At 72.7% G+C, this 114505-nt stretch carries 94 protein-coding genes and 2 tRNA genes (2 of these 96 running past the window's edge); 36 read left to right on the plus strand and 60 right to left on the minus strand.

Annotated features, from left to right (window positions below; genetic code table 11):
* From ACQPW6_RS10070 to dusB, 3 genes are all read right to left on the minus strand, one after another.
* A protein-coding gene (locus ACQPW6_RS10070; RefSeq protein ID WP_433889226.1) for a hypothetical protein crosses the window boundary here: on the minus strand, positions 1–192 show its 5' end (the start). The gene continues 2418 nt to the left of window position 1, outside the view; 192 of the gene's 2610 nt are visible here — the first part of the coding sequence; the start codon lies at positions 190–192; the stop codon falls past the left edge of the window.
* Between the two features lie 226 nt (positions 193–418).
* Positions 419–3127, minus strand: a complete 2709-nt coding sequence (gene ppdK / locus ACQPW6_RS10075; protein WP_433889227.1) for a pyruvate, phosphate dikinase — start codon at positions 3125–3127, stop codon at positions 419–421.
* Between the two features lie 356 nt (positions 3128–3483).
* Positions 3484–4641 carry a tRNA dihydrouridine synthase DusB gene (gene dusB / locus ACQPW6_RS10080; protein WP_433889228.1) on the minus strand — a complete coding sequence of 386 codons (1158 nt, stop codon included), beginning with the start codon at positions 4639–4641 and terminating at the stop codon, positions 3484–3486.
* 86 nt (positions 4642–4727) lie between these two features.
* Here dusB and ACQPW6_RS10085 point away from each other — a divergent pair, with 86 nt between their 5' ends.
* Both ACQPW6_RS10085 and ACQPW6_RS10090 read left to right on the plus strand, forming a co-directional pair.
* Complete coding sequence (locus ACQPW6_RS10085) at positions 4728–6146, plus strand: MFS transporter (RefSeq protein ID WP_433889229.1); 1419 nt, start codon at positions 4728–4730, stop codon at positions 6144–6146.
* Positions 6143–6637 carry a MarR family winged helix-turn-helix transcriptional regulator gene (locus ACQPW6_RS10090; protein WP_433889230.1) on the plus strand — a complete coding sequence of 165 codons (495 nt, stop codon included), beginning with the start codon at positions 6143–6145 and terminating at the stop codon, positions 6635–6637. The genes ACQPW6_RS10085 and ACQPW6_RS10090 overlap by 4 nt, the downstream gene beginning before the upstream one ends.
* Positions 6638–6674: 37 nt before the next feature.
* On the opposite strand, the gene ACQPW6_RS10095 is transcribed toward ACQPW6_RS10090, so the two are convergent.
* A complete protein-coding gene (locus ACQPW6_RS10095) occupies positions 6675–7562 on the minus strand; it encodes a helix-turn-helix transcriptional regulator (protein ID WP_433894481.1) in 888 nt (295 codons plus the stop codon).
* A gap of 194 nt (positions 7563–7756) precedes the next feature.
* Here ACQPW6_RS10095 and ACQPW6_RS10100 point away from each other — a divergent pair, with 194 nt between their 5' ends.
* Positions 7757–9265 carry an MFS transporter gene (locus ACQPW6_RS10100; protein WP_433894482.1) on the plus strand — a complete coding sequence of 503 codons (1509 nt, stop codon included), beginning with the start codon at positions 7757–7759 and terminating at the stop codon, positions 9263–9265.
* 70 nt (positions 9266–9335) lie between these two features.
* Here the strand turns inward: ACQPW6_RS10100 and ACQPW6_RS10105 are convergent, their stop codons facing one another.
* A complete protein-coding gene (locus ACQPW6_RS10105) occupies positions 9336–13694 on the minus strand; it encodes a carboxypeptidase regulatory-like domain-containing protein (RefSeq protein ID WP_433889231.1) in 4359 nt (1452 codons plus the stop codon).
* A gap of 140 nt (positions 13695–13834) precedes the next feature.
* Between ACQPW6_RS10105 and ACQPW6_RS10110 the strand changes: the two genes are divergently transcribed.
* On the plus strand, positions 13835–14815 hold the full coding sequence (locus ACQPW6_RS10110; RefSeq protein ID WP_433889232.1) for a helix-turn-helix domain-containing protein: 981 nt from the start codon (positions 13835–13837) through the stop codon (positions 14813–14815).
* Between the two features lie 155 nt (positions 14816–14970).
* On the opposite strand, the gene ACQPW6_RS10115 is transcribed toward ACQPW6_RS10110, so the two are convergent.
* Positions 14971–16353, minus strand: a complete 1383-nt coding sequence (locus ACQPW6_RS10115) for a glycine--tRNA ligase (protein WP_433889233.1) — start codon at positions 16351–16353, stop codon at positions 14971–14973.
* A 141-nt stretch (positions 16354–16494) separates the two neighbouring features.
* Here ACQPW6_RS10115 and ACQPW6_RS10120 point away from each other — a divergent pair, with 141 nt between their 5' ends.
* From ACQPW6_RS10120 to ACQPW6_RS10135, 4 genes are all read left to right on the plus strand, one after another.
* Entirely contained in the window at positions 16495–17532 is a 1038-nt protein-coding gene (locus ACQPW6_RS10120; protein WP_433889234.1) for a metal ABC transporter substrate-binding protein, read from the plus strand.
* An 11-nt stretch (positions 17533–17543) separates the two neighbouring features.
* Positions 17544–18374 carry a metal ABC transporter ATP-binding protein gene (locus ACQPW6_RS10125; protein ID WP_433894483.1) on the plus strand — a complete coding sequence of 277 codons (831 nt, stop codon included), beginning with the start codon at positions 17544–17546 and terminating at the stop codon, positions 18372–18374.
* On the plus strand, positions 18374–19264 hold the full coding sequence (locus ACQPW6_RS10130; RefSeq protein WP_433889235.1) for a metal ABC transporter permease: 891 nt from the start codon (positions 18374–18376) through the stop codon (positions 19262–19264). Before ACQPW6_RS10125 ends, ACQPW6_RS10130 begins: the two co-directional genes overlap by 1 nt.
* Positions 19265–19353: 89 nt before the next feature.
* The gene (locus ACQPW6_RS10135; protein WP_433889236.1) at positions 19354–19776 is read left to right on the plus strand and encodes a Fur family transcriptional regulator; all 423 of its coding nucleotides are present in this window, start codon (positions 19354–19356) and stop codon (positions 19774–19776) included.
* Positions 19777–20022: 246 nt separating this feature from the next.
* Here ACQPW6_RS10135 and ACQPW6_RS10140 read toward each other — a convergent pair whose 3' ends face one another.
* The 8 genes from ACQPW6_RS10140 to leuA all read right to left on the minus strand — a co-directional run bounded on the left by ACQPW6_RS10140 (position 20023) and on the right by leuA (position 29546).
* Positions 20023–20835, minus strand: coding sequence for an isoprenyl transferase (locus tag ACQPW6_RS10140; protein WP_433889237.1), 813 nt, complete (start codon positions 20833–20835; stop codon positions 20023–20025).
* Between the two features lie 58 nt (positions 20836–20893).
* Positions 20894–21688: a DNA repair protein RecO gene (gene recO, locus ACQPW6_RS10145; protein WP_433889238.1), complete on the minus strand. Its 795-nt coding sequence runs from the start codon at positions 21686–21688 to the stop codon at positions 20894–20896.
* An 84-nt stretch (positions 21689–21772) separates the two neighbouring features.
* On the minus strand, positions 21773–22465 hold the full coding sequence (locus ACQPW6_RS10150) for a response regulator (protein ID WP_433889239.1): 693 nt from the start codon (positions 22463–22465) through the stop codon (positions 21773–21775).
* Complete coding sequence (locus ACQPW6_RS10155; protein WP_433889240.1) at positions 22462–23688, minus strand: sensor histidine kinase; 1227 nt, start codon at positions 23686–23688, stop codon at positions 22462–22464. The genes ACQPW6_RS10150 and ACQPW6_RS10155 overlap by 4 nt, the downstream gene beginning before the upstream one ends.
* A gap of 139 nt (positions 23689–23827) precedes the next feature.
* Positions 23828–25918: an MMPL family transporter gene (locus tag ACQPW6_RS10160; RefSeq protein WP_433889241.1), complete on the minus strand. Its 2091-nt coding sequence runs from the start codon at positions 25916–25918 to the stop codon at positions 23828–23830.
* Between the two features lie 200 nt (positions 25919–26118).
* Positions 26119–26865 carry a TerB family tellurite resistance protein gene (locus tag ACQPW6_RS10165; RefSeq protein ID WP_433889242.1) on the minus strand — a complete coding sequence of 249 codons (747 nt, stop codon included), beginning with the start codon at positions 26863–26865 and terminating at the stop codon, positions 26119–26121.
* Between the two features lie 265 nt (positions 26866–27130).
* Positions 27131–27679, minus strand: coding sequence for a hypothetical protein (locus ACQPW6_RS10170; RefSeq protein WP_433889243.1), 549 nt, complete (start codon positions 27677–27679; stop codon positions 27131–27133).
* An 82-nt stretch (positions 27680–27761) separates the two neighbouring features.
* Positions 27762–29546 (minus strand): 2-isopropylmalate synthase, encoded by a 1785-nt coding sequence (gene leuA / locus ACQPW6_RS10175; RefSeq protein WP_433889244.1) that lies wholly within the window; start codon positions 29544–29546, stop codon positions 27762–27764.
* A gap of 303 nt (positions 29547–29849) precedes the next feature.
* Between leuA and ACQPW6_RS10180 the strand changes: the two genes are divergently transcribed.
* Complete coding sequence (locus ACQPW6_RS10180; protein ID WP_433889245.1) at positions 29850–30959, plus strand: M4 family metallopeptidase; 1110 nt, start codon at positions 29850–29852, stop codon at positions 30957–30959.
* Positions 30960–30973: 14 nt separating this feature from the next.
* Positions 30974–31237, plus strand: coding sequence for a protealysin inhibitor emfourin (locus tag ACQPW6_RS10185; RefSeq protein WP_433889246.1), 264 nt, complete (start codon positions 30974–30976; stop codon positions 31235–31237).
* A 12-nt stretch (positions 31238–31249) separates the two neighbouring features.
* Here ACQPW6_RS10185 and ACQPW6_RS10190 read toward each other — a convergent pair whose 3' ends face one another.
* Entirely contained in the window at positions 31250–32716 is a 1467-nt protein-coding gene (locus ACQPW6_RS10190) for an MFS transporter (protein WP_433889247.1), read from the minus strand.
* A 127-nt stretch (positions 32717–32843) separates the two neighbouring features.
* Between ACQPW6_RS10190 and ACQPW6_RS10195 the strand changes: the two genes are divergently transcribed.
* Positions 32844–33887, plus strand: coding sequence for an Lrp/AsnC family transcriptional regulator (locus ACQPW6_RS10195; protein WP_433889248.1), 1044 nt, complete (start codon positions 32844–32846; stop codon positions 33885–33887).
* Between the two features lie 49 nt (positions 33888–33936).
* On the opposite strand, the gene era is transcribed toward ACQPW6_RS10195, so the two are convergent.
* Positions 33937–34887, minus strand: a complete 951-nt coding sequence (gene era / locus ACQPW6_RS10200; RefSeq protein WP_433889249.1) for a GTPase Era — start codon at positions 34885–34887, stop codon at positions 33937–33939.
* Positions 34888–35106: 219 nt separating this feature from the next.
* Here era and ACQPW6_RS10205 point away from each other — a divergent pair, with 219 nt between their 5' ends.
* Both ACQPW6_RS10205 and ACQPW6_RS10210 read left to right on the plus strand, forming a co-directional pair.
* Complete coding sequence (locus tag ACQPW6_RS10205; RefSeq protein WP_433889250.1) at positions 35107–36453, plus strand: ammonium transporter; 1347 nt, start codon at positions 35107–35109, stop codon at positions 36451–36453.
* Positions 36450–36788 carry a P-II family nitrogen regulator gene (locus tag ACQPW6_RS10210; protein WP_433889251.1) on the plus strand — a complete coding sequence of 113 codons (339 nt, stop codon included), beginning with the start codon at positions 36450–36452 and terminating at the stop codon, positions 36786–36788. The genes ACQPW6_RS10205 and ACQPW6_RS10210 overlap by 4 nt, the downstream gene beginning before the upstream one ends.
* Before the next feature lie 103 nt (positions 36789–36891).
* Here ACQPW6_RS10210 and ACQPW6_RS10215 read toward each other — a convergent pair whose 3' ends face one another.
* Positions 36892–37251, minus strand: coding sequence for a cytidine deaminase (locus ACQPW6_RS10215; protein WP_433889252.1), 360 nt, complete (start codon positions 37249–37251; stop codon positions 36892–36894).
* A 114-nt stretch (positions 37252–37365) separates the two neighbouring features.
* Here ACQPW6_RS10215 and ACQPW6_RS10220 point away from each other — a divergent pair, with 114 nt between their 5' ends.
* Positions 37366–37548 carry a hypothetical protein gene (locus ACQPW6_RS10220; RefSeq protein ID WP_433889253.1) on the plus strand — a complete coding sequence of 61 codons (183 nt, stop codon included), beginning with the start codon at positions 37366–37368 and terminating at the stop codon, positions 37546–37548.
* Positions 37549–37609: 61 nt separating this feature from the next.
* Here ACQPW6_RS10220 and ACQPW6_RS10225 read toward each other — a convergent pair whose 3' ends face one another.
* Positions 37610–38233 carry an RraA family protein gene (locus tag ACQPW6_RS10225; protein WP_433889254.1) on the minus strand — a complete coding sequence of 208 codons (624 nt, stop codon included), beginning with the start codon at positions 38231–38233 and terminating at the stop codon, positions 37610–37612.
* Positions 38234–38416: 183 nt separating this feature from the next.
* Here ACQPW6_RS10225 and ACQPW6_RS10230 point away from each other — a divergent pair, with 183 nt between their 5' ends.
* Together ACQPW6_RS10230 and ACQPW6_RS10235 are read left to right on the plus strand one after the other, a co-directional pair.
* Positions 38417–38773: a histidine triad nucleotide-binding protein gene (locus ACQPW6_RS10230; RefSeq protein WP_433889255.1), complete on the plus strand. Its 357-nt coding sequence runs from the start codon at positions 38417–38419 to the stop codon at positions 38771–38773.
* A gap of 13 nt (positions 38774–38786) precedes the next feature.
* Complete coding sequence (locus ACQPW6_RS10235) at positions 38787–39692, plus strand: ribonuclease Z (RefSeq protein WP_433889256.1); 906 nt, start codon at positions 38787–38789, stop codon at positions 39690–39692.
* 60 nt (positions 39693–39752) lie between these two features.
* Here ACQPW6_RS10235 and ACQPW6_RS10240 read toward each other — a convergent pair whose 3' ends face one another.
* On the minus strand, positions 39753–40562 hold the full coding sequence (locus ACQPW6_RS10240) for an HAD family acid phosphatase (protein ID WP_433889257.1): 810 nt from the start codon (positions 40560–40562) through the stop codon (positions 39753–39755).
* Positions 40563–40710: 148 nt separating this feature from the next.
* The gene (locus tag ACQPW6_RS10245) at positions 40711–42012 is read right to left on the minus strand and encodes a 6-phospho-beta-glucosidase (RefSeq protein WP_433889258.1); all 1302 of its coding nucleotides are present in this window, start codon (positions 42010–42012) and stop codon (positions 40711–40713) included.
* A 223-nt stretch (positions 42013–42235) separates the two neighbouring features.
* Here ACQPW6_RS10245 and ACQPW6_RS10250 point away from each other — a divergent pair, with 223 nt between their 5' ends.
* The 5 genes from ACQPW6_RS10250 (at position 42236) to ACQPW6_RS10270 (ending at position 49633) form a co-directional block, all read left to right on the plus strand.
* Positions 42236–43333, plus strand: a complete 1098-nt coding sequence (locus ACQPW6_RS10250; RefSeq protein ID WP_433889259.1) for a PfkB family carbohydrate kinase — start codon at positions 42236–42238, stop codon at positions 43331–43333.
* Positions 43334–43582: 249 nt separating this feature from the next.
* Positions 43583–44626 (plus strand): PhoH family protein, encoded by a 1044-nt coding sequence (locus ACQPW6_RS10255; protein WP_433889260.1) that lies wholly within the window; start codon positions 43583–43585, stop codon positions 44624–44626.
* A 12-nt stretch (positions 44627–44638) separates the two neighbouring features.
* Positions 44639–45133, plus strand: a complete 495-nt coding sequence (gene ybeY, locus ACQPW6_RS10260; RefSeq protein WP_433889261.1) for an rRNA maturation RNase YbeY — start codon at positions 44639–44641, stop codon at positions 45131–45133.
* A 19-nt stretch (positions 45134–45152) separates the two neighbouring features.
* Positions 45153–46481 (plus strand): hemolysin family protein, encoded by a 1329-nt coding sequence (locus ACQPW6_RS10265; protein WP_433889262.1) that lies wholly within the window; start codon positions 45153–45155, stop codon positions 46479–46481.
* Between the two features lie 161 nt (positions 46482–46642).
* Positions 46643–49633 (plus strand): SpoIIE family protein phosphatase, encoded by a 2991-nt coding sequence (locus ACQPW6_RS10270; protein ID WP_433889263.1) that lies wholly within the window; start codon positions 46643–46645, stop codon positions 49631–49633.
* 1 nt (position 49634) lies between these two features.
* Here the strand turns inward: ACQPW6_RS10270 and ACQPW6_RS10275 are convergent, their stop codons facing one another.
* The 6 genes from ACQPW6_RS10275 to hrcA form a co-directional block, all read right to left on the minus strand.
* Positions 49635–52907 (minus strand): S41 family peptidase, encoded by a 3273-nt coding sequence (locus tag ACQPW6_RS10275; RefSeq protein WP_433894484.1) that lies wholly within the window; start codon positions 52905–52907, stop codon positions 49635–49637.
* 196 nt (positions 52908–53103) lie between these two features.
* Positions 53104–53463: a hypothetical protein gene (locus ACQPW6_RS10280; protein ID WP_433889264.1), complete on the minus strand. Its 360-nt coding sequence runs from the start codon at positions 53461–53463 to the stop codon at positions 53104–53106.
* Positions 53464–53729: 266 nt separating this feature from the next.
* Positions 53730–54473, minus strand: coding sequence for a 16S rRNA (uracil(1498)-N(3))-methyltransferase (locus ACQPW6_RS10285; RefSeq protein ID WP_433889265.1), 744 nt, complete (start codon positions 54471–54473; stop codon positions 53730–53732).
* A complete protein-coding gene (locus tag ACQPW6_RS10290) occupies positions 54470–55531 on the minus strand; it encodes a nitronate monooxygenase (RefSeq protein WP_433889266.1) in 1062 nt (353 codons plus the stop codon). The genes ACQPW6_RS10285 and ACQPW6_RS10290 overlap by 4 nt, the downstream gene beginning before the upstream one ends.
* 356 nt (positions 55532–55887) lie before the next feature.
* Positions 55888–57021 carry a molecular chaperone DnaJ gene (gene dnaJ, locus ACQPW6_RS10295; protein ID WP_433889267.1) on the minus strand — a complete coding sequence of 378 codons (1134 nt, stop codon included), beginning with the start codon at positions 57019–57021 and terminating at the stop codon, positions 55888–55890.
* Positions 57022–58038: a heat-inducible transcriptional repressor HrcA gene (gene hrcA, locus ACQPW6_RS10300; RefSeq protein ID WP_433889268.1), complete on the minus strand. Its 1017-nt coding sequence runs from the start codon at positions 58036–58038 to the stop codon at positions 57022–57024.
* 259 nt (positions 58039–58297) lie between these two features.
* On the opposite strand from hrcA, the gene ACQPW6_RS10305 reads away from it, so the two are divergent.
* Together ACQPW6_RS10305 and ACQPW6_RS10310 are read left to right on the plus strand one after the other, a co-directional pair.
* Positions 58298–59077, plus strand: a complete 780-nt coding sequence (locus ACQPW6_RS10305; protein WP_433889269.1) for an MBL fold metallo-hydrolase — start codon at positions 58298–58300, stop codon at positions 59075–59077.
* 181 nt (positions 59078–59258) lie between these two features.
* Positions 59259–60095 carry a DUF3097 domain-containing protein gene (locus tag ACQPW6_RS10310; RefSeq protein ID WP_433889270.1) on the plus strand — a complete coding sequence of 279 codons (837 nt, stop codon included), beginning with the start codon at positions 59259–59261 and terminating at the stop codon, positions 60093–60095.
* Between the two features lie 19 nt (positions 60096–60114).
* Here the strand turns inward: ACQPW6_RS10310 and hemW are convergent, their stop codons facing one another.
* The 4 genes from hemW to lepA all read right to left on the minus strand — a co-directional run bounded on the left by hemW (position 60115) and on the right by lepA (position 68975).
* Positions 60115–61347, minus strand: a complete 1233-nt coding sequence (hemW, locus tag ACQPW6_RS10315) for a radical SAM family heme chaperone HemW (protein ID WP_433889271.1) — start codon at positions 61345–61347, stop codon at positions 60115–60117.
* Between the two features lie 572 nt (positions 61348–61919).
* Entirely contained in the window at positions 61920–64259 is a 2340-nt protein-coding gene (locus ACQPW6_RS10320; RefSeq protein ID WP_433889272.1) for a SpoIIE family protein phosphatase, read from the minus strand.
* Between the two features lie 804 nt (positions 64260–65063).
* Positions 65064–66947: an AMP-dependent synthetase/ligase gene (locus ACQPW6_RS10325; protein ID WP_433889273.1), complete on the minus strand. Its 1884-nt coding sequence runs from the start codon at positions 66945–66947 to the stop codon at positions 65064–65066.
* 144 nt (positions 66948–67091) lie between these two features.
* The gene (gene lepA, locus ACQPW6_RS10330; RefSeq protein ID WP_433889274.1) at positions 67092–68975 is read right to left on the minus strand and encodes a translation elongation factor 4; all 1884 of its coding nucleotides are present in this window, start codon (positions 68973–68975) and stop codon (positions 67092–67094) included.
* Between the two features lie 228 nt (positions 68976–69203).
* On the opposite strand from lepA, the gene rpsT reads away from it, so the two are divergent.
* Together rpsT and ACQPW6_RS10340 are read left to right on the plus strand one after the other, a co-directional pair.
* The gene (rpsT, locus tag ACQPW6_RS10335) at positions 69204–69470 is read left to right on the plus strand and encodes a 30S ribosomal protein S20 (protein ID WP_433889275.1); all 267 of its coding nucleotides are present in this window, start codon (positions 69204–69206) and stop codon (positions 69468–69470) included.
* Between the two features lie 240 nt (positions 69471–69710).
* Positions 69711–70616, plus strand: a complete 906-nt coding sequence (locus ACQPW6_RS10340; RefSeq protein ID WP_433889276.1) for a hypothetical protein — start codon at positions 69711–69713, stop codon at positions 70614–70616.
* A 105-nt stretch (positions 70617–70721) separates the two neighbouring features.
* Here ACQPW6_RS10340 and holA read toward each other — a convergent pair whose 3' ends face one another.
* Positions 70722–71708 (minus strand): DNA polymerase III subunit delta, encoded by a 987-nt coding sequence (gene holA / locus ACQPW6_RS10345; protein ID WP_433894485.1) that lies wholly within the window; start codon positions 71706–71708, stop codon positions 70722–70724.
* Between the two features lie 101 nt (positions 71709–71809).
* Between holA and ACQPW6_RS10350 the strand changes: the two genes are divergently transcribed.
* Positions 71810–72052 (plus strand): hypothetical protein, encoded by a 243-nt coding sequence (locus ACQPW6_RS10350; protein ID WP_433889277.1) that lies wholly within the window; start codon positions 71810–71812, stop codon positions 72050–72052.
* 3 nt (positions 72053–72055) lie between these two features.
* On the opposite strand, the gene ACQPW6_RS10355 is transcribed toward ACQPW6_RS10350, so the two are convergent.
* Together ACQPW6_RS10355 and ACQPW6_RS10360 are read right to left on the minus strand one after the other, a co-directional pair.
* Positions 72056–73510 carry an amidase gene (locus ACQPW6_RS10355; protein WP_433889278.1) on the minus strand — a complete coding sequence of 485 codons (1455 nt, stop codon included), beginning with the start codon at positions 73508–73510 and terminating at the stop codon, positions 72056–72058.
* A gap of 595 nt (positions 73511–74105) precedes the next feature.
* Positions 74106–75362 (minus strand): MFS transporter, encoded by a 1257-nt coding sequence (locus ACQPW6_RS10360; RefSeq protein ID WP_433889279.1) that lies wholly within the window; start codon positions 75360–75362, stop codon positions 74106–74108.
* A 123-nt stretch (positions 75363–75485) separates the two neighbouring features.
* Between ACQPW6_RS10360 and ACQPW6_RS10365 the strand changes: the two genes are divergently transcribed.
* Entirely contained in the window at positions 75486–76094 is a 609-nt protein-coding gene (locus ACQPW6_RS10365) for a TetR/AcrR family transcriptional regulator (protein ID WP_433889280.1), read from the plus strand.
* On the opposite strand, the gene ACQPW6_RS10370 is transcribed toward ACQPW6_RS10365, so the two are convergent.
* From ACQPW6_RS10370 to ACQPW6_RS10405, 8 genes are all read right to left on the minus strand, one after another.
* The gene (locus ACQPW6_RS10370; RefSeq protein ID WP_433889281.1) at positions 76070–77434 is read right to left on the minus strand and encodes an MFS transporter; all 1365 of its coding nucleotides are present in this window, start codon (positions 77432–77434) and stop codon (positions 76070–76072) included. The genes ACQPW6_RS10365 and ACQPW6_RS10370 overlap by 25 nt on opposite strands.
* Positions 77431–78084: a helix-turn-helix domain-containing protein gene (locus ACQPW6_RS10375; RefSeq protein ID WP_433889282.1), complete on the minus strand. Its 654-nt coding sequence runs from the start codon at positions 78082–78084 to the stop codon at positions 77431–77433. Before ACQPW6_RS10375 ends, ACQPW6_RS10370 begins: the two co-directional genes overlap by 4 nt.
* A 58-nt stretch (positions 78085–78142) precedes the next feature.
* A complete protein-coding gene (locus tag ACQPW6_RS10380) occupies positions 78143–80584 on the minus strand; it encodes a ComEC/Rec2 family competence protein (protein ID WP_433889283.1) in 2442 nt (813 codons plus the stop codon).
* A 542-nt stretch (positions 80585–81126) separates the two neighbouring features.
* A complete protein-coding gene (locus tag ACQPW6_RS10385; protein WP_433889284.1) occupies positions 81127–81873 on the minus strand; it encodes a helix-hairpin-helix domain-containing protein in 747 nt (248 codons plus the stop codon).
* A gap of 376 nt (positions 81874–82249) precedes the next feature.
* On the minus strand, positions 82250–83095 hold the full coding sequence (locus ACQPW6_RS10390; RefSeq protein ID WP_433889285.1) for a DegV family protein: 846 nt from the start codon (positions 83093–83095) through the stop codon (positions 82250–82252).
* Between the two features lie 199 nt (positions 83096–83294).
* Complete coding sequence (locus ACQPW6_RS10395) at positions 83295–83933, minus strand: tetratricopeptide repeat protein (protein WP_433889286.1); 639 nt, start codon at positions 83931–83933, stop codon at positions 83295–83297.
* A gap of 217 nt (positions 83934–84150) precedes the next feature.
* Entirely contained in the window at positions 84151–87042 is a 2892-nt protein-coding gene (gene leuS / locus ACQPW6_RS10400) for a leucine--tRNA ligase (RefSeq protein ID WP_433889287.1), read from the minus strand.
* 295 nt (positions 87043–87337) lie between these two features.
* Entirely contained in the window at positions 87338–89302 is a 1965-nt protein-coding gene (locus ACQPW6_RS10405) for a S53 family peptidase (protein WP_433889288.1), read from the minus strand.
* A 286-nt stretch (positions 89303–89588) separates the two neighbouring features.
* Between ACQPW6_RS10405 and ACQPW6_RS10410 the strand changes: the two genes are divergently transcribed.
* Entirely contained in the window at positions 89589–90449 is an 861-nt protein-coding gene (locus ACQPW6_RS10410) for a MerR family transcriptional regulator (protein ID WP_433889289.1), read from the plus strand.
* Between the two features lie 56 nt (positions 90450–90505).
* On the opposite strand, the gene ACQPW6_RS10415 is transcribed toward ACQPW6_RS10410, so the two are convergent.
* Positions 90506–91006: a GNAT family N-acetyltransferase gene (locus ACQPW6_RS10415; protein ID WP_433889290.1), complete on the minus strand. Its 501-nt coding sequence runs from the start codon at positions 91004–91006 to the stop codon at positions 90506–90508.
* A 366-nt stretch (positions 91007–91372) separates the two neighbouring features.
* Here ACQPW6_RS10415 and ACQPW6_RS10420 point away from each other — a divergent pair, with 366 nt between their 5' ends.
* Complete coding sequence (locus tag ACQPW6_RS10420; RefSeq protein ID WP_433889291.1) at positions 91373–91816, plus strand: GNAT family N-acetyltransferase; 444 nt, start codon at positions 91373–91375, stop codon at positions 91814–91816.
* A 16-nt stretch (positions 91817–91832) separates the two neighbouring features.
* Here the strand turns inward: ACQPW6_RS10420 and ACQPW6_RS10425 are convergent, their stop codons facing one another.
* Positions 91833–92420 (minus strand): short chain dehydrogenase, encoded by a 588-nt coding sequence (locus tag ACQPW6_RS10425; RefSeq protein ID WP_433889292.1) that lies wholly within the window; start codon positions 92418–92420, stop codon positions 91833–91835.
* 178 nt (positions 92421–92598) lie between these two features.
* Here ACQPW6_RS10425 and ACQPW6_RS10430 point away from each other — a divergent pair, with 178 nt between their 5' ends.
* Complete coding sequence (locus ACQPW6_RS10430; protein ID WP_433889293.1) at positions 92599–92799, plus strand: DUF397 domain-containing protein; 201 nt, start codon at positions 92599–92601, stop codon at positions 92797–92799.
* On the opposite strand, the gene add is transcribed toward ACQPW6_RS10430, so the two are convergent.
* On the minus strand, positions 92759–93811 hold the full coding sequence (gene add / locus ACQPW6_RS10435; protein ID WP_433889294.1) for an adenosine deaminase: 1053 nt from the start codon (positions 93809–93811) through the stop codon (positions 92759–92761). The genes ACQPW6_RS10430 and add overlap by 41 nt on opposite strands.
* 83 nt (positions 93812–93894) lie before the next feature.
* Between add and ACQPW6_RS10440 the strand changes: the two genes are divergently transcribed.
* A complete protein-coding gene (locus tag ACQPW6_RS10440) occupies positions 93895–94395 on the plus strand; it encodes a hypothetical protein (protein ID WP_433889295.1) in 501 nt (166 codons plus the stop codon).
* 100 nt (positions 94396–94495) lie between these two features.
* Here the strand turns inward: ACQPW6_RS10440 and ACQPW6_RS10445 are convergent.
* Positions 94496–94568 (minus strand) — tRNA-Ala (locus ACQPW6_RS10445).
* A 159-nt stretch (positions 94569–94727) separates the two neighbouring features.
* Here ACQPW6_RS10445 and ACQPW6_RS10450 point away from each other — a divergent pair.
* A complete protein-coding gene (locus tag ACQPW6_RS10450) occupies positions 94728–96011 on the plus strand; it encodes a glycosyltransferase 87 family protein (RefSeq protein ID WP_433889296.1) in 1284 nt (427 codons plus the stop codon).
* Positions 96012–96118: 107 nt separating this feature from the next.
* On the opposite strand, the gene ACQPW6_RS10455 is transcribed toward ACQPW6_RS10450, so the two are convergent.
* Both ACQPW6_RS10455 and ACQPW6_RS10460 read right to left on the minus strand, forming a co-directional pair.
* Positions 96119–96718, minus strand: coding sequence for a TetR/AcrR family transcriptional regulator (locus ACQPW6_RS10455; protein WP_433889297.1), 600 nt, complete (start codon positions 96716–96718; stop codon positions 96119–96121).
* A 24-nt stretch (positions 96719–96742) separates the two neighbouring features.
* Positions 96743–98050 (minus strand): MFS transporter, encoded by a 1308-nt coding sequence (locus ACQPW6_RS10460; RefSeq protein ID WP_433889298.1) that lies wholly within the window; start codon positions 98048–98050, stop codon positions 96743–96745.
* Between the two features lie 273 nt (positions 98051–98323).
* Between ACQPW6_RS10460 and ACQPW6_RS10465 the strand changes: the two genes are divergently transcribed.
* Positions 98324–99394: an alkene reductase gene (locus ACQPW6_RS10465; protein WP_433889299.1), complete on the plus strand. Its 1071-nt coding sequence runs from the start codon at positions 98324–98326 to the stop codon at positions 99392–99394.
* 117 nt (positions 99395–99511) lie between these two features.
* Here ACQPW6_RS10465 and ACQPW6_RS10470 read toward each other — a convergent pair whose 3' ends face one another.
* On the minus strand, positions 99512–100990 hold the full coding sequence (locus ACQPW6_RS10470; RefSeq protein ID WP_433889300.1) for an MFS transporter: 1479 nt from the start codon (positions 100988–100990) through the stop codon (positions 99512–99514).
* Positions 100991–101091: 101 nt separating this feature from the next.
* Between ACQPW6_RS10470 and ACQPW6_RS10475 the strand changes: the two genes are divergently transcribed.
* Positions 101092–102084 (plus strand): helix-turn-helix transcriptional regulator, encoded by a 993-nt coding sequence (locus ACQPW6_RS10475; RefSeq protein WP_433889301.1) that lies wholly within the window; start codon positions 101092–101094, stop codon positions 102082–102084.
* Here the strand turns inward: ACQPW6_RS10475 and ACQPW6_RS10480 are convergent.
* From ACQPW6_RS10480 to ACQPW6_RS10505, 6 genes are all read right to left on the minus strand, one after another.
* A tRNA-Ala gene (locus ACQPW6_RS10480) sits at positions 102066–102138 on the minus strand. The two genes, ACQPW6_RS10475 and ACQPW6_RS10480, sit on opposite strands and share 19 nt — an antisense overlap.
* A gap of 91 nt (positions 102139–102229) precedes the next feature.
* A complete protein-coding gene (locus tag ACQPW6_RS10485; RefSeq protein WP_433894486.1) occupies positions 102230–102883 on the minus strand; it encodes a histidine phosphatase family protein in 654 nt (217 codons plus the stop codon).
* Entirely contained in the window at positions 102880–103320 is a 441-nt protein-coding gene (gene rsfS / locus ACQPW6_RS10490) for a ribosome silencing factor (protein ID WP_433889302.1), read from the minus strand. Before rsfS ends, ACQPW6_RS10485 begins: the two co-directional genes overlap by 4 nt.
* A 119-nt stretch (positions 103321–103439) precedes the next feature.
* Positions 103440–105347: an LCP family protein gene (locus ACQPW6_RS10495; RefSeq protein WP_433889303.1), complete on the minus strand. Its 1908-nt coding sequence runs from the start codon at positions 105345–105347 to the stop codon at positions 103440–103442.
* Between the two features lie 30 nt (positions 105348–105377).
* Positions 105378–106022, minus strand: a complete 645-nt coding sequence (gene nadD, locus ACQPW6_RS10500) for a nicotinate-nucleotide adenylyltransferase (protein ID WP_433889304.1) — start codon at positions 106020–106022, stop codon at positions 105378–105380.
* 9 nt (positions 106023–106031) lie between these two features.
* Positions 106032–106181: a hypothetical protein gene (locus ACQPW6_RS10505; protein WP_433889305.1), complete on the minus strand. Its 150-nt coding sequence runs from the start codon at positions 106179–106181 to the stop codon at positions 106032–106034.
* 240 nt (positions 106182–106421) lie between these two features.
* On the opposite strand from ACQPW6_RS10505, the gene ACQPW6_RS10510 reads away from it, so the two are divergent.
* Complete coding sequence (locus ACQPW6_RS10510) at positions 106422–107474, plus strand: M48 family metallopeptidase (protein WP_433894487.1); 1053 nt, start codon at positions 106422–106424, stop codon at positions 107472–107474.
* Here ACQPW6_RS10510 and ACQPW6_RS10515 read toward each other — a convergent pair.
* From ACQPW6_RS10515 to galE, 6 genes are all read right to left on the minus strand, one after another.
* On the minus strand, positions 107471–108622 hold the full coding sequence (locus tag ACQPW6_RS10515; protein ID WP_433889306.1) for a hypothetical protein: 1152 nt from the start codon (positions 108620–108622) through the stop codon (positions 107471–107473). The genes ACQPW6_RS10510 and ACQPW6_RS10515 overlap by 4 nt on opposite strands.
* A gap of 76 nt (positions 108623–108698) precedes the next feature.
* Positions 108699–109160 (minus strand): hypothetical protein, encoded by a 462-nt coding sequence (locus ACQPW6_RS10520; protein WP_433889307.1) that lies wholly within the window; start codon positions 109158–109160, stop codon positions 108699–108701.
* A 90-nt stretch (positions 109161–109250) separates the two neighbouring features.
* Positions 109251–110549, minus strand: a complete 1299-nt coding sequence (locus ACQPW6_RS10525) for a glutamate-5-semialdehyde dehydrogenase (protein WP_433889308.1) — start codon at positions 110547–110549, stop codon at positions 109251–109253.
* Between the two features lie 86 nt (positions 110550–110635).
* Positions 110636–111079: a hypothetical protein gene (locus ACQPW6_RS10530; protein ID WP_433889309.1), complete on the minus strand. Its 444-nt coding sequence runs from the start codon at positions 111077–111079 to the stop codon at positions 110636–110638.
* A gap of 215 nt (positions 111080–111294) precedes the next feature.
* A complete protein-coding gene (gene proB / locus ACQPW6_RS10535; RefSeq protein ID WP_433894488.1) occupies positions 111295–112404 on the minus strand; it encodes a glutamate 5-kinase in 1110 nt (369 codons plus the stop codon).
* A gap of 136 nt (positions 112405–112540) precedes the next feature.
* Entirely contained in the window at positions 112541–113512 is a 972-nt protein-coding gene (gene galE, locus ACQPW6_RS10540) for a UDP-glucose 4-epimerase GalE (RefSeq protein ID WP_433889310.1), read from the minus strand.
* A gap of 155 nt (positions 113513–113667) precedes the next feature.
* Here galE and ACQPW6_RS10545 point away from each other — a divergent pair, with 155 nt between their 5' ends.
* Positions 113668–114505: the start of a bifunctional glycosyltransferase/CDP-glycerol:glycerophosphate glycerophosphotransferase gene (locus ACQPW6_RS10545; protein WP_433889311.1), read on the plus strand. 2729 nt of this gene lie beyond the right edge of the window; 838 of the gene's 3567 nt are visible here — the first part of the coding sequence; the start codon lies at positions 113668–113670; the stop codon falls past the right edge of the window.

Consider the following 114505-nt stretch of genomic DNA (forward strand, 5'->3'; position numbering starts at 1 on the left):
GGTCCGAGGCGGCGACGCGGAAGGCGCGGGCATGGATGGCGGCGACGCGGACGGCGTGGGCGTGATCCGGACAGCTGACGCGGACGTCAGCGGCGTCGCCGCGGGGGCGGTCCCGTCCTGGACCAGCGAAACCATGAGCATGCAGCCGACGAGGGCAGAAACCTTCACGATGATCCGTCTGGCCGCAAGCATGGTGAAACCCCCGGTGCGCCTGTCGTCCTCCGTGGCGAGCTTCCCGCGAACCGCCCGCCGGGTCAACGGGCCCCCGCAGGGCCGACGGAGAGAAGCCGGGGACGGCGCTTCCGCACGAAGCGCCGTCCCCGGCGGGTGGGCCGGGGGGCCGCCGGGCGGTGAGGGATCGGCCCCCAGGGCAAGGGGCCGACCGGCGGCGGGTCCGGGTCCGGCCCGGTCAGGGGTGTCAGGGGGCGCCGGCGGCGCGGCCGGCCTCCAGGCGGGCGACGGGGATGCGGAACGGGGAGCAGGACACGTAGTCGAGGCCGACCTTGTGGAAGAAGTGCACGGACTCCGGGTCGCCGCCGTGCTCGCCGCAGACGCCGAGTTTCAGGTCCGGGCGGGTGGCCCGGCCGGCCTCGCAGGCGGAGCGGACGAGCGCGCCGACGCCGTCGCGGTCGATGGTCTCGAACGGGGAGACGCCGAAGATGCCCTTCTCCAGGTAGGCGGTGAAGAAGGACGCCTCGACGTCGTCGCGGGAGAAGCCCCAGACGGTCTGGGTCAGGTCGTTGGTGCCGAACGAGAAGAACTCGGCGGCCTCGGCGATCTGCCCGGCGGTCAGCGCGGCCCTGGGCAGCTCGATCATGGTGCCGATCGCCATCTTCAGCGCGCTGCCGCTGGCCGCCTCCACCTCGGCGATCACCCGGTCGGCCTCGTCCCGTACGATCTCCAGCTCCTGCACGGTGCCGACCAGCGGGATCATCACCTCCGCGCGCGGGTCGCCCTTGACCTCCTTGCGGTGGGCGACGGCCTCGGCGATGGCCCGTACCTGCATCGCGAACAGGCCGGGCACCACCAGGCCGAGCCGCACCCCGCGCAGGCCCAGCATCGGGTTCTGCTCGTGCAGCTTGTGCACGGCCTGGAGCAGCCGCAGGTCGTTCTCGTTGGAGTCCTTGCGGGACTCGGCGAGCGCGACCCGTACCGACAACTCGGTGATGTCCGGCAGGAACTCGTGCAGCGGCGGGTCCAACAGCCGTACGGTGACCGGCAGTCCGTCCATCGCCTCCAGCAGCTCGATGAAGTCGGCCTTCTGCAACGGGAGCAGGGCGCCGAGCGCGGTATCCCGCTCCTCGTCGGTGTCGGCCAGGATCAGCCGCTCGACCAACTCCCGCCGCTCGCCGAGGAACATGTGCTCGGTGCGGCACAGGCCGATGCCCTGGGCGCCGAACCGCCGTGCCCTGGAGGCGTCTTCGGCGTTGTCGGCGTTCGCCCGCACCCGCAGCCGGCGGACCCGGTCGGCGTAGGCCATGACCCGGTGCACGGCCTGGACGAGTCCGTCGGCCTCGTCGGCGCCGGCGTGCATCCGGCCCTCGAAGTACTCGACCACCGGGGACGGTACGACCGGCACCTCGCCGAGGTAGATCTTGCCGGTGGAGCCGTCGATCGAGATGAGGTCGCCCTCCTCTATCACCACGCCACCGGGGGCGGTGAGCCGCCGCCGCTTGGTGTCGACCTCCAGCTCCTCCGCGCCGCACACGCACGTCTTGCCCATGCCGCGGGCGACGACGGCGGCGTGCGAGGTCTTGCCGCCGCGGGAGGTGAGGATGCCCTCGGCGGCGATCATGCCGTTGAGGTCGTCGGGGTTGGTCTCGCGGCGGATCAGGATCACCCGCTCACCGGAGCGCGACCACTTCACGGCGGTGTACGAGTCGAAGACCGCCTTGCCGACGGCCGCGCCCGGTGAGGCGGCGATGCCCCAGCCGATCCGCCGCACCTTGCTGCTGTCGGCGACCGAGTCGTCGAACCGGGGGAACATCAGCTGCGCGAGCTGGGCGCCGTTGACCCGTTGCAGCGCCTCGGCCTCGCCGATCAGCCCCTGGTCCACCAGCTGGGTGGCGATCCGGAACGCGGCGGCGGCGGTGCGCTTGCCGACCCGGGTCTGGAGCATCCACAGGTGGCCGCGCTCGATGGTGAACTCGATGTCGCACAGGTCCTTGTAGTGCGTCTCCAGCGTCTCCATGATCTTCATCAGCGCGTCGTAGGACGCCTTGTCGATCGTCTCCAGGTCGGCCAGCGGCACGGTGTTGCGGATGCCGGCGACCACGTCCTCGCCCTGCGCGTCCTGCAGGTAGTCGCCGTAGACGCCCTGGTGGCCGGTGGCCGGGTCGCGGGTGAAGGCGACCCCGGTGCCGGAGTCGGGGCCGAGGTTGCCGAAGACCATCGAGCAGACGGTGACGGCGGTGCCGAGGTCGTGCGGGATCCGCTCCTGGCGGCGGTAGAGCTTGGCGCGCTCGGTGTTCCACGAGTCGAAGACCGCGCGCACCGCGAGGTCCATCTGCTCGCGCGGCTCCTGCGGGAACTCCCGGCCGGCCTCCCTGGCCACGATCGCCTTGAAGTCCTCGACGAGCTGCTTGAGGTCGGCCGCGTCGAGGCCGAGGTCGCTGTCGGCGCCCTTGGCCCGCTTGGCCGCCTCGATCGCCTCCTCGAACAGCTCGCCGTCCACGTCGAGCACGGTCTTGCCGAACATCTGCACCAGGCGCCGGTAGGAGTCCCAGGCGAACCGCTCGTTGCCGGCCTGCGCGGCGAGGCCGGCCACGGACGCGTCGGACAGGCCGATGTTCAGGACGGTGTCCATCATGCCGGGCATCGAGAACTTCGCCCCGGAGCGGACCGAGACCAGCAGCGGGTCGTCGGCGCGGCCGAGGGTCTTGCCCATCCGCTGCTCCAGCGCGTCGAGGTGCGCACTCACCTCGTCACGCAGGGCGGCCGGTTCGGCGCCGGTCTCCAGGTAGACCCGGCAGGCCTCGGTGGTGATGGTGAACCCCGGGGGGACGGGCAGGCCGAGGTTGGTCATCTCGGCGAGGTTCGCACCCTTCCCGCCGAGCAGATCCTTGAGGTCTTTGTTGCCCTCAGTGAAGTCGTAGACGAATTTCTGCTTTTTCTGCCGTGCCGACACAGGCTCTCGACTCCTCGCGACCGGATGGACCGGGTTGCCCTGACGGCGGGGAGCGTACCCATCTCCAAGGCGCGGAAGTATGTCCATCACCACGACACACGGTCGTAACCGCTCGTCTGCCGTCAGATCCAATGCGGTCGGGCGGGTGCGGGGGGTTCGCCTTGCGTTCATGACTCGAAGGGGTGGTCTCGCAGAGCGAGGGGTGAGAGGGATTGCGGTGACGGTGGGTGAGCGCTGGCGCCACGCCGTGGACGAACCCGGGTGGCACGGAGTGCCATTCATTCGAGAGATACGGCGCTCTGATGTGCGCTCGTCTGAGCGCAAGGATCATCAGGCGTGACTGGAATCACATGGGCTCAGCCGCCCGAGGTATCGGATTCCGCGTCCTCGGGAAGGGCCGCGCACTCGTAGGGGTCGTTCAGCCATCCGTCCGGGAGGACCACCCGCTTGCCCGCCGCCGTACGCCCGCGCGGCCCGTCCGCGTGCGCGGGCCAGGGCTGGGTGAGGTCGAGGCCGCCGAGGTGGTCGTCGAGTTCGGCCAGCGAGGACGCCGTCGCCAGCGCCCGCCGCGCCTCGGAGCCGACCGCGAACCCCTTGGTGTACCAGGGCACGTGCTTGCGGAAGTCGATCACCCCGCGCGCCTCGTCGCCGATCCACTCGCCCAGCAGCTCGGCGTGCCGCCGCATCACCACCGCGACCTGCCCGAAGTCGGGCGTCGCCGGCGCCTGTTCGCCCGGCTCGAACGCCGCCACCAGGTCGCCGAACAGCCACGGCCGGCCCAGGCAGCCGCGCCCGACGACCACCCCGTCACAGCCGGTCTCGCGCATCATCCGCACCGCGTCCTGCGCGCACCAGATGTCGCCGTTGCCGAGCACCGGGATCTCCGGGACGTGCTCCTTGAGCCGGGCGATCGCGTCCCAGTCGGCGGTGCCGCCGTAGTGCTGGGCGGCGGTACGGCCGTGCAGCGCCACCGCCGTGACGCCCTCCTCGACCGCGATCCGGCCGGCGTCGAGATACGTCAGATGGTCGTCGTCGATGCCCTTGCGCATCTTGATCGTGACCGGCAGGTCGCCGGCCCCGCCGACCGCCTCGCGCAGGATCGACCGCAGCAGGTTGCGCTTGAACGGCAGCGCGGAGCCGCCGCCCTTGCGGGTCACCTTGGGCACCGGGCAGCCGAAGTTGAGGTCGATGTGGTCGGCCAGGTCCTCGTCCACGATCATCCGGACCGCCTTGCCGACGGTCACCGGGTCGACGCCGTAGAGCTGGATCGAGCGCGGGGTCTCGGTGGCGTCGAAGTGGATCAGGTGCATGGTCTTCTCGTTGCGCTCCACCAGCGCGCGAGTGGTGATCATCTCGCTGACGAACAGCCCCTTGCCGCCGGAGAACTCCCGGCACAGCGTGCGGAACGGCGCGTTGGTGATGCCCGCCATCGGAGCGAGCACGACCGGCGGGCGCACGGCGTGCGGGCCGATCGAGAGGGCGGCCGAGCGGGCCGGGGCGATGTCAGCGGTCATGCGCTCCATTGTGCCGTGGACCGCGCCCGCAAAGTCGTTGTACGATAACAACGATTTAATTCATACAACCACTGGAGACCCCCTCCATGCCTGAGCTGTCGTACCGGCGCCGCATGCTCATCCTGGCGATCTGCTGCATGAGCCTGCTGCTCGTCAGCCTCGACAACACGATCCTCAACGTGGCGCTGCCCTCGATGCAGCGCGACTTCCACGCATCGGTCTCCGGCCTCCAGTGGACGATCGACGCCTACCTCGTCGTGATCGCCTCGCTGCTGCTGCTCTCCGGCTCCACCGCCGACCGGATCGGCCGGAAGCGGATCTTCCGGATCGGCCTGGTGCTGTTCACCCTCGGCTCGCTGCTGTGCAGCATCGCGCCGGGGCTCGGCTGGCTGATCGCCTTCCGGATGGTGCAGGCGGTCGGCGGCTCGATGCTGAACCCGGTCGCGATGGGGATCATCACCAACACCTTCACCGACGCCCGCGAGCGGGCCCGCGCGATCGGCATGTGGGGCGGGGTGGTCGGGATCAGCATGGCGGCCGGACCGATCGTCGGCGGCGCCCTGGTGGAGACCATCGGCTGGCGGTCGATCTTCTGGATCAACGTGCCGGTGGGCGTGGTCGCCCTGGTCCTGACCTCCCGGTTCATCCCCGAGTCCCGCGCGGCGCGGGCCCGCCGGATCGACCCGGTCGGCCAGCTGCTGGTCATCGCGCTGCTCGGCTCGCTGACCTACGGCATCATCGAGGGCTCGCACGCGGGCTGGACGTCACCGCTGATCGCCGGCTGCTTCGCGGTGTCGGTACTGGCCGTCGCGGGCCTGGCGGCGTACGAGAAGCGGCGCACCGATCCGCTGATCGACACCCGGTTCTTCCGCAGCGTGCCGTTCAGCGGGGCCACCGTCATAGCGGTGAGCGGCTTCGCCGCGCTCGGCGGCTTCCTCTTCCTCAACACGCTCTACCTGCAGAACGACCGCGGGCTCTCCGCGCTCGACGCGGGCCTGTACATGCTGCCGATGGCGGCGATGACGCTGGTCTTCGGGCCGCTGTCCGGACGGCTGGTGGCCGGCCGCGGCCCGCGGCTGCCGCTGGTGCTCGCCGGGACGGCGATGACGGCGAGCGGGGTGATCCTCGCCGCGCTCGACGCGCAGTCGTCCAACACGCTGCTGTTCACCTCGTACGTGCTCTTCGGCATCGGCTTCGGGCTGATCAACGCGCCGATCACCAACACCGCCGTGTCCGGCATGCCGCGCTCGCAGGCCGGGGTGGCGGCCGCGGTCGCCTCCACCAGCAGGCAGACCGGGCAGTCGCTCGGCGTCGCCGTGGTCGGCGCCACGCTGGCGGCCGGGCTGCACACCGCGTCCTGGTGGATCATCACCGGCTGCGGGGCGACCGTACTGCTGCTCGGTATGCTCACCACCGGCCGCTGGGCCCGCGGCACCGCGGAGCGCACGGCGCACCTGCTGACCCCCGAGGCGGAGGACGACCGAGTTCCGGTGAGCACCCGATGACGACGAACGCGCCGGCCGGCGGCGGGGCGGACGCGGCGCAGCAGCCGCCCCGGCCCGACCCGTCCGGCCAGGCCGCCGCCCGGATCTGGCGGAACATGAGCCAGCTGGTGCTGGAGCGCGAGCGCCGCAAGGAGGTCACCGACGCCCTGGGCATGAGCTTCTTCCGGATCAAGGTGCTACGCCGGATCAACGCCGCCACCGAGCCGATGACGCTCAGCGAGCTCGCCGCCAAGCTCGGCTCGGACCGGCCCTATCTGACGCTCACGGTGGACGACCTCACCAAGCGCGGCCTGGTGGAACGCCAGGAGCACCCCACCGACCGGCGCAGCAAGGTGGTCAGCGTGACCCCGGCGGGCCGCGCGGCGGCCGAGCGGGCGAACGCGATCCTGGGCACCCCTCCCCCGGCGCTGCGCGACCTCCCGGCGGCGGACCTGGCCGCGCTCGACCGGATCACCGCGTCCCTGGTCGGCCCGGACGCCGAACAGGGCTGAGGCTTCCCCGGACGCCGAGCAGGGCTGAGGCTTCCCGCTAGACGGCCACCGGGGCCTGCTCGGCGAGCACCAGCGCGTGCAGCCGCTCCAGGCGCTCACGGGTGACGGCGTCGGCGGGGGTGTACGTGGTCAGCCGCGGGCCGTGCTGCGGGCCGAGCCACAGGTGGGTGAAGTCGAAGACCAGCATGCCGACGTCCGGGTTGACGTACCGCTTGAGGTGGCCGTCGGGCTGGATCACCTCGTGCCGCTCCCACAGCTCGCAGAACTCCGGCGAGGCGCCCTGCAGCCGCTTGAGCAGCTCCTTCCAGGCGGGCTCTGCCAGGTGCTGGGCCATCGAGGCGCGGAACTTGGCCGCCATCAGCCGGATGTTCTCCTCGCGGTCCACCATCCGCTCCCGCCAGACCGGGTCGGTGAAGGACAGCCACATGAGGTTGCGGTCCTCGTGCGGCAGCGCGTCGAGGTCGGTGATCAGCCGGCCGTAGGTGCGGTTGTACGCGACGATGTCGTACCGGCTGTTGGAGACCGCGGCGGGCAGCGGCTCCAGGTGGTCGAGCATGGACCGGACGGCCGGCGACATGCCGGGGCAGTCGAGCAGCGGGTGCGGGTCCTGGGTGCCGGCCAGCGTGAACAGGTGCCGGCGCTCGGTGTTGTCGAGCATCAGGGCGCGCGCGATGGCGTCGGCGACCTGGCTGGAGACCTGGATCTCCCGGGCCTGTTCGAGCCAGGTGTACCAGGTGACGCCGACCGCGGCGAGCTGCGCGACCTCCTCGCGGCGCAGCCCCGGCGTACGGCGCCGGCGGCCGGGCGGCAGCCCGACCTGCTCCGGCGAGATCCGCTCCCGGCGGCTGCGCAGGAACGACGCGAGCTCGTGCCGGCGGCTGCTGGTGACGTCGGCGGCGGAGGCTTCGGGCTGCACGCCGTCCATGCCGCCGGGGCCCGACATGTCCGGGCCGCCGGTCCCGGTCCCGGTCCCGAACTCGTGCGAGGTGCCGCTGATGACCGTCATATTCCCAGGGTGCTCCTCTTGGCAGCCGGTTGCCAGGTGCTTCCTATACCTGGATAAACGCTCTCTGGTACCACCCTGAGAACAGGTCCACCGTAGACCGTGTGACCGATCGAATGCAGATGACTTCGACATCCCGGGCCCAGGTGCTGCCCCGCGTGACCCGCATCGGCGCACCGGCCAGGACCCCGTCCTCCGATGCGTCCCCCGATTCGTCCACCCGGTCCCCCGCGCCTGCCGCGCCTCCCGGTCTCAGCGCCCTCGGGCTGCTCACCGTGCTGCTCGGCGCGGCGCTGCCGATGGTGGACTTCTTCATCGTCAACGTGGCGCTGCCCACCATCGACCGCGACCTGAACGCGGGACCCGCGGTTCTGGAGATGGTCGTGGCGGGCTACGGCGTCGCCTACGCCGTGCTGCTGGTGCTCGGCGGCCGGCTCGGCGACATGTTCGGCCGCCGCAACCTGTTCCTTTGGGGTCTCGGCCTGTTCGCCGCCACCTCGCTGGCCTGCGGTGTCGCGCCCAGCGCGTGGACGCTGGTGGCCGCCCGGGTCGCCCAGGGCGCGGCCTCCGCGCTGCTGCTGCCGCAGGCGCTCGCCACCATCCAGGCCGCCACCTCCGGCAGCTCCCGCGGCAAGGCGCTGAGCTACTACGGCGCGACCGCGGGCATCGCCAGCGTCGTCGGCCAGGTGCTCGGCGGCGTGCTGGTCTCGGCCGACCTGGCCGGCAGCGGCTGGCGGGCGATCTTCCTGGTGAACGTGCCGGTGGCCGCGGTGGCACTGGTGCTCGCGCTGCGCTCGGTGCCCGAGACCCGGTCACCGAACCCGGCGAAGATCGACCGGTCCGGCACCGTACTGCTCGCGGTGACGCTGATCACGCTGCTGCTGCCGCTGACCGAGGGCCGGGCGGCCGGCTGGCCGCTGTGGTCGTGGGTGCTGCTGGCCCTGTCGCCGTTCGCGGCGGCGGCCTTCGTGGCCGTGGAGCGGCGCGGCGAGCGCACCGGCGGCGACCCGCTGCTGCCGCCGTCGCTGGTGCGCATCCACAGCGTGCGCAGCGGCCTGCTGCTGATCCTGCCCTTCGGCCTCGGCTTCGGCGGGTTCATGTTCGTGCTCGCGGTGGCCATGCAGGACGGGCTGCACTTCGGCGCGCTGAAGGCGGGCGCCGCGCTGGCCCCGCTGTGCGCGGCCTTCTTCGCGGCCTCGCTGCTCGGCCCGCGGGCGGTGGCCAGGTTCGGCCGGAGCACGGTGACGGCCGGCTCGCTGATCCAGGGTGTCGGCCTGGTCGCGCTGGCGGCCACGTTCCACTGGGGCTGGCCCGACCTCGGCGTGTGGGCGCTGGCGCCCAGCATGGCGATCACCGGCTTCGGCCAGGGGTTCGTGCTGCCGGTGGTGTTCAGGATCGTGCTCAGCGAGGTGCCGGCCGAGCAGGCCGGGGTCGGCGGCGGCGCGATGGCCACCACCCAGCAGTCCAGCCTGGCGCTCGGCGTGGCGACGCTCGGCACGCTGTTCCTGACGCTCTCCAGTTCGGTGGGCGTGCAGGACGCGCTGGTGTGGACGCTGGCGGCGCAGCTCGCGGCGGTGGCCGCGACGGTGGCGCTGAGCCTGCGGCTGCCCCGCAAGGTGCTGTGAGCACCTGCTGAGCACGGCCGGCGGCGCCGCGCCGGGTGGTGGACACCCGGTCGCGGCGCCGCCGCCGGCGTCACCTGGCGCTGTGCATGTGCGCGGTCAGGTAGTCCTGCGTCTTGGCCACGGTGTAGGCACCGTTCTCGGCCAGGGCGAAGTTCACCGTCGTCGTCGCTCCCTTCTGGATGCGGGCGATCTTCATCAGCGGGGTGTAGCCGTCCTCCGCGGCGATGATCTGGAGCGGGTCGAACCCCTTGTTCAGCCACAGCTGGTAGGCGCCGTGGCCGTCGGTCTTCAGGGTGTACGTGGTCGGGCCGCACGTCCCGGTGCCGGCCGCGTACATGGTGCAGATCGCCACGGTGGCACCGGCGACGGGCGCGCCCGAGGTGTCGGAGACCGTTCCGGTGACCTTGCCCCAGGTCTTGGGCGGGGTGACGTTCATCGTCACCGCGACCGGCTGGGCGCTGCCGTACGGCGAGTCGGTGCCGACGACCAGTTCACCGCTGAACGTGCCGGGCTGCGAGACGGTCGCGGAGTCCGCGGTGACCTGCACGGTGACGGTCTGGCCGGGGGCCACGTCGAACTCCGTGCCGCTCTCCGACATCCAGCCCACGTCACCGCCGCACTGGTCGTACCCGGGAAGGTGCTCGACCACCGGGCTGACGCCGGCCGGGCCGTCGCCGCCCACCTTGTAGATGCCGCAGGCCGCGCCCCCGCGGTAGCCGGCGCTGTTGGAGTTGGGCAGCGGCGACCAGGTGTCGTTGTCCGGGTCGTAGGCGAAGCCCTGGTTGGTCACGTCGGTGCCGTTGTCGATGGCGCCGCCCAGGACCTCCAGCTTGCCGTTGGCGGTGGCGGACGCGGCTCCGTAGGCGTCCACGGGCAGGTCGGCCTTCCTCGTCCAGTCGCTGCCTCCGGGGCTGTAGGAGTAGGTGCTGGTCAGCGTGGTGCTGCCGGAGCCGCCCGCGCACACCACGGCCGCGTCGACGCCGCCGCAGGCCACGAAGGCGACCGGGGTCGGGTAGTCGGGGGCCGCGGTCCAGGAGTTGCTTCCCGGGTCGTAGCCGGCGACGGCGGAGGTGGAGCTGCAGGTGACGCCGTCGGTGCAGCCGCCGATGACGTAGAGCTTGCCGTCGGCCACCGCGCTGCCGGCCCCCGCGGCGCCGGACGGCAGGTCGGCCATCCGCGCCCAGGTGTCGGTGTCGGGGTGGTAGGCGTAGACGTGCGTGCTGGCCTGGCTGTAGTCGTCGAAGCCGCCGGCGACGTAGAGCGTGTCGCCGATGAATCCCGCGGAGGACGCCTCCAGCCGCTCGGGCATCCTGGCGATCGGGCTCCACGCCTGGGTGGCCGGGTCGTAGACGTTGGCGTCCTGGAGCGAGTAGTTGCCGTCGAAGCCGCCGGCCACGTAGATCTTCCCGCCGTGCTCGGCGACCACGGCGTCCTGTACGGGCTCCGGGTAGTCGGCGGTGCCGGTCCACGGGCCGGCCGCCGGGGCGGTCGCCGGGCGGAGCACCGGGCCGTCCTTGGGCGTCGCGGTCGCGCGGGGTGCGGCGGTGCTGGTCGCGGCCCTGGTCACCATGACCGGCGCGCCCGAGGCGTCGGCGGCCCCGGCCGTGGTGCCCATGGCGCCGAACCCCGCGTCCTCCTCACTGAGGCTGACGTGCACCGGGGCGGTGCCGTCGTTGCCGAAGGTCACGGTCTTGGACTTGGCCGCGCCGAGCACCTGGCTCGTCGAGACGCTCTGCTGGGCGACGGTGACACGGCCCGCGTCGAGCTTGAAGTTCTTGCGGGTGACGGAGTCGGCGGGCACCTTGACGGTCGCCTTGGCCGCTGTGTACCGGCCGTCGGTGGCGGAGAACCCGGTGCTGCCGGTGTGCGAGCTGAACAGCCAGTAGTAGCCGTCGCCCAGGCCGGTGTCGTCCGGGGTGGCGGTCGTCGCGCCCGACTCCGTCGCGCTGGTGTCGCTGGTGACCTCGGCGCCGATCAGCGGAGCGCCGGTGTTGGCGTCGGTCACGGTGCCGGCCACCAGGGCGCCGGTCTGCGGGGCGCAGGTACGGGTGCCGACGAGCACGTTGTCGAGGTTCCAGCTGCGGCTCCAGCTGCCGGTGTAGTGGAAGCGCACCCGCACGTCGGACTCGCCGGCGGCCTGCGGGATCGGGAGGTCGACGTGCTTGATGACGCCGCCCGCGGGATTCCAGACGGTGGACCAGGTCGTGCCGCCGTCCAGGCTGAGGTCGACGTTGGCGTGCGAGCCGTCGGGGAAGGAGATGTACTCGGTGTCGAAGCCGATCTCGGGGTTGTCCTTGCCGGTCAGGTCGACCGCCGGGGAGACCAGCGAGGTGTCCTGCTCGCCGCCCTCGCCGTAGTTCTCGGAGTTGACGTTGGCGAAGAACTCGTCACCGCCGGGGGGTGTCAGCCAGCTGCCGGGGTTGTCGAAGTCCCAGGTCTGGCCGTTCCCGACGGCGTCGGTGATGGTCCAGCCGTCCTGCGCGTCCTTGCCGGACCAGTTGGTGAACGCCTCGGTGGTGCCCTCCTGCTGGTAGGCGTAGCCGGGCGCGGTGCAGGTGCTCGTGTCCACCTTGAGCGCGACGTTCCGCGTCACGTCGGAGCCGGCCAGCGACACGGTGGCGTCCTGGTCGGTGTAGCCGGTCAGGTCGGCGGAGGCGATGTGCAGCTGGTAGTCGGCGTCCGCGGGCAGGCTCACGGAGTAGTGGCCGGTGTACGGGTCGGAGTAGACCGGGCCGTTCGGGTAGCCGTCGACGGTGATCTTCGCCCGCATCGCCCAGCCGTGGCCGGACCCGTCGCTGACGGTGCCGGAGACGGTGTGCAGCGGCAGCGCGGTCAGCGCGAAGTCCTCGGTCACGGTGGTGTCGGCGGTGACGGCGATCCCGGTGGCGCTCTTGTCCTGGTAGCCGTACTTGGTGGTGGTCAGGGCGTAGCTGCCGGGCGTCAGCACCAGGTCGTAGCCGCCGTCGGCGGCGGTGACGGCGGTGCGGCCGCCGTCCTGGGCGGTCACCTTGACCCCGGCGACCGGCTTGCCGGTGCCGGCGGCGGTCACCTTGCCCTTGATGTCACCGTGCGGGCCGGTGGTCAGCGCGCCCACGCCGTTCGGCGTGCCGAGGCCGGTCGGGGCGTCCCAGCCGGGGCCGGCGTGGCACAGCTCGGCCGGGGTGCACGAGCCGTTGGCGCCCGAGGTGATGTCGTTCAGGTCGCTCGCCCGGGCCGGGTCGTCGTACGGGTAGGACGCCGGGTCGGTGCCCGCGACGGGGGTACCGGCCAGCGCGTACATCGAGGTGACCAGCGGGGCGGACAGGCTGGTGCCGCCAACGACACCCCAGCCGCCGCCGTGCTCGCCGTAGGTGTCGTAGACCGCGAGGCCGGTGTCGAGGTCGGCGTCGGCGGATATGTCGGTGGCGGCGCGGGTGGCGCAGGCCGTGATGCCGCTCTGCCAGGCCGGCTTGGTGACGTCCTGCGAGCAGCCGCTGCCGCCGTAGCTCCACGCCGACTCCGTCCAGCCGCGGCTGGTGCCCGGTGCCTTGTTCAGCGAGGTGCCGCCGACGGAGACCACGTACTTCGACGTGGACGGGTAGATCACGCCGGCCGCGTAGGCGTTGTCACCGCTGGAGGCGGCGTAGACGACACCGGGGTGGTCGAAGACCTGCTCGTCCTGGCTGTTCTCGGTGCCGTCCTCGCCGCTGCCCCAGCTCATCGAGATGTACTTCGCGCCCAGCGTGCGGGCGGTCTCGACGGAGGTGGGCAGGCTCTGGGCGGCGATGATGTCGTCGTTCGCCTCGACCAGCATGATGTGGCAGGCCGGGCAGGCAGCTGACACCGCGTCGAGGTCGAGCGAGGTCTCACCGACCCAGTCGTCGCCGGGCGGCGGCGGCTGCGGGTAGGTGGTGCTGCCGTCCTGGGCCACCTTGCGGAAGCAGCCGTTCGCCGTGGTGCAGTCCGGCAGCCCGTACTGGGCGCGGTAGACGGCGAGGTCGGACTCGGCGTTGGGGTCGTCGTAGGCGTCGACGACCGCGACGGTCGGCGCCGAGGTGGCGGCCGGCAGGTCGTAGGCGGACTGGATGTCACCGGGCCCGTATCCGGCCGGAGTCGCGCCCGGCGTCAGCGCCTTGGCCTCCACGACGTCGGTGCGCTTGAGCGCGAAGCAGGTGTACCTGCCCGGGTCGGACGGCTGGCAGGCCGGCGCGGCGCCGGGAGCCTGCGAGCCCTTCGTGGTGGGCGACTTGGGTTTCGCGGCCGGGGTCTTGGCCTTGGATGTCGGGGTCTTGGCCTTCGGGGTCGTGGACGTGACGGTGTGCGGTGTGGTGGGGGACGCGGGCTGCGGCGGTGCCGCCCGGGCGGTACCCGCGACGGAGAGGGACAGGACCGAGAGGACGACTCCGTTGACCAGCAGGGTGATGAGTCTGCGCAGTGCGGTGTTCTTCATCGATTTCTCCCCAGACAGGCTCGCCGGGTCGGGGTGGCCCGCGGCCTGTGGTAAGACGCTGGCGTAGTAGTGCCAGCACTCACAAGTGCCCTATGACTTCGGGTACACGACAGCTGTCGTAAAAATGCCAGGGAGTTTTCATGTGGGAAACCGTCGGTATACCGGAAACCGAGGCACGTGTGTACGAGGCGCTCATACCGCTGGGACACTGCAGTGCCGACGTCCTGTCAGGCCGGGTCAACTTCACGACATCCAGGACGACTCGGGCGCTGACGAACCTGATCCAGCGCGGCCTGGTGACCCGGATGCCCGGCCGTCCCGCGCAGTACTCGGCGCTGGAGCCGTCACTGGCCGGCTCGGTGCTGATCGCCAGGCGCGAGCACGAACTGCGGCAGCTCCAGCAGCACTTGAACAAGCTGGACGAGGCTTTTCAGGCCGAGACGGCCGGGCAGCACCCGGCCGAGCACATCGAGGTGGTCAAGGGCGCCCCGAAGATCTGGCGGACCTTCGTCCGGGTGCAGCGCTGCGCGCAGCGCGAGGTCCGGGCGTTCGACAAGCCGCCGTACTTCGTCGCGATCGGGGAGCACGGCGACGAGGGCCCCAACCTGGAGGAGCGGCGCTTCCTTTCGGCCGGCACCGTCGGCTACCGGGTCGTCTACGACCAGGAGTCGGTGGCCATTCCCGGCCGGCTGGAGAACATCTGGGAGGGGATACGCAGCGGGGAACGGGCCCGGGTCGGCACCTCGCTGCCGACCAAGCTCGTGCTGTGCGACGACAGCATGGCGATCATGAGCTCGCCCGCCGACTACCACAGCGGCGTGGCCTACCTGATCCGCCCGTCGTCGCTCCTGGACATGATCACGGCGCTCTTCGAAGCGGTCTGGGACCGCTCGGTGCCGCTCAGCAGGCAGGGAACCGCCGAGAGCCAGGCGTCGATGAACCCGCTCGACCGGCAGTTACTCGGTCTGCTCGCCAGCGGCGCGACCGACGCGGTGATCGCCCGCACCTTCGGCTGGAGCATCCGCACCGTGCAACGGCACATCCACGAGCTCATGCAGCAGGTGGGGGCGCGGACCCGGTTCCAGATCGGCATGGAGGCGGTGCGCCGCGACTGGCTGTGACGGGGGCTTCGGCGGGACCGGCTGTGACGGTGCCTCGCGGGGACCGGTTGTGACGGGTGCCCGGCCGGCGGCCCGGGAGCCGTCGGCCGCGGGACGGCCCGGATGGTGTTCCGGGCCGCCCGGCGCGCTTGCCGTGCGTACGGGTGGGGCCGGGGTCAGCAGCCCAGCAGCCGGCTGCCGAGGTAGCCCTCGACCTGGTCCAGCGACACCCGCTCCTGCTTCATCGTGTCCCGCTCGCGGACCGTCACCGCGTTGTCCTCAAGGGTGTCGAAGTCGACCGTGACGCAGAACGGCGTGCCGATCTCGTCCTGCCGCCGGTAGCGGCGGCCGATCGCGCCCGCGTCGTCGAACTCGATGTTCCAGTTCTGCCGCAGCGCGGTGGCCAGGCCCTTCGCCTTCGGCGACAGCTGCGGGTTGCGGGACAGCGGCAGCACCGCCACCTTGACCGGGGCCAGCCTCGGGTCGAGCCGCATCACGGTGCGCTTCTCCATGACGCCCTTGGCGTTGGGCGCCTCGTCCTCGACATACGCGTCGAGCATGAACGCCAGCATCGCCCGGTTGACGCCCGCCGCGGGCTCGATCACGTAGGGGAACCAGCGCTCGCCGGCCTCCTGGTCGAAGTACGACAGGTCCTGGCCGGAGGCCTTGGAGTGCGAGGACAGGTCGTAGTCCGTGCGGTTGGCGATGCCCTCCAGCTCGCTGAACTCCTGGCCGCCGAAGTTGAAGCGGTACTCGATGTCGACGGTGCGGGTCGAGTAGTGCGAGCGCTTCTCCTTGGGGTGCTCAAGCCAGCGCATGTTCTCCTCACGCAGGCCGAGGCCGGTGTACCAGTTCCAGCGCTCCTGCATCCAGTACTCGTGCCACTTCTCGTCCTCGCCGGGCTTGACGAAGAACTCCATCTCCATCTGCTCGAACTCGCGGGTGCGGAAGATGAAGTTGCCGGGTGTGATCTCGTTGCGGAACGACTTGCCCGTCTGGGCGATGCCGAACGGCGGCTTGCGCCGCGCGGTGGTCTGCACCTGGGCGAAGTTGATGAAGATGCCCTGCGCGGTCTCCGGGCGCAGGTACGCCGCCGAGCCGGCGTCCTGGGTCGGGCCGAGGTGGGTCTGCAGCATGCCGGAGAACTGCTTGGGCTCGGTGAAGGCGCCCTTGGTGCCGCAGTGCGGGCAGTTGATGTCGGCCAGGCCGTTGGCCGGCGGCCGGCCGTGCTTGGCCTCGTACGCCTCCTCCAGGTGGTCGGCGCGGTAGCGCTTGTGACAGGAGGTGCACTCGGTGAGCGGGTCGGAGAAGGTGGCGACGTGGCCCGAGGCGACCCACACCTCGGGGGCGAGGATCACCGACGAGTCGAGTCCCACCACGTCCTCACGGGAGGTCACCATCGCCCGCCACCACTGGCGCTTGATGTTCTCCTTGAGCTCCACGCCCAGCGGTCCGTAGTCCCAGGCGGCACGCGAACCGCCGTAGATCTCGCTGCTCGGGAAAACGAAGCCACGGCGCTTGCTCAGGCTGACGATGGTGTCGATCTTGTCGGCGGCCACGGTGCTCTCTTCAGTACGACGAGGGGGTCAGTCCACCCAGATTACCGGCGGGTGCGGTCCGCATATCAAATCCGTTCTCGCGCTGGAAGGCACCAGCGGCAGAATTGACAATCGTTTCCACTTCAGATGAAAATGACTGTCATGAACAGAAGTCGCCCCGGCCGCGTCCGCCGCCGTCCGATTCCCGCCGCGGCGGGCCGCGCGGCGGTCACCGCGGTCACCGCGGCCGTCGCCGGAGCCGCGGTGCTCGGGCTGCTGGCGCTGACCGGCTGCTCGGGCACGGCCTCGGGCGCCGACCCGGCCGACGGCAAGGGCAGCGGGCGGCTGAAGGTCACCGCGTCGTTCTATCCGCTGGAGTTCCTGGTCACCCGGATCGGCGGCGCCCAGGTGGCGGTCACCGACCTCACCAAGCCCGGCGTGGAACCGCACGACCTGGAGCTCGCGCCCCGCCAGATAGCCGCGCTCAGCAGGGCCGACGTGGTGGTCTCGCTGCACGGCCTGCAACCCGCCGTGGACGACGCGATCAAGCAGGCCGGCGTCAAGCACCAGGTGGACGCGGCGAAGCTGGCCACGACGGAGGACCACGGCACCGAGGTCGACGGCCGGCACCACACCACCGGCAGCAACGGCAGCGGCGGAGGGGGCGACGACGCCGGCGCCGACCCGCACATCTGGCTCGACCCGGTGCGCTACGCGCAGGTCGCCAAGGGCGTCGGCAAGGCACTCGAAGCGGCCGACCCGGCGCACGCCGCCGCCTTCCGCCGCAACACCGACACGCTGGTCGGCCGGCTGAACGACCTGGACGCGCGCTTCAGGGACGGCCTGCGCGGCCGTACGAGTGACACCTTCATCACCACGCACGCCGCCTTCGGCTATCTCGCCGAGCGGTACGGGCTGGTCGAGGAGGCGATCAACGGCATCGACCCGGAGAGCGAGCCCAGCGCGGCCCGGATGAGGTCGCTGCAGGACCTGGCCCGGAGCAAGGGGGTGACCACGGTGTTCTTCGAGACGCTGGTCAGCGACAAGACGGCCAAGACGGTGGCCGGCGACCTGCACCTGCGGACGGACGTGCTCGATCCGATCGAGGGCATCACCGACAAGTCCAAGGGCACCGACTACTTCCAGGTGCAGCAGGCCAACCTCGCCGCGCTCCGGACCGCGCTGGGGGTGCCGCGATGAGCGCCCCCGCCATGGAGAACGGGACGGCCGAGGCAAACGGGACGGCCGCGGCGAACGGCACGGCCGAGGCGCTGGTGAGCCTGCGCGGCGCCACCGTCTCGCTGGGCTCCCGTCCGGTGCTGCACGGCATCGACCTCACCGTCCGGCGCGGCGAGGTGGTCGCGCTGCTCGGCGCGAACGGCTCGGGCAAGTCGACGGCGGTCCGTACGGCGGTCGGCCAGGTGCGGCTGTCGGCCGGCCGGTGGGAGCTGTTCGGCACGCCCGGCGCCCGGTTCAAGGACTGGGCGCGGATCGGCTACGTGCCGCAGCGCACCACGGCGGCCGGCGGGGTGCCGGCGACCGTACGTGAGGTGGTGTCGTCCGGGCGGCTGGCGCGGACCGGGCTGCGGCTGCCGCGGCGGGCCGACCGGGCGGCCGTGCGGCACGCGCTCGACCTGGTCGGGATGGCCGACCGGGCCGGCGACTCGGTGGACGCCCTGTCCGGCGGCCAGCACCAGCGGGTGCTGATCGCCCGCGCGCTGGCCGGCGAGCCGGAGCTGCTGATCATGGACGAGCCGATGGCGGGCGTCGACCTGGCCAGCCGGCGGATCCTGGCCGAGACCTTGCGCGGGCAGGTCGCGGCGGGCGGCACGGTGCTGCTGGTACTGCACGAACTCGGGCCGCTGGAACCGCTGATCGACCGGGCGGTGGTGCTGCGGGACGGCCGGGTGGTGCACGAGAGCGCGCCGCCGTCCGGGGATCTGCCGGTCGCACACGACCACGTCCACCCGCACGCGGTGGAACCTCCGGTGGCGCCGTACGGGGCGGCTGCCGGGACGTCGGGAACGGGGCCGGTGAGCTGATGGACATCCTCGACTACGCCTTCATGCAGCGGGCGCTGCTGGCCGCACTGCTGGTCGGCGTCACCGCGCCGGCGGTCGGCATCTTCCTGGTGCAGCGCCGGCAGGCGATCATGGGCGACGGCATCGGGCACGTGGCACTGACCGGGGTCGCGCTCGGCTTCCTGCTCCAGGTCAGCCCGGTGTGGATGGCGGTCGCGGTCTCGGCGGCGGGCGCGATCGGCATGGAGCTGATCCGCTCCTACGGGCGGGCGCGCGGCGACATCGCGCTCGCCATGCTGTTCTACGGCGGCATGGCCGGCGGCGTGATGATCATCTACCTGGCGCCGAACGGCTCCAACGCCAACCTGACCTCGTACCTGTTCGGCTCGATCAGCACGGTCTCGCCGCAGGACATCCCGCCGATGGTGGGGCTCGCGGTCTTCGTCCTGCTGGTCGTGCTCGGGCTGCGCCGGCAGCTGTTCGCGGTCTGCCAGGACGAGGAGTTCGCCCGGGTCAGCGGGCTGCCGGTACGGGCGCTGAACCTGCTGCTCGCGGTGACCGCGGCCGTCACCGTCACGGTGGCGATGCGGGCGGTGGGGCTGCTGCTGGTCAGCGCGCTGATGGTGATCCCGGTGGCCGCGGCCCAGCAGGTCACCAGGGGCTTCGCGTGGACGCTGGCGGTGTCGGTGGCCATCGGGGTGGTGGTGTCGCTGTCCGGCACGGTGTTCTCGTACTACGTGGACGTGCCGCCCGGGTCGAGCATCGTGCTCGCCTCGATGGCGGTCTTCCTGCTGTTCGCGGCGCTCGCGGCGCCGCTGGCGGCGAAACGGGCCCGGCGGGCGGCGGCCGCCGCCGCCTCCGAGGTGGAGCTTCCGGTGCAGCCGGCCGCCGAGGCGGTGCCGGCCCGGTGAGCTGCGGCAGCAGCCGGTTCGCGGCGCCGGGAGGGCCCGGACTGGCACAATGGGGGCCGTCCGGCGTATCGACCGAGAAGGAGGCACCGGTGAGCACCGCCAATCACCCCGTGCGCGGCCGTTCGACCCGGCAGCGGGCGGCCGTGTCGGCCGCTCTGGAAGAGGTCGAGGAATTCCGCAGCGCGCAGGACCTGTACGACCTGCTCAAGCACCGGGGCGACTCGGTGGGGCTGACGACGGTCTACCGCACGCTCCAGTCGCTCGCGGTGGCCGGCGAGATCGATGTGCTCCGCACGGGTGACGGGGAGTCGGTCTACCGCCGCTGCTCGGGCGGCGGCCACCACCACCATCTCGTCTGCCGCGTGTGCGGCAAGGCGGTCGAGGTGGAGGGCCCCGCCGTCGAGAAGTGGGCGGAGGCGGTGGCCTCCGAGCACGGTTTCGTGGACGTGGCCCACACGATGGAGATCTTCGGCACCTGCGCGGACTGTGCTCCCCCGCCTCCGGCGCGGTAACCCCACTGCCCCGGCTTCCCTTCACCCCTACGCAGGTGTCGCGCCCCGGCAGGTTTCGCGCCCCGGCGCGAGCAGGCGAGGTGTCCCGGCATCACCAGGGGCGCGGGGAACTGCGCGACAAGCCCCCACCGGCCGGGCGTCCGGCAACTGCCGGACGTGGCTAGGCGGTCGGCCGCCTGCGGGCACGCTCCGGCTGAGCGCGCCGTTCCCCGCGCCCCTGACGGGGCGCACCCCCCGCCGGGGGAACTAGTGGCTCGGCGGCTCGGGAGGCGCGGAGCCGAAGCGGCGGTCGCGGTGGGCGTATTCCAGGCAGGCCCGCCACAGGTCGCGGCGGTCGAAATCCGGCCACAGGACGTCCTGGAAAACCATCTCCGCGTAACTGCTCTGCCAGATCAGGTAGTTCGACGTGCGCTGCTCGCCGCTCGGGCGCAGGAAGACGTCCACGTCGGGCATGTCGGGGTAGTACAGGTACTTCGCGAACGTCTTCTCGTTGACCTTCGACGGGTCCAGCCGCCCCGCCGCCACGTCCTTGGCGAGCGCCTGCGCCGCGTCGGCGATCTCGGCCCGGCCGCCGTAGTTGACGCAGAAGTACAGGGTCATCGCGTCGTTGTCGACGGTCTTCTCCTGCGCCACCTGGAGCTCCTGGACCACCGACTTCCACATCTTCGGCATCCGGCCGACCCAGCGGATCCTGATGCCGAGCTCGTTCATCTCGTCCCGGCGCCGCCTGATCACGTCCCGGTTGAAGTTCATCAGGAAGCGCACCTCGTCCGGCGACCGCTTCCAGTTCTCCGTCGAGAAGGCGTAGAGCGACAGGTTCTTGACGCCGATCTCCAGGCAGCCCTTGAGCACGTCCAGGACGACTCCCTCGCCCACCTTGTGCCCCTCGGTGCGCGGCAGCCCGCGCTCCTTGGCCCAGCGGCCGTTGCCGTCCATCACCACAGCGACGTGCTTGGGCACCAGCTCGCTGGGGATCTTCGGAGGCCGCGCGCCCGAGGGGTGCGGGTCCGGTGTCCGGTACGTCTTCCGCGAACGGGCCAGAATCCCGTGACGTGCCATGCTCGTACTTCTCCTCAGAACCTCGGAACTCAGGGCCGAACCGCTCGGTGCCCGCATCTCACAGGTCGGCCGCGTGCTCTGCCTGCTTCTCCTGCTGCTTCTCCTGCTGCCGCTCGACGAACCGCAGCGAGCGCAGCCCACGCTCCAGGTGCCACTGGAGGTAGGCCGCGACCAGGCCGCTGCCCTCCCGGCAGTGCCGCGACTCGCAGGCGTCCGCGGTCTCCCAGTCGCCGCCGAGCAGCGCGCCGAGCAGCGCCAGCGACTCCCGCGAGGGTACGACGCTTCCCGGCACCCGGCAGTCGGCGCAGACCACACCGCCCGCGCCGACCGAGAAGAACCGGTTCGGCCCGGGCATCCCGCACTTCGCGCAGTCGTCGAAGCTCGGCGCGTAGCCGTTGACCGCGAGCGAGCGCAGCAGGAACGCGTCGAGCACCAGCCGCGGGTCGTGCTCGCCGCCCGCCAGCGTACGCAGCGCGCCCACCAGCAGCAGGTACTGCTGGACGGCGGGCTCCCCCTCGTGGTCGGTGAACCGCTCGGCGGTCTCCAGCATCGCGGTGCCGGCGGTGTAGCGGTCGTAGTCGGCGACGATCGGGCCGCCGTAGGGCGCGATCGTCTCGCCCTGGGTGCACAGCGGCAGCCCGCGGCCGACCAGTTCCCCGCCGCGGACGAAGAACTGCACGTCGACATGGCTGAACGGCTCGAAGCGCGCGCCGAACTTCGACTTCGTCCTGCGCACTCCCCTGGCCACCGCCCTGACCCGGCCGTGCCGCCGGGTGAGCAGCGTGATGATCCGGTCCGCCTCACCCAGCTTCTGGGTGCGCAGCACGATGCCGTCGTCGCGGAACAGACTCATGTGGCCCATTCTCGCGTACGCCGGGGCCCGGCCGGAGCCGGACCGGCCCACCGGCCCGGGTACACGGCCTGCCGCGGCCCGCGCTCAGCGGTCGGCGCCCGGCGCCACCAGGCCGGACTCGTAGGCGGCTATCACCAGTTGGGCCCGGTCGCGGACGCCGAGCTTGCCCATGATCCGACTCACATGGGTCTTGGCGGTGAGCGGGCTCAGGCCGAGCGCCTCGCCGGTCTCCGCGTTGTTCAGGCCGCGGGCGACCAGCGTGAGCACCTGCCGCTCCCGCTCGGAGAGCCCGGCGAGCCTGGCCGGGGCGGGCGCGCTGACCTGCGGCCGGTCCGGCAGCCGCAGCACCCGGGCGATCAGCCGGGCGGTGGGTCCCGGCGACAGCAGCGAGTCGCCCGCGGCCACCGTACGGATCGCGTCGAGCAGGTCGGCGGGCCTGGTGTCCTTGACCATGAAGCCGGACGCTCCGGCCCGCAGCGCGGCCACCACGTGCTCGTCGTCGTCATAGGTGGACAGCACCAGGATCCGGACGCCGGCCAGGTCGTCGTCCGCCGCGATCCGCCGGGTGGCCTCGATGCCGTCCATCCCGGGCATCCGGATGTCCATCACGATCACATCGGCCCGCTCGCTGCGGGCCAGCTGGAGCGCCTCTCCGCCGTTGCCGGCCTGGCCGACCACCGCCATGTCCTTCGCGGACTCGACCAGCATCGCGAACGCGGCCCTGACCAGCGTCTGGTCGTCGGCGAGCAGCACCCGGATGGGCTCGGCACCCGTCATCTGTGATCCCCCTGGTGTTCCACGGTGAACGGCAGCTCGGCGGTGACCGCGAACCCGCGGCCGTCGCCGCGCGGCCCCGCGACCAGGGTGCCACCGACGCTGCGGGCCCGCTCGCGCATCCCCACGATGCCGAACCCCTCCGGGCGCCCGGCGGCCGGGGCCCTGACCGCCTTGGCGCCGTCGTCCTCGATCAGCAGCTCCAGCGCGGTGTCGCGGTGGCAGACGCTGACCCGTACCCGCGGCTCGGCCGTGCCGGCGTGCCGCACCGCGTTGGTCAGCGACTCCTGGACGATCCGGTAGGCGGCCGCGCCGACCGCCGGCGGCACCGGGGCGCCGCCGGCGTCCAACGTCAGCTCGACCCGGGCGCCGGCCGCCTCCGCGGCCTTGGTCAGCGCCGGTATGCCGGCCAGGTCGGGCAGCGGCCCGTCGCCGTCGGCGCGCAGCACCCGCAGCGTGGTGCGCAGTTCGGCGCGGGCCTCCCGGCAGGTGTCGCCGATGGTGTCGAGCGCCGCGGCCACGGCGGTGCGGTCGAGGCGCTCGGGGTCGGCCAGCAGGATGTGCGCGGCGACCGAGGTCTGCACCCCGATCAGGGTGATCGAGTGGGCGAGCAGGTCGTGCAGGTCGCGGGCGATCCGCAGCCGCTCCTCCGCGACCCGGCGGCCGGCCTCCTCCTCGCGGGTGCGCTCGGCCCGCTCGGCGCGCTCCACGATCGCGGCCACGTAGTTGCGGTGCATCCGCACCACCTCGCCGGCCACCGCGACCGCCACGATCCAGCCGCCGCTCTGCAGCATGTCCTTGCCGGCGTCCGGCTTGCCGATGGTGGACATCACCCCGGCCATGGTGATCACCACCGTCGGCACCACCAGGAACGTCCTGGTCGGCGGCCCGGCCACGGCCAGCGCGTACAGCGCCACCATGCTGGACAGGATCGGCGCCGGCTGGATGTACTCCAGGTAGTGGTAGGGCGCCACGAAGGCGACCATCCCCAGCAGGCACCACATCGGCGCCCGCCGCCGCCAGACCAGCACCAGGGCGCTGCCGGTCAGCAGCAGCCAGCCCCACAGGTCCGGGCGGTGGCTGCCGACTCCTTCCGGCAGCATCACCGCCTGCGCGGCCTCGAACCCGAACACCACCACCGCCAGGCCCACGTCGGTGAGCGAGACCCGGGTGACACGGATCGCGGGCAGGACGGGTGCGCGCCGGAGTGCGAGGCTGAGGGACACCTCTCCATCCTCCGTGATCGGCGGCCGGCCGGGCACCGAGTTGTCGTGGACTTGTCGCGCAGCGGACCCTTCGGTCCGCCCGGCAACGGTCGCCATCGCTGCCGCCCTCCTGCTCGCGGTTCGGGTTCCCATCGGGTGGTCAGCCCGGCTGCCGGGCGAGTTCGGGCTCGGCAGGCTGCCGCGCCTGCGGGCCGGCTCCGCCGGGGTCGCGCGGCCACCAGACCCGGTTGCCGATCAGGGTGGTGGCGGCCGGCACCAGGAAGGTCCGCACCACGAAGGTGTCGAGCAGCACGCCCAGCGCGATCACCAGCCCCATCTCGACCATCATCACCAGCGGCAGCGAGGCCAGCACCGTGAAGGTCGCGGCCAGCACGATCCCGGCGGACGCGATGACCCCGCCGGTGGACTCCAGCGCGTTGACCGCCGACCGGCGCGGGTCGGCGCCGTGCCCCGCCTCCTCGCGCATCCGGTGCATCAGGAAGATCCCGTAGTCCACACCGAGGGCGACCAGGAAGACGAAGCTGAGCAGCGGCAGCCCGGGGTCCATGCCGTGCAGGCCGAGCACCGGGCCGAAGATCAGCCCGCCGATGCCGAGCGCGGCGGCCCACACCGCGACCATGGCGGCGGTCAGCAGCAGCGGCGCTATCAGGCTGCGCAGCAGCGCGGCGAGCAGCAGGAAGACCGCGCCGAGCACCAGCGGGATGACCAGGTCCTGGTCTCTGGAGGAGGTGCTCGCGGTGTCCATCCGCTGCGCGCTCACTCCGCCGACCAGCCCGTGGTCGGGCGCGGTGACCGTGCGCAGCAGGCGGATCGTGCCGCGCTCCCCCGCCGTGTCGGGCGCGGCCGACGGGTAGACGGAGATCTCCGTCCAGCCGTGGCCGGTGCGGCCGGGATCGACGCCGACCACGCCCGCGGTGTCCTTGACGGTGTTCTCCGTGCGGCCGGCCGCGGCCGTGGGCACGACCACGGTGATCGCCTGGGTGCTGCGGGACGGGAACGCCCGGTGCAGCGCCTGGTCGGCGGCGACCGACTCGGGCTTCTTGGTGAACGTGTCGTCCTGCCGCAGCGCGCCCGGCAGGTTGCCGATGCCCAGCGCGAGCGCGCCGACCGCGGCGGCCGAGGCGACCAGCACCACCACCGGCCTGCGCACCACCGTGGCGCCGATCCGCCGGTACATCCCGCGGCCCACCCGTGACGGGCTGCCCAGCGCCGGGATCAGCGGCCAGAACACCCGGCGGCCGAGCAGCACCAGCACCGCCGGCAGCAGCGTCGTCATCACGGCCAGCGAGCAGACGATGCCGACCGCGCCGACCGGGCCGAGGCCCCGGCTGCTGTTGAGGTCGGCGGCCAGCAGGCACAGCAGCCCGGCCACCACCGTGGCCGCCGAGGTGAGGACCGCCGGGCCGACCTTGCGCAGCGCGGCCCGCATCGCGTCGTACGGCTCCGGGCAGCGCCGCAACTCCTCCCGGTAGCGGGAGATCAGCAGCAGCGCGTAGTCGGTGCCCGCGCCGAAGATCAGTACCGTCATCACCGACGAGCTCATGTCGGACACCGTCAGCCCGAAGCCCTTGATCAGGCCGTAGACGATCGCCATCGCGGTGCCCGCGGCCACGCCGACGGCGGCCAGCGGCACCAGCCACAGGAACGGGCTGCGGTAGGTGAGGATCAGCAGCAGCGCGACCACGGCGCCGGTGGACAGCAGCAGGGTGCCGTCGATGCTGCCGAAGACCTCCTTGGCGTCGGCGTCCGCGCTGCCGGTGCCGCCGAGCCGGACCCGCAGCCCGTCGGGCAGGTCCTTGGCGAGCATCGCCCGGACGTCCTTGACGACGACCTCCGGCTTGCCGTCCCGCTCGGCGATGGAGACCGGCACCATCACCGTCCCGCCGTCCTTGGCGGTGACGGCGGCGGGCGCGGGGCCGACCAGGTCGTAGGCGGCGTCCACGGCCGCGGTCTGCTGCTTGACCGCGGCCCGGTCGGCCGCGGTGAGGCCGCCGGCCCGGTCGTAGACCATGATCAGGTCGGTGGCGCCGCCGCCCGGCATCGCCTGCTGGATCTTGGCGACCTGGGTGGACTGGGCGCTGGCCGGGAGGTAGTCCACGGCGTCGTCATGCTTGACCCCGCCCAGCTTGCCGGCGAACAGCGCCGACACGGCCAGGATCACCACCCAGAAGCCGATCACCGCCCATGGCAGCGCTCGATGTCTGGAGGTCACGGTTCGCTCGGCCCGCATCGGGGCCTCCCCTCGGAAGTTCGCCGGTTTCACGGAAACCAGCTTTTCGTCCGAGCGTTCGGGCCGCGTCAGGCCGCAGGCCGATCATGGGGATACTCCGCAGGTCTGCGGGACGACTCGCTACTCCCGGCGGTGTAGTCCCGCGGTGACGGAGACCATGACCACAGGGTGATTTGTCACTTTAGTACCAGGGTTGGCGCTCAGTGCGAGGTCGCCGCGGCCGCCGTCAGCAGCCGCTCGATGTCGTCGGTGTTCAGCGACAGGCAGCGGCCGACCGCCTCCAGCACCTCGCGCTCGGCGGGCAGGTACGGCCCGTCCGCCAGCGCGATGTGCGCGCCCTGGAGCAGCACCCGCTCGCGGCCCTGCGGGGCGAGGTGGTCGGCGAGCGGTTCCAGAGCCTCGTGCAGCTCGATGGACAGCCAGCTCCCGCAGCCGTCCACGTCGTCGGCGGCGAAGGAGTCCGGGCCCAGCTCGGCCGCGCCGGACGCGGCACCGGCCGCCGGCGAGGACGTCGGCCCGGTGTAGCGGCCCTCGTCGGCGACGATCGCGGCCAGCAGGCCGAGCAGTTGGTCCTCGGTGCAGTCGCTGAAACCGGCGGAGCGCACCGCGCCGACGGCCGCGTCACGGGCCGGCCGCCCGCTGGAGCCGCCGGCGGTGAGCACCGCGAGCGCGATCGTGTGCACCGCGTCCCGCAGCATCGCGGAGAACCGGGTGGTGGTGGGCCGCAGCAGCGCCTCGGGCCCGAACTGCTCGTGGCAGGCGGTGCATTCCACGACGGTGCCGGCCGGGCCGCGGGTGAGCAGCGGCACGTTGAGCACGGTCAGCCTGCGGGTGCCGGTTCTGCGCTGGTAGCCGCGGTCGCCGCCGCAGCCGGGGCAGTAGAACTCACCGTCGTCCTCGGTGTGCCAGGCCGTTCGCACACCCCAGATACACAGCCCCAGCTTCATCACGCTGCACCCTCCGGCCGTCTTCGTCCCGGTACGTACCCGCATCGGCTCGTACGCGCAGGAAGACGCGCCCGGCAACGGTGCCGTACTGCCGTGATGTTAGCCACATCAGCGAGGCCGAGTCAGTACCGCGTACGGGGGCAATTCACCACGGCCTTGCGCCGGCCGGCCGCCGGAAGCGGTATCGGCCCTGCTCGAAGGGGGTGTCGGGGGCGAATCCGGGCCGACATCCGGCCGGGATCAGGTCACGCGATCAGGGACACCTTCAGCGTTGGGTCACGAAGGACGAAATACGATCGTTCCACTGGTCGCCCACGTACGGCTGATCGCCGGTCCAGATGTGCGAGGGCCCGCCGTAGACGCTGTCCCGGAAGCCCCGCACCACCGTGCAGCGGCCGAAGACGCGGAACGAGGAGATGCTGTCGTTCCAGCCGCGGCCGAGCAGCTCGCCGACGTCGGGGATGCCGTAGCCGTCGATGCCGCAGGGTCCGGCGCTGTCGCGGACATCGGTGCTGTCGCCGCTGTAGCCGGCGTCCTTGTACACGGTCATCAGCAGGGTGCCGGCCCGGCCGGCCCTGGTCGCCGCGGCGGCTCCGCAGCGGGCGCTGGGCTCCGCCAGGCCGTGCAGGGTGATGACGCAGTGGTACGGCTGCCGCGGGGCGGGAGCGGGGGCCGCCGCGGGGGCGGCCGGGGCCGCGGCGGCCGTCGCCGTCGCGAGGACGGCGGCGACCGTCGCCAGGCGGGCACCGCGGGTACGGCGGGTGCTGCGGGTACCGCGAAGGCCACGAGTGCTGCGGGACGCGTTCTGGAGCATGGCGTCACCGTAAGGAGCCGCCGCTCGGCCGGTGCGAAGGACAAGCGGCGGCCCGAGGAATTCACCCGGGTGCGTGACCCGGTCAGCGCCCCGCGCGGTTGACCGCCGAGGTGACCGCCTGCAGCGAGGCGCGGACGGTGTTGGGGTCGATGCCGATCCCCCACAGCACCTTGCCGTCGATCGCGCACTCGATGTACGAGGCGGCCCGCGCGGACGCGCCCTCGCTCATGGTGTGCTCGGAGTAGTCCAGCAGCCGGGCGTCGATCCCGATGCCGGCCAGCGCGTCGAAGAACGCCGAGATCGGGCCGTTCCCGGTGCCGGTCAGCTCGGTCTCCACACCGTCGACGACGGCCTGCACGGTCAGCACGTCGCTGCCGTCGTCCGCGGTGGCGGTCTGCGGCGCCGAGCGCAGCGCGATCCGGCCCCAGGCGTTGTCGGTGGTCGGCAGGTACTCGTCCTGGAAGACCGACCAGATCTGCGCCGGCGTGACCTCGCCGCCCTCGCTGTCGGTCTTGGCCTGGATGATCTTGGAGAACTCGATCTGCATCCGGCGCGGCAGGTCCAGCTTGTGCCCGTTCTTCAGCACGTAGGCCACGCCGCCCTTGCCGGACTGCGAGTTGACCCGGATCACGGCCTCGTAGGAGCGGCCGACGTCCTTCGGGTCGATCGGCAGGTACGGCACCGCCCACTCGATCTCGTCCACCGTCTTGCCGGCCGTCGCCGCCTCGGCCGCCATCGCGTCGAAGCCCTTCTTGATGGCGTCCTGGTGGGAGCCCGAGAAGGACGTGTAGACCAGATCGCCCGCGTAGGGGTGGCGCGGGTGGATCTCCATCTGGTTGCAGTACTCGGCGGTGCGGCGGATCTCGTCGATCTCCGAGAAGTCGATCTGCGGGTCCACGCCCTGGCTGAACAGGTTCATGCCCAGGGTGACCAGGTCCACGTTGCCGGTGCGCTCGCCCTGCCCGAACAGGCAGCCCTCGATCCGGTCGGCGCCGGCCATGATCGCCAGCTCGGCGGCGGCGACGGCGGTGCCGCGGTCGTTGTGCGGGTGCACCGACAGGCACACGTACTCGCGCCTGGACAGGTTGCGGGACATCCACTCGAAGCGGTCGGCGTGCGTGGAGGGCGTGGAACGCTCGACGGTGGCGGGCAGGTTGAGGATGATCTCGCGGCCCTCCTCGGGCTGCCAGACGTCCATCACGCCCTCGCAGACCTCCAGCGCGAAGTCCAGCTCGGTGTCGGTGAAGATCTCCGGGCTGTACTGGTAGCCGAACACCGTCTCGTCGGTGAGGATCTTGTCGGCGTACTCCATCACCAGCCGGGTACCGTCCACCGCGATCTGCCTGACCTGGTCGCGGGTGCCGCGGAAGACCACCCGGCGGAAGACCGGCGCGGTGGCGTTGTACAGGTGCACGGTGGCCTTGCGGGCGCCGCGCAGCGACTCCACCGTCCGCTCGATGAGCTCCTCGCGGGCCTGGGTCAGGACGGAGATCGTCACGTCCTCGGGGATCGCGTCCTGCTCGATGATGGAGCGGACGAAGTCGAAGTCGGTCTGCCCGGAGGACGGGAAGCCGACCTCGATCTCCTTGTAGCCCATCCGCACCAGCAGGTCGAACATCTCGCGCTTGCGGGCCGGCGACATCGGGTCGATCAGTGCCTGGTTGCCGTCCCGCAGGTCGGTGGACAGCCAGCGCGGGGCCTTGGTGATCCGGGCCTGCGGCCAGGTGCGGTCGGGGATGTCCACCTGCTCGTACCGGCCGTATTTGTGGATCGGCATCGCGCTGGGGCGCTGGGCGACGGTCGCGGCGGTGATCGGCGTGGCGCGTCCTACCCGGTTCTCACCGGATACGCGGTTCTCACTGGTCATGGGCTCTGGCTCCTCGGGAGGTCGGCGGTGGGACGGCCGACGGCGATGCACGCCAGAACTCCGCGGGGAGGGGGTCGGCCTACGACTACAGGCCCTCGCCGCGGCAGCTAAGGAGAAGCAGCCCGAAACGCATGATGGGACGACCCTAACCGAGGGCGCCGTCATCGTGCAGCCAGTACGTACGCCCTCTCAGTATGCAAGACGGATGACGGTGTCCACCAAAATCCTGACGATTCGCTCATTTACGTGGATCATGGCCGGAATCACTGACAGTTGATGTGACGCGTGCCACATTCATCTGTCATGGATGCCTTTTGCACGATCGTGCCGCCGCACGTCCTGGACAAGCTCGCGCAGGCGCCGGACCCGGCGGTGTCGGAGCCGGCCCGCCGCACCCTGGAGACCGACGCGCGGGAGCGGACCCGGCGCCGTCTGAACGGGGTGCGCGCGCTGGCCGCGCAGCCCGCCGCGCCGGCCGGCAACCCGTCCGACCAGCCCGAGCGCACCGTCTACGACGCGAAGCACGGGGACGCGCTGCCCGGCCGCAAGGTGCGCGACGAGGGCGGCAAGGCCACGAAGGACGAGAGCGTGGGCCGCGCCTATGACGCGCTCGGCGCGACCTTCGAGACGTACCTGAAGGCGTACGCCCGGCACTCGATCGACGGCCGGGGGCTGCCGCTGGTCGCCAGCGTGCACTACCTCAAGGGCTACAACAACGCCTTCTGGAACGGGCAGCAGATGGTGTTCGGCGACGGGGACGGCGAGATCTTCCTCGACTTCACCCTCCCGCTGGACGTCATCGGCCACGAGTTGACGCACGGCGTCACCCAGTACAGCGCGAACCTCGACTACTTCGGGCAGCCGGGCGCGCTCAACGAGTCGGTCTCCGACGTGTTCGGCAGCCTGATCAAGCAGTTCACCCTCGGGCAGAGCGCCGACCAGGCGGACTGGCTGATCGGCGCCGGCCTGCTCGCGCCCGGCGTGCACGGCGAGGCGCTGCGCTCCATGAAGGCGCCCGGCACCGCCTACGACGACCCGAGGCTCGGCAAGGACCCGCAGCCCGCCACGATGGACGGCTACGTCACCACCTCGCAGGACGACGGCGGCGTGCACCTCAACTCCGGCATCCCCAACCACGCGTTCTACCTGCTGGCCGCCGAACTGGGCGGCAACGCCTGGGAGACGGCCGGCCAGATCTGGTACGACACGCTCACCGGGGGAAGCCTCTCCCACAGCGCGCAGTTCGCCGACTTCGCCGCGGCCACGGCGGCCGCCGCGAAGGCCCGTTACGGCGAGGGCGCGCAATACCAGGCGGTGCTCTCGTCGTGGCAGCAGGTGGGCGTCACCCCCACCCCCGCCACCGGAGCCGCCGGGCTGCCGCGCCAGCAGCCCGGCCAGCCGCAGAAGGCCTAGTCCGAGGGGGCGTTGTGCGCATCGAAGTGATCAGGACCGGCGGCTTCACCGGCATCGAACGCCGCGCCGTCCTCGACACGACCGGCCGCCCGGACGCCCCCCACCTCGACTCCCTGGCCCGCGCCTCCCTGACCCCCTCCCCCCACCCGTCCCCCCCGGCCCCCGACGGCTTCCGCTACGAACTCCACATAGACGCCACCACCCTCCACTGCACGGACCCCCACCTCACCCCCTCCCAACGGGAGTTGATCCAAGCGGTCCTCCACGAGGGCGCATAGCACATACCGGGCTCAGCTCCGTGCCTGCGCGGCCGGGGCCTTGCGGACCTCCGGGGACTCCGTGGCCTTCACGGCCGGCGGGCCGGTCGGGTGGGGTTGGGGCTTGGGGGTGCGGACCACGGTGAGGACCAGGAGGGCGCCGGCCAGGGCGGCTGCCGCGGCGTAGAGGGAGATGCGGTCGATGGCCGAGGCGTAGGCGGTGTGGGGGGTGCCGCCGGCGGTGGTCACGGCGCGGACGCGGGCGGTGAAGATCGCGCCGAAGAGGGCGATGCCCAGGGTCATGCCGAGCTGGCGGAAGGTGTTGACGGCGCCGCCGGCCGTGCCGGCCCGGTCCGGGGGCACCGAGTCCACCGCGGCGGAGACCAGGACCGGGGTGGCGAGGCCCACGCCGACGCCGATCACCGAGAGGCCGGCGAACAGCGAGGACTGGCCGGAGCCCGCGTGCACGGTGGCCCACAGCATCGCGCTGCCCGCCCCGATCAGCAGCAGGCCGCCGCCGATCGGCACCCGGGGCGCGAACTTGTGCATGTGCCGGCCGGCCACCGCCGCGGCCACGAAGGCCGTACCGGCCATCGGCATCAGCGCAAGGCCGCCGCGCACCGGGCTCAGGCCGAGCACGTTCTGCAGCCACAGCGAGACGAAGATCAGCCCGCTGAACGCGGCCACCTGGTAGATCAGCGCGCCGGCCAGCAGGCCGGCGAAGCTCGCCCGGCGCAGCAGCGACAGGTCCAGCATCGGTACCGGCGCCCGCAGTTCGGCCACCACGAAGCCGACCACCGAGAGGGCCGAGACGGCGAAGGCGGCCAGCGTCAGCGCCCCCGTCCAGCCGTGGTCGCCGCCGCGGATCAGCGCGTAGGTGAGGGAGGCGGCGGCCAGCGTGAAGGTGGCCGCGCCGGGCAGGTCGAGCCGTACGCCCGCCTTGCGCTGCGTGGCGGCCGGCAGCGCCTTCAGCGAGAGCAGCACCGCGGCCAGCGCGATGGGCAGGTTCACCAGGAAGATCGCCTGCCAGCCGAAGCCCTGGGTGAGCAGCCCGCCCATGACCGGCCCGGCCGCCGCGGCGGCGCCGTTGACCGCGCCCCACACGCCGAACGCGACCCCGCGGTCCCGCCCCTGGTAGGTGGCGGTGACCAGCGCCGCCGACGTGGCGAACATCGCGGCGGCGCCCACCCCCTGCACCGCGCGGGCCGAGATCAGCACGGCCGCGTTCGGCGAGAGCGCGCAGGCCAGCGAGGCGAGGGCGAAGACGGTGAGGCCGGCCACGTACAGCCTGCGGTGGCCGAAGAGGTCGGCGAGCGAGCCGGCCACCATCAGCAGCGCGGCCAGCGCGAGGGCGTAGATGTCCACGACCCACTGGAGTGAGGAGAAGGAGGCGTCGAGGTCGTCGGCCATCCGGGGCAGTGCGACGTTCACGATCGTGACGTCGACCAGCAGGATGAAGGCGCCCAGGCAGATCGCCACGAGGGGCAGCCACTTGCGCATGGTGGGACTCCGTTCAGGTGTGCGAGGTGTCGTTCAGCGCGCGGTCTCCAGGCTCCGGCACGGCCCCGACCCCTCCACAGCCAGCGCCCTCCGCACGGCGGAATCCGACATCATCTAGCTTGGGTGAATGGAATCCGACACGAGCTGGTATCCGCTGAGCGGACTCGACATCCAGGATCAGCGCGTCGTGCAGGCGCTGCAGATCGACGGCCGGGCGCCGTTCAGCCGGATCGGCGAGGTGCTCGGGGTGTCGGACCAGACGGTGGCCCGCCGGTACGGGCGGCTGCGCTCGTCGGGGCTGCTGCGGGTGCTCGGGCTGCTCGACCCGCTGCGGGTCGGGCTGACCCCGTGGATGGTCCGGGTGCGCTGCACGCCGGACGCGGTGGCGTCGATCGGCGACGCGCTGGTCCGCCGGGAGGAGACCCGCTGGGTGAACCTGATGTCGGGCGGCACCGAGATCTCCTTCCTGGCGCAGCCGTCCGCGCCCGGCCAGGATGACGCGCTGCTGCTGCAGAAGCTGCCGCGCACCCCCCGGGTGGTGCAGATGACCGCGCACGCGATGCTGCACGTCTTCTTCGGCCAGGAGCTGAGTCCGGTGAGCCGGCTCGGGCCGCTGACACCGGAGCAGATCGCCGCGCTGACCCCGGCCGACGCGCCGCCCTCGCGGGCGGTGGAGGAGGCCGCTGGAGGGTTCTCGTTCGACGCCGAGGACCGCCGGCTGCTCGAACTGCTCGCGGTCGACGGCCGGACCCCCGCCGCCGAACTGGCCGCCGCCGTCGGCTGGTCGGCGACGACGGTACGGCGCCGGCTGGCCGAACTGCGGTCGGCGGGCACGCTCTACTACGACCTGGACCTCGACGAGGGCGCGCTGCGCTGGCAGTTCAGGGCCGGGCTGTGGCTGGAGGTCGAACCGGCCCGGGTCGACGAGGTCGGCACCGCGCTCGCCGACCACCCGCAGGTCGCGTTCGTCTGCGCCACCACCGGTACGTCCAATGTCTACGCGGCCATCAACTGCGCGGGCCCGGCCGCCTTCTACCGCTACCTCACCGGGCCGGTCGCCGCGCTGCCCGGCATCCGGCACACCGAGACGGCCCCGATCCACCGGGTGATCAAGGGCCCGAGCCCGTATCTGCGGCCGGCCCGCAACGCGCCGCAGTCCGCCCGCGGTTGAGCCCGGTCCCCAGAAGTTCGGGTATCCGGAAGTCCGGGTACCCGAACGGTCAGAAGCCGAGCTTGCGCAACTGCTTCGGGTCGCGCTGCCAGTCCTTGGCCACCTTCACATGCAGGTCGAGGAAGACCGGCGTGCCGAGCAGCGCCTCGATCTGCTGCCGGGACTTGGTGCCGACGTCCTTCAGCCGGGCGCCCTTGGGGCCGATGATGATGCCCTTCTGGCTGGGCCGCTCGATGTAGAGGTTGGCGTGGATGTCCAGCAGCGGGCGGTTCTCCGGCCGGCCCTCGCGCGGGATCATCTCCTCCACCACGACGGCGATGGAGTGCGGCAGCTCGTCCCGTACGCCTTCGAGCGCGGCCTCGCGGATCAGCTCCGCGACCATCACCAGCTCGGGTTCGTCGGTCAGGTCGCCCTCGGGGTAGAGCGGCGGGCCCTCGGGGAGCAGCGGGACCAGCAGGTCGGCCAGCAGGTGGACCTGGTCGTCGCCGACCGCCGACACGGGCACGATCTCGGCCCATTCCAGGCCGAGGTCGCGGCCGAGCTTGTCCACCGCGAGCAGCTGCTGGGCGAGCTGCTTGGAGTCGACCAGGTCGGTCTTGGTGACCACGGCGACCTTGGGTGTCTTCTTGATCCCGGCCAGCTCGCGGGCGATGAACGTGTCGCCCGGGCCGAGCTTCTGGTCGGCCGGCAGGCAGAAGCCGATCACGTCGACCTCGGACCAGGTGCTGCGGACGACGTCGTTGAGCCGCTCGCCGAGCAGCGTGCGGGGCTTGTGCAGCCCGGGGGTGTCGACCAGCACGAGCTGCGCCTCCGGCCGGTGCACGATGCCGCGCACGCTGTGCCGGGTGGTCTGCGGGCGGTTCGAGGTGATCGCCACCTTCGTGCCGACCAGAGCGTTCGTGAGGGTGGACTTGCCGGCGTTGGGCCGGCCGACGAAACAGGCGAAGCCGGACCGGTGCGGGGCATCGGCGGGCTGGGTACGAGCGCTCATGCCGCCCATTCTCCCCGATGAGCGGAGGCCGCGCGGACGCGGCGGCCGCAGCGGCGGCCCGCACCCCCTCCGGAGCGCCCGCCGAACCCGTGCGACGCGGGCAGCACCGCGCGCACCACCGCGGGCCGGGGCGTGAGGATCGGGAAACGCCCGCGCAACACGAAACACCACGGAAACACGGAGGTCCACATACGGTAACGCGGGCCCGTGACGCTTCCCCTACCCGTCATGGAAGGGACCCCCCTCGTGCTGCTGCTGTCCGCCGCTCAGCCCGCCATCGACTCCGGTGACACCGCGTGGCTGCTGGCCGCCACCGCCCTCGTGCTGCTGATGACGCCGGGCCTCGCGCTCTTCTACGGCGGCATGGTCCGCAGCAAGAGCGTGCTCAACATGTTCATGATGAGCTTCGTGTCGATCGCGCTGGTCACGATGGTCTGGCTGCTGGCCGGCTACACCCTCGCCTTCGGCAACGACGTCGGCGGCCTCGGCCTGATCGGCAACGCCGACCACCTCGGGATGCACGGCATCGGCCCGACCGCCGTGCACGGAAAGGTGCCGACCCTGCTCTTCGCCACCTTCCAGCTCACCTTCGCGATCATCACCGCCGCCCTGATCAGCGGCGCGGTGGCCGACCGGGCCAGGTTCGGCGCCTGGATGGTCTTCGTGCCGGTGTGGACGCTGGCCGTATACGTGCCGGTGGCGCACTGGGTGTTCGGCCCCGGCGGCTGGGTGGCCGCCAAACTGCACGCGCTGGACTTCGCCGGCGGCACCGTCGTCGAGGTCTGCTCGGGCGCCTCCGGTCTGGCGATCGCGCTGGTCCTGGGCCCGCGGCTCGGCTTCCGCCGGGACTCGATGCGCCCGCACAACCTGCCGCTGGTGCTGCTCGGCGCCGGCCTGCTGTGGTTCGGCTGGTTCGGCTTCAACGCCGGCTCCGCGCTGGGCGCCAACGCGCTGGCCGCCGCCGCGTTCGTCAACACCCAGGCGGCCGGCTGCGCCGGACTGCTCGGCTGGCTGATCGTGGAGAAGCGCCGGGACGGCCACGCCACCACGCTCGGCGCCGCCTCCGGCGCGGTGGCGGGACTGGTCGCGATCACCCCGGCCTGCGGCAGCGTGGACCCGGGCGGCGCGGCGCTGGTCGGACTCGCCGCCGGTGTGCTCTGCTCGTACGCGGTGAGCTGGAAGTTCCGCTGGGGCGTGGACGACTCGCTCGACGTGGTGGGCGTCCACCTGGTCGGCGGCGTGGTCGGCACCCTGCTGATCGGCCTGCTCGCCACCGAGACGATGACGCACGGCCCCGAGGGCCTGTTCTACGGCGGCGGCCTCGGCCAGCTCGGCAAGCAGGCGGTCGCGATCCTGGCCGTCGGGGCGTACGCGTTCGGTGCCACGTACGGCATCGCGTGGGCGGTGAACCGGTGGATGGGCCTGCGGGCGAGCGAGGAGCAGGAACGTACCGGCCTCGACCTGACCGTGCACGCGGAGACCGCCTACGATCACGGCGTACTGACGCACGGCATGTCGCACGGCGCGTCACACGCCACCGCCCCGCACTCCCCGGACAGGAGCCCACTGGCATGAAGCTGGTCACCGCCGTCATCAAGCCGTTCAAGCTGGACGACGTGAAGACGGCGCTACAGGAGATGGGCGTGCAGGGCCTCACCGTCACCGAGGCCAGCGGCTACGGCAGGCAGCGCGGCCACACCGAGGTCTACCGGGGCGCCGAGTACCGGGTCGATCTGGTGCCGAAGGCACGGATCGAGGTGCTGGTGGAAGACGCGGAGGCGGACCGGGTGATCGAGGTGCTGGTGGCCGCCGCCAGGACCGGGAAGATCGGCGACGGCAAGGTGTGGTCGGTGCCGGTGGAGACGGCGGTGCGGGTCCGGACGGGTGAGCGGGGGCCGGACGCGCTCTGAGCGGTGCTTTTACGGCGCCGGACGCGATCCGAGCCGGGCTCGCGTAGGGCGCTGGACAGGCTCCGAGCCGGGCTGGACGCGCGCTTTGGCGGTTCCGCGCGCGTCAGCCCGCCGTGACCGTGGACCGTACGGTGCCGTCCGGGCCGGCCAGGATCACCGGGGCGGACGCGCCGCCGAGGTCGCGGACCGCCGCGCGGTCCTCCGGCGAGGCGGCCTGCGCCTCGGTGACGACCGCCGCGGCCTCCAGCGACTTCGCGCCACTGGCCACGGCCATCGCCACCGCCGTACGCAGCGCGCTCAGCTCCAGCGAGGGCAGCGCGACGGAGCCGGCCACGTACGTCCTGCCGGTCTCGTCGCGGACGGCGGCACCTTCGGGGACGCCGTTGCGGGCCCGGGCCGACCTGGCCAGAGTGATCAGCTTGCGGTCCTCGGGGTCCAGCGGTTCGCTCATACGCGCGAGCATAGAGGGTGCCTCCGGCGGTACCTCTCCGTGTCCGGAAATGCGCGTTCGGCTACCGGCACCTAGCCTGGCGGGAGCAGTGTCGTCATCCGAGGTGATCACGCCATGCTCCTGCACATGCCACTCGTCATCGCGCTCGCCGTCATCACGGTGTTCCTGAAGCGGAAGGGCGAGCTCAAACCCACCCACGCGCTGGCCTGCGGCGCCTTCGGCTTCTATCTGGCCGGCAGCACGCTGGCCGGGTCCATCCACGCGGCCAGTGCGAACGTGCTGTCGATGATCGGCCAGTTCGGTACGTGAGCCGAGGCGGGGGCCCGGGCAACCCCCGGCCGGCCCCGCCTACCCCTGCCGGCTCCCCCGGTCAGCCCTCGAAGCCGCCGGCGGCCAGCGCCTTGTCGATCTTGGCCCGGTGCGCCTTCTCCCAGTCGTCCAGCGACTCGGCGGCCTCCTGGGCCAGCTTCGCGAGCGCCGCGGCCCGTACGTCCTCCATACGGGCCGCCGGTACGACCACGATGCCCTCCTCGTCGGCCACGACGACGTCCCCGGCGTTCACCTGGACGCCGCCGACCCGCACGGGGCCGCCCAGCGGCTGGACGGCCTTCTTGGTGCCCGGCTTGGGGACGACCCCGCGGGCGAAGACCGGGAAGCCCATCTCGCGCACCTCGGCGAGGTCCCGGATCACGCCGTCGATCACGAAGGCCGCGATCCCGTTGCGCTGCGCGACCGCGCAGACGTTGCCGCCGGCCATCGCCCAGTCCGCGTCGCCGGCCTCCACGACCACGACGGAGCCGGGCGCGGCACGGTGGATGGCCGCGTGCAGCATGAGGTTGTCGCCGGGCGGGCAGCGGACGGTGAACGCGGGGCCCGCCACGCGTGGCGGCGTGGGCCACAGCGGGTGGATGCCGAGGTCCATGACCTGCTCGCGGTCCAGCAGGTCGGCGAGGGTGGTCGGCGGGATCTCGGCGAACCCGGTGATGTCGCTCATACGTTCCTCGTTCTCTCGCTCGGGCCGCTCGCGCGCCATGGGCGCTTCGTTCGCGCGGCTCCTGCCGCTCGCGCCGCGGCCCCGGGCACGCTAACACCCGGAATCGATCATGCCGAGGCGGGCTGCGGGTAGCATGCGGCGGGGCCGCGGGGTGAGCGGCCCGCCGTCGAGAGGAGTGCCGCCGTGGCGGGAGAACCGCAGGCCGACTGCCTGTTCTGCAAGATCGTCGCCGGGGAGATCCCCGCGACCGTCGTCCGCGAGACCGCGACGACGATCGCCTTCCGGGACATCAGCCCCAAGGCGCCGACGCATGTCCTGGTGATCCCCCGCGTGCACTACCCGGACGCGGCCTCGCTGGCGGCCGGTGATCCGGCGGCGGCGGCCGACGTGCTGCGGGAGGCCGGCGAGGTGGCCGCGCAGGAGAAGGTGGACGGCACCGGCTACCGGATCATCTTCAACACCGGCGAGGGCGCGGGTCAGACCGTCTTCCACGCGCACGCCCACGTGCTGGGCGGTCGCGACCTGCACGAGCTGGTCTGACGGCAGGCTGCCGATGTCCGCACGCGAACTCGTCGTCCTGGGGACGGCCAGCCAGGTGCCGACCCGGCAGCGCGCGCACAACGGGTACGTGCTGCGCTGGGACGGCGAGGCGATCCTGTTCGACCCGGGCGAGGGCAGCCAGCGGCAGATGCTCTACGCCGGTGTCGCCGCGAACGACCTGACCCGGATCTGCGTGACGCACTTCCACGGCGACCACAGCCTGGGGCTGGCCGGGGTGATCCAGCGGATCAGCCTGGACCGGGTGCCGCACCCGGTCGCCGCCCACTACCCGGCGAGCGGGCAGCGCTACTTCGACCGGCTGCGGTACGCCACCGCGTACCGGGACGGCGCCGATGTGCGCGAGGAACCGGTCAGCGGCGAGGGGGTGCTCGCGGTCACGCCGGCCTACACGCTGGAGACCCGCGCGCTCTCGCACCCGGTGGACGCGTACGGCTACCGGCTCACCGAACCCGACGGCCGCCGGATGCTGCCGGCCAAGCTGGCCGAACTCGGCATCCGGGGGCCGGACATCAGCGTGCTGCAACGCGAAGGGGCCCTGCGGGGCGTCACGTTGGACGAGGTGAGCGAGCAACGCCGGGGCCAGCGCTTCGCGTTCATCATGGACACCCGGCTGTGCGAGGGCGTGTACGCGCTCGCGGACGGCGTCGACCTGCTGGTCATCGAGTCCACGTTCCTGGACGAGGACGCCGGACTCGCCGAGGAGTACGGGCATTTGACGGCGGGTCAGGCCGCCGCCGTGGCCAGGGACGCGGGGGTGCGGCACCTGGTGCTGACGCACTTCTCGCAGCGGTACCAGGACCCGGCGGTGTTCAACGAGCAGGCCAGGGCGGCGGGTTACACCGGCGGGCTGAGCGTGGCCGAGGACCTGATGCGGGTCCCGGTCCCCAGACGCCGCTGAGGACCGGGAGGTCCCGGGCCGTGACTCGCGGGCTACCGGCGGTCGGCGCCCGGCGGCCGGCTACGGCAGGAAGTACATCGGGTTCGGCAGCTTGAACGTCTTGTCCGCGTAGCCGCCGGACAGATCGCTGTACTGGTCGCCGAAGTTGGCGACAATGTTGTAGCCCATCGACTCGATGTGCGCGCGGGTGCCGGACTTGTACTGGACGGTCGTACAGGTCGCCCCGCACGGCAGGTACGCGGGCGGCGCGGCGGCGTTCTTCAGGTACAGGTGGGCGGTGTCGGCGGCCGGCTGGTAGCCGACGGCGGCCAGATTGCGTACGGTGTCGGCGCGCTGCGCCTCCGGGCGGCCGGTGATCCAGAAGACCGTGATGCCCTTGGCCGCCGCCCAGTTGGTCAGGGTGTTCATGCCGAAGACGGCGTCCATGTTCTTGTTCGCGATGTACGCCGAGTTGGAGGCCGGGGTGTAGTTGAAGCCCTGCTCCAGCTCGTAGTTGTAGGTGTTGACGCTGGTGTCGTCCACGTCGAGCACGATGGCGGGCTTGGCGGGCTGCCCGTGCCGGCCGTCGTGGTCGCCGTGCCCGGCCTCGTGCGCGAGGTAGCTCTCGGCCTTCTTCTCGATCCCGGCGACCTGCTTGGCGTAGTTGCTCGTCGGGGAGGCAAAGTGCTCGCCCGAGGCGTCCACGGTGTCGCCGTAGTACGCCTTGATCTCCGAGACGACGTCGGTGAGGTTGGGGATCTGCTTGTCGCTGCGCGGCACCGAGTCGTGGGCGTCGGCGGCGCCGACCCCGTACAGCGTGGCGCCCATCGCCGCGGCGGCGACGGTGACGGCCAGTACGCGGCTGCGGGCGGCCGGACGGATACGGGGCATGGCGGTGCTCCTTCGGCTTCGACGGTCCTTGGTGTGCGGTGAACCTAGACCCGTTGATCTGGGCAGGTCAAGGATGGTCTACGCGCGTGGTCGGCCGGAGCTGTTCCGTGCTCGTTTCCCTTGCGTTAAACCGCAGTTCAGAGCTGCGTCACCAGCCGGAGGCGGTCAGGATGCGGTCGGCGACCGCCACCGAGTCGACCAGCGGGTGCAGGGCCAGCGCGCGCAGCGCCGCATCGCGTGAACCGGTCTCCGCCGCCTCGATCGCCGCGCGCTCCACCGACTTGAGCGCCAGCATCAGGCCGGCCTGGTGCGTGTCCGGGGGCGCGACGGGCAGCGGGCGGGCGCCGAACGCGCCCACCTCGCAGGGGATCTCGACGATCGCGTCCGGGCCGAGGAACGGCACGGCGGTGCCGCCGGGCACGTTGAGGATCAGCGTGGCCCGCTCGTCGCGGGCGATGGCCCGCATCAGCGCGAGCGCCACCTTGTCGTAGCCGCCGCCGTCCAGATCCTGCGGGTCGCGTTCCGAACCGCCGGTGGCCGCGCGGTTCTCGGCCATGTACGTCTCCTCGCGCTCCCGGCGGGTCCGCTCCCACAGCTCGTACGCCCGCGTGGGCGCGGTGTCGGCCGCGGCGAAGAAGTCCGACTGCTGGCGGTCCAGGAACTCGCCGCGGGTCGCGTCGGCGGACCGTACGGCTTCGAGTGCCTCGCGCTGGAAGTAGTAGTAGTGCAGGTACTCGTTGGGCAGCGCGCCGAGCACGGCCGGCCAGTGCGGGCCGAACAGCCGGCCCTCCTCGAACGAGCCCAGCGCGACCGGATCGGCGAGGAGGCCGGGCAGCAGGTCCCGGCCGTCCGCGGCGGACAGCCGGCGCAGCCAGCCGAGGTGGTTCAGACCCAGGTAGTCGTACGAGAAGCCGGGCGCGTCCGGGTCGGCGCCGGCCGCGCGGGCCGCGCGGCGGACCAGGCCGACCGGGGAGTCGCAGATGCCGATCACCCGGGGGCCGAGGATGCGGGACATGGCCTCGGTGACCATGCCGGCGGGGTTGGTGAAGTTGATCACCCAGGCGTCGGGGGCGACCGCGCGGACGCGCTCCGCGAGGGCGGTGGCGACCGGGAGCGTGCGCAGGCCGTAGAGCACGCCGCCGGCGCCGACGGTCTCCTGGCCGAGCACGCCTTCGGCCAGTGGGACGTGCTCGTCGCGGACGCGGGCGGGGGTGCCGCCGACGCGGACGGCCGAGAACACGAAGTGCGCTCCGCGCAGGGCGTCGTCGAGGTCCGTTGCCGCACGGACGGGCGGGCCTCCTGGCTGGGCCGCCAGCACGGCAGTGATCACCCGGAGCCGCCGGGGGTCGGTGTCGTGCAGCACGAGCTCGGTGATCGTCGGGTCGCCGATCAGGGCGCGATAGACGAGGGGTACGCGGAATCCGCCGCCGCCCACGATTGCTAGCTTCATCCGTCCACCCTGCCTGGCTGAGGTCGTCCCCGGATCTTCCCCCGGAGTGTGGCTCGTCGCGCAGTTCCCCGCGCCCCTAAAGACCCCGGTCGGCCGGGAGCGAAAGGACGCGCCCCGAAGGGGCGCGGGGAACTGCGCCACCAGCCACCCACCGGCGGGTGGTCCGGGGGCGGCGGGACGGGGGAGCACGGGCGGAAACCGGGGCACATGGGAAAGTGGGGGGATGGATGAGCAGGGGATCATCGATCCGCTGAGCGCGCAGCGTTCCGCGAAGGGGCCGGCGACGGACGTCTACCTCACCGGGACCGTGTTTCTCGACATCATCTTCACCGGGCTGGAGACCGCGCCCGTTCGCGGCACCGAGTCCTGGGCCCGGGGCATGGGGTCGAGCCCGGGCGGGATCGCCAACATGGCGACCGCCCTGGCCCGGCTGGGGCTGCGGACCACCCTGGCCGCCGCGTTCGGCGACGACATGTACGGCGACTACTGCTGGGACAGCCTCGCCGCGGGCGAGGGGATCGACCTGGGACCGTCCCGCCGGATCGCGGGCTGGCACTCGCCCGTCACCGTCTCGATGGCGTACGAGGGCGAGCGCACGATGGTGAGCCACGGCCACCAGGCGCCGCCCCCCGAAGGCACCGTCCCCGCCTGCCCGCCGCCCGCCCGCGCGGCGGTCGCCTCGCTGGCCGGGCGCGCCGAGAGCCCGGAGTGGATCGCCGGCGCCGCCGCCACCGGCACCAAGGTCTTCGCCGACGTCGGCTGGGACGAGACCGGCCGCTGGGACCCGGCCGACCTGCACGGCCTGCGGCACTGCGCCGCGTTCCTGCCGAACGCCGAGGAGGCGATGCGCTACACCCGCACCGACTCCCCGCGGGCCGCCGCCCGCAAGCTCGCCGACCTCGTACCGCTCGCGGTGGTCACCCTCGGCGCGGAGGGCGCAGTCGCGGTGGACGCCGGCAGCGGCGAGACCGCCGAGGTGCCCGCGCTGCTGGTGGAGGCGCTCGACCCGACCGGCGCCGGGGACGTCTTCGTCGCCGGGTTCGTCACCGGCACCCTGGCCCGCTGGCCGCTCGCCGACCGGCTGGCCTTCGCCTCGCTGTGCGCCGCACTGTCCGTGCAGGAGTTCGGCGGCTCGCTGTCGGCGCCCGGCTGGATCGAGATCGCCGACTGGTGGCAGCAGGCCAAGGCGTACGCGGGCGAGGCCGCCGCCGGACGCGAGGTGCTGCGCCGCTACGCCTTCCTCGACGAGCTGCTGCCGGCCGGCACCCGCCCGTGGCCGCTGCGCCGCGCGGTCCCGACGATCGGCTTCCGCCCGGCGTGACGGAGCCGGCCCGGGCCCTCCGTACGGCGTAATCGAACGCGCCCCCGTCGTCCCGCGCCCACCGGCGCGCCCCAAACCATCCGCAACCGCCCCCAAGCGCCCCCGTCCGGCGGCCGGAACGGGCCCGGCGCGGCCGGGCCGCCAAATCCCCTCGGCGCGCGCCGTCCCACGTCGTACGCTGGGTACCCCAGGGCCCTTCGGGCCCAGCGAGCAGCAGAAAGCGGGATGAGCAGGCCCTAGCGCCGGCCCATGACTCAGACACCGACAAAGCAGCAGCCGCAGCCGCCGAAGCAGGCGCGCGCCCACTTCGTCGTTCCGGCCAAGCACCCGATGGTGACCGTCCTGGGCTCAGGTGACGCCCTGCTCCGGGTGATCGAACAGGCGTTCCCGACCGTGGACATCCACGTCCGCGGCAACGAGATCAGCGCGGCCGGCGACGCCCCCGAGGTGGCCCTCGTCCAGCGGCTCTTCGACGAGATGATGCTGGTGCTGCGCACCGGCCAGCCCCTGTCGGAGGACGCCGTGGAGCGTTCCATCGCCATGCTCAGGGCGAACGGCACCGCGGCCGACCCGGACGCGGAGACCCCCGCCCAGGTCCTCACCCAGAACATCCTGTCCAGCCGCGGCCGCACGATCCGCCCCAAGACGCTCAACCAGAAGCGTTACGTGGACGCCATCGACACCCACACGATCGTGTTCGGCATCGGCCCCGCCGGTACCGGCAAGACGTACCTGGCGATGGCCAAGGCGGTCCAAGCACTCCAGGCCAAGCAGGTCACCCGGATCATCCTGACCCGCCCGGCGGTGGAGGCAGGCGAGCGGCTGGGCTTCCTGCCCGGCACCCTCTACGAGAAGATCGACCCGTACCTGCGCCCGCTGTACGACGCGCTGCACGACATGCTGGACCCGGACTCGATCCCCCGGCTGATGGCGGCCGGCACCATCGAGGTCGCCCCGCTGGCGTACATGCGCGGCAGGACGCTCAATGACGCGTTCATCATCCTGGACGAGGCGCAGAACACCAGCGCCGAGCAGATGAAGATGTTCCTGACCCGGCTCGGCTTCGACTCCAAGATCGTCATCACCGGTGACGTCACCCAGGTCGACCTGCCGAACGGCACCAAGAGCGGTCTGCGGCAGATCCAGGACATCCTGACCGACATCGACGACATCCACTTCTCCCGGCTCACCAGCACCGACGTGGTGCGCCATAAGCTGGTCGGACGCATCGTGGACGCCTACGAGCGGTACGACGACAGCATCGCCGGCGCCGCCGGCACCAAGGGGAAGTAGCCACCGCGCATCATGGCGATCGACGTCAACAACGAGTCCGGCTGGGAGATCGACGAGCAGGCACTGCTCGACACCGCCCGCTACGCCCTGCACCACCTGCGCATCCACCCGCTCTCCGAGCTCTCGGTGATCGTGGTCGACGCGGACGCCATGGAGCAGCTGCACATCCAGTGGATGGACCTGCCCGGTCCGACCGATGTCATGTCCTTCCCGATGGACGAGCTGCGTCCCGGGAAGGACGACGAGGAGCCCGCCCAGGGGCTCCTCGGTGACATCGTGCTGTGCCCGGAGATCGCCAAGAAGCAGGGCGAGGAGGCGCCGACCAGGCACTCCATGGACGAGGAGCTGCAACTGCTCACCGTGCACGGGGTGCTGCACCTGCTCGGGTACGACCACGAGGAGGCGGACGAGCGGGCCGAGATGTTCGGGCTGCAGAAGGCGATCCTGGACGGCTGGCGGGCCGAGCAGGGCGTTGAGGGCCCCTCGCCGGCCCCCACCACCCACTGACGGCCCGGGCGACCACCGCATGATCGTCTCCGCCGTACTGCTCGTCATCGTCGCCTGGCTGGCCGCCTGCGCGGAGGCGGGCATCGCCCGCACCTCCCGCTTCCGGGCCGAGGAGCGGCTGCGCGCCGGCCGCAAGGGCGCGGCGAACCTGCTGGCCGTGGCCTCCGACCCGACCCGCTATCTGAACGTGGCGCTGCTGGTCAGGGTGGCCTGCGAGACCGCCGCCGCGGTGCTGATCACGGTGGTCTGCGACCGGCACTTCGACCGCACCTGGCAGGTGCTGCTGGTGGCCATCGGGGTGATGGTGCTGGTGTCGTACGTGGCCGTGGGCGTCTCGCCGCGCACCATCGGCCGCCAGCACCCGATGAACACCGCGACCGCTGCCTCGTACGTGCTGCTGCCGCTGGCCCGGGTGATGGGCCCGGTGCCCGGCCTGCTGATCCTGCTGGGCAACGCGCTCACCCCCGGCAAGGGCTTCAAGCGCGGCCCGTTCGCCAGCGAGGCCGAACTGCGGGCGATGGTCGACCTCGCCGAGTCGGAGTCGCTGATCGAGGACGAGGAGCGCCGGATGGTGCACTCGGTCTTCGAGCTGGGCGACACCATCGTGCGCGAGGTGATGGTGCCGCGGCCCGAACTGGTGATGATCGAGCGGTTCAAGACGATCCGCCAGGCGATGACGCTGGCGCTGCGCAGCGGCTTCTCCCGGATCCCGGTGACCGGCGACAGCGAGGACGACGTGGTGGGCTTCGTCTACCTCAAGGACCTCGCCCGCCGGGTGCACATCAACCGGGAGTCGGAGTCAGACCAGGTGTCGTCGCTGATCAGGCCGGCGTCCTTCGTGCCGGACACCAAGAACGCCGGCGACCTGCTGCGCGAGATGCAGCAGGAGCGCAACCACGTGGCGGTGGTGATCGACGAGTACGGCGGCACCGCCGGGATCGTCACCATCGAGGACATCCTGGAGGAGATCGTCGGCGAGATCACCGACGAGTACGACCGGGAGACCCCGCCGGTGGAGGAGCTGGGCGACGGCCGGCACCGGGTCACCGCCCGGCTCGACATCGGCGACCTCGGCGACCTGTACGGGGTGGATCTGGACGACGACGACGTGGAGACCGTCGGCGGCCTGCTGGCCAAGTCGCTCGGCCGGGTGCCGATCCCCGGCGCGACCGCGGTCGTACCGCTGCCGGGCGACGCCTCGCCGGTCACCGACCCGCCGCGGCCGGCCGCCCTGCGGCTCACCGCGGAGACGCAGGCGGGCCGCCGCAACCGGATCGGCACGGTGCTGGTCGAGCCGCTCTCGGCGGAGCAGCAGGACGGCGATCCCCCGGCGGTCCCGGAGCCCTGACCGCTTCCCGGCGCCTGCCCCGGCTCCAACAGGGGCGCATCCCGGCCACCCGCCAGGGCAAATGGTTCCGAAAGTGTGAAAATGGGGAAAATGTCCCATGCAATCGATCGCACACGGATCGCACACGAGCCGGGCTGGTGGTGACGGGAACGAGTGACGCGGTGACGGGTCCCCGGTACGGGCGGGACGCCGGTGAGCCGGCGGAGCCCGGGTATCCGGCTGACGCCGTACGGCTCGACCTGCTGACGGCGACCGAGGGACTGGACGAGTCCGAGCTGCTGCGCCTGGCGCTGCAGCAGGCCGTCGCCGCCCTCGGCGGTATCGGCGGCCTCGCCCACCTGGCCGGCCAGGACGAGGGCACGCTGCGGCTGGCGGCCGTGAACGGCCTGCCCGCGGAGATCGCCCGCCCCTGGGACGAGCTCCCCCGCTCCGGCGAGGTGGCGCCCGCGCTCGCCGTGGACTACGGCAAGGTGGTGTGGTCCACCAGCCGTCCGCCGGACGCCGAGGGCGGCCCGCCGGGCCGGCTGGTCGGCGGGGTCCTTTCCGCGCCGCTCATGGTGGACCGGATCGCGGTCGGCGCGCTGTCGGTGCTGACCACCGGGCCGCCGAGCGCGGAGCGGCGGATGTTCCTGGCGAAGGCGGCCGACGTGGTCGGCGCCCGGCTGCCCGGCGTCCGGCAGTGGCGCAGCGGCACCCCGCCGTGGTGGCAAGAGCCGCTGGGCGCGCCGCGGTCGGTGATGCACCAGATCAACGTGGGCAGGTGGAGCTGGGACCTGACCACCGGCACCCTGGCGATCGACGAGGTGACCGAGGAGCTGATGCGCTCCGCGGGCCTCGACCCGGACAACTGGGACCGGCGGATCGAGACCTGGATGGAGCGGATCCACCCCGACGACCGGCCCGACGTGCAGAAATCGATCGACGAGTCGTTGCGCGACACCAAGCCCTACGCGGTGGAGTACCGGGTCGTCGGTGACTCCGGGCAGGTCAGCTGGCTGGAGGTGCGCGCCGGGTTCAAGCACGACACGACGACCGGCGCGGTCGCGCGGGTGATCGGCACGGTCTGGAACGTCACGCAGCGGCGCAGCCAGCTGGAGTGGCTGGTCGGGATGGTGGAGCTGCACCCCGACCCGATCCATGTGGTCTCCCCCGACGACACCGTGCGGTGGGCCAACCAGGCGGCCAGGCGGCTCGAGGCCACCGAGGGCGGCTCGATCGAGGGCACGGTGCCGTGGGACCAGAAGCCCGAACTGGCCGAGCAGGGGCTGCCAGAACTGCTCGCCCGGGCCAGGGCCGCGCCCGGCGCCCCCGCCACGCTGCGGGTGCGGCGCTGGGAGGAGGCGCGCGGCGCGGTCGCGCACTACCTGGTCAGGGCGGTCGAGATGGGCGGCTTCGTGACCGCGCAGATGTCGGACATCACCGAGCAGGTCGAGGTCGAGCAGGCGGCGGCCGTCCGCGGCAAGCGGGTGGCGGAGCTGAACGCGGCGCTGATCAAGGCGCTGGACACCTCCGACGTGGTCGGGGCGGTCGCCGAGCACGTGCTGCCGCTGGTCGGCGCGGAGGGCCTGATCCTGCACGATCTGACCGGCTCGGCGCCGCGGCTGGTCGGCGACATCGGACCGCACCCGGAGTTCCTCCGCGACCTGCACCGGTGGAGCGGCTGCGACCGCCCCGACCAGGCCGGCGGCGCCCCGCGGTTCATCGGCTCGTCCGCGGACCTGGACCGGCAGTGGCCGGACCGGCCCGCGTCGCTGCACGCCGAGAACATGGGCGGCTGGGCGATGCTGCCGCTGATCGTCGGCGCCCGACGGGTCGGCACCTGCGTGATCAGCTGGGCGCGGCCCCGGGAGTTCACCGAGGACGACCGGTCGCTGCTCGGCACCATCGGCGTCGTCGTCGCCCAGGCGCTGGGCAACGCGCGGCTGTACGAGGACGCCCGCAACCGGGCCGAGCGGCTGCAGCACGAGCTGCTGCCGGGACGGCTGCCCGACCTGGTCTCGGTGCGGGCCGCCGCCAGGTACCGGCCCGCCGCCGGCCAGGGCGTCGGCGGCGACTGGTACGACGTGGTGCCGCTGCCCGGCGGCCGGACGCTCGCGGTGATCGGTGACATCGTGGGCCACGGCGAGGAGCACTCGATCATCATGGGCATCGTCCGGCACGCGGTGCTCACCGTCGCGGCCCTCGACCTGCCGGTGGACGAGGTGCTCGCGCACCTCAACGACGTGGTGGTCAGGCTCGGCCGGAACCGGCACGGCACCGGTGACGACGACGCCGTCTACGCCACCTGCTGCCTGGCGCTGTACGACCCCACCACCGGGACGTGCTCCATCGCCAGCGCCGGCCACCCGATGCCGGTCGTGGTGCGGCCAGGCCAGGCGCCCCGCGAGCTGCGCGTCCCGATGGGGCAGCCGCTCGGCATCGCGCTGGTGCCGGCCCAGATCACCGAGACCGTGCTCGAACCCGGCAGCCTGCTGGTCCTCTACACCGACGGGCTGCTGGGCACCGACAACCCCGACATCTCCCGGCTGACGGCGGCGATCAGCCGGCAGACGGCCGCGGAGTCCGGGTCGACCGCCGGGCAGACCCACGGCGCACGCTGGCTGGCGTCGCTGTGCGACACCATCACCGCGGACCTGCCGCCGGACCGGACACCGGACGACGACGCGGCGCTGCTCACGCTGAGCGTCGGCCGCGCCCCGGCCGACCGGATCGCGGTGTGGGACCTGCCGCGGGCACCTGAGTCGGCCGGCGACGCCCGGCGGCACACGCTCGGGCAACTGGAGACCTGGGGCCTGGGGAGCCTGACCGACTCCCTGACGCTGGTGGTCAGCGAACTGGTCGGCAACACCTACCGGCACGCGGCCGGCATCGAGGCGGACGACGAGGACACCGGTCTGATCAGGCTCCGGCTGCTGTACCTGGACGACGCGCTGATCTGCGAGGTCTACGACGGCTCCGAGGCCACCCCGCGGGTCCACCACCCGCACGCCGACGACGAGTTCGGCCGCGGGCTCCAGCTGGTCGCCATGACGGCGACCAACTGGGGTGCCCGCTACACCGAGAACGGCAAGTGCATCTGGGCCTCCTTCGAGCCGGCCCGGCTGCCCGCCGACTCGACTGCCGACTCGACCGCCGACTCGACTGCCGCCTAGATCAACGCAGTTCGGGCAGCTCCGGCGGGGTCTTCGCCGGGGTCTCGGCCAGCGCCGCGAGGGCCACCTCGACGGCCCGGTCGAGCTGCGGGTCGCGGCCGGCCGCCCAGTCCTGCGGGGTGTGCACCACCTCGATGTCCGGGTCGACGCCGTGGTTCTCCACGTTCCAGCCGTAACCCTCCAGCCAGAACGCGTACTTGGGCTGCGTCACGCCGGTGCCGTCGACGAGCTGGTACCGGCTGTCGATGCCGATGACACCGCCCCAGGTGCGGGTTCCGACCACCGGGCCGATGGCGAGCGCCTTGATCGCCGCGTTGACGATGTCGCCGTCGGACCCGGAGAACTCGTTGGCCACCGCCACCACCGGGCCGCGCGGGGCGTCCTGCGGGTAGCTGACCGGGTGGGCGCCGCGCGGCAGGTCCCAGCCCACGACCCGGCGGGCCAGCTTCTCCACCACCAGCTGCGAGGTGTGGCCGCCGCGGTTCTCCCTGACGTCCACCACCAGGCCCTCGCGGGCCACCTCCACCCGCAGGTCGCGGTGCAGTTGGGCCCAGCCGCTGCCGACCATGTCGGGCACGTGCAGATAGCCGAGCCGGCCGCCGGACGCCTGGTGCACATGGGCCCTCCGGCCGGCCACCCAGTCGTGGTAGCGCAGCGCCTCCTCGTCGGCGAGCGGCACCGCCACCACATGCCGGACCGGGCCGCCCGCGGCGGGCGCCACGGACAGCTCCACCGGCTTGCCCGCGGTGCCGACCAGCAGCGGCCCCGGGCCGGTCAGCGGATCGACCGGATGCCCGTCCACCGCGAGCAGCAGGTCCCCTGCGCGGACGGCGACTCCGGGCGCGGCCAGCGGCGACCTGGCCTGCGGGTCGGAGGACTCGCCGGGCAGCACCCGGTCGATCCGCCAACCGCCCTCCTCCGTACGGGAGATGTCCGCACCGAGCAGGCCCTGCCGGTGCAGCGGGTCGCGGTAGCCGCCGGGCGGCGAGACGTACGCGTGCGAGGTGCCGAGCTCGCCGTGCAGCTCCCACAGCACGTCCACCAGGTCGTCATGAGTGGCGACCTGGTCCAGGAGCGGGCGGTAGCGGTCGGCGACCGCGGCCCAGTCCACGCCGTTCATGTCGGCCCGCCAGTAGTTGTCCCGCATCAGCCGGTGGGTCTCGGCGAACATCTGCCGCCACTCGTCCTGCGGGCGGACGGTGACCCGGACCCGGGACAGGTCGACGGTGACCGAACTGTCGGAGTCCTCGTCGGACTTGCTGTCGGCGGGCACCACCCGCAGCCGGGCGCCGTTGGTCAGCAGCAGCTTGCTGCCGTCGCCGGTGACCGCGAAGTCGTCGGTGTCGTCGGCCAGTTCCTCGACCCGCAGCTGCCCAAGGTCGTAGCGCTCCAGGACGGTGCCGGGCGGCTGCGCCTCGGGGGTGGCCAGCGCGGAGCCGAGCGAGCCGACCAGCGGGTGGCGCAGCCACAGCACGCCGCCCTTGGCCGCGCGCAGCCCCGAGTAGCGGCCGGCCTCGACCGGGAACGGCACGATCCGGTCGGCCAGGCCCTCGGTGTCCACCCGGGTCACCGGGGTACGCGGCCGGTCGCTCTTGTCCGCCGGGCCCGAACTGCCTTCCTCGCCTGCCGGTTTGGCGCCGCCCTCCGCGTCCTTGTCGGACTCGCCGCCGCCGTCCTGGTCGTCGTCCTCCGGCTCGTAGGGGCGGCCGTGCCGCTGCGGGCCGAACGGTGACGGGGTGGTCGCGGCCAGCGTGATCAGGTACGGGCGGCAGGCGTTGGTGAAGGACAGGTCGAAGACATGGGCGTCGTAGACCGGGTCGAAGGCCCGCTCCGACAGGAACGCCAGATGGCGGCCGTCGGCGGTGAACGCGGGCGCGTAGTCGTTGAAGCGCAAGGGGGTGGCGTCGGTCACCGTCAGGTCGGCGGTGGCCGCGAGCTTGAGCTGCCGCAGCGAGCCGGGGCCCGGCTGGGACCAGGCCAGCCAGGCGGAGTCGGGCGAGAATGCCAGCCCGGACGCGTCACCCGCGTCGCCGGCCACCACCTCGCGCACCTCACCGGTCTGGGTCTCCACCAGCAGCACCCGGCCGTCGTGCGAGGCGACCGCGATCCGGTGGCCGTCGGGCGACACCTCGATCTCGTGCACCCGGCCGAGCCGGCCGGTGGCCAGCCGGCGCGGCGCGCCGCCGGCCTCGGTGCCGGAGCCGGCACCCGTCAACAGCCCGGTGGCCGGGGCGAATTCGAGGCCGTCCTCGCCGTCGGCGTCGGTCACCCAGACCACCTGCTGCTCGGCGTCGGAGCCGCCGCCCTGGCCGAAGACCCGGGGCAGCCGGGTGCGTACGCCCGGCTCGGCGGACAACGCCCGTGCCGGGCCGCCGCGGTGGGTGATCCAGTGCGTGGTGCCGCGGACCTCCACCGCGCTGCCGCGACCCGTGTGGTCGGGCCGGGCGTCGCCCAAGTGGTGGGCTGCGCGCACCGGGTGGGGCTGGAGGTCGACCCGCTGGCCGCCGAGCGCGACCTCGACCGGGCGCGGCTCGGCGCCGTCGAGGTCGTCGAGCAGGTGCAGCACGCCGGCGGAGGTGTAGGCGATCCTGGTGCCGTCGGTGGCGGCCTGCCTGGCGTAGAACGAGCCGAGCGGGCTGTGCCGGCGCAGGTCGGAGCCGTCGGGCAGGCTGGAGTAGACCGCGCCGGTGCCCTCGTGGTCGGACAGGAAGGCGATCCGGCCGCCGACCCACATCGGGTTCTCCAGGTTCCCGTCGAGGTCGGCGTGCACCCGGCTGAACTCGGCACCGCCGTCAGGGTCGAGCCACAGCTTGCCCGCGGTGCCGCCCCGGTAGCGCTTCCAGTGCGCCGCCTCCCGGCCCATGGTGGGCGACTGGAGCAGCACCGCGCCGCCGGGCCCGTACGCCAGGTCGCCGATCGGGCCGTACGGCAGGGTGCGCGCGGGGCCGCCGTCCAGCGGCAGCACCCGGGCCCAGCTGCGGCGCAGCGACGCCTGGCCGTCGGTCGAGGTCACCACCAACTCGCCGTCCGGGGTCCAACCCCGCACGGCGGTACGGATGTTGCCCCAGTACGTCAGCCGCCGGGACGGGCCGCCGTCGAGCGCGGCGACATGCACCTCGGGGGCGCCGTCACGGGTCGAGGTCCAGGCCACCACGGCGCCGTCGGGCGACACCCGGGGCCGGCCGACCGGCATGTTGTCCGCGCTGATCCGCCAGGCCCTGCCGCCGTCGAGCGGCGCCACCCACACATCGTCCTCCGCGGTGAAGGCGATCAACTCGCCGTGCGGGTGCGGATGGCGGAGATACGAGGGGTTCGCCTGCTGTGGCGGCTGCTTCGGCTGCCGCTTCTTCGGCTTCGGCTTCTGAGCCGTCTTCTGCGGCGGCTTCTGCTGTGCCGAGCGCGGCTTGGGGTGCGTCGATGGCGGCGTCGAGCGCGGTGTCGGGTGCGTCACTCCGCCACCCTAACCAGGATCAACTCTTCCCGGTGGAACTCGTGCTGGTGGCCGCCCGATGGCAGTCGCCCAGGCCCGTGACGTCGAAGACCTTGCGCTTGCCCACCACGGCCGTCAGATGGCCCCGCACGCAGGTGTCGTCCATCTGCTTGGTGATCCGCCCGTCGACCGAGATCTTCTGCTGGTCGCCGGTGCGGCCCTCGCAGGAGACCGTGGCCTCCTTCTTTCCGGTGGTGGCGCTGCACGACAGCCACTGCACGTCGATGTTGTCGTGTTTCAGCGCGTGTGTGGCCAGTTGGTCGGTGGTGGTGGAGACCACGGCGCTGCCCAGGCTGTCGTCGGGGTCGCACGCGGCGAGCAGTAAGCCGGCCGCGGCCACGGCCGTGACGGCCGCCCAGCGCGCGGCGCACCCGCGGGGCCGCCGGTGCCTGTCGGGTGCGGCCTGCCTCACAGCGCTTTCCCGTTCGCCAAGGCCCGTGCCTGATCGGAGGCTTGCGCCTGTTTCGGGTGTTTCCTGCTCGCGGTATGTCCCTGCCCGTCCCATCCCTCCACGTTCCACCCGCGGGCCGCCGTCGTCCATCCTTCCCGCGGGCGAGCCGTCCCCTACGGGTCCTTGACGTCCCCTCAGCCGCAGGGGTTACACCGTCACGACCAGCGGCCGGTACGGGTCAGCAGCAGCGCGGCCGCCGCCACCCCGGCGGTGGAGGTGCGCAGCACCGTCGGACCGAGCCGGTACGGGGGCGCCGCCGCGGCGCTGAACGCGGCGATCTCCTCCGGCGAGACACCGCCCTCGGGGCCGACCACCAGCACCAGCGAGCCCGCCGCGGGCAGTTCGGCGGTCGCCAGCGGCGCCGAGCCCTCCTCGTGCAGCACGCCGGCGAAGTCGGCGCCCGACAGCAGCGCGGCCACCTGCCGGGTGGTCATCGGCTCGGCCACCTCGGGGAAGCGCAGCCGGCGGGCCTGCTTGGCCGCCTCCCGGGCGGTGGAACGCCACTTCGCCAGCGACTTCGCGCCGCGCTCGCCGCGCCACTGGGTCACGCAGCGGGCCGCCGACCACGGCACCACCGCGTCCACACCCGCCTCGGTCATGGTCTCGACGGCCAGCTCGCCGCGGTCGCCCTTGGGCAGCGCCTGGACGACGGTGATCCGTGCGGCCGGCGCCGGCTCGTCACGCAGCTCGCCGACCTCGACGTCCAGGACGTCCTTGCCGGAGACCGCGGCGACCGTGCCGAACGCGCCGCGGCCGGCGCCGTCGGTCAGCACGATCGGCTCACCGGGCTGCAACCGGCGCACCGAGACGGCGTGCCGGCCCTCCGCCCCGTCGAGGGTGATCCGGGCCGGGGCGCCGTCCAGCGCGCCCGGGGCGACGACGAAGACCGGGGCCGTCATGCCAGCGCCTCGCGGGCCGCGTGCAGCTCCGACACCAGCAGCTCCACCAGCCGGCCGGCGGACAGCTCCCTGGCCAGCTGGTGGCCCTGCCCCGCCCACAGCGCCATCCCCTGCGGGTCGCCGACCGCGGCGGCGGCCTTGCGCACGGTGGCGGTCAGGTGGTGCACCTGCGGATAGCCCGGCGGGGCGTACGGGCCGTGCTCGCGCATGAAGCGGTTCACCAGGCCGCGGGCCGGGCGCCCGGAGAAGGCGCGGGTCAGCTCGGTACGGGAGAAGACCGGGTCGGTGATCGCCTTCTTGTGCAGCGGCCCGGCCCCGGACTCCGGGCAGACCAGGAACGCGGTGCCGAGCTGGGCGGCGTCCGCGCCGGCCGCGAGGGCGGCGGCGACCTGGCCGCCGCGCATCAGCCCGCCGGCGGCGATCAGCGGGAGCTGGACCGCCTCGCGGACCTGCGGGATCAACGAGAGCAGGCCGGTGCCGGCGCAGTCGAGCGCCGGGTCGTCGCGGTGCGTGCCCTGGTGGCCGCCGGCCTCGATGCCCTGGACGCAGACGGCGTCGGCGCCCGACCACTGCGCGGCCAGCGCCTCGGCCGGTGAGGTCACGGTGACGACGGTGTAGGTGCCGGCCCTGGCGAAGGCGTCGAACACCGAGCGCTCGGGGCAGCCGAAGGTGAAGCTCACGATCGGGACGGGGTCCTCGAGGAGGATCGACACCTTGGCGTCGTACGCGTCGTCCGTGCCGCTGTCCGGGTCGCCCAGCTCGGTGGCGTACCAGGCGGACTCGCCGGCGAGCTGCTCCGCGTAGACGGCGAGGGCGGAGGGGTCGGCGGTGGCCGGCTGCGGCATGAACAGATTCACCCCGAAGGGGTGCGGGCTCTGGTCGCGGAGCTGCCGGATCTCCTCGTACATCGCCTCGGGCGTCTTGTACCCGGCGGCCAGAAACCCCAGCCCCCCGGCGCCGCCGACAGCCGCGGCCAGCCGCGGATTGGAGGCGCCGCCGGCCATCGGCGCCTGGATGATCGGGTGCGCCGAGAACAACGCGAGATCTTGCGCGGACATGCCCCCATAGTCCCACGCAACCCCCCTCCCCTCCGGCGCGGACCCCGACCCCCGGCCGGGTAGCGCCCCGGCGAGGACGCGCCCCGTAGGGGCGCGGGACTGTGCCTGATATGCGGCTCCGCCGCGCGGGCGCGATGTGCCCCGGCATCACCAGGGGCGCGGGGAACTGCGCGACCAGCCACCGACGGCCGGGTGGTCCGGCAACTACCGCAAGTGGCTGGGCGGTCGGCCGCCTGCAAGCGCGCTCTGGCTGAGCACGCAGTTCCCCGCGCCCCTACGGGGCGCAACCCGGCCGGGGCGCGCCCGGGCGCGGGCGGGATGGTCCGCCACCCGGGGCACCGGGCGAAGCGGGCGTTCTAACGGCCGTTGAAAGCGTCCTTCAGGCGGGAGAACAACCCCTGTTGGCCGGGGGCGAACTGGCCCGTGGGGCGTTCTTCGCCGCGGAGTTTGGCGAGGCGCCGCATCAGGTCCTCCTGGTCCGCGTCGAGTTTGTGCGGGGTCACGACCTCGACGTGGACCACCAGGTCGCCGCGGCCCCCGCCGCGCAGGTGGGTGATGCCGCGCTGGTGCAGCGGGATGGACTGGCCGGACTGGGTGCCGGGCCGGATGTCCACCTCCTCCATACCGTCGAGCGTCTCCAGCGGGCACTTCGTGCCGAGCGCCGCCGCCGTCATCGGCAGCGTCACCGTGCAGTGCAGATCGTCGCCGCGCCGCTGGAACACCGCGTGCGGCACCTCGCGGATCTCGACGTAGAGGTCGCCGGCGGGGCCGCCGCCCGGGCCGACCTCGCCCTCGCCCGCGAGCTGGATCCGGGTGCCGTTGTCCACGCCGGCCGGGATCTTGACGGTGAGCGTCCGCCGGGACCTGACCCGGCCGTCCCCCGCGCACTCGGGGCACGGGGTGGGCACCACCGTGCCGAACCCCTGGCACTGCGGGCACGGCCGCGAGGTCATGACCTGGCCGAGGAACGACCGCGTCACCTGCGACACCTCGCCGCGTCCGCGGCACATGTCGCAGGTCTGCGCGGAGGTGCCGGGCGCGGCGCCTTCCCCGTTGCACGTGCCGCAGGTCACGGCCGTGTCCACCTGGATGTCCTTGGTGGTGCCGAACGCCGCCTCGTCGAGCTCGATCTCGAGCCGGATCATCGCGTCCTGGCCGCGCCGGGTCCGCGACCGCGGCCCGCGCTGCTGCGACTGCCCGAAGAAGGCGTCCATGATGTCGTTGAAGTTGCCGAACCCGGCGCCGAAGCCCTGTCCGCCACCCCCGCCGGCCCCGGCGAGCGGATCGCCGCCGAGATCGTAGACCTGCTTCTTCTGCGGGTCCGAGAGCACCTCGTACGCCGCGTTGATCTCCTTGAAGCGCTCCTGCGTCTTCGGGTCCGGATTGACGTCCGGGTGCAGCTCACGAGCAAGTCGGCGGAAGGCCTTCTTGATCTCGTCCGGACCCGCGTCGCGGCGCACGCCTAGTACGGCGTAGTAGTCCGTGGCCACTTACGACTCCGCCAGGATCTGTCCGACGTAACGTGCCACTGCGCGTACCGCTCCCATCGTTCCCGGGTAGTCCATGCGGGTCGGTCCGACCACACCGAGTTTGGCGACTGCCTCGTCGCCCGAACCGTAGCCGACCGCCACCACGGATGTGGAGTTGAGTCCCTCGTGAAAATTCTCATGCCCGATCCGGACCGTCATGGTGGCGTCCGTGGCCTCACCGAGCAGCTTCAGCAGCACCATCTGCTCTTCGAGCGCTTCCAGCACCGGCCGGATCGTCAGCGGGAAGTCGTGGTTGAACCGGGTCAGGTTAGCCGCCCCGCCCAGCATGATCCGCTCCTCGGTCTCCTCGACGAGCGTCTCCAGCAGGGTGGCGAGCACCCCGGCGACCGCGGGCCGGTCGTCCGGGTCGAAGCTCTCCGGCAGATCCTGCACCAGCGGCGGCACATCGGCGAACCGCCGGTTGACCACCCGGCTGTTCAGCCGGGCCCGCAGGTCCGCGAGCACGGTCTCGCCGACCGGCGCCTGGCAGTCGATCAGCCGCTGCTCCACCCGCCCGGTGTCGGTGATCAGCACCAGCATGATCCGGGCCGGCGCCAGCGCCAGCAGCTCCACGTGCCGTACCGAGGAGCGGGTCAGCGACGGGTACTGCACCACCGCGACCTGCCGGGTGAGCTGCGCCAGCAGCCGTACCGTCCTGGCCACCACGTCGTCGAGGTCGACCGCGCCGACCAGGAAGTTCTGGATCGCCCGCCGCTCGGCGGACGTCAGCGGCTTGACGGCGGCCATCTTGTCCACGAACAGCCGGTAGCCCTTGTCGGTGGGGATCCGGCCGGCGCTGGTGTGCGGCTGGGCGATGTAGCCCTCGTCCTCCAGCACCGCCATGTCGTTGCGCACGGTGGCGGGCGACACACCGAGCCGGTGCCGCTCGGTCAGCGCCTTCGATCCGACCGGCTCCTCGGTGCCGACGTAGTCCTGAACGATGGCGCGCAGAACTTCGAGTCTGCGTTCGCTCAGCATCGCGCACCTCCAGCCATAGGTCTCAAGCGTCCTTCAAGCGTTCTGGCCTGGCACTCCACCGTTTCGAGTGCCAGCTTCCCCGCAGCCAGTGTACGGCGAGGCGGCAAGGGGACTGCAATAGCGGGTGCCCGCTGACCGGTCAGCTGCCGGTGCGGCGAAGGGTCCGGTGCGGGTACGTCACGGATACGGCGTGGATGCGGCGAAAGGTGAGGTGCGGGTACCGGCCACGGCGGCACCGCCGCGACGATAGCGTCGCCCTGTGGAATCGGTGGACAATCCGCGGCGGCCGGCCGACGGCGACTCCGTCTGGGAGCAGCTGGCCCCCGGCGTCGCCCGGCGCAGGCTGGCCCCGCTCGACGTGACGATCGGCCTGGTGGTCGGCGCTGACGGCGTGCTGCTCGTGGACACCGGGTCCACGCTGCGCGAGGGCGAGCAGCTGCGCGGCCAGATCGAGGCGCTGACCGGCCGCGCGGTGACCCATGTGGTGCTCACCCACGGCCATTTCGACCATGTGCTGGGCGCGGCGGCCTTCCCCGGCGCGCGGGTCTACGGCGAGCGGTCGCTCGACGGTTTCCTGCGCGCGGCGGGCACGGCGGCGGAGCTGGCGCAGGACGCGGTCAGGCACGGCACGGACGCGGCGCAGGCGGCCGAGGCGGCCGCCGCGCTGGTCGGCGTCACCGCTCCGGTGGCCGACGAACTGTGGCTTGATCTGGGCGGTGACCGGCTGGTCAGGCTGGTGCATCCGGGCCCCGGGCACACCGGCCGCGATCTGGTGGTGGTCGTACCGGGCGGCACGGCGAGCGACCCGGCGGTCGTCTTCTGCGGCGACCTGGTCGAGGAGTCGGGCGAGCCGCAGGCGGGCCCGGACGCCGCCCCGGCCGGCTGGCCGGCCGCACTGGACGCCGTGCTGGCGCTGGGCGGCGAGACCGCCCGCTATGTCCCCGGCCACGGCGCGGTGGTGGACGCACGTTTCGTCCGCGCCCAACGCGACACGCTCGCCGAACGTTTCGGGGCGCCGGATTCCGGCGGGCCGGGTTAGCGCCGAAGCGTTGCCGGGCGGCCCCCTGGCTCTACGATCTCCTGCATGCGCAGCAGGAGTTACGGCCCCGACCTCACCCCGCCCTGGCTGCAATCCCTCGGGGGATAACCCCCGAACCCCCAGCAGAGAACCACGCGCCGCTCACCTCCAAGTCCCGCCGCCAGGCGGCACAATGTCCTGCATGCGCAGCAGGAGTTACGGCCCCGACCTCACCCCGCCCTGGAAGAAGTCCGTCCCCGTGCCCGAGGTGGCCGCGGACACGGATCTGGTGGTCGAGGAGGCCACGAGCGGGTTCTGCGGGGCGGTGGTGCGGGTGGAGAAGACCGCGGAGGGGCTGACGGTCACGCTGGAGGACCGGTTCGGCAAGCACCGGGTCTTCCCGATGGTGCCGCGCGGCTTCCTGATCGACGGCAAGGCCGTCACCCTGGTCCGCCCGCAGGCGCCCGGGCCGCGCGGGCCGCTGCTCTCCGCGTCCGGGTCGATCGCGGTGGCCGGCGCGAAGGCGAAGGTGGCGCGGGCCGGCCGGATCTACGTCGAGGGGCGGCACGACGCCGAGCTCGTCGAACGGGTCTGGGGCCACGACCTGCGGATCGAGGGCGTCGTCGTGGAGTACCTGGAGGGCGTGGACGACCTGCCGGCCATCGTCGACGCTTTCGGCCCGGCCCCCGACGCCCGGCTCGGCGTGCTGGTCGACCACCTGGTGCCGGGGTCCAAGGAGTCCCGGATCGCCGCCTCCGTCACCGACCCTGACGTGCTGGTGGTCGGCCACCCGTTCATCGACGTGTGGGAGGCGGTCAAGCCGGCCTCGGTCGGGATCGCGGCCTGGCCGCGGGTGCCGCGCGGCGAGGACTGGAAGACGGGCGTGTGCCGCGCGCTGGGCTGGGACATGACCACGGGCGAGGCGTGGCAGCGCATCCTGGCGTCGGTCCGCAGCTACCGGGACATCCAGCCGGAGCTGCTGGGGTCGGTGGAGCACCTGATCGACTTCGTGACCGAGGGGGCGGCGGAGGGGGCCTGATCCCGCCGCTGCCTGGTGGCTAGTCCACCAGATCGCGCACCACTGCGTCGGCCAGCAGCCGTCCGCGCAGCGTGAGGACCGCGCGGCCGGTCTGGTAAGGACCGCTCTCCAGGAGGCCGTCGCTTACCGCCTGCGCGGCGGCCTTCGCGCCCTGCTCGGCGAGCAGGTCCAGCGGGCAGCCGTCGGAGAGCCGCAGCTCCAGCAGGATGCGTTCGACGCGGCGGTCCTCGGCGCTGAGGATCTCCCGGCCGGCGCCGGGGGAACGGCCCTCCGCGAACGCCTGCGCGTAGGCGCCGGGGTGCTTCACGTTCCACCAGCGGACCCCGCCGACGTGGCTGTGCGCGCCGGGGCCCGCACCCCACCAGTCCGCGCCGGTCCAGTACAGCTCGTTGTGCCGGCAGCGGGCGGCCTCGGTGGTGGCCCAGTTGGAGACCTCGTACCAGCCGAACCCGGCCGCGGCGAGCCGCTCGTCGGCGATCAGGTAGCGGTCGGCGTGCACGTCGTCGTCGGTCATCGGGATCTCGCCGCGGCGGATCCGGCGGGCCAGCTGGGTGCCCTCCTCGACGATCAGCGCGTACGCCGAGACGTGGTCGGGCCCGGCGCCGATCGCCGCGTCGAGGGAGGCGTGCCAGTCGGCGTCGGACTCCCCCGGCGTGCCGTAGATCAGGTCCAGGTTGACGTGCTCGAAGCCGGCGGCGCGGGCCTCGGCGACGCAGGCTTCCGGGCGGCCGGGGGTGTGGTTGCGGTCCAGGACGCGCAGCACGTGCGGGCGGGCGCTCTGCATGCCGAACGAGACCCGGTTGAAGCCGCCGGTTCGCAGCTCGGCGAGGTAGGCGGGGTCGACGGACTCCGGGTTCGCCTCGGTGGTGACCTCCGCGCCGGGCGCGAGCCCGAACTCGTCCCGGATCGCGCCCAGCATCCGCCCGAGGTCGGCGGCGGGCAGCAGCGTCGGGGTGCCGCCCCCGACGAAGACGGTCTCGACCTGGCGGGGGTCGTCCCCGAGGACCTTCCGGGCGAGCCGGATCTCCTCGATGAGGACGTCGGCGTAGTTCTCCCGGGAGGCGAGCGCGCCGCCGGAGCCGCGCAGCTCGGTGGAGGTGTAGGTGTTGAAGTCGCAGTAGCCGCAGCGGGTGAGGCAGTAGGGCACGTGCAGATAGAACCCGAGCGGGCGGGAGGCGACTCCGTCGAGGGCGTGCGACGGCAGGCCGCCGTCCCGGGGCACGGCTTCCCCGTCAGGCAGTACAGAAGGCATCCCCCCAGTATCCGCTCCCCGGCCTGCGGCCCGCTCCCCCGCCCACCTCAGCCCGACGCGACCCCGCCACCCCCCGGTCGGCCCGCCCACCCAGCCCCTCCCGGCAGTCCCCGGCCCGCCCACCCGGTGGCGGGCTGGTGGCGCAGTTCCCCGCGCCCCTGTTGAAGCCGGGGCACACCGAAACCCGACACACCCCGCCCACCCAGCCCCATCCGGCCGTCCCCGGACCACCCGCCCGGTGGCGGGCTTGTCGCGCAGTTCCCCGCGCCCCCAAAAACCATGGCTGGCCGGGGCGGCCCGGCGGGGACGGGCCCCAAAGGGGCGCGGGGCTGTGTCTGATGTGCGGCTGCCGCCGCGGGGGCGCGACTCATCCCGGCATCACCAGGGGCGCGGGGCTGTGTCTGATGTGCGGCTCCGCCGCGTGGGCGCGACTCATCCCGGCATCACCAGGGGCGCGGGGAACTGCGCGACAAGCCACAACGGGCCCGCGGGCGGGCCGGACGCCCAGCCGGTTGCGGTCTTTGGTGGGCCCCGGCCGGTGGGAGTGGCGCGTTACCGCTAGTGGGACACGTTTAGCGGGACTGGAGGACCAGGATGGCCAGGTCGTCGGACGGCGGGGATTCCGCGAACGCGTGGACCTCGCGGCGGATGCGCTCCGCGATGCCTGCCGCGGAGAGGCCCCTGCACGCCGAGAGAGCCCGCGTCAGGCCGTTGTCGTCGTCCAGCTGGCGGTCGCCGCGCCGGCGCTCGGTCACGCCGTCGGTGACGCAGAGAAGCGTCTCCCCGGGATAGAGGTCGAACGTCTCGCTGACGTACCGCGCGCTCTCGGAGATACCCAGCAGCATCTGCGGCCGGGCCGCGGCCAGCACCTCCCCGTCGGAACCGAGGTGCAACGGCAGCGGGTGCCCCGCCGAAGCCAGCGTGCAGCGCGCCCCGCCGCGGCCGTCGTACGGCACGATCTCCCCGTACAGCAGCGACAGAAAGCGCGACTGCCCGCCCTCCCACGTCGCGGTCTCCCCGATCACCGCCGTCGCCGCCTCGTCGGCGAGCGCCTTGTTCAGCCGGTTGAGCACATCCGCGACCCGGCACCCCTCCCGCGCCAGCAACCGCAGCACGGGCCGGGCGATCCCGGTCAGCGACGCCGCCTCCGGCCCGTTCCCGCAGGCGTCACCGAGCGCGAAGCACCACCGGCCGTCGCCCGCCGGGAACAGGTCGTAGAAGTCGCCGCCGACCCAGTCGCCGTCCATCGGCTCGTACACCACCGCGTGCTCGACCCCGGGGATCCGGCCGGCGGCCGGCGGCAGCAGCCCGCGTTGCAGCACGCTGCTGATCATCGCCTGCCGCGCGTACTGCCTGGCCGCCCCGACGGCGAGCGCGACCCGGCGCGCGAAGTCCTCCATCAGGCCGCTGACCTCAGCCGGCAGCCCGAGCAGCCCGTTCCGCCCGAGCAGCAGCGTCCCGAGGCAGCGGCCGCCGGTGACCAGCGGCACGGCGAGGGTGCCGCAGCGGTGGCCGTTCGGCCCGGGGTCGAGGGGGCCGGTCCACGGGTGCGAGCCCGGCGGCAGCGTGTCGGGCGGCGGCGGGAACTGTTCGAGAGCGCCGCGCAGGACGTCGAGCTGCTGCTCCGAGACGTGCCAGACGTGCGCGAGCCGGGGCGGGGCGCCGTGCGGGTAGAGCCAGACGGCGCACCAGTCGGCGAAGCGCGGGACGAGGAGCTGGGCGGCGAGCGAGGCGACGGTGTCCTCGTCGAGCTGCCCGGCCAGCAGGTCGGACGCCTCGGCGAGGAACGAGAGCGAGCCCCGGTGGATCCACTCGGCGTCGGCCCGCCGCTCGGCCGCGACGGGCAGCGGCGCGAGCAGATCGGCAACGGGCAGCCCCCACCAGGAGCCGCCTCCGACTTCCGACCGGGAGTGCTCCCACCCAGCCTCCGGCTCGGGACGCTCCCAGCCAGCCTCCGGCTGGGGGTGCTCCCACCCGACATCCGGCCGAGGGTGCCCGGCCTCCGGCTGGGGGTGCGCCCGGGCCACCGCCGGCTCCCCGGCGACTCCACCGTGCCGCGCGCCAGGCACCGCCACGTCGGAAACCGCCCGCGACTGCCCGGCGGCAGACGCCTCGGACACCCCCACTGCGCCCGGCGCCGCCGCGTGCCACCCGCTAGCGATCACAGCCGGCGTCCCGGCCGGCGCCCCGCCGGGCGCCTCCTCGTCGGAAACCGCACCCGGCTGCCCGGCGGCAGGCACCTCGGGCACCGTGACGCCGACCGCACCCGCGTGCCACCCGCCCGCGATCACAGCCGGAACCGCGGCGGGCGCCCCGCCGGGCGCCTCCTCGTCGGAAACCGCCCGCGGCTGCCCGGTGACCGGTCCCCCGGGCACCGCGACGCTCGCCGCGCCCGCGGGCCGCCTCCCGGGCCCCTCCCCCGGTGTCGCCTCCGGCCCGGGCGCCATCTCGGGCTCCAGGTCCAACCTGCACCACACCGTCTTGCGCTCGCGCCGATAGCTGATCCCCCACGCGTCGGAGAGCGCGGCGACCAGCTGGAGCCCGCGGCCGCTCTCGCGGCTGTCGGCCGGGGGTCGGTCCGCGCCGCGCAGGAAGCGGGCCGGGTGGAGGTCGGAGACCTCGATGACCAGTGCGGCGGGCGTTTCGGTGGTGTCGAGGCGGCACAGCAGGTCCACCGTCGTCCCGGCGTGGATCACCGCGTTGGTGACCAGCTCGCTGACCAGCAGCGTGCCGTCCTCCACCAGGTCCGCCCGGCTCAGGCAGCCCGGCTCGGGGGGCCCCGGGGGCGCCCAGTCGGCGAGGGCGGCGCGCAGGAAGCGCCGGGCGGCGCCCGCGGCGGGCTCGCTGCCGGGCAGGGTGGTGCGCGCGACCTGGTCAGCGCCCGTCCGAGGGCGCGATGGGCTGAGCCTCACGGCGGCTCCCGAGCTGGCCTGGGGGTACCCCGGCCGAAGGTGGGTGGGGGGTCCGGGTCCGGCCGCCGGTGCTGCCCGGCTCCCGTTTCCCGGCGTGCCGGTGCTGACCCGTCCAGCGTGACACCCGGCGACGACCCGCGCGCCCAAAGCGACGATCCCATCACCCGTTAGGACCAATCCCCGGCCCCCGCCCCAGCCGGGAGGCCCCGACCAACCCCCAGGGGCGCGGGGAACTGCGCGAGCAACCATCCACCGGCCGGTAGCCGAAAAACAACAGCACCAGCCCCTTCAGGCCGGTGCCAAAGCGCGCCACCGCCGTGGCTCATCGCGCAGTTCCCCGCGCCCCTCATGAAGCCGGGACACGCCGCGCGCACGCGGCGCCGGCCGCACATCAGACACAGCCCCACGCCCCTCATGAAGCCGGGACACGTCACGCGCACGCGGCGCCGGCCGCACATCAGACACAGCCCCACGCCCCTCATGAAGCCGGGACACGTCACGCGCACGCGGCGCCAGCCGCACATCAGACACAGCCCCACGCCCCTCATGAAGCCGGGACACGTCACGCCCAGCGCACGACCGCGCCCCAAAGGGGCGCGGGGAACTGCGCCACCAGCCCCCACCGGCCCGGGGGCCGAAAAACAACAGGACCCACCCCCCCGGGCCGGAGGCCACCCCGCGCCAGCGCCGTGGCTCATCGCGCCCAGCCGGGCGCGCGCCCCGGACAGGGCCCAGCGGCAGGCACGCAGGCGCCCAGCCGGGGCCGCACCCCCGTTCAGAGCCCAGCGGCAGGCGCACAGGCGCCTACGCCTCCCGCGCCCCCGCGTACATCTCGTCGATCAGTCCGGCGAACTCCCGCTCCACCACCGGCCGCTTCAGCTTCAGGCTGGGCGTGAGATCGCCGTGCTCGATGTCCAGGTCCCGGGGCAGCACCCGGAACTGCCGGATCTGCTGCCACCGCTGGAGGTTCTCGTTCACCCGGGTGACGTAGCCGCCGATCAGCTCGCGGACCTCGTCGGTGCCGACCAGGTCGGCGTAGGAGCGGCCCTCCAGGCCGTGCTCGGCGGCCCAGGTGAGGAGCGTCGGCTCGTCGAGCGCGAGCAGCGCCGTACAGAAGTTGCGGCCGCCGCCGACCACCAGCACGTTGCTGACGAACGGGCACTCCGCCTTGAACCGGCCCTCCACCTCGGCCGGCGAGATGTACTTGCCGCCCGACGTCTTGATCAGGTCCTTCTTGCGGTCGGTGATCTTCAGGTAGCCGTCGGGCGACAGCTCGCCGATGTCGCCGGTGTGCAGCCAGCCGTCCGGCTCCAGCACCTCGGAGGTCTTCTCCGGCAGCCCGTGGTAGCCCTGCATGATGCCGGGGCCGCGCAGCATGATCTCGCCGTCCTCGGCGATCCGGACCTCCAGGCCGGGCAGCGCCTTGCCGACGGTGCCGATCCGGTAGGACTCGCCGAGGTTGACGAAGCTGGCGGCGCTGGACTCGGTGAGGCCGTAGCCCTCCAGGATGTGGATGCCGGCGCCGGAGAAGAAGAAGCCGATCTCGGGGGCGAGCGCGGCGGAGCCGGAGATGCAGGCCCGCAGCCGGCCGCCGAACGCCTCGCGGATCTTGCCGTAGACGAGCTTGTCGGCCAGCGCGTGCTGGGTGCGCAGGCCGAACGGGACGCTGGGGGTGCCGGTGAGCCGCATGCTGTTCTGCGACGCCTTGGCGTACTCCCTGGCCACCTCGGCGGCCCAGACGAAGATCTTGTACTTGGCGGCGCCGCCGGCCCGCGCCTTGGCGGCGACCCCGTTGTAGACCTTCTCGAAGATCCGCGGCACCGCGGCCATGTAGGTCGGCTGCACCACTGGCAGGTTCTCGATGATCTTGTCCACCCGGCCGTCCACCACGGCGACGTGCCCGGTGGTGATGTGCCCGGCGGTGAGCACCTTGCCGAAGACGTGCGCGAGCGGCAGCCACAGGTACTGCACGTCGGACTCGCTCAGCAGGCCGGTGGCCTCGATGGCCCTGGCCATGTACGACCAGCAGTCGTGCGGCAGCCGTACGCCCTTGGGCCGACCGGTGGTACCGGAGGTGTAGATCAGGGTGGCGAGCTGGTCCTTGGTGATCGCCGCGATCGTCTCGGTGATCGCGGCAGGGTGCTGTTCGAGGTAGGCGGCGCCGCGCTTCTCCAGGTCGTCGAGCGAGAGCACCCAGCCGTCACCGCCGGCGTCGGCCGCGTCGGCGGCGTCCAGGACCACCACATGGGCGAGCTCGGGCAGCTCGGCCCGGCGGTCCCTGGCCTTGGCGAGCTGGGCCGCGTCCTCCGCGATCAGCACCCGGCTGCCGGAGTCGGCCAGGATGAACGCGGTCTCGTCGGCGTTGGTGCTCGGGTAGACGGTGGTGGTGGCCGCGCCCGCGCACAGCACGCCGAGGTCGGCGAGGATCCACTCCACCCGGGTACTGGACGCGATGGCCACCCGCTCCTCGGGGCGCACCCCGAGGTCCATCAGCCCCGCGGCGATCGCGAAGACCCGGGTGGACGCCTGGCCCCAGGTGAGCGGGCGCCACTCCTCCGGGCCCTCGCCCGACGCGGACGGGACCGGGTAACGGTAGGCCTCCGCGTCGGGAGTCGCCGCCACGCGCTCCAGAAACAGCGTCGCCACGGAGGGCGGCCGGTTCTCGATCAACGTCTTTGTGTCGGTCACGCCAACCTCCGGGCACGCGCTGTGTTGTTAACTCGCCAGTAACCTACTCCGTCGGATCAGAGTAGAGGGCCGACGCCCTTCGCGTAAGGGGGACGCGGCCCCCGATCACCCGAGGTCCGGGCCACGGCGGGGCGCCCGTCCCGGCTATTTCCTGGCCTTGGACTCGCCCTCGGAATCGGTGGACAGGACCGCGATGAAGGCCTCCTGCGGCACCTCCACGTTGCCCACCATCTTCATCCGCTTCTTGCCCTCCTTCTGCTTCTCCAGCAGCTTGCGCTTACGGGAGATGTCGCCGCCGTAGCACTTGGCGAGCACGTCCTTGCGGATGGCGCGGACGGTCTCGCGGGCGATCACCCGGGCGCCGATCGCGGCCTGGATCGGCACTTCGAAGTTCTGCCGCGGGATGAGCTTGCGCAGTACGGCCACCAGCCGGACGCCGTACGCGTACGCCTTGTCCTTGTGGGTGACGGCGGAGAAGGCGTCCACCTTGTCGCCGTGCAGCAGGATGTCCACCTTGACCAGGTCGGCGTCCTGCTCGCCGGTGGGCTCGTAGTCGAGCGAGGCGTAGCCGCGGGTCTTGGACTTGAGGTTGTCGAAGAAGTCGAAGACGATCTCGGCCAGCGGCAGGGTGTAGCGGATCTCGACCCGGTCCTCCGACAGGTAGTCCATGCCGAGCAGCGAGCCGCGCCGGTTCTGGCACAGCTCCATGATCGCGCCGATGAACTCGGTCGGGGCCAGCACGGTGGCCCGCACCACCGGCTCGAAGACCTTGTCGATCTTGCCCTCGGGGAATTCGCTCGGATTGGTGACGACGTGTTCCTTGCCGTCCTCCATCACCACCCGGTAGACGACGTTCGGCGCGGTGGCGATCAGGTCGAGGCCGAACTCGCGCTCCAGCCGCTCGCGGACCACGTCCAGGTGCAGCAGGCCGAGGAAGCCGACCCGGAAGCCGAAGCCGAGGGCGGCGGACGTCTCCGGCTCGTAGACCAGCGCCGCGTCGTTGAGCTGCAGCTTCTCCAGCGCCTCGCGCAGCTCCGGGTAGTCCGAGCCGTCCAGCGGGTAGAGGCCGGAGAAGACCATCGGCCTGGGGTCCTTGTAGCCGGCCAGCGCCTGGGTCGCGCCCTTGTGCAGGGTGGTGATGGTGTCACCGACCTTGGACTGGCGGACGTCCTTGACCCCGGTGATCAGATAGCCGACCTCGCCGACGCCCAGTCCGTCGTGCGGTGTCATCTCGGGCGAGGAGACGCCGATCTCCAGCAGCTCGTGGGTGGCGCCGGTGGACATCATCTTGATCCGCTCGCGCTTGGTGAGCTGCCCGTCGATCACCCTGACGTAGGTGACCACGCCACGGTAGGCGTCGTAGACCGAGTCGAAGATCATCGCGCGGGCGGGCGCGTCCGCGACGCCGACCGGGGCCGGCACGTCACGCACCACACGGTCGAGCAGCGCGTCCACCCCGACGCCGGTCTTCGCCGAGACCCGCAGCACGTCGGAGGGGTCGCAGCCGATGAGGTTGGCCAGCTCCTCGGAGAACTTCTCCGGCTGGGCGGCCGGCAGGTCGATCTTGTTCAGCACCGGGATGATGGTGAGGTCGTTCTCCATCGCCAGGTACAGGTTCGCCAGGGTCTGGGCCTCGATCCCCTGGGCCGCGTCCACCAGCAGCACCGTGCCCTCGCAGGCGGCCAGCGAGCGGGACACCTCGTAGGTGAAGTCCACGTGCCCGGGGGTGTCGATCATGTTCAGGATGTGGGTGCTGCCCGCGCCCTCCCCTTCCGACGGCGCCCACGGCAGCCGGACGGCCTGCGACTTGATCGTGATGCCCCGCTCCCGCTCGATGTCCATCCGGTCGAGGTACTGGGCACGCATCTGCCGCACGTCCACGACACCGGTGAGCTGCAGCATCCGGTCGGCGAGCGTGGACTTGCCGTGGTCGATGTGGGCGATGATGCAGAAGTTGCGGATCAGCGCCGGGGGCGTACGGCTCGGCTCCGGGACATGGTCCGGCACGGGGGAAGGGATCGCGGGCACGCAGGGTCCATTTTCTCGAGGCGTGGACGCCTCTGCTGGTCGAGTGCTGGTCGAAGCTGATCGGATCGATACGTAGCCTCCATAGTCCCATGACCACGGGGCTGTGACCGGTTTGGGAGGCACCGCGCCCGGCTGTTAGTCTGGGGCGCTGTGCCTTGTGTGGCACAGAATCCTCAAAGGACACCCGTGGACCACCGTGGGTGCCGTCGAACCTGAGAAGGCTCTTTCGTGGCGAACATCAAGTCCCAGATCAAGCGGAACAAGACCAACGAGAAGGCGCGGCTGCGCAACAAGGCCGTCAAGTCCGAGCTGAAGACCGCCGTGCGCCGCACCCGCGAGGCCGTGGCCGCCGGTGACGCCGAGAAGGCGGAGGCCGCGGCGCGGCTGGCCGCCAAGAAGCTCGACAAGGCCGTCAGCCGGGGCGTCATCCACAAGAACCAGGCCGCGAACAAGAAGTCCGCGCTGTCTCAGTCGGTCGCCGCGCTCCAGGGCTGATCACCCGGGCGCCGCGCTCTCTGAATTCTCTGCGCGCGGTGTCCCCTGCCGGAACCGGACCAAGCGGCCCCTCTACCGCCCGGACCGGCAGCACGATCGAACCGCATCGCACACGGCTGCGTTCGCCACGCGGGTGCGATGTGCACGACCGAAACACGCAGGACAGCTGAACTGCCGCCGCCCGCCCGGGAATCCCGGGCGGGCGGCGCGTTTTCCGGCGTACGCACTAGTCTCGACGCCATGTCTACGCCGCCTCCGGACCAACCGGGCTCCCCGTACCAGCCGCCGCAACAGCCGGGCACCCAGCCGAACATACCCGCGGGCCCGCCGCCGGGCGGACAGCCGCCGGTCGGCGGCTACGGTTCGCCGGTTCCCGCGCAGCACAACCCTTACGCGCAGCCCGCGGGCCCGTACGGGCCGGCGCCCGGGCAGGGGCCGACACCCCCGTACTACGGCGGCCCCGTGCAGCCGGGCGCGCAGCCCGGGATGGCACCGGGCGCGGCGCCCGGCGGGAAGAGCGGGGCCGGACGGGCCGTGCTGTGGGCGGTGGTCGGCGCCGTGGTCGCGTCGGCGCTGTGGGGCGGCGGGGTGCTGCTGCTGAAGGGCGACTCGGCGAAGGCCGATCTGCGCGGCTACACCGCGAAGCCGAAGATGTGCGACCTCGCCGACATTTCCCCGTTCAAGACCAAATACCCCAAGGACACCAGCTCGGGCACGATCCAGTACACCGCCAAGGGCAAGACCCTGGACGAGATGTACTGCGACGAGGACCTGGAGTACACCGGCTCCACGTTCGCCGACGCGTATGTCTCCTTCCAGGTGGACCTGAACAAGAAGACCGACCCCGGTCCGGAGTTCGCCGACACCTGGCTCGGCTGGAAGCAGCACGACACGGACTACAAGGTCGACCCGCTGACCGGCTTCGGCGACGAGTCGTACCTGATCACCGAGGACACCGTGAAGGCGGGCAGCGGCACGCACTACGTGTCGCTGGCGGTGCGGGACGGCTGGATGACGTACTACATGACGTGGAGCGCGTACCAGTCCTCGCTGGACACGGACCCGGACAAGGCGATTCCGACGGTGGCGCAGGCCACGGAGTGGGTGAAGGCGGCCACGCTGGCGACGTTGCCGAAGTTGAAGTAGGTCGTTCGCGGGGGCGGCGCGGGCGCGGTTTTCGGCGGACGGTCCGGGCCGGGGTGGCGCGGTTTTCCGGGGGCGGCGGGCGGTCGGGGTCGGACGCGCGGGGCGTCAGGCGCGGCTGCGGGCCGCGCGGGCGATGGTGACAACGGCCTTCTCCAGGGCGTACGCCGGGTCCGCGCTGCCGCCCTTGACCGCCGCGTCGGCCTCGGCGACCGCCCGCAGCGCGACGGAGACGCCGTCCGCGCTCCAGCCGCGGATCTGCTGCCTGACCCGGTCGATCTTCCACGGCGGCATGCCGAGGTCCCGGGCGAGCTGGCCCGGGTTCGCCCCGCGCGGGGCGGAGGCCAGCTTGCCGATCGCGCGCACCCCCGAGGCCAGCGCGAAGGTGATGCCGGGCAGCGGCTGGCCGACCGACAGCGCCCAGCGCAGCCGTTCCAGCGCTTCGGCGGCGCGGCCGGTGACGGCGAGGTCGGCGACCTCGAAGCCGGTGGCCTCGGCCCGACCGGTGTAGTAGCGGGCGACCACGGCGACATCGATGGTGCCCTCGACGTCGGCGACCAACTGCGTGCAGGCACTGGCCAGTTCGCGCAGGTCGCTGCCGATCGCGTCGACCAGCGCCTGGGTCGCCTCCGGCGACGCGGACCGGCCGAGCGTGCGGAACTCGTTCCGTACGAACGCCAGCCGGTCGGCCGGCTTGGTCATCTTGGGGCAGGCCACCTCACGGGCGCCGGCCTTGCGCGCCGCGTCGAGCAGCGGCTTGCCCTTGGCGCCGCCTGCGTGCAGCAGGACGAGGGTGATCTCCTCGGCGGGCGCGGTGAGATACGCCTTCACGTCCTTGACGGTGTCGGCGGACAGGTCCTGCGCGTTGCGCACCACCACGACCTTGCGCTCGCTGAACAGCGACGGGCTGGTCAGCTCCGCCAGGGTCCCCGGCAGCAGCGCGTCCGGCGTGAGATCCCGTACGTCGGTGTCGGCGTCGGCCTCCCGCGCCGCGGCCACCACCTCCCGCACGGCACGGTCGAGCAGCAGCTCCTCCTGCCCCACGGCGAGCGTGAGCGGAGCGAGCGTTTCGTCTGAGACGTTCTTCCTGGCCATCGCGCCCAGCATCCCACGAGCCTCTGACAAGCCGGCCCCTCCCTGGGCGCCTGGCCGTCCGGGTGGCGGCGGGGCGCCGGACGCCCGGGCACAATGTCCGGGTGACCGACGTACGACATGTGCTGGTGTTCCCCGACCGCGACACCGCGGAGGAGGCGGCGGAGCTGCTGGCGGCGAGCCACCCGCTCGCCGAGGAGCCCCGCCTCGTCCGCGACGCCCTGGCGGGCGAGGACGACGCGGACGACGCCCAGTGGCTGGTGATCCTGGAGAACCCGCCGGCGACGCTCTCCCGCAAGGCGCTGGAGGGGATCGCGGCGGCCCGCGAGGGCTGGCTGGAGTCCTGACGGCTACTTCGGCGGCGCCTGGAAGCCGCCGATCTCCTGCTCCAGCAGTTCGGCCAGCCGCAGCGGGGTGCGGTCCTCGTACATCGGACCGATGATCTGCACTCCCACCGGCAGTCCCTCGGGGGACCGTCCGGCCGGCACGGCGGTGGCGGGAAGGCCGGGCATGGTGGCCAGGCCGGCCCAGACGAGCTGGTCGAAGTACGGGTACTGGGCGCCGTCGATGTCGATCCGGCGCTCCAGCAGTTCGGGGTTGTGGTCGTGCGGGAACGCGGGGGTCGGCGTGATCGGGCACACCACCGCGTCGAACTCGGCGAAGAGCTGCCGCCAGCCGTGGCGGTGCATTTCACGGCGGTTGGTCACCTGCACCCAGTCGCGGTGGGTGAGCACCATCCCGCGCAGCCGTGCCGCGTCCAGGCTGTCATCGCCCGCGTCCAGTTCGGCGGCGCGGGCCCGCAGCTGCTCGTACGCCTCGACGGGGAAGCGCGCGACGGAGCCCGAGAACAGCAACTGCGTGTAGAGCCGGCCGGCTTCGGCCAGGTCGGGGAGCAGCGCACTGCTCCGCCGGACGCGGGCGCCGCCGGCGGCGAGGGCGTCGGCCACCCGGTGCACGCCCGCCCGCACCGCGGACCCGGTCGGTATCAGCGGATGGTCGTCGAGGACCAGGACCCGGAAGTCGCCGAGCCGCTCGTGCCGCGCGGGCGGCAGCTCCAACCGGTGCGCCATGCCGTGGGTCAGCGGGTCGGGACCCGCCATGACGTCGAGCAGCAGCGTCAGGTCGCGGGCGTTCCGCGCCATCGGACCGACGACGGCGAGGTCGAGGTCGACCGGCAGGGCCGGCCCGGGCGGCGGCACCATGCCGCGGCTCGCGACCAGCCCGAGGGTCGGTTTGTGCGCGTACACCCCGCAGAAGTGCGCGGGGGTGCGCAGCGAACCGGCGAGGTCGGAGCCGATGGAAAGCGCGCCGAATCCGGACGCGAGGGCGGCGGCCGATCCGCCGGAGGATCCGCCCGAGGTGCGGTCGTGATCCCACGGATTGTTGGTGGTGCCATAGATCTCGTTGAAGCTCTGAATATCCTGCAGCCCAAGCGGCACATTGGTCTTCCCGAGCACCACCGCCCCGGCGTCCTTGAGCCGCGCCACCTGCACGGCGTCCTCGTCCGGCACGTACCCCCGGTGCTCCGCCATCCCCCAGGTCGTGGCCAGCCCGGCCACGTCATACGACTCCTTGACCGTCACCGGAACCCCCAGCAGCGCCCGCTCCTCCCCCCGCCCCCGCGCCTCATCCGCGCGCAGCGCGGCATCCCGCGCCCGATCAAAGTCTGCCACGCAGACCGCATTAACCGCCTTGTCCCCCCGCTCGATCCGCCCGATCGCCTCATCAACGAGCTCCACCGAACTCACTTCACCGGCCCGCATAGCAGCCGACAACTCTTCCGCGGTCTTGAATCCCCATTCCATGCCCCAGAAGCTAACCCCCTCCCGGTTGAGCCATAAAACCCCATTTCCCACAACACCCCAGCCGCTCCAAAACCCCCGAATATCGTCCCGCCCCGACGGGGCACAACCTGGCCAGGTCAACCAACCTCACACGGGCCCCAAAGGGGCGCGGGGCTGTGTCTGATGTGCGGCTGCCGCCGCGTGGGCGCGACTCGCCCCGGCATCACCAGGGGCGCGGGGCTGTGTCTGATCTGCGGCTCCGCCGCGCGGGCGCGACTCACCCCGGCATCACCAGGGGCGCGGGGAACTGCGCCACCAACCCACCACCGGCCGGGTGGCCCGGAAACCACCGCAAGGGGCCGGGGAAGCGGGCCCCGAAGGGGCGCGAGGAACTGCGCGGCCAGCCACAGCCAGCCGGGTAGCCCGGCAACGGCTGCAAGCGGCCGGGCAGACGGGCCCCGAAGGGGCGCGGGGCTGTGTCTGATCTGCGGCTCCGCCGCGCGGGCGCGACTCACCCCGGCATCACCAGGGGCGCGGGGAACTGCGCGACAAGCCCACCACCGGCCGGGTGCTCCGGAAACCACCGCAAGGGGCCGGGGAGGCGGGGCCCGCGCGGCTAGCGGGTTGCTGGGGTCGTCAGCGCGAGCGGAAAAGCGTTGAGGAGCGCCGCCCCCAGCAAAAGCCCCGCCCCCACCGCGAACGGCGTTCGCAGGCCGTACGCGTGGGCGGCCACGCCCGCCGCCGCCGCTCCCGCCGCGCCGGCGGAACCCGTCGTCATCTGGTACGCCATCGTCACCCGACCGAGCAGCTCGGACGGCACGAGCGTCTGCCGCAACGACACCGCCGCCACGTTCCAGCACAGACTCGCCGCCCCGTACCCCGCGATTCCCACGCATGCCACCGCCCCGCTCCGCGCCGAGGCGATGCAGACCGCCGCCGCGGCCGCGGCGAAGGTCACCGCCCGCAGAACCGCCGTCGAGCCGAAGCGATCCGTCAGCACCGGAGCGAGCGACGCACCCCCGATCCCGCCCACCGCGAACGACGCGACGAGCACCGCGAACCCCAGGCTGCCCAACCCGAGCAGGTCCCGCGCGTAAAGCACCAGAATCGCCGTCAGCCCGCCGCCGACGAGACTGCTCGCCCCGGCCACCCCGCACAGCCGCCGCAGCAGCCGGTGCCGCCACAGCCAGCGAATGCCCTCGCCCACGTCATGCCCCAGCCCGCGCAGCGACCGGGACCGGGGCCCGGCTCCCGGCTCCGCGCCGCGCGGGCTGAAGTCGCCGCTCAACAGCAGCACCAGCCCGGCGGCGAGCACGAACGACCCCGCGTCCAGGAAGAGCGGCAACGCCCCGGCCACCCCGAAAAGCACCGCGCCCAGCGGCGTCCCGAGCAGCGTGTCGCTGATCAGCACACCCGTCTGGAGCCGGGCGTTGGCCCGGGTGAGCGAGGCCGGTCCGACCAGGGCCGGCACCATCCCCGACCAGCCCCCGTTGTAGAGCGTCTGCCCGCACCCGAGCAGGAAGCCCCCCGCGGCCAGCAGCGGGATGGTCGCCGCGCCGGTGCCGACGGCGACCGCGAGCGCGCCGACGACCAGCGCCCGTAGCGCGTCCACCGTCCACAGCATGCGGCGCCGGTCGATCCGGTCGGCGAGCGCGCCGGACACCAACCCGACCAGCAGCCAGGGCAGTTCCTCCGCGAGCGCCACCGCGGCGATCTGCCGGGGGTCGCTGGTGAGCCGGGCCGCGATCAGCGGCAGCGCGACGAAGCGCATGCCGTCGCCGAAGCTGGATACGGTGACCGAGGCCCACACCTGGTGGAACCGCGGCCCCAGTGACGTCCTGCCGCAGTCATCGGTGGCGGTGGGAGTTAACATGAACCAGACTCTGGTTCATGTTCTGGTTCCTGTCAAGACACCGCCGATCCCCCGCCGTTCACGGGGGCGGGTCCGGCCAGAACGAACAGAACAGAACGAACAGAACGAAGAAGGAGCAGCCGCATGCCGGCCGAACCACCCCGCGCCCCCCAGCAGCAGCGCAGCCGCGAGAAGGTCGCCCGCATCCTGGCGGCGGCCTCCGGGCTGCTGGAGACGACGCCGTACGACGAGCTGGGCACCAAGCTGATCGCCGCGGAGGCCGGCGTGTCGGTCGGCGTGCTCTACCGCTACTTCGCGGACAAGGAGGCGATCGTCTCCGAGCTGGTCAGGCGCTGGTTCGAGCTGGACGTCCGGGTCGCGGAACAGCACACCGAAGGGCCGCTGCCGGGCAGTTCACGCGAGCTGTTCGACCGGCTGGTGGAGGCGTACGCGGTCCGCTTCCGCGCCGAGCCCGGCTACCGGCAGATCTGGTACCAGGGGCCGCGCATCGCCGCGCTGAACGAGGACGCGGCCGCGACCGACCGGCTGATCGCCGAGAAGGTGCACGCGGCGCTGGTCCGGGGCTACGGGCTGCCCGACACCGAGCTGACCCGGCGGCGGGCCAGGCTCGCGGTGTCGGTGGGCACCCATCTGCTCGACCTGGCGTTCCGCGACCGGCCCGACGGCGACCCCGACATCCTCGCCGACGCGGCCCTGATCATGGACCGTTACCTGCTCGCGCCGCCGGACTGAGCCTCAGAGGCTCTTGCCGGATCCGGCGCGGGCGGTCGGCCCTGCGCGGACACGGCGGCCGGAGCGTCCGTGCGCTCCTCCTCCTGCTCGGGGAGTTCGCGCAGCCGGGGCACCGGCGAGGGCAGCAGCCACAGCACGCACAGCGTGCCGCCGACCGTGGCGATCCACAGGGTGGGGCGGACGCCGATCGTGCTGCCCAGGATGCCCGCGGCCAGCGCGCCCAGCGGACGGGTGCCGTAGTTGACGGTGCGGAAGGCGCCGCTCACCCGGGAGCGCAGCGCGTCGGGTATGAGGGCCGCCTGTACGGAGCCGCTGGCGATGTCGTAGAACATCAGGCCGAGGCCGGACAGGAACTCGGAGCCGAAGAACGCGGCGAGCACCAGCGGGGTGGGGCCGCCGGCCAGCGGCACCAGGACCAGCGGGGCCGGGAAGCCCAGCGCGCCGACGACCAGCGTCGGGCCGACACCGATCCTGCGCACGACCCGGCCGGTGAACACCGCCCCGATGACGCTGCCGACCGCGCCCGCGCCGATCACCAGGCCCAACACCCCCGGGTTCAAACCGAGTTCGTCGACCGCGTAGAGCACGACCAGAGTGTGGAAGACGAAGTTGAAGAAGTTCACGGTGGCCGCCGAGGCGACGATCGCCCGCAGCGTCCGGGACCGGAGGATGAAGCGCAGCCCCGCCGTCAACTGGCCCTTGCCGCGCGCGGCGGCCGGCGGTTCGACCGGCGCTATCCGGGACAGGAAGGCCGCCGAGACCAGGTAGGAGACGGCGTCGGCGATCAGCGCGAACGGCGCGGTGAGCACCTGCACCAGCAGACCGCCCGCGCTGGGACCCGCCACGAAGGAGAACGCGCGGCTGCCGCTGGCCAGCGCGTTGCCGTCCACGTAGCTCTCGGGGCGGACGAGCGACACGAACAGCGTGGCGTCGCAGACGTCGAAGACCACCGCCAGGCTGCCGATCCCGAACGCGACGACGTAGAGCTGGGCCAGCGTCAGCGCGCCGAAGCCGTAGGCGACCGGGAGCGAGATCAGCAGGGCGGCGCGGATCAGGTCGGCGGCGATCATGGTCCGCCTGCGGCGGCCGCGCCGGTCGGCCCAGGCGCCCGCGGGGATCGAGAAGAGCAGCGCGGGGAGCAGGCCGGCCATCGACAGCCAGCCCATCTCGCCGGCGTCGGCGTCCAGGATCAGCACGGCGGCGAGCGGGATCGCCAGGTAGGTGACCTGGTCGCCAAGCAGCGAGACGGTGTGGCCGGTCCAGTAGCGGCGGAACGGCCGTTCGTGCAGCAGCTCCGGGGCGCGGGCGGCCAGCGCGCGGACGGCCGTGGCGGTGCTCATTCCGGCTCCCGGCCGGGCGCGGGGCCGCGCGGCGGCTCGGGTTGCGTGCCCGTCCCGGTCTCCGGGAGCTCCGGCGCCACGAAGGCGACCTGGAGGTAGGGCACCCGGCGGGCGCCTTCCGGGCGGCGGGACGGGTCGGTGTCCCGGTCGGAGAAGCCCGCCACCAGCGCGTCGATCTGCTCGCCGAGAGCGGTGAGTTCGGCCGGGGTCAGGTACATGGTGGTGTCGGTGAAGCGCTCCGCCTCCCGCCACTCCCGGGGCAGCGCGTCGTGCGACTCCATGGCCTGGGTCATCCGGTGGAAGTAGTTCTCGACGACGGCGACGGTCAGCGCCTCCGACGCCGCCGTGACGGCCGGATCCTCGGAGTAGTTCGGCCAGTTGGTGTACGCGGCGGTGGCCCGCCACGGCTTCTCCCGGCCCGGGCCGTCCGGGTCGGCCTCCTCCACCAGGCCGTACTTGGCCAGCATCCGCAGGTGGTACGAGCAGCTGGCGACGGACTCGCCGGTGAGCTGCGCGGCCCGGGTCGCGGTGAGGGGGCCCTCCCGGCGGAGCATGCCGACGAGGTTCATCCGGGTGGGGTGGGCGTAGGCGCGCAGGGCGCGCGGGTCGGTGAGGTTGACCTGCGTATGCGTTGACGGCTGCTGCTCCATGCTTATAAAGGTATCTTTAGATAGAAGTCTTTACAACGTGTTCTTGAGAAAGGTTCCTTTACATACCCCCCATGAGTGTGGTGCGCGGCTCGCCGGGCCGGTCCCCCGACACCGCCACCGCCCCGTCGGTGTCCGTCCGCAGCACCACCGCGCCCTCCGCCCGCAGCGCGGCGACCGTCCGGGCGGCCGGGTGCCCGTAGGGGTTCCCCGCGCCGACCGAGATCAGCGCGAGCCGCGGGTGCGCCCGGGCCAGGAACTCCGGGTCCTGGTACGCCGATCCGTGATGCGGGACTTTCAGGATGTCCACCCGGGGCAGGTCGGGCTCCGCGTCCAGCAGCTCCTGCTGGGTGACCGGCTCCAGGTCGCCCATCAGCAGCAGCGTCAGCGGGCCGGTGCGGACCAGCAGCGCGATGCTCGCGTCGTTCGGGTTGTCGTCGGGCAGCGCGGTGGGGTTCGGCGGCGGCCACAGCACCCGCCAGCTCAACGGGCCGACCTGGCGCCGTTCGCCCGCCGCCGCCCGCACCATCGGCACCCCGGCCGCCGCCGCCTCGCGCCGCACGGCGGTGGCCTCGCCCGCCGGTTCGGGCAGCACCGTCGTCTCGATCGCGCCCACCCGGCGGCCCTTGAGCACACCGGGGAGGCCGTCCACGTGGTCGGCGTGGAAGTGGGTCAGGATCAGCAGCGGGATCGCGGTGACCCGCAGCCGGCGCAGGCAGCGGTCGACCCTGGCCGGGTCGGGGCCCGCGTCCACCACCACGGCGCTGCCGGGCCCGGCCGACAGCGCCAGCGCGTCGCCCTGGCCGACGTCGCACATCGCGAACCGCCAGCCGTCCGGCGGGCCGCCGGTGACGAACCGCGGCAGCGGCACGGGGCGCAGCAGCGCCAGCAGCAGGAGCAGCGCGCAGGACGAGCAGAGCCACGGTCTGCGCAGCAGCGGTCGCCAGCAGGCCGCTGCCGCGGCGGTCAGCACCAACAGCAGGACGGCGCCCGGCCAGCCGGCGGGCCAGCCGATCTCGGCGCCGGGCAGCGCGGCGCCGTGCCGGGCCACGGTCGCGATCCACCGGGCGGGCCAGCCCGCGAGCCAGGCGAGCGCGCGGGCCGCCGGCGGCGCGACCGGGGCGACCGCGAGGGCGGCGAACCCCAGGACGGTGGCCGGCCCCACCGCCGGTTCCGCCAGCAGGTTGCAGGGCACCGCGACCAGGCTGAGCCGGGCGGACAGCAGCACGATCACCGGGCCGCAGGCCGCTTGCGCCGCGGCGGCCGCCGCGAGGGCTTCCGCCGTTCTTGGCGGCACTCCTCTGGCGCGCAGCGCCGCGCTCCACCGCGGGGCCAGCGTGAGCAGCGCGCCGGTGGCCAGTACGGACAGCGCGAAGCCGTATGAACGTGCCAGCGAGGGTTCGTAGAGCACCAGCAGCAGTACGGCGCTCGCCAGCGCGGGCAGCAGGGAGCGGCGGCGGCCGGTGGCGATGGCCAGCAGCGTGATCAGGCCGCACGCGGCGGCGCGCAGCACGCTCGGGCTCGGCCGGCAGATCAGGACGAACGTCAGCGTCAGGGCCGCACCGAGGATCGCGGTGAGCCGCAGTGGCAGGCCCAACGCGGCGGCCAGGCCGCGGCGTTCCGCCCTGATCGCCAGGCCGGGCGGCCCGATCAGCAGGATCAGCACGATGGTGAGGTTGGCGCCGCTGACGGCGGTGAGGTGGGAGAGGTCGGTGGCGCGGAAGGCGTCTTTCAGGTCGGGGGCGAGCTGGGAGGTGTCGCCGACGACCAGGCCGGGCAGCAGCTCACGGGCGTCCCGGGGCAGCGGGGCGGCGGCCGTGCGCAGGCCGTCGCGGAGGCGGGCGGCGAGGCGTTGCGGGGTGCTCGGCTGAGCGACGACGCGGGGGGCGCTTCGGGCGCTGAGCAGGGCTGCGGCGTCGTCGGCCGGGGCGGCGCGGGCGGTGAGGCGCACTCGGGTGGAGGGCAGCAGCCGGAGCCAGGACGAGCTGTCGCGCTCGGCCATCACCACGACGGGGGTGCGGACCCGGGTCGTCCGCCCGTGCGGGCCGCCGACAGTCACCCGCACGGCCTCGGCCGGTACGACCACCGTGCGCGGCGCCCGCAGCGCCCCAAGGGTGCGCGGCCGGGCTTCGAACGGATCCCCCGTCACCCGCACCTCGACCTCCGCCACGGCCCGCCGCGCCGCCAGCCCCGGCAACGGCCCCCGCGTCCGGTCGGCGTCGGCCATCACCCCCGCGGCGCCCCCGACGACCCCGCACAGCAAGGTCGCGACCCCCGCCAGCGCGAGCCCCCGCCGCCCCCGCACCACCCACAGCCCGAGGACCACTGCCACCCCCACGACGACCGCGACCCCGATCCCCGCACCCGGCGCCAAGGCCGCGGCCCCCCAGGCGGCAAGCGCGGGCCCCACCATCCGCAGATCAGGCGGCCCCTCGACCCGCGGATTCGACGCCCCGAGCGGCGAGGCAGCCGCCGCATGCACAGCCGCCCGCACATACGGCACCTCCCGATTCCCGGCAAGCCCCAACTCCACGCCGCCCTCGCCCACGGACGCGCGGCTGCCCGCCCCGGTGCCGCGGTTGGACGGGGGGACTGCCCCCGCCCCTTCGGCGGGGCCCGGCCCTGCGGGAACCCCCGGCGCGGACCCCGCCTCCGGCGGCAGAGCTACGGGCACACCCCCGCTGGCGCGAAGCCAGCGCCCCCTGGGCTCGCGGCCGGCCGACTCGGGCGGCCTGACCCCGGCAGGACGCGCGCCACCCGCGCCCCGCCCGGGCCCAACGCCCCCGCGCACACGCGGACTGACGCCCCGGACCCGTCGCACGGGTCGCGCCGCGCCCGGGCGTCGGCGGGTGACCGGTGGGTCGGGCTGGGTGGCTCCCGGCTCATCAGCGTCCTGCGGGGCCCGCGTACCTGCTGGGCGACCGTCGAGCGCTTCGGCGCTGGTCGGCATCGCCGACCCACGATTCAGGGCGTGTCGCCTCCTGTTCGGGCGGGGGCCCGGGGCTTTCCTGGCGGGTGGGCGGCGCTGGTTGGGGGTGGGCGGGGTCATGGGTGGACCAGGGGCTGGAGGGTGGCGAATTTGGCGGGGCCGATGCCGGGGACCTGGCGGAGTTGGGTCAGGGAGGTGAAGCCGCCGTGTTGGGTGCGGAAGTCGATGATGTGCTGGGCCAGGACCGGGCCCACTCCGGGGAGGGCGTCCAGTTGGGGGGCGGTCGCCGAGCTCAGGCTCAGGGGGGTGGTGGCGCCGGGGGACGATGCTGGGTCGGGTGGGGGTGCGCCTGGGGGTGGGGTGATGCCTACCAGGAGTTGTTCGCCGTCGGTCAGGGGGCGGGCGAGGTTGAGGGACGTCGTGTCGGTGCCCGGGAGCGGGCCGCCCGCCGCGGTCAAGGCGTCGGCGACCCGGGAGCCCGCGGGCAGCCGGCGCAGGCCCGGTTTGGCGACCTTGCCGCTGACGTCGATGGTCAGCCGGGGCTTCGCGGCGGGCGGGGACGCGGCTCGCGGCGGCTCCGTGATCGGGCGCCCGGTCGCCACCGGCGGCATCCGCACCGTACGGGGCCGTCCCGCCCAGTAGTGCTGCACGGCCAGCCCGCCGCCCACCACCAGGACCACCGCGAGGGCGATCACCGTCCTGAACTCCAGCCCGCAGCGCACGAACAGCCACGTCCGCAGCCGCCCGACCGGCCCCCTCGCCGCAGGCGGCGCCCCCGGCACCTCCGGACGCCCCGCCGTCTCCTCCCTGAGCATCGACCCCCGCGCGCTCGCCGCCCCCGGCACCTTCGAAGACGCCGGCACCTCCTCCCGGTCCTCCCGGTCCTCCCCGAGCGGCACCCCCGGCGCGCCCACCCCACCCGCCAGCGTCCCGCCGGGAAAAAGCGCCTCCGCCCGCGCCCTGACCGCCGCTCTCCGCCGCGCCCGCGCGCCGGCCCGGCCGCCGGCCCGGCCGCCGGCCGAAGCCCGGACCCCAGTCCCGACCCGGACGTCAGCCCCGGCCCCGGCCCCGGCCAAGCCGCCGCCCCGGCCGTCACCCGGCCCCTCCACATACCTCGGTGCGATCTTCGACGCGTTCATAACGCCGATCCTGAGCCACCCGGCCGCCAAAAGATGATCTTGGTCGGTTCCTGTGGACAACCCTCGCCCTGTGGATAACTTCGTCACCCGCCAGGGTGAATCAGAGCGGCGACACCACGACCCCGAGCAGCCCGGGCCCCGCGTGCGCGCCGATCACCGCGCCCACCTCGCTCACCACCAGCTCGTCGAGGCCGGGCACCCGCTCCCGCAGCCGGTCCGCCAGTGCCGCAGCCCGGTCCGCCGACGCCAGGTGGTGCACGGCGAGCGCCACCCGCCTCGTGCCGGCCCGTTCCACGGCGATCTCCTCAAGCCGGGTGATCGCCTTCGACGCCGTACGCACCTTCTCCAGCAGTTCGATCCGGCCGTCCGCGAGCTGGAGCAGCGGCTTCATCGCCAGCGCCGAGCCGAACAGCGCCTGCGCCGCGCCGATCCGGCCGCCCCGGCGCAGATAGTCGAGCGTGTCGACATAGAAGTAAGCGGACATCTCCGCCGCCCGCCGCTCCGCCGCCGCCACCGCCTCCTCCGCCGTGCCGCCCGACTCCGCCGCCAGCGCTGCCGCCAGCACGGTGAAACCCAGCGCCATCGCGACCATTCCGGTGTCCACCACGAGCACCGGCACCGGCGCGTCCTTCGCCGCGACCGTCGCCGCGTCGTACGTACCCGAGAAGTCGGCGGACAGGTGCAGGGAGACGATCGAGTCCGCGCCGGCCGCCGCCGCGGCCTTGTAGACGGAGTCGAACTCGGCCGGTCCTGGCCGCGAGGTGGTCACCGGATCGCGCTGCCGCAGCGCCCGCGCGACGGCCGGGGCGGAGATCTCGGTGCCCTCCTCAAGAGCCTCGTCGCCGATCACCACGGTCAGCGGAACGACCGAGATACGGTGCCGGGTCAGTGCGTCCTGGCCCAGGTAGGCCGTGGAATCCGTGACGATGGCGACATGCGGGGACATGAGCGGGAGGTTACCGGGGCGCAGGTCGCGACGACACTCGGACCCTCGGCGCCGCGCGCCGCCCGGCCCGGCACAGAGCCTCCCGCAGAGAGCGCCAGGCCGCCCCGGCCGGGTACGCAGCCACCCGCACGGCTACCCGCAAAAGGGGCCCGGCCGCCCCGGCGACCCGTCCGGGCAACCGGGAGCCCGCGGGCCGCCCCTACTCCCCCGACGCCCTCAGCTTCCGGTACGGCGAGGGCCCAGGCGGCGCCTCCGGCGCCCGGCCCGGATGCCCCTGCCGGCCCGGCCCGTCCACCGGTGCCCAGTGCCGCAGCGCCTCCGCCTCCAGGTCGATCGCCCGGCTCAGCTCGGCCAGATCGTCGTCAGCGGTGTGCCGCGCCCGGTCCTGCGTGGCCCAGCGCAGCGCGTCCGCGGAGTGGGTGACGCGGCCGACCCGTTCGGACAGGTCGGGCAGGCGCTCGGCGATCCGCGAACGGTCCGGCTCGGCCTCAAGGATCTTCAGCTCGCCGTCCAGCGCGCGGGCGTGGTCGTTGAGCCGGCTCAGCAGCGTGCCGGCCTCGGCGAGCGAGGCGTCGTGCGGGTCGGCGGCGTCGAGCGCCCTGCCCGTGCTATCGATCGCGTTGCGCAGGTCGAGCCGCAGTTGGGCCAGTTGGCCGGCCGCGCCCGGCATCGCGTACCGCCTGGCCTTGATCTGGGTGTCCTCGACCATCCGGCGGGCCTGCGCGGTGCTGCGCGCGACGCCCCGCTTGACGGCTCGTACCGTCCGGACGGTCGCGACGGCGGCGAGCGCGGCGAAGATCAGGAAGAGGAGCAGCACGATGATGCCGACGGTCTCCACAGGTGCTCCTCGGTCGCGTCTCGGCGGGCGGCGGACAACCCCTCTCTCCACCGTAGCCGCAACGACCCACCCGGGGGACCCGGCAGATCCCCCAACGTCCCCCTAAGGGCCCGGGGCCGAATCGCCCCGGCTCCGGGCCCGACCCCCCGGCCCCGCACCGGGCCCCGGCCGCGCGCGACCCGGGGCCCGGCCGCCTCAGGCCACGGTCGCGTCAACCTCACACCACGATATTGACCAGCTTCGGCGCCCGCACGATCACCTTCCGCACCGCCGCCCCGCCCAGCGCGGCGACGACCGCCGGGTCGGCCAGCGCCTGCGCCTCCAGCTCCGCCTCGGAGATCGTCGGCGGCACCTCCAGCCGGGCCTTGACCTTGCCCTTGATCTGGACGACGCAGACCACCGCCGGGTCCTGCGCCAGCTCCGGGTCGGCGACCGGGAAGGGCTGGTGCACCAGCGACTCGGTGTGGCCCAGCCGTCGCCACAGCTCCTCGGCGATGTGCGGGGCCAGCGGCGCGACCAGCAGCACCAGCGGCTCGGCGATCGAGCGCGGCACCGGGCCGCCCGCCTTGGTCAGGTGGTTGTTCAGCTCGGTGATCTTGGCGACGGCGGTGTTGAAGCGCAGGCCCGCCATGTCGCCGGCCACGCCCTGGATCGCCTGGTGCAGCGCGCGCAGCGTCTCCTCGGCCGGCTCGGCGTCGGTGACGGTGACCTCGCCGGTGGCCTCGTCCACCACGTTGCGCCACAGCCGTTGCAGCAGCCGGTACTGGCCGACGACCGCGCGGGTGTCCCACGGCCTGGACACGTCCAGCGGGCCCATCGCCATCTCGTACAGCCGCAGCGTGTCGGCGCCGTACTCCGCGCAGATCTCGTCCGGAGTCACCGCGTTCTTCAGCGACTTGCCCATCTTGCCCAGCACCCGGGAGACCTTCTCGCCCTGGTGGAAGTAGCCGCCGTCGCGCTCCTCCACCTCGGCCGCGGGCACCGCGAACCCGCGCGCGTCGCGGTAGACGAACGCCTGGATCATGCCCTGGTTGTACAGCTTGTGGAACGGCTCGAAGGACGAGATGTGCCCCAGGTCGTACAGCACCTTGTGCCAGAAACGGGCGTACAGCAGGTGCAGTACGGCGTGCTCCGAGCCGCCGACGTACAGGTCGACGCCGCCGGCGGCCTGCCCGTCGCGCGGGCCCATCCAGTACGCCTCGATGTCCGGGTCGACCAGCCGCTCGGTGTTGAACGGGTCCAGGTAGCGCAGCTCGTACCAGCACGAACCGGCCCAGTTGGGCATGGTGTTGGTCTCGCGCCGGTACGTGCGGACGCCGTTGCCGTCGCCCAGGTCCAGTTCGACGTCGACCCAGCCCGGGTTGCGGGACAGCGGCGGCTCGGGCGAGGTGTCCGCGTCGTCCGGGTCGAACGTGCGCGGGCTGTAGTCGTCCACCTCGGGCAGCTCGACCGGCAGCATCGAGTCGGGCAGCGCGTGCGGCACGCCGTCCTCGTCGTAGACGATCGGGAACGGCTCGCCCCAGTACCGCTGCCGGCTGAACAGCCAGTCGCGCAGCCGGTAGTTGACCGTGCCCTCGCCGACGCCGTGCTCGACCAGCCAGTCGGTGATGGCGGCCTTGGCCTCGACCACGCCCAGACCGTCCAGCGACAGCCCGGAGCCGGTGGAGTTGACGATCTTGGCTTCGTACGAGGCGAAGGCGTCGTCCCAGGTGGCCGGGTCGGTGCCGCGGCCGTCGGTGGGCTCGACCACGCAGCGCATCGGCAGTTCGAAGGCGCGGGCGAAGGCGAAGTCGCGGCTGTCGTGGGCGGGGACGGCCATGATCGCGCCGGTGCCGTAGCCGATCAGCACGTAGTCGGCGATGAACACCGGGACGGGCTCGCCGCTGACCGGGTTGACCGCGAACGCGCCGGTGAACACGCCGGTCTTGTCCTTGGCCTCGGCCTGCCGCTCGACGTCGGACTTCGACGCGGCCTGCTTGCGGTACGCGGCCACCGCGTCGGCGGGCGTCGGGTAGCCGCCGGTCCACACCTCGTGGGTGCCCTCGGGCCAGGCGGCCGGGACGATCGACTCGACCAGCTCGTGCTCCGGCGCCAGCACCATGTAGGTGGCGCCGAACAGGGTGTCCTGGCGGGTGGTGAAGACGGTGATCGCGTGCTCGCCGCCGCCCTCGCCGGCAGCACCGCGTACCGGGAAGTCCACCCGGGCGCCCTCGCTGCGCCCGATCCAGTTCCGCTGCTGCTGCTTGATCGCCTCGGGCCAGTCCAGCAGGTCCAGGTCGTCGGCCAGCCGGTCGGCGTACGCGGTGATCCGCATCTTCCACTGCAGCAGGTCGGCCTTGAAGACCGGGAAGTCGCCGCGCTCGGAGCGGCCGTCGGCGGTGACCTCCTCGTTGGCCAGGACGGTGCCCAGGCCCGGCGCCCAGTTGACCGGCGACTTGGCGGCGTAGGCCAGCCGGTGGCCGCTCAGCACCTCGGCGCGCTCGGGCCCGGTCAGCTCGGACCAGGCGCGGCCGTCGGGAGTGGGCCGGCTGCCGTCGGCGAACTGGGCGACCAGCTCGTCGATCGGGCGGGCCCGGCCGGCCTCGGTGTCGTACCAGGAGTTGTAGATCTGCAGGAAGATCCACTGCGTCCAGCGGTAGTAGCCGGGGTCGATGGTGGCGAACGAGCGGCGCTTGTCGTGGCCCAGGCCCAGCCGGCGCAGCTGCGCCTTCATCGTGACCATGTTGGCCTCGGTGGACACCCGCGGGTGGGTGCCGGTCTGCACGGCGTACTGCTCGGCGGGCAGCCCGAACGCGTCGAAGCCCAGGGTGTGCAGCACGTTGTGGCCGGCCATCCGCTGGAAGCGGGCGAAGGCGTCGGTGGCGATGTAGCCCAGCGGGTGGCCGACGTGCAGTCCGGCGCCCGAGGGGTACGGGAACATGTCCATGATGAACGTCTTGGGGCGCGCGGCCAGCTCCGGGTCGCCGGCCAGCTCGCCGCTGGGGTTGGGCGCGGCGAAGGTGCCGTGCGCGTCCCAGTAGTCCTGCCAGCGGTCCTCGATGTCGGCGGCCATCGCGGCCGTGTAGCGGTGGGGTGCGGCCGTCTCGGTGGCCGGTGGGGTGTCGCTCATCGTCCTCGGTACTCCATCGCTGTCATGACGGCCGCATCGCCGGAGCGCCGTGTGCCGTCCGCCTGCCCGCGGAGACAAAAAAACCCCTCGCACAGGAGGGGTGCCGCACCGACGTGGGTCGTGGTCAGTGCGGCTCGCTAAGCAGGAGGCTCACGGATCGCATGGGGCGAGTTTACCGCAGCGGGTACGGGGCCCGCACCGAGGATCGCTCCCCGGTACGGGCCCCGTCACTCACACGGGTTCCGCGTCGGCGCTGTTCCGCGTCAGCGGCATCCGGCCTCAGCGGCGATTCGCGTCAGCGGCCCTTCGCCGGCTTGTACGACTTGACGTAGTCCTTGCCCGGCGAGCCGACGCCGGTCACGTTGTCGTAGCCGACGGTCGCGGACAGGGTGCTGTCCAGACCGAAGCTGCGCAGCGACGTGATCAGGCCGTCGGAGGCGTCGGTGCTGTTCGCGAAGTCCACTCGGACGTTGGCGATGCCCTGGCCCTGGCCCAGCGGGTGGTCGGTCACGTCGTGGTACGCGGACGTGCCGTACTTGTCGTAGATGCCCGGGTTGGCGAAGCCGATCGGGATCCCGCCGCGGGCCTGCTCGGCGAGTGCCTGCACACCGGCGATCACCGGCGAGGCCAGCGAGGTGCCGCCGAGGCGGTACTCGTTGTACTTCGCGGTGCCGTCAGGGAACGTCATCGTCTCGCCGACCAGGAAGCCGGTGGTCGGGTCGGCCACCGCGGCGATGTCGGGCTCGACGCGCATCTTGGTGGTGCCGCCGTTGGCCAGCGAGAGCGAGTCGGGAACGACGCCGCGCTGGTAGTACGGCTGCGCGTACGTCTTGCTGGTGCCGCCGCCGGCGCCGGAGGTGAACGGACCGGGGAAGCCGGCCCAGCTCTTGCCGTCGTCCGACAGCGGGGCGCGCTTGGTGCCCCAGCCGGTCTCCCACAGGTACTTGTCGTTCTTGCCGACGGCCAGCGAGGTGCCGCCGACCGAGGTCACCCAGTCGGAGTTGGCCGGGGTGTTGACGTCCTTGACGCCGCCGCTGATGACGTCGTCGCCGTCGTCACCGGAGGAGAAGTAGAAGCCGATGCCCTCGACCGCGCCCTGCTGGAAGATCTGGTCGTAGGCCGCCGCCAGCTCGGGAGTCTGGTTGGCCTCCACGTCACCCCAGGAGTTGGTGACGATGGTGGCGAGCCGGCCGTCCACGACGGTGCTCAGCGAGTCCATCAGGTCGTCGTCGAAGCAGGACTTGGCGCCGACGTAGACGATGTTCGCGTCGGGCGCCACCGCGTGCACCGACTCGACGTCGAGCGACTCCTCGCCGTACCAGCCGGAGGCGCCGCACTCGTCGACGCTGTTGTAGCCGTCGGCTTCCGGCACGACCTGGGTGAGCTGGCCCTTGCGGTACTTCTGCCCGCCGGTGTCCTTGGCCAGCTTCGCGCTGTCCGAGGCGATGTTCGGCGAGGCGTAGGCGTCGGTGATCGCGACGGTGACGCCCTTGCCGGTGTACTTGCCGGCGCCGTAGGCGGCACGCAGCTCGTCGCCGGCGTATCCCTTGATCGTGTACGGGGCCTTGCTGCCGTACGCCGAGGGAAGCTTCTTGTCGGTGTTCGAACCGTAGTAGGTCGAGAACGGGCCGGAGTTGACGAACGCGTCCTCCGGCGGCGGCAGGGTCTCGTCGTGGGTGGCCATCCGGGGGGCGTTGTCCAGGCCGCTGACCGCGAGGACGGCGCCGTTCAGGTCGGACGGCGCGGAGGCCGTGCCGGTCGGGGCGTGGTAGGTGTGGCCCGACTTGGCGTAGTTGTGCAGCTGGGTGCCGAACGCCTTCTCGGCGGCGGACACCTGGCCGCTGACGGTCAGGTAGTGCCTGCTGGTGCCGGTCACCTTCAGGCCGGAGGAGTTCAGCCAGTGGGTGACCGCCGCGATCTGCGCCTTGGTGGCGCCGTAGCGGGACTCGGCCTGAGCGGCGGTCAGGTAGTGACCGTAGGCGGCCGAGCTGGGGTCGGAGACGGCCTTCGCGTAGGCGGCGAGGCCCTTGGCGTCCCGTCCCGCGAGGTACACGCGGACGGTCACCTTGCTGGAGTCGGACGTGGAGCCCTTGTCCGCCTGGGCGGTGGCCCAGGCCGGCTTGGTGCCCGACAGCAGCTGACGTCCGCTCGGTTGGTCGGCCGTTGCGGACTGCGCGCCGAGGACGAGGGCGCCGGCCACCAGTGGCAGCGCTGCGGTGGCCACCAGTGCGGCGCGGGTTCTCTTGCGCTCAAATCTCATGAAACCCCCATGCGAAGCGAGTTGTCGCGTGAAGCGGTGTCGCCGCTATGCGTACGCGCCGTACCGCAGAGCGATACTCTTTCGCTGATCAGTTCATGCCAGGGGTACGATTTCCCCAAGAGCAGGTCAAGTAACCGTCCGTGGCGGGTCTGGCCGCGAGGTTTGCACGGGTCCGAACCAATTGACGCTAGCAGCGGTGAAGTTGTCCGGGGAAGACCGCCTTCCGCTTGTCGGCCCGGAGTCCGGCCTTGACCCTCAGGCCGCCTGAGGCGGCACGCTTTTCCCCGTGGACACCAGGAACCTGCTGCCGATAGGGCAGTTCGCCCAGGCCACCGGTCTTTCGGTGACGGCACTGCGGCACTACGACGCGGTCGGCGTGCTGACGCCGACCGCCACAGATCCGGTGAGCGGCTACCGGCACTACGCGCGCGAGCAGGTGGACACCGCTCAGCTCATCCGATCGCTGCGGCAGTTGGACATCCCGGTGGACGACATCCGGGAACTGCTGCGGCGCCGCGCCGAAGGCGGTGACGCCGCCGGCATCGCCGCCGAACTCCACGCCCGCGTAAGAGCCGCCGAGCAGCGGGTGGACGCGCAGCGTGCGCTGCTGCGCGGGCTGATCCCGCGCCTGTCAGAAGGAGTGGACATGAGTCACGACATCACCCTCGAACGCCGCCGTCCGGTCCGTGCGCTCGCCTGCCGGGGGTCGGTGACCCTGGACGGCTTCGTGCCGTTCATGGACCGCAGCTTCCAGACCCTCTACACGGTCGCCGGGCGCGGCCCCCTGCAGTTCGACCAGCCCGCCTTCACGCTCTTCCACGGCCGGCTGGAGGAGGAGGCCGCCACCGAGATCGAGGCGTGCCTGCCGTACGCGCCGGACTCGGCGCAGCCGGGGGATCTGCCGGACGGCGTGTACCTGGTCCAGTTGGACGAGACGCCGTTCGCCGGCACGCTGGTGGAGGGTCCGGACGCCGCCTACCCGGCGATCCTGACCGCGTACGACGCGGTGGCGTCGTGGATCTCCTCCCACGGCTTCGACTTCGCGGGCCCGGCCCAGGAGACCTACCACCGCTGGACGGGCCGGTTCGGCGCCCCGGGGAACCGGCTGCTGGTGGGGTGGGCGGTTCGGGACGGCGCGGAGGGCTGAGGGCGGGGCGGTCCGCTCTGCGGCGGGCGGCCCGGTCCTGCCGCCGGGCGGGGCGCTCAGCCGGCGGCGTCCGGCAGCGCCAGCCACTCCTGCCAGGTCAGGTCGCGGCCGACGTACCGCGCCCGGGTGAACGGCCAGTCCTCGGCGATCCAGCGCGGCACCAACTCGTCCAGACCGGACTGGACCTCGGTGCCGACCTGGTCGTCCACCACCCACCACGAGATCTCGGCGTCGGCGCCCGCCTTCTCCGGGGGGTCGATGTAGACGCAGCCGAGCAGCGCCGTCTCGGCGCGGTCGAACAACGCGTAGTTGAACGACTGGTGGGCCGCGATCTCCGCTTCGTGCCTGAGCAGGTCCGCGCGGTCCTCCTCCTCGGTCATGTCAGCGGCCGGCCATCCCCACGCCTCGCCGTAGACCGCCCACAACCGCTCGCGCGAGCCCATCACCGCCGGGTAGTCGATCGCGGTGTCGGCACCGGTGATCGGCCGCAGATGATGCCGCCCACCCGGCAGGGCCACGAACACGGGGTGCACGAACCCGACAGGCAACCAGTCCATACCGCCCACCCTACCGACGTCGCCCCCGGTCACCCCGAGGGGCACGGGCGCGACAAGCGCAGGCCCCGGTTACCCCAGGGGCGCGGGCCCGCACCTCACAGCGGCTGCCGCCGCACGGGCGCGACTAGCGCAGGCCCCGGTCACCCCAGGGGCGCGGGCCCGCACCTCACAGCGGCTGCCGCCGCACGGGCGCGACAAGCGCAGGCCCCGGTTACCCCAGGGGCGCGGGGAACTGCGCGACAAGCCGCAGCGGGCCGGCACCCCGCCACCGGCGCCAGCGGGGCAGTTGCTGTCGCAGCCGGGCCGCCGGGCCGGTGGTGGCCGGGGTTCACAGCCGTCCGCGCCGGAGGCGGTAGCGTTCGGATCATGAGCGCTGATGTCGACGTGCGGGTCGTCCGCGAAGCCGATGACCAGATCGTCGCCGCGCTCGGGCGGCTGCTGCCGCAACTGTCGTCCGGCGCGCAGCCGTTGGACGCGGCAGCGGTGGAGGCGCTGCTCGCGGCGGACGCACTGACCGTGCTGGCGGCCAGCGTCGGCGGCCGGATCGTCGGCACCCTGACGCTCGTGGTGTTCACGCTGCCGACCGGCGTGCGGGCCAGGATCGAGGACGTGGTCGTGGACGACGCCGCCCGCGGCCGGGGCGTCGGCGCCGAACTCACCCGTACGGCGCTCACGTTGGCCGAGGCGTCCGGCGCCCGCACCGTCGATCTCACCTCCCGGCCGTCCCGCGAGGCCGCGAACCGCCTCTACCAGCGGGCCGGCTTCCGGCTGCGCGACTCCAACGTCTACCGGTTCACGTTCGGCGAATAGCCGGGGCCCCGGCGGGTCACGGCCGGGCGATCTCACCCCGGGCGGCGCCCTCCACCAACCGGACGTAGGCGCGGGCCACTTCGGCGGCCGGGGTGCCGCCCTCGGCGGGTTCGCCGAGCGCCTCCAGAGTCTCGCTGATCCAGCCGGGGCTGACCAGGTTGAGCCGCAGGCCGCGCGGCAGTTCGGCGGCGGCGTTGCGGACGAAGCCCTCAAGGGCGGAGTTGACCAGGGCGCCCAGTGAACCGCCGGGGAGCGGGGTGGCGAAAGTGCCGCCGGTCAGCGTGACGGAGCCGCCGTCCCGCAGCCGCGCGAGCGCCCGGCGGGCCAGCCCGACCTGCCCGAACAGCTTCCCCTGGGCCCCGTCGGCCAACTCCTGGTCGGTGACCGTCGCCAGATCCACCAGCGGCCCGCTCGCGGCGCAGCACACCACCGCGTCCAGTTCGCCGACGGCGTCGAACAGCGTGTCCAGCGTGCCGGGATCCGCCAGATCCGCCCGCAGCCGGCCGCTGCTGCGCGAGGCGCCGATCACCTCATGGGCACCTTCGAGCGCGCTGACGACCGCGCGGCCGACGGTCCCGGTTGCTCCGAGAACGAGTACCTTCACCCGGCCGATCATGCCACCGGCCGCCGCCGTCGCCGCGACCTCGCGTTCTTGACCGGCGCCCCACCCGTCACGGAGAGTTGTTCGTGAATCAACCTTGAGTACCGGCGCCCCGGCGGGTCAGAATGCCCTGCGGGCAGAAATCGATCAACTGGCGTGACGACAGCGGGAGATGGACACGATGGATCTGACTTCGGCCCAGTGGCGCAAGTCCTCGTACAGCAGCCCCAACGGCCAGTGCGTGGAGCTGGCGCGCACCCCGGACCAGGTCGCCGTGCGCGACAGCAAGAACCCGGACGGGGCGGCGCTGCTGTTCAGCGCGTCCGAATTCCGCGCGTTCCTCAGCGGGGTGGCGGCGGGCGGGTTCGACCAGCCCCGCTAGAGCGGGGGTTGCCGGCGTCTTCGGCTTCGAGCCAGGCGTCGATGCGGGCGACCGCTTCCTCCGCTGCGGCCGCGGGCGCCCCGGAGGACCGGACCGATGTGCGGGCGACGGCGGCGAGTTGGGCGTCGGTGAGGGCGAGGACGCTGCGGGCGGTCTCGTACTCGTCCAGCAGCCCGGCGCCGAACAGGAGCGGGTCGTCGGCGTTGAGGGTGCAGCGGACACCGGCTTCCAGCAGCAGCGGCAGCGGGTGGGCGGCCATGGACGGCACGACGCCCAGCGCCACGTTGGAGGTCGGGCAGACGTCCAGCACCACGCCTTCCCGCGCGAGGCGCGCGACGAGGGCGGGTTCCTCGACGGCCCGCACGCCGTGCGCGATCCGCCGCGCGCCGAGCCGGTCAACGGCGGCCCGGACGCTTGCCGGACCGGCGAGTTCACCCGCGTGCGGGGCGGGGATGAGCCCGGCGCGCCGGGCGATGCCGAACGCTTCGGCGAACGGCTCCGGGCCGTATTGCGACTCGTCCCCCGCCAGCCCGAACGCGACCACCCCGTCGCCCGCCCGGTCGGCGGCGAGGCGAGCGGTTTCGACGGCCTCCGCGGGAGCCCCGTTGCGCCGCGCGTACACCAGCACGCCGAACCCGACACCGAGCCGGGCGCCCGCACGGCGGCCCTCACCGATCACCGCGTCGAGGAGTTCGAGCGCCGCGCGGGGATCGTCCTCATAGGTCAGCGGATTGAAATGCGGCTCGACCCACACGGCCCCGTCCGCGGCGGCATCCTCGACCACCTCCCGCACCACCCGCATGAGGTTCTCCCGGGGCCCGTCCCGCACCAGCCGAGCCGCCGCCCCATACACCCCGAGAAAGTCCCCGAACGTCCCGAACCCCCCGCCGGCCAGCCCCCTCCCACCGGCCAACTCGTCAAAGGTCGCCCCCCGCATGGCCCCCTCAAGGTGCACATGCAGATGCGCTTTCGGCAGCCCCACCAACTCCCGCACGCCCCGCACCCTACCCACCGGCCCAGCCGCCAACCTCGGAGAAGAGGCAATGCACCTCGCACATCCGGAACGTTCGGTAGGGATCGGAAGTTGAAGAGACCGTGATCACCGGGATGGACCACGTCGTCCTCGTTCAGGGACCGGCCGCCGCCGTGGTGGAGCGGTTCCTCGGGTCGTGGCTCAGCCGCTGGCCCGCACTTCGGTGCGCTTCCGCCGACGAAGGCTCGGACGGGGTGTTCTCGCCGTGGGTTCCCGGCCGCGTCGGGACATCCACCGACAGCAGCGGTCTCCTCATCTCTCGCGACGAGGAGATGGAAGCGCACTGGGACATGTCCGGCTACACCCTCGACGAGCGAGGCGAAGGCCCGCTGGCCCTCTACCACCAACCGGCAGGGTGGCAGTCGCTCACGATGGTCCCCCGCGAAGATCCGTACCCTGGTGCCGGCTTCGGGTACGAGCCGTACGACATCACGGTCGTAGGTGCGGGGCTGCATCTCTTCACGCTGGTCACCCCCGACGACAGCGCCTTCACCCGCGCGGCACTGGCCACGCTGATCGACTCTGCCGACGCTCCCGCTCCCCCGGCAAACCCCGTGCCCTGACGCCCCCGGCCGGCCGTCTCTGCGAGGCGGAGCCGAGCCCGGAAATGAGGAGGGCGAAGGGGCTCGCGCGTGGTGCGAGCACACTTCGCCCTCTTACTTGTGGAGCTACGGGGAATTGAACCCCGGACCTCTTGCATGCCATGCAAGCGCTCTACCAACTGAGCTACAGCCCCGCGTACGGGTGTGGTGTCGGGCCGTTTCCGGTGGTGACTTGGGATACTTTACACGGCTCCTGGGGCGGTTCGCCAAGTGGAATTCGGGGCGCTCCGGGGGCGCGACCTCGGGGTTCCGGGGTGGCCGGGCGAGTGGTGAGAGCTGAGGGAGTCGCCTACGTGGGTGCTGGGCGGCGGTGGGTGACGGCGGCGGGCTTGCTCGGGTGCCTGGGGTCGTTCGCGGGGGTGTGGCTCGCGCAGCGGGCCGCGCATGTGTCGATGATCGACCTGATGGTGTACCGCGCGGAGGGCTGGACCGTGCGCGGCGGCGGCGATCTGTACGCCATGCGGGCCACCGACGCGCGGCTGCCGACGACCTACCCGCCGTTCGCCGCCCTGCTGTTCGCGCCGCTGAGCCGGCTGCCGACCGGGGTGATGCGGGCCGGGGCGACGGCCGCGAACCTCGGGCTCGTGCTGGCGCTGGCCGCCCTGTCGCTGCGGCTGGTGGGGCGGCGGAGCCCGACGGCGGTGCTCGTGGTCGCGGCCGTCGCCGTGTGGTGCGAGCCGGTGTGGACGACGCTCGGGAACGGGCAGGTGAACCTGCTGCTCGCGGTGCTCGTGCTGTGGGACCTGACCAGGCCCCCGGCGCACCGCTGGGCCGGCGTCGGGATCGGGCTGGCCGCCGGGATCAAGCTGACGCCCGCGCTGTTCGCCGTGCTGCTGGCCCTCGCCGGCCTGCTGTCCCGCCGCCCGAGAACCCAGGCCGGGGCCGCCGGCCACCCCCTGTACGCCCGCCGCGCCCTCACCGCCGCCACCACCTTCACCGCCACCGCCGCCCTCGCCGCCGCCGCGCTCCCCTACGACTCCCGCCGCTACTGGACGAGCGTCGTCTTCACCCCCGACCGGGTCGGCTTCGGCGAGGACACCGCCAACCAGTCGCTGCGCGGCGTCGCCGCCCGCCTGGAGCACACCGGCGACCCGGGCACGCTGTGGGTGCTGGCCGCGCTCGTCGTGGGATGCGCCGGGCTGGCCGTCGCGGTCGGCGCGCTGCTGGCCGGGGACCGGCTGCCGAACGGGGCGGCGTGGGCGGCGGTGGCCTGCGCGATCACGGCGCTGCTGGTCAGCCCGGTGTCCTGGTCGCACCACTGGGTGTGGGCGGTGCCGATGGTGGTGCTGCTCGGCGCGGAGGCGGTACGCCGCCGGTCCGGCCGGTGGGCCTGCGGGGCGGCGGCGGCAGGGCTGCCGTTCTGCGCGTACCTGCCCTGGCAGGTCCCGCACGGCGCCAGCCGGCCCGAACTGCGGCAGGGCGCCGCCGAGATGGTCCTCTCAGCCGGCTACCCGCTGGCCGGCCTGGCCTTCCTGACGGTGACGGGCCGCCTGGCCTACCGCGCGCTCCGCCCCCCACCCACCGGTCCGGGCCCGACAACCACCGCACCGGCCCGCACCTTCGTGTCACGGAACTGACCGGCCCGAGGCCGTTCACCGCCCGCCCGCCCGCCAAACCCGAAACCGTTCACCGCCCGGCCCGGCAGGCCCGAAACCGCTCGCGGCCCGCCCCCGCCAGAATGCTCCTACCGCTCCCCCGCCACCGCCGCGTCGATGAGCGCGGTCGCCATCGCCCTCGACGTCTCGCCGGCCGCCACGTTGTGGTCCATCCGGACCGCGATGGTGGCACCGTCGTAGATGAACTGAAGCTGCCGGCCGAGCGCCTCGGGGTCGGCGGCGCCGGCGTCCTCCGCGAGTCGGGTGAACAGGCCGCGCAGCCAGCCGCGGTAGTTGTCGGACGCCTGCTCGACCAGGCCGCCGGGGACGGCCTCCGCGCTCGCGCTGATGAACGCGCAGCCGTGGTAGTCGGGGTCGCCGAAGGTGGCCGACTGCGCTTCGAAGACGGCGAGCAGCCGGTCCCTCGGGGCGTCGTACGAATCGACCGCGCGGGTGATCCTGGCGCTGATGTTCTCGTGCCGTCGCTCCAGGTACGCCTGCACCAACTGCTCTTTGCCGCCGAAGGTGTTGTACAGCGACGCCTTCGCCACGCCCGCGTGCTCGATGATCCGGTCGATGCCGACGCTCCGCACGCCCTCGGCGTAGAAGAGCTCGTTCGCGGCGGTGAGCAGCCGCTCGCGCGCCGACGGCTTCGCCGGGTGCGCGGGCGTGTGCTGGGCTGTCTCCATGACGTCCATCCTTTCCCTGACAGCTCAGAGCCGGGTGTGCTCGACAGCGGGACGGCCGCCGCGCAGCAGCCCGAGCAGGGCGAGCGCGGCCAGGACGATCACCGCGATGCCGTACTCCTGGGCGGTGGCGGTCAGCCCGCCTGCGTGGACGACCAGGAAGCCGGCGGCCACGGCGGGCACGCCCATTCCCAGGTACGACACCACGAACAGGAACGAGAGTACGCCGGAGGACTCGTGCGGCGCGGCCAGCGGCATGACGGTCCTGATGCCGCCCTGGAACCCGCTGCCGAAGCCGACTCCGGCGATCGCCGTGCCGATGAAGAAGCCGGTCGGCGAGGAGTCGGTGATCGCCACGAGGGTGACGGCGACCCCGGCGATCAGTGCCAGCACGCCGGTCAGCATCACCGTACGGGCCGACGCCCGGCGCAGCACCAGCACCGAGACCGCGGCGACGCCGGCCAGGATGAACAGGCTCAGGCCGCCCAGCACTTCGGAGCTCGAACCGGTCAACTGCCGGGCCAGCGACGGGCCGAGCGAGCCGTAGAGCCCGGCCAGCGCCCAGACCGCGAAGAGGACGGGCGCGGCGACCAGCACCGGCATCCGCACCGCCCGCGGCAGCTTGATCTCCGGCACCAGGCTGGCGAGCGCGCCGCGCTTGGGGGTGACCGTCTCGGCCATCACCAGCACCGCCACGGCCTGGACGGCGAACACCCCGAGCAGCACCAGGTAGATCAGGTGGGTGGGCGCGGGCAGGAACTGCACGAAGACACCGGAGACCAGTGCGCCGGTCGCGGTGCCGAAGCCGGGCACGACGGCGTTGGTGATGGTGCCGCGCGGCCGGTCGATGTCCATCATCCCGGCGCCGATCGCGCCGAGCGCGGCTCCGGTGGACAGGCCCTGGATGATCCGGGCGATCATCAGCTCGGGCACGCCGCCGGCGGTGGCGAAGACGACCATCGAGGCCGCCGTCGCGGTCAGCGACACCAGCAGCACCGGCCGCCGCCCGACGTGGTCGGAGAGCTTGCCCATGGTCAGCAGCCCGGACAGCACCGCGACCGCGTAGACGCCGAAGACCACGGTGGTGGTGATCGGGCTGAAGCCCCATTCGGCCTGGTAGACGGCGTAGAGCGGGGTGGGGGCGCTGGAGGCGGCCAGGAACGAGATGGTGATGGAAGCGAGTACGTAGAGGGCCACGTTCGGCGGCAGCCGCCGTCCGCGCGCGGCCCGCGGTATGCGGGCCCCTTCCGCGATGGGGCCGGCCGGGGCCTGAGTACGCCCCGGGGCGGCGGCCGGCTCGGTTCGCCGAGCGCGGACCGTCGAGAGATTCTCCATGACCATTCCCCGTCCAAAGATTGGGTAGACCGGTCTGTCTAGCACGAGATATGAGAGTAGACAGACCGGTCTACTCATGTCAAACGCAGACGGCTCCTGCCGGCTGTGATCCCGCGCACGGCGGCCCCGGGCGAAGTTCATGAATCCTCAACATTCCGTGACCGGATACCGGGTTACGGTGAGCCCGGCCGGCCCGCGCGAGCCGCCGCGATGCCCCGCCGGTCCGCGCGAGCCCGCCGCGACGCCCGCCGTCCCGCCACCCTGGAGGCCGCCGTGACCAGCGCTTTCGACCCCTTCGACCTGTCGGGCCTCCGGCTGGCCAACCGGATCGTGATGGCCCCGATGACCCGCAGCCGGGCGTACGGCCCGGGGCTCAGCCCCACCGAGGCCGCCGTCCGCTACTACGCGCAGCGCGCCTCCGCCGGGCTGATCATCACCGAGGGCACCCAGCCCTCCCCCGTCGGCCAGGGCTACCCGGACACCCCGGGGCTGCACAGCGCCGGGCAGATCGCCGGCTGGCGCGAGGTGACGGACGCGGTGCACGCGGCCGGCGGCCGGATCTTCGTCCAGCTGATGCACACCGGGCGGATCGGCCACCCGTCACTGCTGCCGGACGGGCTGCTGCCGGTCGGGCCCTCGCCGGTGGCCGCCGCCGGGCAGGTCTACACCGCCGACGGGCCGAAGGACTTCGTGGTGCCGAGCGAGCTGACCGAGGACGGCATCCGGCAGACCATTGACGATCATGTGTCGGCGGCCCGCAACGCGGTCGCGGCCGGCTTCGACGGGGTCGAGCTGCACGCCGCCAACGGCTACCTCGCGCACCAGTTCCTGGCCCCCAACTCCAATGTCCGCACCGACGGTTGGGGCGGCGACGAGCAGCGCAGGGCGCGCTTCGCGGTGGAGCTGACCGGGGCGGTGGCCGACGCGATCGGCGCCCACCGCACGGGGCTGCGGATCTCGCCCGGCAACCCGCTGGGCGATCTGAGCGAGCCCGACCCGGGGCCCACCTACCTCGCGCTGCTGCGCGGACTCGAACCGATAGGGCCGGCCTACCTGCACCTGGTGGAGTCCGCCGACCGCGCGCTGACCCTGGAGCTGCGCAAGCGGTTCGGCGGCCCGCTGATCCTCAACGCCCATACCGGCAAGCGCCCTTCCGACCACGAGGAGCTGGCGCTGATCGAGGACGGCACCGCGGACCTGCTCTCGTACGGCCGGCTCTTCCTGGCGAACCCCGACCTGCCGCGCCGGCTGCGGCAGGGCGGGCCGTTCAACTCCCCGCTGCGGGAGGCGTTCTACGGCGGCGGCGAGCGCGGCTACACCGACTATCCGGTGCTTGACGCCTGACGCCCGCCGCCGCCCGGCCGCCGGTGAGCGGCCGGTTGCCCGCACCGCTCAACTCCCGTTCAGCGGCCGGACGTTCGCGGGCCCGGCCGCTGTTCGGCGACCGGGCCCGCGAACCGTTCAGCGGCCGCGCCTGCGGACCTGCACCGCGAGCGCCGCGCCGACCACCGACGCGACCGTAAGCGCCACCGTCAGTACGGCGAAGGCGTGTGCCGACGGGTGCGTGCCCGGCAGGTCGAGCCGGTTCAGGAACAGCGTGCCCAGGGTGGCGACGCCGATCAGCTGGCCGAGCTGGGTGATGGTGGCGAGCAGCCCGCTGGCGTCGGCCGCGTCCGCCGGGGCGACCTGGCCGAGTGCCATGGTGAGCGTCGGGCTGAACGCGAAGCCGAGGCCCGCGCCGAGGGTGAGCAGCAGGACGTAGAGCGCTCCCCCGCCGTGCCCGCCGCCGCGCATCGCCAGACCGAGGCCGGCGAACGACCCGGCGGCCACCAGCAGGCCGCCCGGCGCCATCCAGCGCCGCGAGGACACCGGCAGCCACCGCCAGCCGAGGCCGACCGCGCCGAAGGTCACCGCCGCCGCGGCGAACGTCACGCCGGTGCGCAGCGCGCTGTCGCCCAGGCCCGACTGGAGGTGCAGGGCGAAGGCGAACAGGAAGCCCGCGTTGACCGCCATCGTCAGCGCGATCACGGTCACGGCCCGCAGGATGCCGGGCGCCCGCAGCACCCGCGCGGAGACCAGCGGATCGCCGCCGCGCCGGGCGAGCCGCGACTCCAGCACCATGAACAGCCCGAAGAGCAGCACGCTCAGGACCAGGCAGCACCAGCCCCACAGCGGCCAGCCCTCCTCCTGCCCGAGCACCAGCGGCACCGTGAACAGCGTCACCGCGGCGCCGAGCGCGAGCAGTCCCGGCAGGTCCAGGCCGCGCCGGTGGTCGGGCGAGGCCGGGACGTCCTCGGGCAGCACCTTCGGCACGACCGCGAGCAGCAGCAGGCCGATCGGCACGTTCACCAGGAACACCGGCCGCCAGCCGGCGCCGAACAGGTCGGCGCTGACCAGCACGCCGCCCACCGTCTGGCCGATGGCCGCGCCGGAGGCGACCACGGCCGAGTACACGCTCATCGCCCGGGTCCGCGCCTCGCCGGCGAAGTTGAGCTGCACCAGGCTCAGCACCTGCGGGATCATCAGCGCGGAGCCGGCGCCCTGCAGGAAGCGGAAGCCGATCAGCTCACCGCTGCTCTGCGCCAGGCCGCAGGCCAGCGAGGACACCGTGAACAGGGCGAGCCCGGCGGTGAACAGCCGCCGGTGGCCGAGCAGGGCGCCCAGCCTGGCACCGGTGATCAGCAGCACCGCGTAGGAGATGCTGTAGCCGGCGATCACCAGTTGCAGGCTCGCGCCGGAGGCGTGCAGGTCGGTGCGGATGGTCGGGGCGGCGACGTTGACGATGAAGACGTCCAGCAGGGCCATGAACTGGCCGGTGAGGATGATCGCCAGCAGCAGCCCGGTCCTGGGTCCGGCCCGGCGCGGGCTTCCTGTGCCGGGATCGGCCGGGGTGCGGGTCGGGGCGGGCACGTTTCCCTGGGTGACAGCGGTATCGGTCATGAGACGATCCTGCGGCCGCCGCGGTACGGGTAACGAGAGCCCGGTGATCCTGGTACTGACAGCACCTGGCAGTGCGCCGGTACCCGGGTGAGGATGGTGTCATGACCAGCCAGCCCACGTCCCAGGCCCGGTCCTCCCAGCGCCGTACCGAACTCGCCGGATTCCTGCGCAGCCGCCGGGCGCGGATCACCCCGGAGGACGTCGGCATGCCGCCCGGGCTGCGCCGCCGCACCCCAGGACTGCGCCGCGAGGAGGTCGCGCAGCTCGCCGGGGTCGGGGTCACCTGGTACACCTGGCTCGAACAGGGCCGGCCGATCAACGCCAGCGTCCAGGTGCTCGACGCGGTCGCCCGGGTGCTGCGGCTGGACGCCACCGAACGCGAGCACCTGTACCGGCTGGCCGGCATCCCGTTCGTCCGGGAGCCGGTCTCCGACGTGGAGATCGTCGGCGAGGAGATTCTCGGCGTCCTGGCCACCCTCGACCCGCTGCCGGCCGCGGTCTACAACGCGCGCTACGACGTACAGGCCACGAACGCGACCTACCGCACGCTGTGGCCGATGACGTCACTGGTGGAGCGGTGGGAGCGGAACGTGCTCTACAAGCTGTTCACGATTCCCGACTGCTGCTCGACCTTCGTGAACGCGCGGGAGGAGCTGCCGTGGATGGTGGCCCAGGTCCGCCGCTCGTACGGCCGGCACGTGGGCGAGCCGGCCTGGGAGTCGTTCGTCGAACTGCTGGTCAAGGAGAGCCCGCTGTTCGCGCAGATCTGGGCGAGCGGTGATGTGGCGGCGCCGGGGCGCCGGGTGAAGATCTTCCGGCACATCGAGATCGGTACGGTGAATCTGACGTCGATGTCGCTGAGCATCGACGGCATGCCGGAGCACCGGATCGTGGTCTACACCCCGGTCGCCGAGGAGGACGCGCTGCGGATCGAGCGGCTGCGCGCGATCGACGACCCGATGGTCGGCTGCGAGTTCCACGCCCGCCACCTCTCGGAGATCCTCGCGGACCGTACCAACGGAAAAAGCGAGACTCCGTCCGCCTACTTCGCGGACGCGTCTCGCTCTCTCACTCGTGGAGCTACGGGGAATTGAACCCCGGACCTCTTGCATGCCATGCAAGCGCTCTACCAACTGAGCTACAGCCCCGTGCCGGCCGGGGTTTCCCCTGGCGACGTGAAGAAGCATAGCCGGTCAGCGGACCGGAAACGAAATCGGCCCGGCCGCCGCAGGCGAACCCTCACGCGTCGTCGCCGAGCACCGCCTCGGGAATCGTGCCCGCGTTGTGCTCGGTGAGCCGCCAGCCGCGGAACCCCTCGCTGAGCACCGACCAGCAGCAGTTGGACAGCCCGCCGAGCGCCTCCCAGCTGGTCGGGGGCAGGCCGAGCAGCCGTCCGATGGTGGTGCGGATGGTGCCGCCGTGACTGACCACGACCAGCACCCCGTCGTCGGGCAGCTTGTCGGCCGCGGCCAGCACGACGGGGGCGGCCCGGTCGGCCACCTCGGTCTCCAGCTCGCCGCCGCCGCGGCGGACCGGCTCGCCGCGCTTCCACGCCGCGTACTGCTCGCCGTACCGCTCCATGATCTCGGGGTGGGTCAGCCCCTGCCAGACACCGGCGTACGTCTCGCGCAGCCCCTCGTAGTGGCTGACGGACAGGCCGGTCACCGCGGACAGCTCGGCCGCGGTGGCCGCCGCCCGGCGCAGGTCGGAGGAGATCACCGCGTCGGGCTCCATCGCGGCCAGCACCCGGGCGGCCCGGCGGGCCTGCGCCACACCGGCGGCGGTCAGCTCGATGTCGGTGTCGCCCTGGAAGCGCTGCTCGAGGTTCCACTCGGTCTGGCCGTGCCGCCACAGCACGAGCCGGCGGCCACGGCCGCGCTTGTGGCCGTTCAGCGCACGTCCCCGTCGTCCTCCGCCGCGGCGGAGGTGGCCGCCGCGTGCTCGGCGCCCTTGCCGCGGGTGGCCACCGCGTCGGCCGGCAGCTCGACCTCGGGGCAGTCCTTCCAGAGCCGTTCGAGCGCGTAGAAGACCCGCTCCTCGGAGTGCTGTACGTGCACCACGATGTCGATGTAGTCGAGCAGCACCCAGCGGCCGTCCCGCTCGCCCTCGCGCCGTACCGGCTTGGCGTCCAGCTCCTTGAGCAGGGTCTCCTCGATGCCGTCCACGATGGCCTTGACCTGGCGGTCGTTGGGCGCGGAGGCCACCAGGAAGGTGTCGGTGATGGACAGCACGTCGCTGACGTCGTAGGCGATGATGTCGTGCGCGAGCTTGTCGGCAGCGGCCTGGGCGGCGGTGCGGGTCAGCTCGATGGAACGGTCAGTGGCGGTCACAGAAACGGCTTTCGGATCGGGGGCTGGTGTTCCAAGGGTCTCACGACCCTCTGACAGCCCCCGACCCGTTTCCGCTCACCGTGTCGCGCCCGCGGTGCCGGCGCGCCCGCGATGCGGGGCTACGGCGCCGGCGCCGGCTTGTAGTCCTTGCCGAGCAGCACCGAGATGTCCGCGTTCGACGGCACCGTGCCCTTCTTCACCGCGGTGGCCGGCAGTCCGAGCGTGGCGGCGACGTCCTTGGCCGCGGCCAGCCTGGTCGGGTCGGCGTAGACCACCTGGGAGGCCGCCGAGGTCGTGGCGGCCTTGCCGCCGGCGACGTACGTGTAGGTGCCGCCGTTGAGGATCGCGGCCTGCGCCATCGGGCCGGCCTTCACGTTCCCGGTGGCGTCCTTGATCGACACCCGGGCCGGTCCGGTGCCGGTGGACTGCTTGACGGTGCCGCCGAGCACGTCCTTGACCACGGTGTCCGTCGTCTGGGCGCTGATCGTGCCGTCCTTCTGCACCGGCATCATGGTGGTGTCGTACGCGCCGGTCTTGGCGAGGTCCGCGAGCTGCGCCAGGGACGCGCCGAGCTGCTTGTCGGTCAGCGACGGGTCGAGGATCTGGCTGAGCGACTGGACGACCTTGGTGGCCGACGGCGCGTCGCTGGGCATCTTCTTCAGCACCGCCTGCATCACCTGCCCGAACCGGGCCAGCTGCTTGTCCTGCGTCTCGCCGGGCGCCTTGTACGTGGCGTAGGCGACGGCGGCCTGGCCGGTCAGCTCCTGCTGCTCGCCCTTGGCCACCACGGTCCTGCCGCTGTCCTTGCCGGTGCCCTTGACCGCGGTGTCGGTGTCGACGAAGACGTCGCCGAGGGAGTCCACCAGCAGTTCCAGATACGGGGTGTCGAGCCGCCAGCTGCCGGTGATGTCGGCGCCCAGCAGGGTGTTCAGCGAGTCCCTGGTCGGGCCGACCCCGTCGGCGACGGCCTTGTCCAGGGTGGTCGCGGTGCCGTCGTCGTTGGTGACCGACAGGTTGCCGGGCAGCAGCACCGTGGAGCCGCGGCCCTTGGTGCGGTTGTCGACCAGCAGCGCGGTGGAGCTGGGGCCGCCGTTCACCGGCAGCATGTGCATGACGATGACATCGCGCTTCTGCGAGCCGCCCGAGGCGCTCGCCGCGCCCTTGGACTTGCCCGTGCCCGGCAGCTTGCCCGCCTGCCACAGGTAGCCGGCGCCGCCGACCACGGCCAGCACGATGACGAGCAGCAGCGCGGTCTTGCGGTTCCGGCCGCGCCGCCTGGCCTCCTCGCGGCGCTCGGTGCGCGACTCGGAGAACTTCAGCCAGTCGATGACCTCTTCTGAGTCGTCGGATTCCTCGTCGACGAAGGCGAACTGCTCGGAGTGGAGGGGCCGTTCGATGTCCCGCTCGGGTGCCGGCTCGCGCGCGGGGGCGGCGGCGGCGGGGGGCTGCTCGTACGGGACCTGGTGCTGCCCGGTGTCGTATATGGGCTGCTGTCCGGTTTCGTACACCTGGTGCTGGCCGGTGTCGTACACCGGTTGCTGGCCCGTGTCGTAGACGGGCTGCTGGCCTGTTTCGTAGACCGGCTGCTGGCCGGTGTCGTAGCGCGGTTGCCGGCCCGTGTCGTACCCGGGCTGATATATGGGCTGCTGCCCGGTGTCGTAACCCTGCTGCTGCGGCGGCTGCTCGTAGTACGGCTGCTGGGGCTGCTGCGGGATCCAGCCGGGCTGCTGGCCGGCGTAGGTCTGCGCGGGGTCGGCGTAGAACTGGCCTTGGCCCTGGTACGTCTGCTGCTGGCCGGCGTCATAGCGCGGCTGCTGGCCGGTGTCGTACGACTGCCGGGGCTGCTGCCCGGTGTCGTAACCCTGCTGCTGCGGGACCTGGGGCGGCGGCGGGGCCTGGAGCAGGGGCCGGCCGTACTGGTCGTAACCGTAGGGCTGCTGCTGGTAATAGGGGTCCTGCGCGTAAGGGTCTCTCTCGTCGTCAGGTCCGCCCTCGGCGTTGCGCCAACGGGGGTTTGCGTCGTTCACGAGGAACCCCTTCACGTGTTTCGTTCGCAGCTACCCGGTCGCGTCCCGGTACAGCGCGCGTTTGTCGATGTAGCGCACCACACCGTCCGGAACCAAGTACCAGACAGGATCCCCCTTGGCCACCCGCTGCCGGCAGTCCGTGGACGAGATCGACAGCGCCGGCACCTCCACCAGCGACACGCCCCCCTCGGGGAGGCCCGGGTCCGCCAGAGTATGCCCGGGACGGGTCACTCCGATGAAATGCGCCAGCGAGAAGAGCTCCTCGACGTTCCGCCAGGAGAAGATCTGGGACAGCGCGTCGGCGCCGGTGATGAAGAACAGCTCGGCTTCCGGGTGCTCGGCCCGCAGGTCGCGCAGGGTGTCGATGGTGTACGTCTTGCCGCCGCGGTCGATGTCGCTGCGGCTGACCGAGAACTGCGGGTTGGACGCGGTGGCGATCACCGTCATCAGGTAGCGGTCCTCGGCGGCCGACACGTCACGGTCGCTCTTCTGCCAGGGCTGCCCGGTCGGTACGAAGACCACCTCGTCGAGCCCGAACAGGCTGACCACCTCGCTGGCGGCGACCAGGTGCCCGTGGTGGATGGGGTCGAACGTACCGCCCATCACGCCGATCCGCTGCTTCGCCCCGGGCCTGGCCGCGGTGGTGGACAGCGGACCTGCCGGATTCGTGGTCATGGCGGTCCGTCAGTCCCGGTTGAAGCGGGTGACGAGCCACAGCAGGATCAGCAGCACGCCGAGCGCGCCGAAACCGGTCAGGTACGGGCTCAGGCTCGGGTGGTTGCCGCCGCCGTCCGCGGCGAGGGTGGTCAGGGCTGAGGCTGCGGTGGGCGTCATGGTCAGCGGGACCCTTTACGAAGTCGGGGACGACGGGAAGACTCACGGCACATGGTACGGGCGGCGCCTGGGGAACTTCGCGCAGGCTCCGCGCGTCCCAGAGTATGTACCCGTGGGCTAGCAGGGGGTTGGGCCAGTATGTCCGTGCCGAATGAACCGCAGGACCCGAAGAAGGGCCCGGCGGACACGCCGGGAACCGAAGACCGTGCGGGAGACCGGCTTCCAGGACGCACCCGCAGACTGTTCCCCGACATCTCGTCGCGGGCGTACGAGCACCCCGCGGATCGCTCCGCGCTGGTCGCGCTGCGCAAGCTGAGCGGCTTCGACCAGGTCTTCAAGGCGCTCAGCGGGCTGCTGCCCGAGCGCAGCCTGCGGCTGCTGTTCCTGTCGGACTCCGTCCGGGTGAGCGACGAGCAGTTCGCGCATCTCAACGCAATGCTGCGGGACGCCTGCCAGATCCTGGACCTGGAGAAGATCCCGGCGCTCTACGTGACGCAGGATCCGCAGCCCAACGCGATGTGCATCGGCATGGACGCGCCGATCATCGTGATCACCACCGGCCTGGTCGAGCTGCTCGACGAGGAGGAGATGCGGGCGGTCGTCGGCCACGAGGTGGGCCACGCGCTGTCCGGCCACTCGGTGTACCGGACGATCCTGCTGTTCCTGACGAACCTGGCGCTGCGGGTGGCCTGGATCCCGCTGGGCAACCTGGCGGTGCTGGCGATCGTCACCGCGCTGCGCGAGTGGTTCCGCAAGTCGGAGCTGTCCGCGGACCGGGCCGGGCTGCTGGTCGGCCAGGACCTGCAGGCGTCGATGCGCGGCCTGATGAAGATCGCCGGCGGCAACCACCTGCACGAGATGAACGTCGACGCGTTCCTGAAGCAGGCCGACGAGTACGAGGCCGCGGGCGACCTGCGCGACTCCGTGCTGAAGATCCTCAACGTGCTGCCGCGCAGCCACCCGTTCACCACGGTCCGGGCCGCGGAGCTGCGCAAGTGGGCGGCCAGCCGGGAATACCAGCGGATCATGGACGGCCACTACCCGCGGCGCACCGAGGACAAGGACACCTCGGTCTCCGACGCGTTCAAGGAGTCGGCCGGCCACTACGCCGAATCGGTGAAGAGCAGCAAGGACCCGCTGATGGGTCTGATCAGGGACATCACCAACGGCGCCGGCGACTTCGGCGGCAAGCTGCGGGACAAGTTCACCGGAGCGGGCGCGGCCAACGGTTCTTCCTCCGGCAGCTCCGGCGGGCCCGCGGACGAGCCGCCGGCCGACCAGTCGCCGGCCTAGCCCTTCGGCTTGGCCTGGGCGGGTGACGACGGGGCCGGAGGAGACTTAGCCGGGGAGGACTGGGCCGGGGAGGACTGGGCCGGAGAAGCCTGGGCCGGGGTGGTCGCCGCGTCGGTCAGCACCGCGCAGCCGGTGCCGACCGGGTTGACGTGGTCGTACGGGTCGATGCCGGCCACCCCGCCGGGCGCGGACTTGCCCGCCAGGATCGGGTGGAAGCTCGTCACATCGGAGTTGCAGGCCAGCGGGCCGGCCGCGATGTTCGCCTGGACCAGCTGGATGTGGTGCTGGCGCAGATCCTCGTGGTTGAACTCGAACCGCAGCTGCCGCCGCACCGTGAACAGCGACACCGCGCCCTCCCCGTCCCCGGTGCCGCGCAGCGCGTAGACGAAGGTGTGGTCGGCGGCGATCTCCAGCTCGTTCGAGCTGGTCTGGCTGGCGGCCAGGCTGCCCTCCACCCGGATGCCGTGCTTGACCACCTGGATGGCGGTCGGGTTGAAGCGGACGATCCAGCCGGTGGTCTCATGGGTGCCGTCGGCGACCGGGCTGATCAGGCTGCTCTCGAACTCGTCGAGCTGGCCGGGGTTCAGCAGGTCGCGGATCTTGCCGACATCGCCGCCGGTGACCGCCTTGAGGTCGATCGCGGAGTCGGTCAGGTACTCCTTGGCGGTGTCGAACGCCTCGCTGACCTCGTTCTTCGCGAAACCGCCCACCCGGTGCGCCTTCGGCAGCACCAGCCCGTCGGCGCCCGCCTTGTAGAGCGCGGCCTGCCCGCCGTCGAAGGGGGCGTCGGCGGAGACCGCCGGCACCACCCCGGGCGGCACCAGGGACAGCGTGGTGACCCGCAGCTGCTCGCTGGCCACCTGGTTGTGGGACTTGTAGGGGTGCCTGACTCCCATGTACACGGCGAAACCGAAGGCCACCACGATCAGCAGGATCAGCGCCACCGCCTGCCGGGCCAGCCCGCGCGGGATCACATGCCTGATCCGTACCGCCCGGGTGGCGCCGTCGAGCCGCTCCCGGGCGGAGAACTCCTGGATGCGGGCAGCTCTCACGAACGACTCGTCGAAGACGACGGATCGATACTCTTCCTCGCTGCCACCAGGGGTGCCCTCGGGCGTGCCCTCTGGGGGTTCTCCAGGCCCGCTCATATCACAAGGTTAAGTCTTCGGGCGGGTGAATATACGCCGTGGTACCGGTCAACTTGGCACGCAATCTGACATCAGCTCAGGGCAACCGGGCGGAAACGGTCGGCGGTACGCCCTGCGAGCCCACCGATCCGGCGGAGCCCGCCGGACCGACCTGGGTACCGGTGGAGGGTGGCGGAGCCGCTGGCTGCCGGCCGCCGCCGCCCGCGCCGCGGTACACCGCGGCGAAGGTGAGGGCGACCACCCCTATGCCCATGACCACGGCCAGTGCCCAGGCGACGGGGCGGTGCCAGCGGGTGCTGCTGCCGCGGTACGGGTGACCGGCCGCGTACAGCTCATCGGATTCGAGAGTGTCCGACTCGTCCAGTTCCGGGACGTGTGCGGACTCGGCGGTTCTGCGCCTGCCGGACCAGCCGGGCGGCAGCGCGGGACCTTCAGCGACGGCAAGCGTCCGTTCCTTGGCCGTGGGCTCATGGAACAGAGCAGACCGTACGAATTCTTCGTCGAGGACTACGGAGGCGAACTCGTCATCGTCCGGCATCTGTCCAGAGTAATGCGGAAGTTGGCCCTTTGGGCAGGGGAATCCGGACTGTCTGTGGGCCGTCTGTGGTACCCGGGCGGGCCGCGGGGGTCAGCGGATGTGGCCGTCGCCGGTGACCACGTACTTCGTGGAGGTCAGCTCGGGCAGGCCCATCGGCCCCCGGGCGTGCAGCTTCTGGGTGGAGATGCCGATCTCGGCGCCGAAGCCGAACTGGCTGCCGTCGGTGAACCGGGTCGACGCGTTCACCATCACCGCGGCGGCGTCCACCAACTGGGTGAAGCGGCGGGCGGCGGGCTGCGAGCCGGTCACGATGGCCTCGGTGTGGCCGGACGACCACAGCCGGATGTGCGCGACGGCCGCCTCCAGCGACTCCACCACACCGGCGGCGATGTCGTAGGACAGGTACTCGGTCTCCCAGTCCTCGGCGGTCACCGGTACGACGGTGGCCTTGCTGCCGGAGGACTCGGCCACCGCCAGTACCCGGGGGTCGCCGTGCACGGTGACCCCCGCCTCGGCCAGCGCGTCCAGGGCGCGGGGCAGGAAGCGGTCGGCGATGTCGCGGTGCACGAGCAGGGTCTCGGCGGAGTTGCAGACGCTGGGGCGCTGGGCCTTGGAGTTGACCAGCACCTCCACTGCCATGTCGATGTCGGCGGCGGCGTCCACGTACACATGGCAGTTTCCGGTGCCGGTCTCGATCACCGGGACGGTGGAGCCCTCCACGACGGTACGGATCAGCGAGGCGCCGCCGCGCGGGATCAGCACGTCGACCATGCCGCGGGCGCGCATCAGCTCGGTGACCGACTCCCGGCTCTCGCCCGGCACCAGCTGGACGGCGTCCGCGGGCAGGCCGGCGCCGCCGACCGCGTCACGCAGCACAGTGACCAGGGCGGTGTTCGAGGCGTAGGCGGAGGCCGAACCGCGCAGCAGCACCGCGTTGCCCGACTTCAGGCAGAGCGCGGCGGCGTCGACGGTGACGTTGGGCCGGGCCTCGTAGATGATGCCGACCACGCCGAGCGGGACCCGGACCTGCCGCAGGTCCAGCCCGTTGGGCAGGGTGGAGCCGCGCAGCACCTCGCCGACCGGGTCGGGCAGGCCGGCCACATGGCGGACGTCGGCGGCGATCGCGGCGACCCGCTCGCGGGTCAGGGTCAGCCGGTCCACCAGGGAGGCGCTGGTGCCGGCGGCCTTGGCCCTGGCCACATCCTCGGCGTTCGCCGCGACGATCTCCTGGGTGCGGACGATCAGCGCGTCCGCGATGGCCAGCAGCGCGTCGTCCTTGGCGGCCCGCGGGGTGGGCGCCAGGTCGGCCGCGGCGGCCTTCGCGCGGTAGGCGGCGAGCAGCACGGGGCTCTTCGGCAACGGCGAGGGCAGCTCCGGGTGGACGGTCATAGGGGCAGAGTACCGGGCGGGTCCGACAGGCCGGGGCGGATGCGGCAACCCCGGCTTGAACGGGTCCGGCCGCGGCCGGCCGTGGCTCAGAACGGGTGGACGCCGACCGGGACGGCCGGGGCGGGGCCGTAGCCCTCCGCGAGGCGCTGGTGGTAGGTGACCCGGTCGATCACTTCGAGGCCGACGGTCTCCCACGGCGGCAGCCCGGCCGTCGAGCGGTGCTCTCCCCACAGCCGCAGCGCGATCGCGGCGGCGTCGTGCAGGTCGCGGGCCTCCTCCCAGTAGCGGATCTCCGCGTGGTCGGTGGCGTAGCGGCTGGTCAGCAGGAAGGGGTGGTCGTGGGCGAGCTGTTCCAGGCCGCGGCGGAGCTCGGGCAGCGGGGTCTGCGGCCCGGAGACGCTGAGCGTGATGTGCCACAGCCGGGAGACCGACCGCTCCTCCGCCTGCCGGGGCACGGTGGCGCTGTCCACGCTGACCAGCGCGCGCTCGGCCGAACCCCTGGACAACGGCCCTGGGCGCCCTCGCTTCACGGCGGCCTCCCTGTGGGTTACGTTTCCGGCGCCGCCCGCGCCTGTGGGCCCGGACGACTCCTCCGCATCAAAGTTGACCAGGCTCGGGAGGAGCGCGGGGTGCTTTTCGCGAAGAAGCCCCCGACGAGCCATCGGCCGAGCCCCCGATGTAGTCCCCCGCGCCGGGGCGCCCCGGCCGGCCGGGAGCACCCGGCCCTGCCGTGGGAACGTCCTCGTCAGAGGACGACCAGGGCGTCGCGGTGGATGATCTCGCGTTCGTAGGCCGGGCCGAGCTCGGCGGCCAGGTCGTGGGTGGAGCGGCCCAGGAGCCGGGGGAGTTCGCGGGCGTCGAAGTTGACCAGGCCGCGGGCCACGGGATGGCCGGACTCGTCCAGGAGGTCCACCGGGTCGCCGGCGACGAAATCGCCCTCCACCGCCGTCACGCCGGCCGGCAGCAGGGAGCCGCCGCGTTCGGTGACCGCGCGGACCGCGCCGGCGTCCAGGCGCAGGCCGCCGCGCGGGGTGGAGGCGTGCGCGAGCCACAGCAGGCGGTCCGCGGAGCGCTTGCCGGTGCGGTGGAAGTACGTGCCGGTGACCCGTCCGGCCAGCGCGTCGGCCGCGTGGATCGCCGAGGTCAGGACGACGGGCACGCCCGCCCCCGTGGCGATCCTGGCCGCGTCCACCTTGGTGACCATGCCCCCGGTGCCGACCCCGGAGCGGCCCGCGCTGCCGATGCTGACGCCTTCGAGGTCGGCGGGCCCGGTGATCTCCTCGATCAGCGAGCTGCCGGGCGAGCGCGGGTCGCCGTCGTAGAGGCCGTCCACGTCGGACAGCAGCACCAGCAGGTCGGCGTGCACCAGGTGGGCGACCAGCGCGGCCAGCCGGTCGTTGTCACCGAAGCGGATCTCGTCGGTGGCCACGGTGTCGTTCTCGTTGACGATGGGCAGCGCGCCCATGCTGATCAGCTGTTCGAGCGTCCGGTAGGCGTTGCGGTAGTGCGCGCGGCGGCTGACGTCGTCGGAGGTCAGCAGCACCTGCCCGACCCGGATGCCGTAGCGCGCGAAGGACGCGGTGTAGCGGGCGACCAGCAGGCCCTGGCCGACGCTGGCGGCGGCCTGCTGCCTGGCCAGGTCGCGGGGCCGCCGGGGCAGCCCGAGCGGGGCGAGCCCGGTGGCGATGGCGCCGGACGACACGAGCACGATCTCCCGGGCCGCTCCCCCGCCGCCCTCCTTGGCCTTGGCCAGGACGTCGACCAGCGCGTCCACCCGGTCCGCGTCCAGGCCGCCGGCGGCCGTGGTCAGTGAGGAGGAGCCGATCTTGACCACGACCCTGCGGGCCCGCGCCACGTCCTGCCGTACTGCCGCCGCTGTCACGTAGGTCCCTCGTGCCTGGTCTCGTACCGGTCGGAAGCCCCACCGGTCAGGTGCCGTCCCGGTCAGCTGCCGTTCCCACCCGCGCCCGGGGCCGGCGGACCGGACCCGGCTAGCCCGGGTGGTGGTGCTGCCAGCCCTTCCAGGCCGACTCCACCATCTGCCGGACGTTGTACCGCGCCGTCCAGCCGAGCTCCCTGCCGATGGACTCGGCGGAGGCCACGACCCGAGCCGGGTCGCCGGGGCGGCGCGGGGCCACCTCGGGCGCCAGCCCAGTGTGACCGGAAACCTCGCCGATGATCCGGACCATCTCGGCCACCGAGACGCCCTCGCCGCGCCCGATGTTCAGCACGAGCTCGGCCGCGGGGTCCGCGCCGAGCCGGCGGGCGGCGGCGACATGCGCGGAGGCGATGTCCTCGACGTGGATGTAGTCGCGCACGCAGGTGCCGTCGGGGGTCGGGTACTCGTCGCCGAAGACCAGCGGCGGCAGGCCCTCGGCCAGCCGCTGGAAGACCATCGGGACCAGGTTGAACACGCCGGGGTCGGCCAGTTCGGGACTCGCCGCGCCGGCCACGTTGAAGTAGCGCAGCGCCGCCGTGGCGATGCCGTGCGCCCGGCCGGCCGCGGCGACCAGCCACTCGCCGGCGAGCTTGGTCTCGCCGTAGGGGCTCATCGGCACGCAGGGTGTCTGCTCTGTGACGAGTTCCACATCCGGCATTCCGTATACGGCCGCGGAGGACGAGAACAGGAACCGCCGCGCGTGGGCGTCAACCGCCGCCTCCAGTACGGTGCGCAGCCCCTCGACGTTCTCCCGGTAGTACCAGAGCGGGCGCTGCACCGATTCGCCGACCTGCTTCTTGGCGGCGATGTGCACGACCCCGTCGACCCCGTGCTCGCGCATCGTCTCGTCGAGCAGCGCCCTGTCCAGCACCGATCCGCGGACCAGCGGCACTCCGGCGGGCAGCCGGCCCGGATCGCCGGTGCTCAGGTCGTCCACAACGACCACCCGCTCGCCGCCGTCGGTCATCGCCTTGACGACGTGCGAACCGATATATCCGGCACCGCCGGTGATCATCCAGGTCATTTCGCCAGTCTAACGAAGCCCGGCGCTAACAAGTCCGTGCGATAAACTCCGGGTGAACCAGAAGTACCCGGCGGTCTTCACAGGCGCAGGACACCTTATTCACCGGGTCTCCCTGACAGCCCCCGCACGCCGGCCTTCGAAAGGTTGTTCCACCCATGGATCCTCGACTCTCCGTCGTCGTACCGATTTACAACGTCGAGACGTACCTCGAAGAGTGCCTGGACTCGCTGGCCGCGCAGACCCTGGCCGAGCTCGAAGTGATCATGGTGGACGACGGCTCCACCGATTCGAGCGCCGAGATCGCCCGCCGCTACCAGGACCGCGACCCGCGCTTCCGGCTGGTGCAGCAGCCCAACGGCGGCCTCGGCAACGCCCGCAACAGCGGTGTGCGTCACACCACCCCCGGTGTGGAATACCTCACGTTCGTCGACAGTGACGACGTGATCCCGGACTACGCGTACGCGCTGTGCCTGCGCACGCTGGACGAGACCGGCTCGGACTTCGTGTCCGGCAACGTGCTGCTGCTGCGGATCGCCGGCACCTCGCAGTCGCCCATGCACCGCCGCGCCATGGCCCGCACCCGGCTGCGGACGCACATCACCCGGGACGAGTCGCTGATCCACGACCGGCTGGCGCCCAACAAGGTCTTCCGCCGGGACTTCTGGGACACCTACGAGATGGCGTTCCCCGAGGGCGTGCTCTACGAGGACATCCCGCTGACCTTTCCCGCGCACTTCCGGGCCCGCTCGGTGGACATCCTCAGCGACCCGGTCTACTACTGGCGGCAGCGCGAGGGCAGCGCGGCCCCGTCCATCACCCAGCGCCGCACCGAACTGAACGCGGTACGCGACCGGGTGGCGGCGGTGGACTCGGTGAGCCGGTTCCTGGCCGCGCACCCGGGCAAGGAGTACCGCCGCTACAAGCGCTGGTACGACAAGTCGGCGCTCGGCAGCGACATCCGGATCTTCATCAACGTACTGCCCGAGGCGGACC

This window comes from Streptomyces sp. CA-111067, assembly GCF_050956065.1.
In the GTDB taxonomy this organism is placed as follows: domain Bacteria; phylum Actinomycetota; class Actinomycetes; order Streptomycetales; family Streptomycetaceae; genus Actinacidiphila.

Excerpts from the sequence above, each read along its gene's own strand:
- dusB (WP_433889228.1), bottom strand. The coding sequence starts at position 4,641 with ATGACCGCTGACATCGCCCCGGCCCGCTCGGCCGCCCTCTCGATCGGC.
- ACQPW6_RS10085 (WP_433889229.1), top strand. The coding sequence starts at position 4,728 with ATGCCTGAGCTGTCGTACCGGCGCCGCATGCTCATCCTGGCGATCTGC.
- ACQPW6_RS10090 (WP_433889230.1), top strand. The coding sequence starts at position 6,143 with ATGACGACGAACGCGCCGGCCGGCGGCGGGGCGGACGCGGCGCAGCAG.
- ACQPW6_RS10095 (WP_433894481.1), bottom strand. The coding sequence starts at position 7,562 with ATGGACGGCGTGCAGCCCGAAGCCTCCGCCGCCGACGTCACCAGCAGC.
- ACQPW6_RS10100 (WP_433894482.1), top strand. The coding sequence starts at position 7,757 with ATGCAGATGACTTCGACATCCCGGGCCCAGGTGCTGCCCCGCGTGACC.
- ACQPW6_RS10105 (WP_433889231.1), bottom strand. The coding sequence starts at position 13,694 with ATGAAGAACACCGCACTGCGCAGACTCATCACCCTGCTGGTCAACGGA.
- ACQPW6_RS10110 (WP_433889232.1), top strand. The coding sequence starts at position 13,835 with ATGTGGGAAACCGTCGGTATACCGGAAACCGAGGCACGTGTGTACGAG.
- ACQPW6_RS10120 (WP_433889234.1), top strand. The coding sequence starts at position 16,495 with ATGAACAGAAGTCGCCCCGGCCGCGTCCGCCGCCGTCCGATTCCCGCC.
- ACQPW6_RS10125 (WP_433894483.1), top strand. The coding sequence starts at position 17,544 with ATGGAGAACGGGACGGCCGAGGCAAACGGGACGGCCGCGGCGAACGGC.
- ACQPW6_RS10130 (WP_433889235.1), top strand. The coding sequence starts at position 18,374 with ATGGACATCCTCGACTACGCCTTCATGCAGCGGGCGCTGCTGGCCGCA.
- ACQPW6_RS10140 (WP_433889237.1), bottom strand. The coding sequence starts at position 20,835 with ATGGCACGTCACGGGATTCTGGCCCGTTCGCGGAAGACGTACCGGACA.
- recO (WP_433889238.1), bottom strand. The coding sequence starts at position 21,688 with ATGAGTCTGTTCCGCGACGACGGCATCGTGCTGCGCACCCAGAAGCTG.
- ACQPW6_RS10150 (WP_433889239.1), bottom strand. The coding sequence starts at position 22,465 with ATGACGGGTGCCGAGCCCATCCGGGTGCTGCTCGCCGACGACCAGACG.
- ACQPW6_RS10160 (WP_433889241.1), bottom strand. The coding sequence starts at position 25,918 with ATGCGGGCCGAGCGAACCGTGACCTCCAGACATCGAGCGCTGCCATGG.
- ACQPW6_RS10165 (WP_433889242.1), bottom strand. The coding sequence starts at position 26,865 with ATGAAGCTGGGGCTGTGTATCTGGGGTGTGCGAACGGCCTGGCACACC.
- ACQPW6_RS10170 (WP_433889243.1), bottom strand. The coding sequence starts at position 27,679 with ATGCTCCAGAACGCGTCCCGCAGCACTCGTGGCCTTCGCGGTACCCGC.
- leuA (WP_433889244.1), bottom strand. The coding sequence starts at position 29,546 with ATGACCAGTGAGAACCGCGTATCCGGTGAGAACCGGGTAGGACGCGCC.
- ACQPW6_RS10180 (WP_433889245.1), top strand. The coding sequence starts at position 29,850 with ATGGATGCCTTTTGCACGATCGTGCCGCCGCACGTCCTGGACAAGCTC.
- ACQPW6_RS10190 (WP_433889247.1), bottom strand. The coding sequence starts at position 32,716 with ATGCGCAAGTGGCTGCCCCTCGTGGCGATCTGCCTGGGCGCCTTCATC.
- ACQPW6_RS10195 (WP_433889248.1), top strand. The coding sequence starts at position 32,844 with ATGGAATCCGACACGAGCTGGTATCCGCTGAGCGGACTCGACATCCAG.
- era (WP_433889249.1), bottom strand. The coding sequence starts at position 34,887 with ATGGGCGGCATGAGCGCTCGTACCCAGCCCGCCGATGCCCCGCACCGG.
- ACQPW6_RS10205 (WP_433889250.1), top strand. The coding sequence starts at position 35,107 with ATGGAAGGGACCCCCCTCGTGCTGCTGCTGTCCGCCGCTCAGCCCGCC.
- ACQPW6_RS10210 (WP_433889251.1), top strand. The coding sequence starts at position 36,450 with ATGAAGCTGGTCACCGCCGTCATCAAGCCGTTCAAGCTGGACGACGTG.
- ACQPW6_RS10215 (WP_433889252.1), bottom strand. The coding sequence starts at position 37,251 with ATGCTCGCGCGTATGAGCGAACCGCTGGACCCCGAGGACCGCAAGCTG.
- ACQPW6_RS10220 (WP_433889253.1), top strand. The coding sequence starts at position 37,366 with ATGCCACTCGTCATCGCGCTCGCCGTCATCACGGTGTTCCTGAAGCGG.
- ACQPW6_RS10225 (WP_433889254.1), bottom strand. The coding sequence starts at position 38,233 with ATGAGCGACATCACCGGGTTCGCCGAGATCCCGCCGACCACCCTCGCC.
- ACQPW6_RS10235 (WP_433889256.1), top strand. The coding sequence starts at position 38,787 with ATGTCCGCACGCGAACTCGTCGTCCTGGGGACGGCCAGCCAGGTGCCG.
- ACQPW6_RS10240 (WP_433889257.1), bottom strand. The coding sequence starts at position 40,562 with ATGCCCCGTATCCGTCCGGCCGCCCGCAGCCGCGTACTGGCCGTCACC.
- ACQPW6_RS10245 (WP_433889258.1), bottom strand. The coding sequence starts at position 42,012 with ATGAAGCTAGCAATCGTGGGCGGCGGCGGATTCCGCGTACCCCTCGTC.
- ACQPW6_RS10250 (WP_433889259.1), top strand. The coding sequence starts at position 42,236 with ATGGATGAGCAGGGGATCATCGATCCGCTGAGCGCGCAGCGTTCCGCG.
- ACQPW6_RS10255 (WP_433889260.1), top strand. The coding sequence starts at position 43,583 with ATGACTCAGACACCGACAAAGCAGCAGCCGCAGCCGCCGAAGCAGGCG.
- ybeY (WP_433889261.1), top strand. The coding sequence starts at position 44,639 with ATGGCGATCGACGTCAACAACGAGTCCGGCTGGGAGATCGACGAGCAG.
- ACQPW6_RS10265 (WP_433889262.1), top strand. The coding sequence starts at position 45,153 with ATGATCGTCTCCGCCGTACTGCTCGTCATCGTCGCCTGGCTGGCCGCC.
- ACQPW6_RS10285 (WP_433889265.1), bottom strand. The coding sequence starts at position 54,473 with ATGACGGCCCCGGTCTTCGTCGTCGCCCCGGGCGCGCTGGACGGCGCC.
- ACQPW6_RS10290 (WP_433889266.1), bottom strand. The coding sequence starts at position 55,531 with ATGTCCGCGCAAGATCTCGCGTTGTTCTCGGCGCACCCGATCATCCAG.
- hrcA (WP_433889268.1), bottom strand. The coding sequence starts at position 58,038 with ATGCTGAGCGAACGCAGACTCGAAGTTCTGCGCGCCATCGTTCAGGAC.
- ACQPW6_RS10310 (WP_433889270.1), top strand. The coding sequence starts at position 59,259 with ATGCGCAGCAGGAGTTACGGCCCCGACCTCACCCCGCCCTGGAAGAAG.
- hemW (WP_433889271.1), bottom strand. The coding sequence starts at position 61,347 with ATGCCTTCTGTACTGCCTGACGGGGAAGCCGTGCCCCGGGACGGCGGC.
- ACQPW6_RS10340 (WP_433889276.1), top strand. The coding sequence starts at position 69,711 with ATGTCTACGCCGCCTCCGGACCAACCGGGCTCCCCGTACCAGCCGCCG.
- holA (WP_433894485.1), bottom strand. The coding sequence starts at position 71,708 with ATGGCCAGGAAGAACGTCTCAGACGAAACGCTCGCTCCGCTCACGCTC.
- ACQPW6_RS10355 (WP_433889278.1), bottom strand. The coding sequence starts at position 73,510 with ATGGAATGGGGATTCAAGACCGCGGAAGAGTTGTCGGCTGCTATGCGG.
- ACQPW6_RS10360 (WP_433889279.1), bottom strand. The coding sequence starts at position 75,362 with ATGTTAACTCCCACCGCCACCGATGACTGCGGCAGGACGTCACTGGGG.
- ACQPW6_RS10365 (WP_433889280.1), top strand. The coding sequence starts at position 75,486 with ATGCCGGCCGAACCACCCCGCGCCCCCCAGCAGCAGCGCAGCCGCGAG.
- ACQPW6_RS10370 (WP_433889281.1), bottom strand. The coding sequence starts at position 77,434 with ATGAGCACCGCCACGGCCGTCCGCGCGCTGGCCGCCCGCGCCCCGGAG.
- ACQPW6_RS10375 (WP_433889282.1), bottom strand. The coding sequence starts at position 78,084 with ATGGAGCAGCAGCCGTCAACGCATACGCAGGTCAACCTCACCGACCCG.
- ACQPW6_RS10390 (WP_433889285.1), bottom strand. The coding sequence starts at position 83,095 with ATGTCCCCGCATGTCGCCATCGTCACGGATTCCACGGCCTACCTGGGC.
- leuS (WP_433889287.1), bottom strand. The coding sequence starts at position 87,042 with ATGAGCGACACCCCACCGGCCACCGAGACGGCCGCACCCCACCGCTAC.
- ACQPW6_RS10405 (WP_433889288.1), bottom strand. The coding sequence starts at position 89,302 with ATGAGATTTGAGCGCAAGAGAACCCGCGCCGCACTGGTGGCCACCGCA.
- ACQPW6_RS10415 (WP_433889290.1), bottom strand. The coding sequence starts at position 91,006 with ATGGACTGGTTGCCTGTCGGGTTCGTGCACCCCGTGTTCGTGGCCCTG.
- ACQPW6_RS10420 (WP_433889291.1), top strand. The coding sequence starts at position 91,373 with ATGAGCGCTGATGTCGACGTGCGGGTCGTCCGCGAAGCCGATGACCAG.
- ACQPW6_RS10430 (WP_433889293.1), top strand. The coding sequence starts at position 92,599 with ATGGATCTGACTTCGGCCCAGTGGCGCAAGTCCTCGTACAGCAGCCCC.
- ACQPW6_RS10455 (WP_433889297.1), bottom strand. The coding sequence starts at position 96,718 with ATGGAGACAGCCCAGCACACGCCCGCGCACCCGGCGAAGCCGTCGGCG.
- ACQPW6_RS10460 (WP_433889298.1), bottom strand. The coding sequence starts at position 98,050 with ATGGAGAATCTCTCGACGGTCCGCGCTCGGCGAACCGAGCCGGCCGCC.
- ACQPW6_RS10470 (WP_433889300.1), bottom strand. The coding sequence starts at position 100,990 with ATGACCGATACCGCTGTCACCCAGGGAAACGTGCCCGCCCCGACCCGC.
- ACQPW6_RS10475 (WP_433889301.1), top strand. The coding sequence starts at position 101,092 with ATGACCAGCCAGCCCACGTCCCAGGCCCGGTCCTCCCAGCGCCGTACC.
- nadD (WP_433889304.1), bottom strand. The coding sequence starts at position 106,022 with ATGACCACGAATCCGGCAGGTCCGCTGTCCACCACCGCGGCCAGGCCC.
- ACQPW6_RS10505 (WP_433889305.1), bottom strand. The coding sequence starts at position 106,181 with ATGACGCCCACCGCAGCCTCAGCCCTGACCACCCTCGCCGCGGACGGC.
- ACQPW6_RS10515 (WP_433889306.1), bottom strand. The coding sequence starts at position 108,622 with ATGAGCGGGCCTGGAGAACCCCCAGAGGGCACGCCCGAGGGCACCCCT.
- ACQPW6_RS10520 (WP_433889307.1), bottom strand. The coding sequence starts at position 109,160 with ATGCCGGACGATGACGAGTTCGCCTCCGTAGTCCTCGACGAAGAATTC.
- ACQPW6_RS10525 (WP_433889308.1), bottom strand. The coding sequence starts at position 110,549 with ATGACCGTCCACCCGGAGCTGCCCTCGCCGTTGCCGAAGAGCCCCGTG.
- galE (WP_433889310.1), bottom strand. The coding sequence starts at position 113,512 with ATGACCTGGATGATCACCGGCGGTGCCGGATATATCGGTTCGCACGTC.